We start from the raw sequence: 109,757 nt of genomic DNA on the forward strand, positions 1-109,757 counted from the left end.
GGCGTGCACCGCCAGGCGCGGGGCGAAAGCGACCAGGCCTCCGCGCTGTTGCGCGAAGCGGCCGCCCGCTACGCCGAACTCGGCCGCCCGCGCGACCAGGAGCGATGCCTGGCGCGGGCGCAAGCGGTTGAGGTGAGGCTGGCGGGGTAGAAGCTGCCCATCTCCCCCCTGTGGGGGAGATGGCCGGCAGGCCAGAGGGGGGGCGCGAAGGAACGCCACCTCTGGTAATCGGCTCTTGATCTGAAACCATCCAACGGTGGCCGCTATAGCTGATAGGCTGGCGGGACAGCGCCCCCCTCTGCCCTCCTGGGCATCTCCCCCACAAGGGGGGAGATTATTCTCGCCCTACTCCGCGATGCCTTCCTCATACTCCGTCGACATCGTCAGCCATTTGTCCTCGTTGGTGGCGAGTGTGGCGGCGAGTTGCGAGCGCTCCTTGGCCAAGCGCGTCGCGGTCGAGGGGTCCTTCTCGTAGACGACCGGGTTGGCGAGTTCGTCTTCGATCAGGTCGATGCGCTTGCGGATACGGTCCATCAGCGCTTCGGTGGCGCGGATTTCCTTGGCGAGCGGTTCGAGTGCTGAGCGTCGGGCGGCCGCCTCGCGGCGGCGGTCCGCCTTGGACGCCTTGTCCGCTTCCTTCTGCTCGCGGCGGTTTGAGGAAACGCCGGTGACCAGGGTTTTATAGTCCTCCAGGTCGCCGTCGTAAGGATTGACCGCGCCGTCCTTGACCAGCCACAGCCGGTCGGCCGTCGCTTCGAGCAGATGCCGGTCGTGCGAGATCAGGATGACGGCGCCGGGGAAATCGTTGAGCGCATGGATCAGCGATTCACGGCTGTCGATGTCGAGGTGGTTGGTCGGCTCGTCGAGGATGAAGAGGTTTGGTCCGTCAAAGGCCGAGAGCCCCATCAGCAGCCGGGCCTTCTCGCCGCCCGACAGGTCCTTGGCGGCGGTGTTCATCTTCTCGGTCGAGAGCCCGAACTGGGCGACGCGGGAGCGCACCTTGGCTTCGGGCGCCTCCGGCATCAGCCGGCGCACGTGCTCATAGGCGCTTTCCTCGTGGCGCAGGTCGTCGAGCTGGTGCTGGGCGAAGATCGCCACCTTCAGCCCCGGCGCAATGGTCATGGTGCCGGTCTCGGCCTTGAGGCGGCCGGCGAGCAGCTTGGCGAAGGTCGACTTGCCGTTGCCGTTGGCGCCGAGCAGCGCGATGCGGTCGTCGGCATCGATGCGCAGCGTCATCTTCTTCAGGACCGGATTGCCCTCGCTGTACCCGACATTGACGCTATTGAGCGCAATGATCGGCGAGGCCACCGTCTTGACCGGCTCGGGGAAGGAGAACGGCCGCACCGTGTCATTCATGATGGCTGCGATCGGCTTCATCTTCTCCAGCGCCTTCAGCCTGGATTGCGCCTGCCTCGCCTTGGAGGCCTTGGCGCGGAAACGCTCGACGAAGGACTCCATATGCTTGCGCGCCGCCTCCTGCTTGGCGCGGCTCTTTTCCTGCAATTCGCGCTGCTCGGTCAGTTGCCGCTCGAACTGGTCGTAGCCGCCGCGCCAGAAGATCAGCTTCTTCTGGTCGAGATGGACGATCGAATTGACGGCGCGGTTGAGCAGGTCGCGGTCGTGCGAGATCAAGAGCACGGTGTGCGGATATTTGGAAACGTAGTTCTCCAGCCACAGCGTTCCTTCGAGGTCGAGATAGTTGGTCGGCTCGTCGAGCAGCAGAAGGTCCGGCTCGGAAAACAGCACCGCCGCAAGCGCCACACGCATGCGCCAGCCGCCGGAAAAGGACGAGGCGGGCCGCTTCTGCGCGGCGTCGTCGAAGCCAAGGCCGGCAAGGATAGTGGCGGCGCGGGATTCGGCCGAATGCGCGTCGATGTCGACGAGCCGCGTGTGGATCTCGGCGATGCGATGCGGATCGCTCGCAGTCTTCTCCTCTTCGAGCAGCGCCTGACGTTCGACATCGGCTTTCAGCACGATCTCGATCAGCGGCTCCTCGGTGCCGGGCGCTTCCTGCGCCACCTGGCCGATGCGGGTGTTTTTCGGCAGGCTGATCGAGCCGGTCTCGGAAGGGAAATCGCCGGTGATCGCCTTGAACAGCGTCGTCTTGCCGGTGCCGTTGCGGCCGACGAGACCGGCCTTGGTGCCGGCCGGCAAGGTCAGCGAGGCATGGTCGAGAAGCAGGCGCCCCGCCATGCGCAGCGAGAGGTCGTTGATGATAAGCATGGGCCGCGCTTTTGCACAGGACGTCGGCGCTTCGCAAGAGCCAGGCACCGACGATCCGCAGCCGTGCGGCTTCGGATTATTCGACAAAAAGCGCACCGGGACTGGAACCAGTTGCGGCCCGAAGCGTTTGCAGGCCCGTGATCCGCTATCTCGCGCTCGCTTTCATCTTTTTCCAGGTCGCTACAACAGCCGCGCTGGCGACGCAGGTGGTTTTGTTCGCGGGCGACACCGCTGGAGCGCTCTCCTTGACTGAACCAGTAAGCTCGGCGCTGGCACCGCCAATCTCCCCGCTCGCGGGGGAGACGGCCGGCAGACCGGAGGGACGCCAGATGGAGCACCTGCTGATCCAAATTGATCCCGCAAAACAGTCTCAGGCTTCGCCTGTGAACGACTGAGAGGCCGGCGGACAGCGTCCCCCCTCTGCCTGCCCGTCCTCCCCAGCAGCTGCGGAGGTGCACCAGGCTTCTCCTCCACTTGGGGAGATTGCGCGCTCCTCTTTCGCCAATCACCACCACTCATACTTTGGTTGCCACGTCACCGGTTTGACGTTGATGGCTGCTATCGTCTCAACCTATGCTGGCGCGAGCGGCTGGGGCCTATCCACGCAAAGGACAGATCCGATGACGTGCAAGACCATCCTTCTTTCGGCCGCGCTGGCAGTTGCGGCTGCCGCCATGATGGTGGCCCCTGCCCAGGCCGCAGACTGCGCGGCGGCGAAGACGCAGGCCGACCTTGCCACTTGCACGGCCAAGAACGCAGCCTCGGCCGATACCGCGCTCAACGCCGTCTACAAGGCGTTGGCGGGACGCCTCGCTCCCGCCGACCAGCAGCGCCTTCGCGATGCGCAGCGCGCCTGGATTCCGTTCCGCGACAAGGAATGCGCCTTCCGCACCCAGCCTTATGCCGACGGCTCGGTCTATTCGAGCCTGGTCGAAACCTGCAAGGCGGAATTGACCAAGGCGCGGCTGACACAGTTGCAGCACCAGCTGCAATGCCCGGAAGGCGACCTCTCCTGCGTGCCGCAAACCGCCGGCGGCGCCGCGCCTGCGAAGGCCGCGCCTGTGGCGTCTGGCGCCGCGCCGGCGGCACCTGCCCAGGCAGGCCGGGACGACACCAGGCCGTGCGTGCAATCCGCTGGCAAGGCGAAATCGGACCAATATGTCTCGCAATGCATTCAGGTGTCGCCGGCGACACATCCGCCCTGCAACGGCCAGAACGCGTGCAGCATGATGATCGACGAGATCAAGCGCGGCTGCGCCATGATCGGCAGCGACAATCCGCCGGCCTTCTGTTCCGCTTACAAGGACTGAGCGACACGGCGGGCCAGGTTCGTTCGCCTTGCCCGCCTTGCAGCCACGGCCGGCAATGACGTTTCCTTGGCAAGATCGACTCAGCGAAGCAAGACAACCGCAAGTTCCGCTTTTGATAATATTGGCAGGTCAGGTGGCGATAGCACCAGAAAAAGCCTCGAAACCTTTTGATCCAGCTGGGATGCTTTGAGAAAATTGATTTCAGTTTTTGCCGTGCTCCTGCGAAATTGCTAGTGCGTCGTGAGTCGCGCGTAGGCGCCAACAACAAACAACAGTAAAACAATAACTTGATTGCGTGAGGAGCTCACGATGGGCGAGGCGGCCAACGATCTGCGCATGCTGAGATATGTCGCGGAGATCACGCGAAAGCTGGCGAAGATGCTTTCGCGCACGCGCTACCAAATGCTTGTCTACTTTCTGGAGATGACCGCGATCGAGGCCGACAATCTTGCGGCGGCGCAGGATTCCGAAGCCAAGGCTGTCGGGGCGTCAAGCCCCTCAAAATCCCGCGATTGAACGCGCGCGACGACGCGATCGACAGCGCCAAGGCATCTCAGCCGTCGCGCTTCAACGACCAGCCGATCGTCATGCTCGACGATGGCGCGCTCGAAATTGTCGAGCGCGTTGAGCGCGGCATGCAGATCGACGGCCGGCAGGTCCAATGAGAACAGGACGCGCCGCGCCTTGACCCCTTCGCCGGCGTCGGCGGAAGACTGGATGGCCACCCTGCGACGCAATGCGTCGAGCGCGGCCAAGCGGTCGGCCGACGGCTTGGCGTCGTCCGTTGCGGGTAGCATGGCCTCAGGCCTCAGGCCTTGGCTTTGCGCTTGCCCTTACCGGAATCCGCGGCCGGCTTGCGGCCCAGGCCGGAAGACTTGGCGAGCGCCGAGCGGGTGGCCGAGTAGCTGGGCGCCACCATCGGATAGTCTGCCGGCAGGCCCCATTTGGCGCGGTATTCGTCCGGCGTCAGGCCATGGTCGGTCGACAGGTGCCGCTTCAGCGACTTGAACTTCTTCCCGTCCTCGAGGCAGACGATGTGGTCGGGAAAGACCGAACGCTTCGGATTGACGGCCGGCGTCTGCGGCACGCTCTCCTTGACGGCGGCGCCGCCGGCGAGCTTGCGCACCGATGCGCTGACGCTGGCGATCAGATCAGGCAGGCCGGACGCCGGAAGCGGATTGTTGCCTACATAGGCCGAAACAATGTCGGCGGTCAGCTCGATTGCAGTCTTGTCGTCGATATTGGACAATTTTTTCACCCTTTGCTGGTTCTCAAAGTGACCAGCTGTTTTTAAGACTTTGGTCCAGGTATCATATTGGACCTGTCCCCCAACGGACCGTCCAGAGTCAGTAAACGCACGAGACTCAATACCGGAGGTATATCTTCACTGCGGGTCGCGACGGCGCAAGTTAGGAATTCTAATACCTATAACAAACACTTTATGCGCTGAAAGCCGGCGCAAGACCGCAAATGACGCGGCAGCACTTCGATTTTTGCGAATAATTCCTGCAAAAATCGAATTCAGGACCGGATACCGATGCTGGCGAACAGAATCGCGTCCGGATGACCGATTGTGACTGATCATGCCCGATTCGATGACGCGAGTCGCTTATTTCGCGGCGGCGCCGCGCCGGAAGTCCACCGGTCCGCTGTCGGCCAGAATCTCAAGCACGCGTTTCCAGCGGGCGCAGCGGCCGAAATCCTTCTGCTCGATGGCCTTCTCGGCCTTCATGGCGGCATAGAGCGGTGCCTCGGCACCGAATTCCTTCACCAGCCAATGCGCCTCCTGTCTGGCGCGGCGTTCGTTCTCGTCAAGCATTGTTCAGATCTCCGAACGTTCGATGCCGACCGCAATGCAGCTGCCGATGACGAGGACGGCGCCGGCAATGGCCGTCATCGACAGGCTTTCGCCCGACAGCGACAGCAAAAGCGTGGAAGCGATCGGCGTGAGATATGCGACGACCGCAAGCCTGCCGCCCTGGTCGAGCTTCAGCGCGCGCGACCAGAAATAGTAGCCGAGCCCCATCGGCCCGGCTCCGAGATAGAGGCCGAGCAGCAAATCCAAGCCGCCCAGGCCGGCGACGCCGCCGTGCAGGCACCAGACGAAGGTCAGCGCCACGCCGATCAGCGCGGAGGGCAAAAGCAAGCGGTCGGGCGGCACGGCCAGACGGCCGACGGCGATTGAATAGAAAGCCATGCAAAGCGCCGAGCCGAAAGCGGCGCAATAACCAACGAGGCTGCCTTCGAACCAGGCGTGCGCGCGTCCGCCGGAGATCACCAGCGCCACGCCGGCGAAGCCGAGCGCGGCGGTGAGCCCAAGCAACAGCGGGCGCTTCGGGTTGCCGATGACGATGATCGCGGCGGCCACCATCAGCGGCCAGGCATAGGCGACGAGATTGGCCTCGATGACCGGCATCGAGGCGAAGGCGATGTATTGCAGCACCATGGTGCCGACGAGGCCGATGACGCCGACGGCGTAGGCGGCTAAAACGCCTCTTTCCTTCTCCCCTTGTGGGAGAAGGTGTCGCCGAAGGCGACGGATCAGGTGTTCTCCAGCTTGGCGCCGGCGGCGCTCCGTCCAACACCTCTCGTCCGTCTCGGCGCTGCGCGCCGATCCACTTTCCCCCGCAAGGGAGGAAGGGAAGAGCCTGATCAGCGCAAAGACCAGCGTGGCGCCGCAGAACTGCAGAAACTGCACATGCGACACCGGATGACTGGCAAGCAGCGTCTTGCCGACCAGGGCATTGGTGGCCCAGAGCGCCACGGCGCCGAAGGCGAAGGCCAGCGCCGCCGTCGAGGCGGCGTTGGACCGGAGTTGCTGTCTTTCCGCGACGACCGGGCCGAGGCTCACCGACGCTGAAAGCGGCCGGCGCTCGGCTGGATCATTGGCCACTACCACGATTCCCTTGCCCCGCCGGAGACCGGATCGGCAGCCGGATTCGGCACGGGAGGTTCTTCGGCATGGCGGCGATAGGCCGGCAGCTGGTTCGTCCAGACGTCGTCGGCCAGCTCGTTCACCCAGGCGCGGTCCTGGTCGTTGTCGGCGGCGAGGTAGAACATGCGGTTGTCGTCGACATAGGGCTTCATCACCGAGCGCTGGTTGAGCACCAGGGTGACGCGCGAGCCGAGCTGGATGGGCGCGGTGCGATGGAGCACGCCGAGGAACTGGCCGAGCGTGGCGTAGTTCATCTTGTGATCGATGCGCATGACCTTGTTGCGCGGCAGGTCGCGGCCGGATTCGAGGAGGGCGCGGCCCGTCTCGGAATCGTCGCAATAGATTTCAAGATGGCCGCCGATCAGAGGGTCGCTGATCGAGAGCGGAATGAGCTCCGTCACCGGAACGCCATCGCAGTGCCATTCGACGGCGCCGTCCTTTGGATTCATGAAGGTGACGGTCGAGCCGACGATCGACAGCGGATAGGGTTCGAGCTTGGTGCCCATCATGTCGGACAGCCGTTCCAGCCGCAGCTTGTCGTTGAGCAGCTCCTTGATCTGCGGAATGTAGCGGTCGGCGCCGGTGATGAAGGTGAGGTCGAGATGCTTGTGCACCGCATGGCTGGCCTTGAGCTTCAGCGCGGCCTCCTCGATCGCGGCAAGCAGTTGCGGGTCGTAGCCGTGAAGATACTGGGCGACGCCGAAGCTCGACACTTTCCACGCCGTATCATGCCCGATGATGGCTTCACGGCTCATCGCATAGCGCAGTTCGGGGATCGTATGGGCGTTCATTCTACTTCTCCAAGGTTGGGGCAACACTTGGTAAACAGTCGATTAAGCCGCCTGCCCCTGTAAATTTAGGAATGCTGGTGCTACTTTAAGCCCAGCTAAAGGTCGAACCCCGTGCGTCTGCTCAGTCAGGTCAACTTAAACTCGCTGAAAATCGTGGAGAGCGCCGCCAGGCACAAGAACTTCACGCGCGCCGGCGAGGAGCAGTTTATCACCGCCTCCGCCGTCAGCCAGCGGGTGAAGAGCCTGGAAGACCAGCTGCGCTTCAAGATCTTCCAGCGCGGCGGCAATGCGGTGTCGCTGACGCCGGAAGGCGAGACCTATGTGGCGCGCGTGCGCGAGGCGCTGGAGCGGATCGTGGCGGCAAGCATGGAAGCAACCGGCCAGTCCCAGTTGCACGTGCTGAAGATTTGCGTGCTGCCGACCTTCGCGGCGCGCTGGCTGTTTCCGCGCCTCTCCACTTTCCAGCGGCAGTATCCGGACATCGAGATGCGGGTGTCGACTTCCTATGCCACGCATGAATTCTCGGCCTCCGAATACGATCTGGAGATCCGCTATGGCGATGGCGACTTCCCCGGCCTCAATTCCGAGCTGCTGTTCAAGGAGGACCTGACGCCGGTGTGCAGCCGCAAGCTGTTCCGTGAGGTGCTGGGCGACAAGCCGCTGTCCAAGGTGACGCCCGAGGACCTCAGGCATTTCACCCTGCTCCACTCCGATACTTGCACCCAGAACTGGCAGTCGTGGCTGGGCTTTGCCGGCGCGAGCTTCGTGCTCGGCGAAACCAAGAGCATGTATTTCGATTCCTGCATGATGTCTTACGAGGCGGCCAATGCCGGCATGGGCTTTGCCGTCGCCAACCGCGCCTATATGGCGAGCGACATCCGCGCCGAGCGGCTGGTGGCGCCCTTCGCGGTGCACCATCCCAACACCGCCGGTTGGTACTTCGTCAGCCCGATCAAGGCGCTCGGCGCCCGCAAGGTGGAGCTGTTCAAGCAGTGGATCATGGCCGAGGCGGCGCTGACGCAGCGCCAGCTGGATCTGGAGATCGCCGGCATGCCGCTGGCCCGCGCGGCGATGGCGTGAGGCAAACCTCCCGAACAAGCGACCCTTCTCAGAGATTTCTCCATCCTTGAAGGATGGCGCCTCGAATGATGGCGCAATGATTTGTCCCGCCATCAGTAGCCGGCTTAGCGCGATCGCACCATGACGTGGCGCAGAGACTCAGCTATCTTCATCCGTGCGGCGGGCCTGATTTCCCGCTTGGCCGGCGCTTTCCAGCTTCCTCCCAAGCAGCGCCGGCCTTCTTCCGTGGCGGCATCATCATTTCCCAATCATCGCCCGCCTGTTTCCGGCCGAGTATTCCTGCCCGCTTCAGCGCCATCACTGCTTCGGCGGCGTGGCCGGCTGGTCGCCGCCGGTGGTCGATTTCGGCACCGGGTTCTTGTCGATTTGCGGGTTCTGGTCGACGGCGGGCGCCTTGGTCGGCGGCACGCTGTTGTCGCAGGCGGCGAGCGCGAGCCCTGCCGCGAGAGCCAGCAGCACAGGAAGCTTCTTCATGACGACCTCCTCTCGTTCGCCCCTATCCCAGGGCAAACGAGGCGGTGACGGTTTTGGTTGCGTGGGCCGGCGGAACCAACCGGCCTGTCTCCGGTTGAGTTTCGGTAACTCGCGAGGAGATGGTCATGATCCGTCTGCTGCTTGTCGGCCTGTTCGCCTACACGGCCTATCGCGTCACGATGAGGATCATCGAGGAAGTGCCCGGGGACGTTGCTCCCTTGGATATGCCCGGCGATGAACGGCGCGCGTTGCGGCGCCAGTCCGCGGCGATGGGTGTGGAGCCGAAAAGGTAGACGCCCTTCCTCGCCCCATAAAAGTGGGGCAGAGGTGGCTCGGCGCAGCCCGAGACCGAGCGGGAATGCGCCTTTCGCCCGGAAACTTCATCTCAGTGGAACTCGATTTTGAACGCTGGCGCAGCCCCTCTCCGGCCGCTGCGCGGCGACCTCTCCCCCGCTCCCGCGGGGGCGAGGAAATTATTGCGAACAAAGCGGAAACGATGCTTGATGGGCGATGAACATCGCCGCCCGTGATTCGTCCTTTGAAGCTCCCGCCTATCTCGCCCGGCTGAATGACGAGCAGCGGCTGGCGGTGCTGCATGGCGACGGCAGGGTGGCAGCACCTCTGCTGGTGATCGCCGGCGCCGGCTCCGGCAAGACCAACACGCTGGCGCATCGCGTGGCGCACCTCATCGTCAAGGGCGCCGATCCGCGCCGCATCTTGTTGATGACCTTTTCGCGCCGCGCGGCGTCAGAAATGGCCAAGCGTGTCGAGCGCATCGCCGGCGAGGTGCTGGGCCGCGACGCCGCGATCATCGCCGACGCGCTCTCCTGGGCCGGCACCTTCCACGGCATCGGCGCAAGGCTCTTGCGCGACTATGCCGAGCAGATCGGCCTCGATCCTGCCTTCACCATCCATGACCGCGAGGATTCCGCCGATCTGATCAACCTCGCCCGCCACGAGCTCGGTTTTTCCAAGACCGAAAGCCGCTTTCCAACAAAAAGCACCTGCCTGCAGATCTACTCCCGCGCCGTCAACGCGCAGGCGCCGCTCGGCGAGGTGCTTGGTGCGGCATTCCCCTGGTGCGCGGCATGGGCGGAACAGCTGAAGGAGCTGTTCGCGGCCTATGTCGAAGCCAAGCAGGAGCAGAACGTGCTCGATTACGACGATCTTCTGCTCTACTGGGCGCAGATGGCGGCCGAGCCGGAGATCGCCGCGCATCTTTCCTCCCGCTTCGATCATGTGCTGGTCGACGAATACCAGGACACCAACCGCCTGCAGGCCTCGATCCTGCTGGCATTGAAACCCGACGGCGCCGGGCTGACCGTGGTGGGCGACGACGCGCAGTCGATCTATTCCTTCCGCGCTGCGGAAGTGCGCAACATCCTCGATTTCCCAAAACAGTTCGCGCAAGGCGCCGAGATCGTCATGCTGGAGCGCAACTACCGCTCGACCGAGACGATCCTGGCCGCCGCCAACAAGGTGATCGGCGAGGCCACCGAACGCTTCACCAAGAACCTGTGGACCGAGCGCAGATCCTTCTACAAGCCGCAACTGGTGAGCGTGCGCGACGAGGCCGAGCAGGCCAATTATGTCTGCCAGGCGATCCTTGCCGAGCGCGAGGCAGGCACGGCGCTGAAGGCGCAAGCCGTGCTCTTCCGCGCCTCGCATCACAGCGGGCCGCTGGAGGTGGAGCTCACGCGCCGCAACATCCCCTTCGTGAAGTTCGGCGGACTGAAGTTCCTCGACGCCGCCCATGTCAAGGACATGCTGGCGATGCTGCGCTTCGCCGAGAACCCGCGCGACCGCGTCGCCGGTTTTCGCGTGCTGCAATTGATGCCGGGCATCGGTCCTTCCGCGGCCTCGCAGATCGTCGAGGCGATGGCGACGTCGCTCGACGAAACGCTGGGCCTTGCCCGCTTCCGGCCACCGCAGCGCGCAGCGCAGGATTGGCCGGTCTTCCTCGACATCTACGGCGGGCTGCGCGCCGGCCCGAAATGGCCGGCCGACCTCGAGCGGATCAGGCTCTGGTACGAGCCGCATATGGAACGCATCCATGAAGACGCGATCACGCGCCGGGCGGACCTCCTACAGCTCGAGCAGATCGCGTCAGGCTATCCCTCGCGCGAGCGTTTCCTGACCGAGCTGACGCTCGATCCGCCCGACGCCACCAGCGACCAGGCCGGCCCGCCGCATCGCGACGAGGATTACCTCATCCTGTCGACCATCCACTCGGCCAAGGGCCAGGAGTGGAAGAACGTCTTCGTGCTCAACACCGTCGACGGTTGCATCCCGGCCGATCTCGGCGTCGGCACCAAGGAAGACACAGAGGAGGAGCGCCGGCTGCTCTATGTGGCGATGACGCGGGCCAAGGACGGCCTGCATCTGGTGGTGCCGCAGCGCTTTTATCCGCACAACCAGCCGGCGCGCGGCGACCGCCACGTCTATGCCTCGCGCACCCGCTTCATTCCGGCCTCGATGCTTTCGGCCTTCGAACAGTCATCCTGGGCAAGCGCGGCGATCAAGGACGACCCGCGCCAAAGGCCGGGCGTCAAGGTCGATCTCGGCGCGCGCATGCGCGGCATGTGGAAATAGGCGTCGGCCCGCACCAAAGCGCGTCGCGACGAAGCAGAATCAGGCGACGCGCTTTGAGTCTTCGTTAGATGCATGTCGTTCTCCCAAAACCGCTGCGCACTTTTGGGCGACATGCATTCGCTCGCCAAGACAACGCGCGACCGCTTGTGGCTTTGTCGCGGAACTTTTCACCCGACAATAGGTTTTCGTTAGGAAAATCTAATGCAAGGAGGCAGCAATGAAGAATCTCATTCTAGCCGCGATGCTTGGCGTGGCTGCTATGGCGCCGACAACGGTTCCGACGCAGGCGACAAGCCTGACCATCACCACCGATGACGGGATGGGCCGATACAATGACGATTACTACTGGCGCCGCCATCATATGCGTGACGACAGCTGGCGCTATGGCGGGCGATACGAGATGCGCGACTGGCGCAGCCATCGCCACCATCGCGACTGTATGGTCAGGGTGCACAAGCGCTGGCACCACCATCATTGGGTCGTGAAGAGAGTCTGGAGCTGCGGCCTCCATAGAGGCTGGCGCTATTAGCAGCTGTCCCTTACCGAAGCTGAAGCGGGCCCGAAGCGGTGCCTGTAGGACAGGTGGAAAATGCGCTTGATCCCATCGGCGATGAGCTGGCGGCAGCGGCTTGCCGAAAGGGCCGGCCAGCTCTTCGTCAACATCATCGCGGGATTGATGGCAGGTGTCGCAATCCTCCTGCTGGTTCTGTCGACGTATTATCACGTTCCGCAACCTCCAGCGGAGGTGACGATCACGGCCGGCTCCGTCCCATGACGATCTGCCCTGCGCCGCCCTCTGGGCCAGAGGTCGAAGGTTCGCGGCGCCCCAAAAGGGCAAACTAGATCGAGGATCCGAATGGGCGATTATATTTGAATGGAACGCGGCTAGCGCTAATAGATCCAGCGCTTTTTCTTCACCAAGAGCCGGGCTTCCCGCAAAAGCGACGGCCACTCATAGCCTAGCAAAGCGATCAATTCTCGCGCCTGTTCTTCGGTAATGTCTGTTTCTTCAACCAAGCGCCGAAGTATGAAATTTTTAGCGCTTTCAGGCTGGCGGGGGATGTCGGCCACAAGAGCCTCCTAGCGGCCCAACGGCCCGAGGAGGGTTCAGTTCCCTCTACCAAGGATGCGAAGGCAAGGCTGGAGCAGAATCCAAGCGTCGTTTGATCTCCTCCGGCGGCACGCCCTCGTTGAACAGCGCCAAGATGCGCTCTGCCAAAACGCGGCGCGCTTCCTCGTCGCCAGCGATACCCATCTCCTTCGCGTAATCCTCCAGGAGGTTGGCAAGTGCGACCAGTTGTTCGGGGTCGGCGACGCCCCAGAGAGTCCTCATCTCCGCTGTTCCTCGTTTGAGTAGGGCGAAAGCGTGATGAACTCTTCCAACCGTCCGTAGCCATTCAGATCGGACGACAAGGCATCGTACACCTGGCGCGACCGCTTAGCGAATCCTCCCTAGTCGTAGATGGAAATTTCAGACTGGACTCACTGCCGCCCTCTGGCGGGGGCAGGCACGAAAAGATCTCGGAACGTGGAACCTCGCGCGCCAAAGGCACGTTGTGTGGCGTCCTACCCCAAGACCGAGGCTGGCAGCCCGCCGTCCTCCGCCCCAATTCGCGAGGTCTAAATGTACGAGAGGATGTTCTTCACCCCGGTCGCGGTCAGCGTCGGCGCGGGTCACAGGCGCATGATTGCTTCGCTGTCCGACATGCATGAGTTCCTGACCGAGTTCCCGCCGTCGCGCCGGCGGCTGAGCTACGGCGCCGCGGCGAAGGCCTGCGAAGCCGCGCGGGCCGGAGAGATCTCCGCCGAATCGGCGCGCGATGCGCTGATCACCTTCGCGGTGACGGCTGGCATCCTGTGGCCGTCGGATCAGCCGATCGTCTCGGTGAAGCCGGTCGCGCGCGACTATAGTGGCTTCGCCGCCTGAGATCCGCCGGCCCCACGGCCGGTAAAGGCCTGGCGAAACCCGTCTGAGATAGCTCTCGGGCGGGTTTTTTCGTTCAATCCGGCCTTCCCGCACGCATGCCGCTGCCTGGCCGAATCCCGCGAAACTTTTCCCGCGCTCCATGAAACATCGCATAGAACGGCCCGCTGCGTGAAACAGCGCACAGATCAGCCCGTTACGTGAAGCAGCGCACAGAACATTCGCCTTCCCCGTGCAGGTTTGCGGACATGCAGCAGGGGTGCGGATGTTTCTTGATCGCGACCAGTTCAAGCCGGCAGCGGAAATGAGGCTCAGCCGAGACAAGTCCTCGATCCGGGTCACGGTAACCGACCAGAAGGCGTGCGAGCTCGGCGAGGCCGTCTATGCCTGGATCACCGCCGACGGCAGGCCGGTCAGGATCGGCACTTGCGGCTCATCGGCGGGAAAGCGCCTGTTGTCTTATCCCGGATACATCAACCGGAGCCTGGCCGGACGCAGCGGCGCGACGCCGAAATGGGAAGCGTTGAAGTGGCTGGGCCTGCTTACCGCGCATGGCATGCTGACGGCGGTTATCCATCAGCCCGAGCCGACATTGACGGCAGCCGGCCTGATCAGGCCCTATCTCGACGTCGAGCGCCAGCTGATCCGCCAGTACAGGCCGCTGCTCAACCGCAGCCGCCGGTGAGAGCCCTCCTGCCTCTGCCGCGCGGAGCTGTTCAGTGGAACGTGTTGGCGGCCTCGCCGGACAGCACGCTGCGCGGGCTTTCGAAGCTCACCTGGTCGCGTCCGTTCGACTTCGCCCTGTAGAGATGTCTGTCTGCGACCTGGAACATGTCGTGATAGGTGGTGGGTCCGCTGAAAGCGATGCCGCCGATGCTGACCGAGAGCGGACATGGCTGGCCGCCGGGCGCGAAGTCGGCCTCGCGGATGCGCCGCCTGATCGATTCCGCGACCAGGAAGGAACGCGTCGCGTCGGCGCCCGGAAGGAAGACTGCGAATTCCTCGCCGCCGATGCGTCCGACGATGTCGGCGCCGTGGAGCTGGCCCTGGATCGTCCTGGCGATCAGCTTCAGCGCCTGGTCGCCGCAATCATGGCCGAGACGGTCGTTGATCGACTTGAAATGATCGGCGTCGACGATCAGCAGCGCACCGGCATCGGCGACCGCATGGCCACGGGCCTGCTCGAGATAGGCCTCGACCAGCATCGAGAAGGCGCCGCGGTTGAAGACCGCCGTCAAGCTGTCGGTCGCGGCGACGATGCTGAGCTCCTTCTGGGCGATGGCCAGCTGGCGCATCTTCCACATCAGGAAGAACAGGAAGGAACCGCCAAGGACAAGCGGCAGGAACAGGTCGGTGAGCTTGGCCCAGAGCAGCGCCTCGGGCGACAGCGAGGGAAAGTTGAAGGAATCGACAAAGAAGGCCGCGGCAATGAAGAATGCCGTGCCGGCGACCGTGACCAGCGCCACCCTGCCCCAACTCGTGGCGGACAAATCGATGCGCATGCATTGCTCCCACTGCAACTGCCTTATTGTGGAGCGCGAGCGCAAACGAAGTCCTAATACATTAGCTTCAATGCAAGTTTGGTTAATCGGCAGCCAAGCTCCAGAGATGGCAGGGCGAGTCAGGCCATGGAAAACTGCGGCCCGCCAGCATTTTCGCGGCGATCGATGCGAGCTCTTGGCAGGCTGCTCTCAGGCGTAGGCGCGGCCTTCCTCGGAACGCTGGAACAGCATCAGGTCGAGCGGCACAGATGGCCTGCCGAGCACGGTGAGGCACATATGCGCCTGGCCGCGATGGTGGGTCTGGTGGTTGAAAAGATGGCTGAGCGCCGGCGCCAGCCGCTGCGAGACGGTGCGCATGTCGGTCGTCATATAGGAAAAACGTCCGGTGAACGCCTTGTCGGTCATGCCGCTCACCCAGTCGACGATCCTCCTGTCCTCGGCCTCGCGCGCCAAGCGCAAGCCTGGGAAGGCGCGATAGAGGATCGTCGCAAGGTTTGACGGCGCGTCCCCCTCGCCCGTAAAGCGCTTCATCCAGACGCGGTCGGTGACGAGCAGATGATTGAGCGTGCCCAGCATCGAGCCGAAGAAAGCACCGACGTCGCGGCCGAGCTCTTCCTCGTGGAGATCGGCAGCGGCATCGTAGATGCGCGCGTTGGCCCATTGATTGTAGGCCGCAAACATCATGAAATGCTGTTTCATTCTTCCATCCCGCTCAGAGCGAATCCCGGCTCTTCGTAACCCGCAGGACCCGTAATGACCATTCTGTTCTATGACCTCGTTGGCCACGACACCCAACGCCCGTTCAGCCCGCATTGCTGGAAGACGAAGATGGCGCTGGCCCACAAGGGGCTCGACGCCACCAAGGTGCCGACGCGCTTCCTGGACGTGCCCAAGGTGGAGGGCGGCGTGTCGAAGACGGTGCCGGTGATCCGCGACGGCGACCGCGTGGTGGCCGATTCCTTCGCCATCGCGCTCTATCTCGACGAGGCCTATCCGGAGCGGCCGACGTTATTCGGCGGCGAAGGCGGCAAGGCGATGGCGCGCTTCATCGAGCGCTGGTCGCAGCTCACCATCCATCCCTACCTCACGACGGTGCTGCTCGCCGACCTGCACGGCATGCAGGACGAGGCGAACCGCGCCTATTTCCGTCAGAGCCGCGAACAGCGGCTCGGCAAGCGGCTGGAAGATGTGGTTGCCGGACGCGACGCGGGGCTCGGCGTGTTCCGCGCCTCGCTGGAGCCGCTGCGCTCGATGCTTAGCTACCAGCCCTTCATCGGTGGCGAGGCACCGCTGTTTACCGACTACATCGTGTTCGGCGCGCTGCAATGGGCGCGCATCGCCTCGCCCTACCGGCTGCTCGAGGCCGACGACAGCGTCGCGCAGTGGTTCGAGCGCTGCCTCGACCTGCATGGCGGCATCGGCCGGCAGGTCGCGGCGGCGGCGTGACGGAACAGGGCCGCGAGCGGCAGGATCGTCATGCTGCGCTATGAGATCCAGGCCGAGATCTGGGTCTATCCCGGCAAGGGCGGCTGGCATTTCGTGACGCTGCCGGCCGAGCTCGCGGCGCGGATCAAGGCGGCGATGGCTGGGATGGCGCGGCCCTGGGGTTCGCTCGGCGTCACGGCCGTCATCGGCAAGACAAGATGGAGCACGTCGCTCTTCCCCGACAGAGCGTCCGGAAGCCTGATTCTGCCCATCAAGGCCTCGGTGCGGCAGCGCGAAGGGCTGAAGGCCGGCGATGCGCCGGCATTGACCATAGCGATCGAGCTTTAGCGTCTACTTTGGCGCGTTTTGTTCGGCGCGTCCTTGTCGACCAGCCTGACGCAGATCGGGTCGCCCTGCTCCATGCGCGCGCATTGCCACTCCGGGCCGAAGCCGAAATTCTCTTGTCCGCGCTGTGGGAAGAAGAGCAGGACGAAGGCGAGCACGGCGAGAACAACGGCCATGAGGAGAATGCCGGCGACATCGCCGCGTCTGAGGTAAGGCCAGTTCATCGCTTCCGGTTCCGCCGCGACGCTTCCGGCACAGATGCGAAACGCGCTCGCAGCCATCCAATTATCCCGCAAAGAGCCGGCCTTGACCAGAAGCCGCCTCCCCTTGGCAAGCCGCCAAGCGGCTTGTATAGAGCCCGCCACTCCAATTTCCATTTCCAGAACAAGGACGAGCCAATGGCGATCGAACGCACCTTCTCCATGATCAAGCCGGATGCGACCAAGCGCAATCTGACCGGCGCCATCATCAAGATGCTGGAGGATGCGGGCCTGCGCGTCATCGCGTCGCGCCGCGTGTGGATGAGCCGCCGCGAGGCCGAAGGCTTCTATGCCGTCCACAAGGAACGTCCGTTCTTCGGCGAGCTGGTCGAGTTCATGTCGTCGGGCCCGACCGTCGTGCAGGTGCTGGAGGGCGAGAACGCCATTGCCAAGAACCGAGAAGTGATGGGCGCCACCAACCCGGCCAACGCCGCCGAGGGCACCATCCGCAAGGTGCATGCGCTGTCGATCGGCGAGAATTCGGTGCACGGTTCCGACGCGCCGGAAACCGCCGCGCAGGAGATCCGCTACTGGTTCTCCGACACCGAGATCGTCGGCTGAGCTGGAAGCTTCGGTTTTTTGTAACAAAGGGCGGCCCTCGGGCCGCCTTTTTTGTCGCACTGGGTGGGCAGGCAGGCCAGGTGCCCTAGATCGACGCCTTCGGCGACAAGTGACAAGGGGCGTTGCCGGCTGTGAGCGAAGATAGGAAGGGAAGCATGATCGACCCTCATATTTCCAAGAGCAGCGTTGCATATCCGGACGATCTCGTCCTGTTGAAGCGCATTTACGACCAGGTCTGCGAGGAGCGGGGCATTACCCGCGGCAGCCCCAAGGCCTCCGAGCTGGCGATCGAAGCCATGAAGCTGTTTTCCGCCGGCATTTTCGACGAAGGCACGATCGGCCGTCGCCTTCGCCACCGCTGATCGAACGGTCGGTCGGGTTCAATCCCCGTCGCCGTAGCGGATCACCTCGACCTTCTCCCTGGTGATCAGGCAACTGTTGGTCAGCGCCTTGATCTGAGGGATCAGCGCATCGATCTTTTCCGGCGCGTCGACGATCTCGACGACGATTGGCAGGTCCTGCGACAGCCGCAGGATCTTGGCGGTGTGGAGCACGCTCGAGCGGCCGAAGCCGAGCGGCCCTCGGAGCACGGTCGCGCCCGCCATGCCGGTCTCGCGTGCCTTGATGACGATCGCCTCATGCAGCGGCTTGCCGTCGGCCGCCCTGTCGTCCTCGCCGAAGAAGATCCTGAGCAGCACGCATTGGCTGGGAAGTTCCATGTTCTCCTCCCTGATCACCTGGTGATCGGCAAGCGGTTGAACCTGGCCGCCATGAGATAGCCGAGCCAGGCCGAAGCAAGCGACAGGACCACCACACTGACAAGATAGGTCGTGGCGAGGCCGAGGTCGCCCTCGAAAAGCAGGATGAAGGTGTCGAGGCTCATGGCCGAGAAGGTGGTGAGGCCGCCGCAGAAGCCGCCGGTCACGAACTGGCGGCCGGCGGGGCCGACCATGAGGCGCCCGTCCGGCCGGGTCAGCGTGGCGAAGAACATGATGACCCAGGAGCCGACGACGTTGACGAAAGCCGTTGCAAGAAGCGCGCTCCAGCCCAGCAGCGAGACGATGACATAGCCGCACAGGAAGCGTGCCAGCGAACCGACGGCCGCGCCGCAGCCGACCGCCAGATAAAGCCGCAAGGCCGTCTGTCTGTCGTTTCCGGACATGGCGCCCTACCCTGCCACCCGCACGACAGCCCAAAAGCCGAGCGCAACGGCGAGCATGCAGAGTGCCGCCGAGGCGACGGCGTTGAAGGCAGCGAGCCGCCGCTCGCCGTCGAGCGCGAGGTTCAACGTCTGCAGGCAGAAGGACGAAACCGTGGTGTAGCCGCCGAACAGGCCGACCACGATCAGGTCGCGCACCAGCTCGGCGGAAAAGATTCCACCGACCGACCGCGCGGCACCGGCGAAGGCGCCGATGGCCAGCGCGCCGGAGACGTTGACCACCAGCGTGCCCCAGGGAAAGGTCTCGCCAACGCTGCGGCCGACAACGCCCGAGAGGAAGAAGCGGGAAACACCGCCGAGGAAGCCGCCGATCAGGACCAGGGCGCAGGCCGCAAGGGTCATCGCTTCATTGCCTTTCCACAAGGCGATCCCACTTAGGGAATCGCTTCAACAAAGCAGGCACGATGCGAGCGGGAAAAACAAATCCTGCCGCGCAAAGCACGCCTGGCAGGAGTCATCAGCCCAGATACGAAAAAGCACGGGCGGTTTCGGGGGAACCCCATCCCCTTTTTTTGGGAAACTAGGTATTTCCGGCGATGCGGTCAATCCGGGCCGGTTCGACGCCTCGCCCCTCAATCAGAACCGGGCCTACGGATCAACTGTGAATTCGGCCCACATGCCGGCTCGATAGTGACCTGGCATGTTGCAGATCAGCAGGTACTTTCCAGCCTTGAGATTGACACTCAATGTGCCCGATGCGCCAGGATGGAGTTCCGAAACCTCGCCCTTGTCACCGGCCTTGTCTTCGTCAACCCGGTTCTCGGCGCTAATGTACGGAAGCTGCTGACCGGGGTTGACAAGGTATATAACGATCATTTCGTGAACCCTGTCCTTGGAGTCATTCTTCACATTGAATGTGACCTTTCCGGCCCTCACTGCTGCGGGCGAAACCTTGATGCCCATGGTCGCCTTAGCGGTATCGTGGCTTGGCGTCGCATAAGCGAGCCCCATCGCCATCGGCGTCCGCGCTCCTTTGTCCCATAGCGAGATATCGACAAGCGATGCAGCCTGCGTGGCGCTTGCGCCTCCGGCAATCAGCATTGCAGCAGTCAGGCCGATTCCTGCTCGTATTGATGTGCATTTCATGGTGACCTCCATCCAAAACGGCAGCGGACACGGCATGTTTCCGCTTACCATTCTCCCATTTGGGGGAGATTGGCCGTCATCCGGCTTTCGCCGATCTCGAGCGGGCGGGCACTAAAGCTACACCGGGGAGATGGCCGGCAGGACAGGCTGTCCGGCCGGCATCGAGGTTCTGCACCGCTTAGCCCCCCGCGGCGGGCTGATATCACTTCGGCTGGCGCTCTTTCACATTTGCATGATTGTTCGCCGCGTCGGTGTCAGTGGCCGGCGTCTTGGTCTCCTCGCCGGTGAACGGACTGCCCTGTCCGGGTGCGAGGTCGCCGCTGTGGCCGGCCTTGTTGGTCTGGAAGGGCTGACTGTCTGGGCTGAGGCCATGCTGGGTGGCATTGAATAGGTGGTCGTCCGCCCTGGCGAAACCGGCGAAGGCAATCAGCGATACGCCTGCGGCAGCGAGAATGAGCGCGTGCTTTTTCATTTCTGGTCTCCTTTGAGGGCCAGATCGATCCGCGCATTCGGTCCGGCGACTTCGGTGAAGGGACATATGTCCCTTTCGCCTGCCCGCCATATGAGGAAGTTAACGCCTCCGCGACGTGAATTATTCCGGGAGGTCGTGAGATATTGGCCAACGCCGCGTCGCGACCCTTCGCGTAGACGTCTCAAGGGATCGTCGAAACCTCAGCTCGCGGCGCTGAAGCGCAGGATGTCGCGGCCGTCCTTGTCGGCGATGGTGAGCTTGCCGGCATCGATCCGGTAGGACGCAGCCTTGGTCAGCGCGTCGAACAGCGCCTTCTCTTCAGCCATCGCACCCTGTGCGCAAGCCATGCGAGTCGAGCCGATGTCGCCGATGGCAATCCTGTGCCCTTCCACCGTGGCGGTGGCGAAGTAGGTGTTGCACGGGCCTTTGCCGCCCGCCTTGCCGGCTTCGCTGATGCGGAACGTCGCTTGCGGCTCGGCGATCGCGCCGATCCCGTCGATATATTCGACGAGCCAGCTCTGGCCGTACAAGGCCCCGGCGTCCTGCTCGGTGGCGGGCGCGACCATCTTCAGCACGACGGTCTGAGGCTTGCCGTCCAGCGGATCGACCTGGTGGCGGGTGTCGGTGATGAACAGCAGCCGGTCGTCGACGGTGATACGGGCCTGCAGCGCATAGGTCCTGCCCGGTTTGATCGCCTTGGGATCGAAGGCGATCTCGAACTTGATCGGCACCTGGCCGGCCGGCACGATCTTGCGCTGACCGATAATCGTCGCCGGCGCGTCGGCCAGCGAGACGTCGGCGAGCTCGACCGAAAGCACGGCATTGGGCGGCAGCGCGATGCGCTCGCGATAGGTCGCTTCGCCCGCAAGCGTCTTTTCGGCGGCCCTGGTGAGCTCCGGCACGGCAAGCACGCCGACCACCAGAGGTACCAGCCCGAAGATGAAGAATTCCGCGATCCTGTCCAGCATGACCCTGCTCCGCCAAGCAAATCAAACCGATTTGCAAGGTCGGGAAGGATTGCGGTTGTTCAATGGCCGAGGCCGGACTTATTCGCCAGATTTCTTCCAGCGGTCAGCGGCCTCGTCGTCGGCGTCCTTGGCTCCGACCCAGCCGCCTTCGGAGCCGTCGGCGCGGTGCTCCTTCTTCCAGAACGGCGCGCGCGACTTCAGGTAATCCATCAGGAAATTCGCCGCCTCGAAGGCCGCCTGGCGGTGCGCGGAGGCCGCAACCACCAGCACGATGTTGTCGCCCGGCGCGATTTTCCCGTGGCGGTGGATGACGCTGAGCCCCTGCAGCGGCCAGCGCTCAACGGCCTCGGCGGCGATGCGGCCGATCTCGGCCTCGGCCATGCCGGGATAATGCTCGAGCTCGAGCGCCGCGAGCGCGCCCTCTTCGTCGCGGCAGAGGCCGGAAAAGGTAACCACGGCGCCGATGTCGGCGCGGCCCTTCGTCAGGACGGCGATCTCGGCGGCAATGTCGAAATCCTCGCGCTGGACGCGGATGGCCGGCACGACGGCGCTTGCCATTCTCAGCCCCCGGTCATCGGCGGAAACAGCGCGATCTCGCGCGCGCCCGCGATTTTCTCGCGGTGGCCGACATGTTCCTGGTTGATGGCGACACGGATGACGTCCGGATATTGCAGCGCGTTTTCGTATTCCTCGCCGCGCGACTTCAGCCAGCGCAACAGATCGGCAACGGTCTCGATGCCGGCCGGCAGGTCGACTTGCTCTTCCGGCTTGCCGATCCGCTCGCGCACCCAGGCGAAATAGATAAGTTTCGTCGACATCTCACTCGTCCATGATGTGCTTAAGGCCGGCGCGGAAATAGTCGTAGCCGGTGTAGAGGGTGACGAGCGCCGCGATCCACAGCAGCACCAGGCCGATCTGGGTGGTCAGCGGGAAGATCTTGTCGCCGGCCGGGCCGACGAGCAGGAAGGCGATGGCGACCATCTGGATGGTCGTCTTCCATTTGGCGAGTTGCGTCACCGGCACCGACACTTTCAGCGCCGCCAGATATTCGCGCAGGCCCGAAACCAGGATCTCACGGCACAGGATGATGATCGCCGCCCAGAGCGACCAGCCGGCGATGCCTGCATGGCGGTCGGTGTCGGCGGCGAGCAGGAGCAGACAGGTGGCGACCAGAAGCTTGTCGGCGATCGGGTCCAGCATCTTGCCGATGTTGGAGGTCTGCTGCCAGGCGCGCGCGAAATAACCGTCGAAATAGTCGGTGATGGAGGCGAGCAGGAAGATGACCAGCGCCGACCAGCGGGCGAAGTCGGAGGACTTCAGATGGCCTTCGAGAAAAAAGCACAGGACCACCAGCGGCACCGCGACGATGCGGGCGTAGGTGAGGATATTCGGCAGGTTGAAAGCGCGCTGGGCCATTTCTGATCGGGAACTCTCGCCTCACCTACTCAAATCAGAAGCCAATGTGGGGGGTCAACAGGCGAGATTCGATTGGTCGGCCCAAAATAGGCGCAAGAATGGTCAACTGTCATGAAAATGGTTGTAGACCAGCTTCGCCACATGCTCGGAAATGCCGTCGACCTTGACAAGGTCCTCGACTGCGGCGCGGCTGACCGCCTTGGCGGTGCCGAAATGGTGGAGCAGCGCGCGCTTGCGGCCGGGGCCGATGCCGGCAATCTCGTCGAGCGGGCTTTTCACCATCTCCTTCTTGCGGCGGGCGCGATGCGAGCCGATGGCGAAGCGGTGCACCTCGTCGCGCAGGCGCTGGACGAAATAGAGCACCGGATCGCGCACCGGCAGCATGAAAGAGTCCCTGCCCTTGACGAAGAAGCGCTCGCGCCCGGCGTCGCGGTCCGGCCCCTTGGCGATACCGATGGCGACGATGCGGTCCTCGATGCCGAGATCGGACAGGATCTTGCGCACTGCCGTCATCTGGCCCTGGCCGCCGTCGATCAGAATGACGTCGGGCCAGGCCGGGAAGCTGCCGTCTCCCTCGACGAGATTCTCGGCCGCGTCGTCCTCGACTTCCGAGCCCGCCCCGCCTGAAGATTTGGCATCGCCGTGCTCCCTGAGCAGCCGCGAGAAGCGCCGCTCCATCACCTCGCGCATCATGCCGAAATCGTCACCCGGCGTGATCTCGGTCGAGCGGATGTTGAATTTCCGGTACTGGTTCTTCACAAAACCTTCCGGCCCCGCGACGACCATCGCGCCGACCGCATTTGTGCCCATGATGTGCGAGTTGTCGTAGACCTCGATGCGCACCGGCGGCTTTGCCAGGCCGAAGGTCTCGGCAAAACCTTGCAGCAGCCGCGCCTGCGTGGAGGTTTCCGCCAGCCTGCGGCCGAGCGCCTCACGCGCGTTCTGCAGCGCGTGGTCGGTCAGATCCTTCTTCTCGCCGCGCTGCGGCACCGAGATCGCTATCCTGCGCCCGGCGCGGGTGGAGAACGCCTCGGCGAGCAGTTCCTGCTCTTGCACGGTCTGGGAGAGAAGCAGCGTGCGCGCCGGCAGCTTGTCGTCATAGAACTGCGCCAGGAACGAGCCCAGCACCTCAGCCGGTTCCAGCGCCGGATCGGCCTTTGGGAAATAAGCGCGGTTGCCCCAGTTCTGGCCGGTGCGGAAGAAGAACACCTGGATGCAGGTCTGGCCACCTTCCTGGTGGATGGCGAAGACGTCCGCCTCCTCAACGGTTTGCGGGTTGATGCCCTGATGCGCCTGCACATGCGACAGCGCCGCAAGGCGGTCGCGATAGATCGCGGCCCCATGCGCCTGCACATGCGACAGCGCCGCAAGGCGGTCGCGATAGATCGCGGCCCGCTCGAAATCGAGCTCTTCGGAGGCCTGCTGCATGGCAGCCGAAATCTCGGTCTTCACCTTCTGGCTGCGGCCGGAGAGAAAGTCCTTCGCCTCGGCGACCAGCTCGGCATAGCCCTGATGCGAGATCTCGCCGGTGCAAGGCCCGGCGCAACGCTTGATCTGGTACAGCAGGCAGGGCCGCGTGCGGTTCTCGTAGAAGGAATCCGTGCAGCTTCGAAGCAGGAAGGCGCGCTGCAGCGAATTGATGGTGCGCCCGACCGCGCCGGCCGACGCAAATGGGCCGAAATAGTCGCCCTTGCGCGAGCGCGCACCGCGATGCTTGTAGATGCCGGGCGAGACATGGTCGCCGGTGAGCAGGATGTAGGGGAACGACTTGTCGTCCCGCATCAAGACGTTGAATCGGGGCCTCAGCCGCTTGATGAGGTTCGCCTCGAGCAGCAGCGCCTCGATCTCGGTGCGGGTGACGACGAACTCCATCGTCGCCGTCTCGCGCACCATGCGGCCGATGCGGGCGGTGTGGAAGCGCCCTTGCGCGTAGTTGGTGACGCGCTTCTTCAGGCTGCGCGCCTTGCCGACATAGAGCACGTCGCCGACGGCATTCATCATGCGGTAGACGCCGGGCTGATTGGGCAGCCGCTTGACCAGCGTCTGTATCACCTCGGCGCCGACCATGCCGTCGGCATCGCCGGCATGCGGCGTCCAGTCTATCGCCGTGAAGGCGACATCGGGACCGGTGGGAGCGGCTTCCGGCTCGACGATCTCCTCCGCCGCCTCGTCCTCAACGTCGATATCGGGGTCGACATCGGGCGGCAAATCGTCGGCGGCGCCGTTTCGGCTGTGTTTTTGGGCGGGACTCATTCCACCATGCCTGTCACATCGGGCGTCTGCCACGCAAGATGCTGGCCGCCATCGAGCGCGATCATCTGGCCAGTGACGGAGCGCGCCTCCCACAGGTAGCGGATGGTGGCGCCGAATTCCGGCAATTGCGCGCCGCGCTTCAGGATCAGGCCCTCGACCTGCTTGCCGAAATCATCGTCGTCCTGGCGCTTGTTCTTCAGCGTCGGGCCGGGGCCGATGGCGTTGACGCGAATGCGCGGCCCCAGCGCTTGCGCCAGCATTTGCGTCTGCGTCCACAGGGCCGATTTCGACAGCGCATAGGAGAAATAGCGCGGCGTCGGCCGCCAGACGCGCTGGTCGATGATGTTGACGATCAGCCCGTCCTCGCCTTCCGGCAAGGCGCGGGCGAAGTTCTGTGCCAGCAGCGCCGGTGTCTTTACATGGATGGCGAAGTGGCGATCCCACGCCTGCCAGTCGAAATCCTCGATACGGTCGTCGACGAACAAAGAGGCGTTGTTGACGAGCAGCGTGACCGGGCCAAGGGCCGCCTCGGAGCGACCGACGAGATCGCCGACGGCGTCCATATCGGTGAGGTCGGCGACAAACACGGCGGCACGGCCGCCCTGGTCCCTGATGCGGCTGGCCAGGGCTTCGGCCTCGGCTCCTGAGCGGTTGGCATGGATGGCGACGGCAAAACCATGTGCGGCCAGGTCCTCGACGATCGCCTTGCCGATCCTTCTGGCACCCCCCGTCACCAGCGCCACGCCAGCGGCCTGTCTCATGTTGTCAATCCTCAATCGGCTTCACGATTCCGGGAAGCCGGCACAATATGACGGGCCAAGCGTTAAATGCCATTTCCACCTGGGGCAGGAATGTGGCGAAGCGGCCCGTACGCACGCTTGCCGGCCCGGATTCGGGACGTTCTCATAGCGCAATATAGGCCGCCGGCCCCCTTGAACCAAGCGATGTGCAGCGCAACATGATTAGCCTTCTGACATTTCGCTGTTGCGAAGATGCAACGTCACTTTTCGGCCTCATTCGCGCCAGGGAATGACCCAAGTTCAGGTTCGCTTCAGCCGTATTTCACCACGACATTTGGAACCGTTGAGCGCCAAGCCCGTTTATCCCCCCGGACGGGCCGGGGCATTCATGAACATAAAAAGCCTAGTGTCTTGTGGCTTAAGGAGTAAACAACAATGCAAGCCAATCTCAAGTTTGCGCGGCCGCTGGCGGTTGCGCTCGGGCTCTTCGCCCTCGGCGGTACCGCCTATGCCGCAGACGTCGTTTCGGAAGAGCCCCCGGCTCCCGCCCCGGTTGCCGAACTCCCCGTCGCTTCCTGGGCCGGCCCCTATGCCGGTATCAGCCTCGGCTACGGCTTCAGCGGCCATGCCGATGCCCGCGACGCCGGCGTCAACGTGAAGACCAAGGGCTTCATCGGCGGCGTCTTCGGCGGCTATCAGTGGCAGCAGGAGAACTTCGTCTACGGCGCTGAAGCCGATCTCGGCTATAACGGCGTCAAGGGCGACAGCGCAGGCATCAACGCCAAGGGCGGCCTCGAAGGCTCGCTGCGCGCTCGTCTCGGCTATGCCGTGACCCCGGAAATCCTGCTCTATGGCACCGGCGGTCTCGCCGCCAAGAACCAGAAGATCACGGATAGCGTTACCGCCACCGACGAAAGCAAGGCGATGTTGGGCTGGACGGCCGGTGTCGGCACCGACATCAAGATCACGGACAACGTGTTCGGCCGCGTCGAGTACCGCTACACCGACTACGGCGACAAAGATTTTGGCGCTCTTGGCAACGTCAAGTCCAAGGACAACCGCGTCACCTTCGGCGTCGGTATGAAGTTCTAAGTCGTCCAAGCCACGACACGGAAAAGCCGGGCCTCGCGCCCGGCTTTTTTTGTGGCTGCTTTCCGGGACGGAAGCTGTCACCAACTCGTCCGGTCACCCGCTGTGTGGATCAACCGTCGGCTGTTGCTGGAAGCCCTCATGGGCAGGAATCGACGGCAGCCGGTCCAGCCATTTGACGCGTGAGTGCATGAGGACCTGCGCATCGGGCTGGTAGTCATCAGGGTTGGTCATGGTGGCGGCGTGAACGTGGATCTCGTGGGGCCATTTATCGGAACGGAAATAGAGCCTCGTGCCGCAGGACGGGCAGAACCCGCGAAAGGTGTTGGGACTGCTCTCATAGTGTGTGATGTCGCCGGTCCAGCTCAGTTGCTCCGGCCTCATGCCCAGGAAGGCCGTCAACGGAGCGGACGTGGCGCGCTGGCAGTCGGCGCAGTTGCAGACCAGATTGCGCGTGACTTCCCCGGAATATGTCCAGGTGACCACCCCGCACATGCAATGCCCTGCCAGAAATGCCATGGCTCCCTCCCATTTGCCGAACCGGTCCGACATCGGCCGATGCGGCACAGGATAGGCCGCGCGATCTCCTCACGCGCGCTTCTTTGCGACCTTGGCCGGCTTCGATCTCGGCGGCAGCGTCTCGACGAAAGCTCGCGCGAGATCGAGCCAGCCGACGAGATCGGCCTCCGTCACCGTACCTTCCGGCGCGACATGGACGTATCCTTCCATCGAACGACCACCCATTTCCATCGGTCGCGCATGAGGGCGAGCTGCAGCTTCCGTATGCGCTGCCTTGCCGACGCGGACCAGCAGCCCGCGCTTCGAAGTGCCGATCAGCATGTTGCCGTTGAGCATGAAGCAGGTGCCGCCGAACATCTTCTGCTCGGTGAAGGCGCGCTTGCCAAGAGCGGCACGCAGGCGCTCGACCATGGGGTCTGTTGTACTGGCTGATTTCGGCATGCTCACCGCCCGTGTGCGATTTGCGTGGCGTCAGGCAAGCACGGAAGCGGGAGGAGATTCAAGGTGGGAGTGGAGCAGAGGCTGCTGATCTCCCTTGTGGGGGAGATCAGCAAGACCTCATCCCGGCACACATTTCAGCTCGGGGAACTTCTCGTCGAAGCGCGCGGCCCAGCGGACCAGCCGGCCGCGGCCCTTCTCCCACTGGCCGCCGAAGCGCAGCGCCAGGTAGCCGAGGCAGGCGCGCAGCGCCATCTGGCCGGCGGTGATCTTCTTGGGCAGCTTCGGCGGGTTGGCGTTGAGGAGATCGAGCGTGGCGGTGATCTTCGCCCACTGCCGGTCGAGCCAGGGCTGATAGACCATGGTGTCCGGGCGCATGCGCCGCTCATAGACCATCGACAACGCGCAGTCGCAGATGCCGTCGGCCAGCGCCTCCAGCACCTCGGCCTCGAGCCGCTTGTCGGGATTACGCGGGAACAGCGCGTTCTTCGACAGCCGGTTGAGATGCTGGGTGATCGCCCGGCTGTCGTGGACCGTGCGGCCGTCCTCCAGCACCAGCACCGGGATCTTGCCGAGCGGATTGGCCGATATCAGCTCCGCCGGCTTGTCCTCCGTCTTGACCGGCACGAGGTCGATGGCGATGCCGGCATAGGCGGCGGCCATGCGAACCTTCGAACTGTAGGGAGAGGTGGAGGCGTAGAGCAGCTTCGGCATGATCGGTTTCCCAGTTGTTTGCGCGCACTGTTGACCGAATGCTCTTGCCAGAGCAACGGCCAGCACCGCCAATCCAGATAGCCAATACAAGTTGCCGTCACAGGCCCGCACAATAAAAAAGCTCCCGGAAGTTTGCCGGGCGGCAAATTTCCAGGAGCTTTCAGGAAAGGCGTTTGCCGATCCACTCCGCCCGCTGCGACGCCGACTGGCGAGAGGGGCGCCGACGGCGCCCGCCCTCACCCTTTCCGTGTCGCCAGCAAAGCGACGCGATTACTTCTTGGCCGGCGCCTTCTTTGCAGGCGCTGCCTTCTTCACCGCTGCCGTCGACTTGGCGGCTGCTGCTTTCATCGGCGCCTTGGCGGCGGGCTTGGCCGCTGCCTTCGCTGCCGGCTTCTTGGCGGCGGCCGGTTTCGCTGCTGCCTTGGCGGCGGGTTTCGGCGCTGCCTTGGCGGCGGGCTTGGCTGCCGCCTTCGCTGCCGGCTTCTTGGCGGCGGGCTTCGCCGCTGCCTTGGCGGCGGGCTTGGCTGCTGCCTTCGGTGCTGCCTTCTTCACTGCTGCAGGTTTCGCGGCAGCCTTCGGTGCCGCTTTCTTTGCCGGCGCTTTCGCCGCCGGCGCCTTGGTTGTCGTCTTTGCCATGCGATGCCCCTTGCGTTTTGCCTAAGGTCGTGAGTGACCCGGCGTGCTCATGCATATCTGACTCGCGGCTATCTAGCCAGCGAAGCAACACAATGATTTTCAGTTATTGAATTTTGGTTACACAAGACCCGCTGACAAGGGTATCGACGCAAAAATCGACAGAGAATCTTTGCCTTTCGAAGTGAAATTGCGTCGCCGAGAATTCCCGATGCTCTCTATCGCCAGATCATCCGGACATCTTGGCGCCGCGTAGAGCGTAGAATGTGAGCGGATTGCTCATAATAGACAACACATACCAAACCGCGCGTTACATCTTGCCCAGAGGAAATATCTACAGGTCAAGGCGAAGCAAAGCCGAGCCAGCACGACGGCAAACCTTGCGCGCTAAAAAGCGAGCTTATCGCTCGTATTCAAGAGCTGGCGCTCGAAGCGCCGAGCAGCTCGGGCTCCCGCTGCAGGCGGCGCGAAGGCTCCGCCCGGCGCGCTTTCTTTGCTCGTCGCAATTCTCGACGGAAAACCGCTGCGCACTTTTCCTGGAATTGCTCTCGCACGAAATGTGAGTATCTTGTTTATATTCTCGGGAGACCCGGCCAGGATGTCTACTCGCATTGCCAAGCCAGCCCCGCGCATGCGCAAGGAGCCGCGCCAGGCGCGCTCGGTCGCCACCGTCGAGGCGATAATTGAAGCAGGTGCTCGCGTTCTGAGCGAGATCGGCTGGGCGGGCTTCAGCACCAACAAGGTGGCGGAGGCCGCGGGCGTGAGCATCGGCTCGCTCTATCAATATTTTCCCGACAAGCTCGCTTTGGTCGACGCAATCCGCCGCCGCCACTTCGACCATGTGCTGTCGGCCATCCGCGAAGCGGCGGCCGAGGAGAAGCCGCTCAGGCAATTCGCGCGCGAGCTGGTGCGCGGCATGATCGCCGCGCACAGCATCCACCCGACGCTGCATCAGGTGCTGCTCGACGAGGCGCCGGGCGACCGCGGCTCGCGCGCCGCGCATGCCTCGTTCCAAGCCCGCTACCTCGAGCATTATAGAGCGGCCGTCGCGCAATATCGCCGGCGCCTGAAGGATACCGAGACCGTGGCGCGCGTGCTCTCCTCAGCCGTCGAGGGGGTGATCCACAATGCGGCGCGCCGCAACATGCTCGATGCGCCGGAGCTGCAGAAGCAGCTCGGCGAGCTGATCTGCGCGTACCTGTCCGGCCAGGGCGCGCGGGCATGACGGCGGACTCAAGTCACGTCAGGTTCGCCGAACCAACGTGACGCGGCCCTCAAGGCTCCCTCCCCGTCAGCGGCGCCCTCGCTGGCCCAGGCAACGAAACCGTCGGGGCGCACCAGTACGGCGCTCAAGCCCAGCCGATCCTTGGCCCCGCTCGCGACATAAGCGATCCGCCTGCGCCAACGGCTTGCAAGCGCGCGAAGCGGCGCGCGGGGGTCAAAGTCCAGGAACAGACCTTTTCCGGTCCTAAGCAGGTCGCCAATCTTCGTTCCGTCGGCCAGCTCGAAATCGGGAACGCTGCGGCCCACGATTGGGTGGTTGCCGCCGAGATCATAGCGCAGAGAGACGCCCCACACGCGCTCGGCGAAGTAGGTTGCGCCATCGCGAGTGTCGATGAGATCACGGATGATGGCTTCGAGAGCGCGCGTGCTTTGGGTCGGCCGCATGAGCGCGACCTGGGCGCGCGACCAGTCAAGGACCTGCGCACCCACCGAATGCCGTTCCCTCGAATAGGTGTCGAGCAGATCGGTCGGTGCATCGCCATGGACGGCGGCGGCGAGCTTCCATCCAAGGTTCATCGCGTCGCCCAGTCCGAGGTTGAGGCCCTGACCGCCCAAAGGCGAATGGATGTGCGCCGCATCGCCCGCAAGCAACACCCGCCCGTTGCGATATGTCGTCGCCCGGTAAGCACGATCCGTCCAGGTGGTGCCGAGCCTAAGATCGGTCATGGTGACGTCTGTGCCGGAAACGCGGCGCAGCACCGCCTGCACGTGCTCCAGCGTGAGCGGCAAGCTTCGGTGGAAAGCGCCGCCATCGAACTCGACCATCGCAATCGTCCCTGGCCGCGCAAAGGTATACATGCCTGTCTGGGTGTAGTGGCGGCCAAGGAGGAGCTTATCCGGATCAGCCATCTCGACTTCGACGGAATAGCCGGTGAACTCCGGCTCGGTGCCGACGAAGTCGAACCCGCCAGCCTTGCGCACCGTGCTGCGGCCGCCATCGCAACCGACGAGCCAGCGTCCGCGGAACGTTTCGCCGCCGGCGCGAATGGCCACATCGTTATCGGACTGATCGAACGCCTCGACACCGAGGCCGCGCCTGATCTCGACCCCCATGGCATTTGCGCGAGCGGCCAAGACGGCTTCGAGAGACTCCATCTCGACCGCGATGCTGGTGGCGGCCGGACTTGGCAGGCGATACCGCCACTTCGAGGTGTCGATGTTGTCGTGGTAGAACTGGATGCCGGCGAAATGGCCGGCCGGCCGGCGCGACAGTTGCATCCAGTGCGCGGCAGAAGCGTGGCTGCCACCCGGCCCATCTTTCACAAGCTGCGGCGCCGCGACATCGTTCAGCAATCCTCGACGGTAGAAGGCTTCGATGGTGGGCGCCGAGAGGCCGCGCATCCCGAACGGAAGCCGCTTGAGGGGCGAGCGCGGGTCCTCCGCCTGTTCCAGCACCAAAACCGAGAGATTGGCGAGGCGCAGCTCACAGGCGAGAAACAGGCCGACGGGGCCGGCGCCGGCAATCACGACATCGTAGAGAGAGGGGTTGTGCATGAACTGCTCCCTTTGTCGATGTTCGACCGGAGCGTTCCTCACGTTTGAGAACCACACGGACGAACAATTGGACGCCGGAGTGGCGTCCGATGTTCGTCGTAGGGATCTCATGCACGAGGCCAGAGACCAGAGCTTTCCTTACCGAAAGGACTTGGGCTTACCAAACCAAGTCTGCCTTTTCCGACACGAGGCTACATAGCGTTGCGGCTGTTGATTTGCAACGCACAGGGCTGCGACGGCAGCCAAAGGCCGTTTATCTCAGTCGGGAAAGCGGGGCCGGCTTTTACCGAAGCACGCGGCAGCGGCCGTTATAGACCATCCAGCGGTCGAAGCCCGAGACGCAGAACTCGACATTGTCGCCGATCGAGGCAAAGCCCTGGCCCTCCTCGATCAGGTAGAAGATCGAGCGGTCGCGGCCGTCCGACAGGCTGACGGTGGCGCGGCAATAGTGGCGGCCGATCGGCCATTCGTCGCTCGACGGCTGGTAGCGGTGCTGGCGGATGTTATGGAAATCGGTGATCGCCACATCCGGCAGGTGCGGCACGTTATGAACCTGATAATTGAAGCGGTCGGTGATCTTGCTCAGCACCCAGCTTTCGCCGCAGACGCTGCCATCATCCTCGGTGTAGACGGCCAAATCGGCGGCGTGCGCAGCCTGGGTGAAGCCAAGCGAAGTGCCAACGGGCGTCAGAAGCGAAACCAGTGCGGCAAGGGCGGAGTGGGCGAAGCGAGTCATGGCAGCCTCTCAAGGTCGGTTGCGCGCACTGTGCGGATTCGCTTGACGGCGGTCAAGCGGTTGTGAAGACAATGGTTTCCCAAATGATCGTTCCGCATGCCGCCCGGTTGTCAGACCGTTCCCGCCACCAGCAGACCGCCGACGACTGCGACATTGATCAGGAAGGCATTGCGCAGCACCTGCCGCTCCGGCTCCTCGCAGGCCCAGAAGCGCAGCAGCATGATGTTCGTCGCCAGCGTGAACAGAACCAGCGCGCCGGCGGCGAAAGGCACGGCAAAGCCGAGCGCCAGCATCAGGCCGGCGACGATCTCGAGCGCCGAGCCGGCGGCCAGCATGAGAGCGGGAGCCGGGAATTCCCGGCTCGCCAGATAGTCGCGCATCGCCTTGAATTTCAGGAAGTGCTCGATGCCGGCGAAAACGAACACCCCACCGATGAGAAACGCGCCTATCGCCTGAACGGTATCAATGGGCATGTCGGCCTCCCGCAGGCAGCTCAGTCTTTGGGAATGAATGCGGGGTTATAGACGACCTCCCAAAGATGATCGTCGGGATCCTGGAAGTAGCCGGCATAGCCGCCCCAGAAGGTTTTTTGCGCCGGCTTGGCCACGTGCGCGCCGGCCTTGACGGCCTCGGCCATCACCGCGTCGACCTCGGCCTCGCTCGCCACATTGTGGCCGATGGTGAACTCGGTCGGGCTGCGGCCGCTCTGCGGTACCGTGGCGTCGTGGGCGATGCTCGAGCGCTCGAAGATCGCGAATTTCAGGCCGCCGGCGAGCTCGAAGAAGGCGACGGCGCCATGCTCGAACTCGCGACCGATGATGCCTTCGGTCGGTAGGCCCAGGCCGTCGCGGTAAAATTTGAGCGACGCTTCGAGATCGTCGACGCCAAGGGTGCAGACGGTGATGCGAGCTTTCATTTCTCTCACTCCTTTCTATATTCGTGACCACATCCGGGGTACGAATGCGGTCTGATGGAAGCGCCTGAAGCGCCATAAAGCTGCATTCGGTTTTGCCACGGATGAAGCGGCCGGCATTGAAGATTTCGGCCAAAATGGCCGACGCGTCGATCCACCGGGGAATGCCGGAGCAGATCGGAGATAAGATGGAAGCGGTCCTGGCCCAGACCACTGGCTTCTTTCAGGAACGGCCCGCACCTGGTGGCCTTTCGAGAGCCTTCTCTGCGGTCTGGGTCCACCGCATGCAGGATGAGGACGTCCCGCCGATCGTCATCACGCCGGACGCGACCATCGACCTGCAATGGATCGACGGCCGGTTCCGCATCGCCGGGCCGGACAAGGAGCCGCAGATCGAGCGACCGCCGGCCGGGGCGGTGATCGTCGGCTTCCGATTCCGGCCGGGGGCTGCCGCCGGCTGGCTCGACGTGCCGGCCTGCGAGATCGTCGGCGGGCGGCTCGATCTCGGCGATATCTGGGGTACGCGCTCCCGGGAGCTGTCGGATCGTATCAAGTCCGCGCCGGACCTCACCGCCATGGTGCGGCAATTGGAAGAGACGGTCGGCATGCACACGGAAGGGCGCGATGCGCTCGACCCGCTGATGGGCAGAGCCTTCGTAGTCATCGACCAGGGTTTGCCGCCGGAAACGCCCTTGGTTCCTTTCCTGCAGCGCCACTTGCGTATGAGCGAGCGGACGCTGAGGCGCCGCTTCGAAGACGCCTTCGGCTACGGCCCGAAAACGCTCGACCGCATCCTGCGCTTCCATCGCTTCCGGCGCCTGTGCGAGAAAGCCGGAGATACCTCGACCGCCGTGCTTGCGATCGAAGCCGGCTATGCCGACCAGGCACATCTGATCCGCGAGAGCCGGCGGCTGACCGGCATGACGCCCTCGGCGTTGGCGGGCAGTGCCGCGCCGACGTCGCTTCGCGCTTACGAACTGGCAGGGCGCTTTGAATAGCCGTCCACAGTATTGGGGCAAACTGGTTATTGAATTAATTTACGATACGCTAGCCCCTGATGTTGCGAGATATCTTCGGGAGAACCGTCCTCCAGCAAATGTTAGGTGGCATCTAACGGAAAATCTCGACGTGAGACAGCTAGCCTCAAGATGCTATTAGATAGTTTGGCTCTCAAGATCATGCAGAACTATGGGAGAGTTTCGTAAGAAAGTCGTTCATCACTACGGGAAACAAGCAATGATTTTTAATGTCTATGATGGACACTAGCGGATCGAGTCTAACCCTTGGTTCTCGCGTTTGGCGGCGGTAAGGCTTTGAACGAGGCATAGGTCAGGTACAGTCCAAGGACCAACGTAATCGCGGCATAGACATAGAAAAGTCTTTCGAAACGAAACATCTCGAAATACGTCGCCAGCGCTTCCGGTGAAAGGAAGAGCAGGAGCAAGCCCCGGATCAGGATTGTCCATCCGATGAGGGTGACGACGACAGGCAGGATTCCGCCCGCCCAGACGTTGTGCCCGAGCACCATGCCGAGACCCGCAACCGTGGCAATCATGCCGATAAACAGGACCAGCGGTGGGTCCTGAATGAGCCTGGGCACGGTCGCGACAAACGACTGCTTGTGCATGAGCATGAACAGCGCGCTGAGAATAAAGAACAGGCCAATTAGTCTGCCGAGAAAAATCGTCCGAGGTAGCATGGTTGCCTCCTCAACTCACCCAGAGCCACGCGACGGCCATCTTACACCTCGGCTGGACTCACGTGTCTGATTTTCACCACGAGGGCTAAGCGCTACTCGCTGGCCAGCCAATCAAGCGTCCAACGCGACGGCTGCTCCACAACGAGCACCCTGTGCAGAGCCGGCAGCATCGCCCGCAATTCGCTCTCGAGCGTGAAGGGCGGGTTGACCACCACAAGGCCGCTGCCGTCGAGACTGGGCTCGCTCGAGGCCGGCCGGATGTCGAAGCCGATGTCGAGCAGTTTCGGGATGCCCGTCGCTTTCAGCGCCGCGCGGAAAGCGGCGACCGCCTTGCGGTCCTTGATCGGGTACCAGAGCGCGTAGATGCCGCCCGGCCAGCGCCGGTGCGCGCGGCGCAGGTTCTCGACCAGGCGCGGGAACTCACCCCCCTCCTCGAAGGGCGGATCGACGAGGACCAGACCGCGCTTCTCCTTCGGCGGCAGATGCGCGCCGAGCGCCAGCCAGCCATCGAGCTCGATCACCCTCGTCTGGAAGTCGCCGGCAAAAACGGCTTTGAGCCGCGCCGCGTCCTCGGAATGCAATTCGATCGCCGTCAGCCGGTCCTGCTTACGCAAGAGGTGGCGCACGATCAGCGGCGAGCCGGGATAGCGGCGGATGCCGCCATCGGGATTTTCCGCGCGCACCGCTTCCAGATAAGGCCGAAGGAGCGCTGCCGCCTGAGGCTCCAGCGTGGCCCCGAGCAGCCGGCCGATGCCGCCCTGCCATTCACCCGTCTTGCCGGCCTCGACCGAGGCGAGATCGTAGCGGCCGATGCCGGCATGGGTGTCGATGACCCGAAAGGCTTTGTCCTTCTGCTTGAGATACTCGACCAGCCGGCCGAGCACGGCGTGCTTGACGACATCGGCGAAATTGCCGGCGTGATAGGCGTGGCGATAATTCATGCCGGCCTCATTTTGGCGAACCGCCGCGACCCCAGCGCGGCGGTGGCGGCTGCGAGTTCGGGTTCTGCGGACGGCTTCCGCCGCGACCGAAGACCAGCGAAAGCATCAATCCGACCAACCCGACGCCCATCAGCGCGTAACCGGCCGGCCGCGCTCTCTCGTCGATCGAACCGGTGCCGGCGCGCAACACCAGATCGACGGCGCGCATGTCGATGCCGTCGGCATCGCCCGGGCCGACGGTGAAGACGTAAGGACCGGGCATGACCTCCTCGATCACGCCGGCCTCGTCGCGAAAGATCTTGTCGGGCAGTTGCGGGCTCACCTGACGTGGATTGTCGGTGTGGTTGAAGGAGAGCGTCGAGGCGAGCGCCGTGCGGCCGCCGCTCGCAGCGGTCAGCGTCAGCACCGTGCGCTGCGCCTGCGAAGCGACGCCTTCGGCTCGCGCGGTGAGGTCGACCAGCACGCGGACAGGCGCATCGCTTGCCGCGAGCTGAACCGTGGCCGGCCGGAAGCGGCCGCCCTCGTAGACGCGGTATGTGCCGATCGCGTGGCCGGAGAAATTGCTCATCGCCCAGGGGTAAAAGACGCCTACGGCGGCGCCGGCGATGAGAATAAGAACCGAGAGGAAGCGCATCGAAAGTCCTGGTTATTTCTTCGTCCGAGCACGGTCGCCGCCACCTTGCGCGGTTTCGCTTCGGGCAGCTTCGCGGACCCGCTCCATCTCGTCCAGAAACATCTCCAGGCCAAGCTCGAATGTCTTGTCGAAGCCGGCGGCGCCAAAATAGGCGCCGGCGGCCACGACGCTGGGATAATCGCGTGCCAGATCCTCGTGGCTGACCGTGGTGACCGCCGAGGGCCCCTTGGCGTAGCCAGCGGTCTCATCGAGGATCGCGCCCATCAGATAGTAGCCGGCGGCGCGGAACAGACGGGCGCTGAGCTCAGGCCCGAAGCCGCCGTCCTCGAACAGGCCGATGATGGCGTTCAGCTTGGCGAGGCAGGGCGGCGAGTTCATGCGGTAGACGACGATGAACGGCGCAAAGGCCGGATGCTCGGTCGCGACACGGCGGAATTCCTGCATGCCGATGCGGGCCCGCTCACGCCAGGGCAGGCTGTCATCGGGAACCACAAGCCCGCTCATCTGGCGGTCGACCAACGCCTCGTAAAGATGCGCCTGCGAGGGAAAGTGATGGTAGATGCTCATCGCCTCGCAGCCGAGCCTGGCGGCGAGCTTGCGCATCGAAAAGCCGGAGAGCCCTTCCCGTTCGATTACCTCGAAGGCGGCATCCTCGATCATCTCGCGGGACAGTTTTCCGCGGGCTCGGTTTTTTTTGCTCGGTGAGTCCATGGCGTCGCTTGACAACTTACACTGTAAGGCTCATCTTTCGCATTACCTTACATCGTAAGGCTGACAAAAACCAGAGGAGAGCACCGTGTCAGTCATTCGCATCGTCTCAACCGCCCATTCGTGCCTTCGTTTCGCCTCGCTGCTCGCCGTCATCGCGCTCACCGCGACCTTGACCACGCCGGCCAGCGCCGACGACTATGACGCCGCCATCAAGGACATCCAGTCGACCATGGGCGGCGTGCCTGGCTTCATCAAACAGTTCCCGAAAGCCGGTCTGCCCGGCGCGTGGGCCGAGGTCAAGGCCATCGAGCTCAGCGACAAGACGGCGCTGCCGCCGAAGGTGAAGTCGCTGATCTCGCTGGCGGTCGCGGCGCAGATCCCCTGCAATTACTGCATCTGGTCGGATACCGAGAACGCCAAGCGCGCCGGCGCTACCGACGAAGAGATCCAGGAGGCTGTCGCCCTGGCCGCCTTGACCCGCCACTGGAGCACCATCTTCAACGGCATGCAGGTCGACTTCGCCCAGTTCAAGAAAGAGATGGGCGGAGAATAGGATCGAGGCGGAAAAAAGCGCCGAAACCAACGGCATGGCCCGCGGGTTTTGCGGGCCATGAGCGTCTCGTGGGCACTGCGAGCGCCCGCGCCCCCGACCGGCAACCAACGAGTGTAACGGTCCCCTGCCCCCTCCGGCGCGCCTTGCCAGGCAGCAAAATTTCCAACCGATCGATCAGCTATCGCTAAAATTAACCAAGTTTGCCATAGTGTTTGCGGAGCGGGATTCCGGCTAGTGATTCGAAATAGGGCGTCTCACACGCCCAAGAGGATTTCTGATGCTCATGGCTCACGAAAAGCAAACCAGGCCTTCCTCCAACAACAAATTTCTCAGATCCGGAAAATTTCTCTATACATTTTTTGTCCTTGGCACGGCTCTAGCAATTTCCGGTTGTCAATACTTCAACTTTGGACAACCTTCGGCATTCAGCGCCTCTCAGAGCGGCAGCGCTGCCTTGATCAACTTGAAGCCAAATCGGGTTGTCCAGACAAGAACCTCGCCCGTCGCGGTCACCAGCGTGAGTGCCAACCCCTATTTTGGAAACGCCGCGCATATCTGCAGCCCGAGCGGCTTCGGACAGCAATCGCATTGCTTCCTGAGAGGCTCCGGACCGCTTTCATTCCAGAACATCTAGTGTTCGGCTGCCCATCGAAACAAAACGGCGAAGCTTGGCGCCCCCGGCGAGATCTCTTGTTAGCGCGTTTCTCTTTTATAACATGAGATCGGCCGCGCTTTTCATCTTCCAGCGCTGGCTGCCCTCCCCTGATGAGTGCCTACCCATAGCGTACGCGCGGCCGACACCGCAGCGTTACTTTGGACCGTCGAAACCCCGCATTCGCCGCGTTCCTGGTTAACCACTCACAAACAAGTGGGGTTAACAAAACGCTAATTTAGTTGACTACGCTGCCCACAGGTATATTTTTATATGCGTTGGGTGTGCAATTTGGGCGAGCAGTCCGCGGTGGTGGCAGCCATATTCGTGGATCGCGACTTAGGGGCGAAGGGACGCTGAGCGGCGAAAACAAGCCGTATAGCAAGAGCTCCGCGAACTCAGAAAAAAACACATCGGTGGTGGCGATTCCGTGCGAGCGGAAATCGTCGTCGTGTTTTCCTGACGTGGTGAGGCGATTTGCCTTGCCGCGATGGGATGGTGTTCGCGGCGCGTATGAGGAAGCCATGAGTAGGGTCAAGGTTCTGAAGCTCGACACGGGGGGACGTCGCAGGGGGGGCAATTATGATCGAGGCCGCGCCCTGGTTGCCGGAGGAGCCGGATTTCTAGGGTCGCATCTTTGCGAAAGGCTTCTCTCCGACGGACATGAGGTCATCGCGCTCGACAATTTCCACACCGGCAAGGGGTACAACCTAGCCGGAATTGCGCGAGACGGGTCCTTCACCTGCATCAGGCACGACATCATCGATGCGCTGCCCACGGATCTTGCCGTCGACGAGATCTACAATCTCGCCTGCCCTGCTTCTCCGCCGCATTATCAGGCTGATCCGATCCACACGTTCAAGACCAGCGTGCTCGGCTCGATCAACCTTCTGGAGCTCGCCAGACGCCACAACGCCAAGATCTTCCAGGCCTCGACTTCGGAAGTCTATGGCGACCCGCTGGTGCATCCGCAGCCGGAAGGTTACTTCGGCAACGTCAACACGCACGGCCCGCGCTCCTGCTACGATGAGGGCAAGCGGTCGGCCGAGACGCTGTTCTTCGATTACTCGCGCACATACGGCATCGATGTTCGCGTCGCGCGCATCTTCAACACCTATGGCCCGCGCATGCAGCCCGACGACGGCCGCGTGGTGTCGAACTTCATCGTCCAGGCGCTGCGCGGCGACGACATCACCGTCTATGGCAGCGGCTCGCAGACGCGCTCCTTCTGCTTCGTCGACGACCTGATCGAAGGCTTCGTGCGCCTGATGAACGCCGCAGTGCCCCCCCAGCACCCGGTCAATCTCGGCAACCCCGTCGAGTTCACCATCATGGAATTGGCCGAGTCGGTCATCGACTATACGAATTCACGCTCGCGTATCGTGCACCGGCCGCTGCCGGTGGACGACCCCCGGCAGCGTAAGCCCGATATCTCCTTTGCCAGGCAGCATCTCGGCTGGGAGCCGAAGGTTGCGCTGAGCGAGGGGCTCGCCCACACCACGTCTTATTTCGACGCCCTTCCGGGCGGCCGCCGGTTTGTCGCCCCGCGCGCCGTCCAGGCATCTTCCGCCAGGGAGGCAACGGCATGACGACCCGCCGCCCCGTTCTGGTGACGGGTGGTGCCGGCTTCATCGGCAGCCACACCTGCAAGCTGCTCTCGGCGGCGGGCTACCTGCCGGTGGTCTACGACAATTTGAGCCGCGGCAACGAGAACGCCGTCGCCTGGGGTCCGCTGGTCGTCGGCGACATCCGCGACCGCGAGGCGCTGCAGCGGGCGATCGACGGCCACCAGCCGCGGGCGATCGTCCACTTCGCCGCCCTCGCCTATGTCGGCGAGTCGGTCAGCGAACCGGCGGACTATTACTCGACCAATGTCGGCGGCACCATCGCGGTGCTGGACGCCGCGCGGGCAAACGGCATCGACAAGGTGATCTTTTCCTCGAGCTGCGCGACCTACGGGGTGCCCGAGGCGCTGCCGGTCAGTGAAGCCTCCTCGCAGAAACCGATCAGCCCCTATGGCCGCAGCAAGCTGATGGGCGAAGAGATCATCAAGGACTGCGCCGCGGCCTATGGCATGAAATATGCGATCCTTCGCTACTTCAACGCCTGCGGCGCCGATCCCGAAGGCGAGCTTGGCGAATGGCATACGCCCGAAACCCACCTCATTCCGAGGGTGCTGATGGCGGCGTCCGGCCTGATCGAGGCGATCGAGGTGTTCGGGACCGACTACGCGACGGCAGACGGCACCTGCGTGCGCGACTACATCCATGTCAGCGACCTCGCCCGCGCGCATCTCATGGCATTGATGCATCTCGAGGCGGGCCGCGCCAGCCTGTCGGTCAATCTCGGCACCGGCCGGGGCATCTCGATCAAGGAGATCCTCGAGGCCGTCGGCCGCATCACGGCCCGGCCGGTCCCGGTCGCCTACAAACCGCGCCGGCCGGGCGATCCGGCCGGACTGTTCGCCGATCCCAGCCTCGCACGCGAGCAGTTGGGCTTCGTGGCGGAACTTTCCGATATCGACACCATCGTCAGGACAGCCGCGCCCTTCTTCGGGCTGCAGCCGGCCCTGAAGCCGAAGGCTTTCAACGCGTCCGCCACCGTCTCGCGCGCAAAGCGCGCGCCGCGCGGCACGAACGCCGCTGAAAAACGCCAGCCCGCAAGGCTGGCTGTCGTCCCCGTAAGTACTGTGTCGGGGCGTGGGCTCGCTGAGCTGGGTTGAGGGCTTGTCTCAGCGAGCCTCTTCTATTCGGGCGCAAGCCGAAGCGGTTAGGCTTTCTATCGGATTGCCGACCCGCTCCAGGTGTCGGCTCCTACCCCTTGCTGTCGACCAGCTTGCGGGTTTCGTCGAACTGCGCGCCCTTGGTGTTGCCGGCCTGGAATTTTTTATGCTCGTCGGCGGGATCGTCCTTGGCGTGCTTGAAATCGTACCACTCGCCGTCCGGATCCTTGCGCTGCTCGATGTTGCCGCTCTCTATACGGTGGCTGTAGCAGGTGCGCTGCGGCTTGGTGGTGTAGGTCTTGGATCTCCAGGCAAGCTCCATGCACATCTTGCCGGTGTCGGTCAACAGCCAGCGGCCTTCGGCGACGGCGGGCTTGTCCTGACCGGCCGTCCAAGCCTGCAGCCGCCGGTCGAGACCGAAATAGGCCGCACCGTTCTTCCAGTTCCAGGTGCGGTCGGCGTAAAGAAGCTGCAATTCGAAGGCCGTCGGCGCGATTTCGGGCTTGGCGGCGGCTTCGACGGTGGGCGCGTTGTTCGCCGCGCCGGCGGTGCCGGAAAAAGCAAGCTGACCGCAAACTACCATGAGGGACACGAGCCAGCCGCGGCTGGCGAACCGGCGCTGTCCCCTGCCCGGCTCCGATCGGGATATGGTTTTCACTGTCGTTCCGATGCGCGATCGCATGTCAATAGCCCCCTCTCGAACCCCAAGCCAACCGGGTCGAGTAACCATGATGTGGAAGATGTTTCTTCGGGCTTTCCGCGGTCCGTCACGATGCCCGGGCGCCGTCTGCCCGATGGCGGCACGGTGAGCGCCCTTGAAGCCATTAACAGCCCAGCAAGGCGCTATGTCAACAGAGTCCAGACCCAAGTGATCGTGACAAGCCGTTATTTAACCATGGGTATTACAATCTTGTGATATTTTTACAGTTACTGGCGATCACGTGCCACAATAGCTGCGGCGGGAGGGAGCGGCTCAAGATGACCGGCAACACGGAAACGGCTGATGTCGCAGGCGTGGCGCTGCCTCGCCGGCGAGGCATGCCCGGCGTGCGTATCGAGGTCCATACGCTGATTTTGCTGGCCATCCTGCTGGTGGCCGCAATCGCCCGTTTCCACAACATCACCCAGCCGCTCGTCGACGCTTTCAGCTGGCGCGAGACGAGCACCGCGATGATGGCCGACAACTTCCAGCGGAACAGCTGGAACATCTTCTTTCCCGAGGTGAGCTGGACCGGCCCCGGGCCGAGCTACCAGGGGCGGGAATTCCAGATCGTCAGCTATCTCACCGCCCTGCTCTACCAGCTCTTCGGCTGGCACGACTGGTTCGGCCGGATGGTCGCGGCGACGTTCGGCATGGTGACGGTGTTCTCGTTGCACAGGCTGACCGCGCTCTGCTGGGACGAGGCACACGCGCACGCGGCCGCCCTTGCCTATGCGCTGATGCCCGGCCCGGCGATGATCGACAGCTCGTTCCTGCCCGACCCCTCGATGCTGGCGCTGGTCACGTTCGGCGTGTGGCTGTTTGCCAGATATTGGGCCGGAGGCAAGGCATGGCTGCTGCCGCTGGCTACGGCGAGCTTCACGCTGGGGGCGCTCGCAAAGCCGCCCGGGCTGGCCGCCGGCGCCGTCATCTTCTACCTGATGGTGTGCTGGATCCTCGAACGGCGATACAAGCGGGCGGCCCGGGTGCTTGTCAGCGGACTGATCAGCCTCGCCGTCATCGCCGCCTATTTCAGCTGGGCGATCTATCTCGGGCGCTCCTACCCGCCATACCATGTGGCCGGCAGCGGCTATATCTGGGATTCCGGCTTCTGGACGTTCTTCAGGAACAACTTCTACTTCAAGTCGGTGTGGAACACGTCCGTCTGGTGGTTCTACGGCTATCCGTTCATGGCGCTGATCGCCATCGGTTTCTGGATGCCGCCGAGGCCTGCTCAATCTGGCGAGCGCGTGCTTGCGGGCGTGCCCTATGTCTGGCTTGCCGCGGCGACAATCGTCTACCTCGCGGCGGCGCGCGAGATCACCAGCAATCCATGGAACTATCACATCTTCCATGTGCCGTTCGCGATGTTCTGCGGCCGCGGCGCGCTGGTGCTGGCCACGCTCGGCACCGGCGCCGCGCTCACCCCGGCGGTCGTGCTGCGCTCGATCTGCATCGCGGCGCTGGCGCTCGTGCTTTCAACCTTCCCGCTGCTCAAGACGATGAAGGCGCCGGTCGCCATGAACGGCAAGCTGCTTGGCGAGGAGCTGGCGCGCCTGGTCCGGCCGGGCGAACTTGTCGTCGCCATCGCGCCGGAGGTCGGGGATCCCGTGGCGGTCTATTACAGCCGCGCGCGCGGCTGGGTGTTCCCGCCCGGCGGCGGCGATGTCGAATGGTCGAAATTCGTCGAGAACGACGCTGTCGCGATCGCCCAGCTCGAAGAGTTGCGCGCCCAGGGCGCGGATTATTTCGGCACCGCCAAGGAAGCGGCCGACAAGGAGGACCGGCTATTCATCGAGCACCATGACGGGGTGATCGACTACCTCGACAGGACCGGAACCAAGCTTGTGGATTCGGACAAGCTGCTGGTCTATAGGATCACCCGCCCGTGATGGAGCCGCGGTTTGAGACCGCACGCCACGGGCGGGCGCGGCGCGGCCTTTTGCCGGCGGCCGGCGGGCCGCCGGAACGTAGCGGGCGACGCCATCGGAGACTTGGTTGAAGCGAGCATTCTCGATAATCGTCACCCTAGCGCTGCTGGCATGGCTTGCTGGTGACTCGCGCTGGAAGATGGTGGGCGACGCCTTCGCCAGCATCACGCCCGGCGCCTTTGCCGCGGTGACGCTGGCGCTGTTCGTCACGTATGTGCTGCGCGCGCTGCGCGTCTGCGACGAATTCCGCGACGAGGTGAACGGCCGCTTCGGCGCCTGCCTGCGCGTCATCCTGGTCCACAACGCCATGATCAACGTGGTGCCGTTCCGCGGCGGCGAAACCGCCTTCCCGATCCTGTTGCGCCAGGTGTTCGGCATTTCCATCGTGCGCGCCAGCGCTTCGCTTTTGTGGTTCAGGCTGCAGGATGCCTTCGTGGTCGGCGTGCTTGCCTGCCTGGTCTGGCCAGGCCTGCATCCGGCGCTCAGGGCAGCGGGCATCGCGGCGCTGATTGCCGCCGCCTGGTACCTGCCGCGCTGGGCGCGCGCGCCGCATGACTGGTCCGGGCGCGGCAGGATCGTGTCGAAGCTCGGCAAGCTGCGCGACATCTTCACCGAAGCCACGGGGCGTTCCCGTTACGGCTGGTGGTGGACGGTGGCCAACTGGACGCTCAAGCTTGCCGTGCAGGGGTGGCTGCTCGCCATGCTGCTCGGCACCTCCTTCCAGACCGCCTTTCCCGGCGCCGTCGGAGCCGAGGCCGCCGCCATCCTTCCGGTGCAGGGCGTCGCCGGTTTCGGCACCTACGAGGCGGGCGCCGCGGCGGCACTGCTCTATTCCGGCATCGCCATGAAGGACGGCTTGCAGGCAGCGCTTGCGCTGCACCTCTTCATCCTCTGCTCGGCCGTCGCCACCGGTGCGATCGCCTGGCTGTTTCCCTCGAAATCGACGCTGCCGGACAGGCCGGCCACGGGGCCCGCAAGGAAATGACCGCCATGAACGTGCTTCCCATTCCTGTCTCGGGACTGCCCGAGGGCGCCGTCATGCCCGAGCACAAGCTTTCCATCGTCATTCCGATGTACAACGAAGCCGACAATGTCGAGCCGCTGATCGTGCGCATCCACCAGGCGATGGAGAATTACAGCCAGCCCTGGGAAGTCGTGCTGGTGGACGACGGCAGCACCGACGCCACGCCGAACGAAATCCGCAGGCTCGCGGCTGAGTACGGACCGCATGTGCATGGCGTGGAGCTGGTGCGCAACTTCAAGCAGACCGCGGCCATGCAGGCAGGCCTCGACGCCGCCCGCGGCGACGTCATCGCGACGCTCGACGGCGACCTGCAGAACGATCCGTTCGACATTCCGCGCATGGTCTATCGCCTGCTGACCGAGGACCTCGACCTCGTCGCCGGCTGGCGCAAGAACCGCCAGGAAGGTTTCTGGATGCGCCGGCTGCCGTCCCGCATCGCCAACTCGCTGATCGCGCGCGTCACCGGCGTGCGGCTGAAGGACTATGGCTGCAGCCTGAAGGTCTTCCGCGGCAGCGTCATCCGCAGCGTGCGCCTCTATGGCGAAATGCACCGCTTCATCCCTGCCTGGCTGGCGACGGTGACGACGCCGCGCCGCATCGCCCAGGAGGTGGTGACGCATCACGCCCGCATCCACGGCCAGTCGAAATACGGCATCTCGCGCACCTTCCGCGTGGTGCTCGACCTCGTCTTCATGTTCTTCTTCATGCGCTACCGCACCAGGCCCGGCCATTTCTTCGGCGGCATCGGCATCGTGCTCGGCGTGCTGGGCTCGCTGGTGCTGGCCTATCTGTTCGGCCTGAAGGTGTTCTTCGGACAGGACATCGGAACGCGCCCGATGCTGTTCACCGGCTTCTTCCTGGTCATCGCCGGCCTGCAGATGGTGACGTCGGGCGTGCTCGCCGAGATGCTGTCGCGCGTCTATCTCGAGGCGAATGTCTCACTCGCCTATGTGGCGCGCCCGCAGCCCGCGCATGGCGAAGGCGATGGCTGGCGCTGGCCGAGCCCGCCGGCGGAAGCCAAGAAAGCCCCGCGACGGAAATGATCCCGCCGCTGTCCTCATTCGAGGCCCGCGCATGACCACCCTCGTGACCGGAGCCGCCGGCTTCATTGGCAGCCATGAAGGCGGCCGGCTCGCCGGCCGAACGGATTTTCGTTCCATCAGTTCGACATAGGCGAGCCGGGCGCTGGCGGCCAAGCTAAAGGGAACGCCTGTGTCGGTTCAGCGCGCGCGGCAGGCAGAGCGCTGGCCAAAGCCGCTCGGCCCGCAAATCCAGGGCGAGTGGCCGAGCAGCGGCCCAACGCTGCCAAGGCTGTAGGACACCTTGACCGACGCCGGCGTGCGGATGCGCTGCGGCCGCACGAAGGCTGCATAGGCCTCTTCCCTGACGCGCGTCACGCTGGTCGTCTGCGTCAACGGCTTGCGATGATGGGCCCGGTAGAGCCGCTTCGTCTTGACGTAATGGACCTTCTTGCCGAGCGCGTTCGCCATTGGCTTGTTGCCGGCGATCGAGCCGGTCTTGCCCGCATCCATGCTCTGGCAACCGGACACCATCGAGACCAGCGCAATAGCGACAAAGACGCGGGCATGTTTCTTGGCGAGCACCGCTGCGCCATCCATGAATTTCTTCATTGTCGTCCCCTGCCGTGAAATAATTCTCTGGAGCGCTGGAATATACTTTTTCTCTGCTTCTTTCCGCGCCCTGCAAGCGGCCTATCGCCACTTACTTCATGCGAGCAATATTAGAGGAGACTTATTAAAATTCATGCAAACGACACGATGAGCGCCGTCTTTCCGCGCTCGATCGATTATTATTAAAATTTGAATCTTTCTGGCGACCGCCGGCAGCCGGTCGCTGGCCAGGACTTCAGTTCAGGCGTGCACGTGGAAGGCCTAGAGCGGTTCACTGTTTCACGGAAACGGCGAACCGCTCTATCTTTTTGTTTTTTGCGCAATTCCGGACGGAAAACCGTTACACACTTTTCCTGGAATTGCTCTAGCGCGGGGTTTCCCAGCCCGGGTCGAAGTAGAATTTGCGCGAACCGATGTCGCCCATGCCGGCGCCTGAAATCACATAGGCGATCCTGACGATGCGGAAGCCGCCGGCACCCTGCTGCAGCCCATAGATGCCCTCCAGTCCGCGATCGTAGAAGCCCGCGACCGGCACACCGAGCGCGAGCAGCGCGAGCGAAGCGTGCAATGCGAATTTCGTGGCATTGGTGCGCAGCGATATCCTGTTCTCCGAAATGTGCTTGGCGATGATGACCACGACGAGCAGGCCGTAGAGGAAGGCATTGAAGGCGGCGAACCAATAGAAACCGGTGGCGTCGAAGGGGTGCTTGACGAGCAGCACCGGCAGGGCCGCCCCGATCGCCAGGACGACGTAGGGCACAAATACCCGCGCGGGCAAAAGGTGCTTCGGACCGCTGCCTTTAGGGGTGACGCGGAAATCGACAAAGGATTTCGTCACATAGTCGCGGATCGCCGACAGCGTCCCCCACAACACCCAAGGCCAACGGGCGAAAAAGAGGAACAGCGTACCCTCCCAGCTCAGCGTCTTGGCGGTCAGGGGCCGAGACAGGCCGAAAGCCTTGAGCATCATCACCAGCCCGACCAGTGCCACCGAATTGGGCAGGTAATAGAAGATGAAGTCGGCGTACATGACGTTGGCGAAGTTGCGTCCCGTGGACAGCGCATAGATCGGCATGACGTACATCATCAGCGCAAACAGCGCGAATAGCGGGTACCAGAGCTGGCAAAACAGAAACTGGAACTTCAGCCGCGGCGGCAGCTTGTGAAAGTATTGCGGCGTGTATTCGAGCAGGATCGTCACCAGGCTTCGCGACCACTGGAATTCCTGCGTGACGAGATCCGCGAAAGTCTGAGGGCCGTCACCATGGGCTATGGCGTCGATGGCGTGCACGCCGCGCCAGCCCGCGGCATTGATCAGCATGGATGTGGAATGATCCTCGGCGAGTTCCGGGCCAAGTCCGCCGGACTCGCGCAGCGCTTTCGTCCTGACGGCGTAGTGCGAACCGATGCAGAGCGGCGCGCCGCGTCCGGTATGGCCGGATTGCAGGGGGCCGTGGAACATGCCTTCCGGGAACAGGCGGCCGCGCGCCGCCCAGCTTTCGTCGGCGTTGTTGTCGCAGATGCTGGGTGCTGAAACATAGCCGACGGAAGGATCGGCGAAAGGATAGAGGATTTCCCGCAGATAGCTCGGCGACGGCACGTGATCGGCATCCATTTGCGCGACGAAATCGTAGCGTTCGTAACCGTAGTGATCGTAGAAGAAAGCGAGATTGCCTTCCTTGCAGCGGGTCCTGCGCGGCCAGGTCTTGCGATGGTAGTCCTCGCGACCGCGCCGCGTCGAAACCAGCACGCCATGCGCATCGCACCAGCGAATTGTCTCCTCGGCCGGATCCTCGTCGGCCAGCCAGGTGTCGTGCGGATAATCCTGCGCCAGCATCGCCTCCAGCGTGCGCTGAACGACGGCGAACGGCTCGGACGGCGCCTTGGTGACCACCATGGCGACGCGCGAGCGCTTGGGGATGGTGTGCAGCTTCGAGGATTTCCGCGAGGCATGAACGTTGAGCAGGAAATACATCGGCATCAGCGTCAGCCAGGCTAGCACGAGGGTGGCAAAGGCATAGGGTCCGATGTGCTCGATGTGTTGCGGCCGCAGCCACCAGGACCAGAAGAAGAAAAGCGTGACAATCCAGAATGCGAGGCCGAGCCGAAGGATCGATTGCTGCCTGGACGATAGAACAGGCAGCAGATAAGCGCCTTTCGGGCCAAAGCCGGCGTTGGCCCCGCCCGACTGACCCGCACGCCCCTTGCTGCCGCCGACAATGCCGGCACCCACCGAAACGCTCATACTACCCGCCGCCGCTTCCGCTCCCGCCCTTGCGGCCGAAAGCGTTCAGATCCCACGGCAGAATCAGCATCTCCTAATGGAGAGTCAACAGAATTAAGCTTGCGTTAACCAAGCTTCTTGAGAACTGGTTAACCTCAGTCTCACCCCCGGCGGCCCCTTGCGGGCTTGGTGCGCCGGTCCAAGGTCTCCGACGAGCGCGGTGTCTGACCAACGACGGCTCTATCACAACCATGGCGTTAACCATGTCGTGCCGATATGGTTAAGTAACGGTTAATTGCACTTGACTCTGGCCCAGCATAGGCTCTTATATCAGGAAGGGTTAATATCGTAATGTTGACGCGAATTTGTGAGTATCGCGGCGACAGTCTCCCGGGCTCCAAGGTATAGGCGCCCCGAGGGATGATCTGATGGGCAGCCTCACGCCAAAAGTGTGCCGGTCCCAGTCGCTCAGAAAAACCGCAGATCACGTCGGCTGACCGATTGTCTGGGTTTAGCGTGCCGATTCCTGTCGGCACACTGTGGCGAGCTTCAACGTCCTATGTTGAAGCTATGGGAGGTCGGGTATGAAATACTCCGCAGCAACCGCACTTTTTTCAGTGCTCATCGTCGGCGGCAGCCTGGCCTTGCCGGCTTCGGCAGGATCGCCCGTGGGAACGGACCCGGTGCAGACGAGTTCGGCCGCGTCGGCATTCGGCTCCTATGATCCCTATGGCGACTTCAGCAACGACAAATCGGCCACCATCGAAGAGCTCTTCCTGCCTTGGGAAGACGTCGATCTCTCGACGCTGCCGCTGGCCGACGCCTATGCTCTGCAGCGCGGGCGCTCGCTGCTGATCACCATCGAACCATGGACCTGGTCGAAGGACTGGCGCATCACGCCGCCGGAACTGCGCAACGGCATCCTGGGCGGCAAATATGACGCCAACATGCAGGCCATCTGCAACCTGGTCGGACAGATGAAGAGCCCGGTGACGATCCGCTGGGCGCAGGAAATGGAAGACACCAACGGCCGCTTCACCTGGGCCAACTGGGCGCCGAAGGACTGGATCGCCGCCTACAAGCGCGAGGTCGATGTCTGCCGCAAGGCCGCGCCCGCGGCCAAATACATGTGGTCGCCCAAGGGGATGGAAGGCCTGGAGAAATACTATCCCGGCGATGACTATGTGGACGTCATCGGCCTGTCGGTGTTCGGCCTGCAGAAGAAGGACAACGATGAAGCCGGTCGCGACCGGACCTTTGCCGAGGCCCTGAAGCCCGGCTACGACCGTGTCGCGAAATTCAACAAGCCGGTGATCGTGGCCGAGCTCGGCTATGTCGGAAAGCAGGACTATGTGACGAAGTGGGCGGAAGAAACCCGCAAGTCCTATGCGGAGTTCCCGGCCCTGACCTCGGTGGTCTACTTCAACCAGAAGGAGACGTGGCCGTGGCTGAACGGCTATGGGCTGCCCGACTGGCGGGTGACCCAGCACGTCCTGCCGTAAGGCCGCAGAGACCGTGCCCGTTCCGGCACCTCCGGGACGGGCTCCAGCTTCAAGTTCAAGAGTGACAAACTCCAAAGCCCGGCTTTGGAGGCGGGTCTAGGCGTGGCGTAAATCAGTTGGCGGAGTAAAGGCGTGAAACGGGTGTTGTATAAATTTGTCGGAGCGGTGCTTGCCTGCTCCGTTTTTGCTGTCGGCTCGCAGGCCCCTGCGATGGCCAAGGCCGCGGACAAGGTCGACGCCCAGGCGTCAAAGGCCGCCGTCGTCTCCGACGGGGGCGTCTACCAGCTATATCAAAACCACTCGTGGCTATGGGGCAAGAACGGCGCCGCCTTTTTTGCGGTGAAGCAGCGGCAGCTCGACGCCTGGACCTCCGACAAGGGCAAGCCGGGCTATGGCGACGGCATATGGTTCATTCCGGGCGGCGGCAAGCTCTGCTATCGCGCGACGTGGTACGGCACATGGGGATCGAAGAAGTCCATGGCCTGCTTCGAGCACCGCCAGGCGGGCAAGGTCGTTTATCAACGCAAGTTGCCTGACGGCGAGTGGTATACATTCAAGGATCGGCACGGCAAGTCGAAGCTGCGCTACGGCGATTATGCAAGCGGCAAGATGAAACGCATCAAGGCGAAGCTGTAGTCCACCGCAGCAACACCGAAACGCTGGGCTTACGTCGCGGCGCGCCATGCGCCCGGCGACAAGCCCTTGATCGTCTTGAACACCCTGGTGAGATGGCTCTGGTCGGCGAAGCCGGTCGCGGCGGCGATCTCGGCCAGCGGCATGTCGGTCTTGATCAGCGTCGAGGCGGCGCGGATGCGGCGGTCGCGCAGATATTGTCCGGGCGTCATGCCGGCGGCGCGGTGGAAGTCGCGGATGACCTGGAAGCGGGTGACGCCCGCCGCAGCAGCCAATCGAGCGAGGTCGAAGCAGGCCGCAAGGTCCTCGGCGATCAGTTCGCCATAGAGGCGGAAGCGCCGCGCCGTTTTCCCGCCGCCCGACGCGCGGTCGCGGCGCTTGCCGTCGCCGAAGCGGCTCACCAGTTCGCGCAGCACCGCCAGCATCGCCGCTTCCTGTTCCAGCGCCTGTCCTGCCAGGCGATGCGCCCGCACGAAGGCCCGCGCCAGATCGGCCGCGAGCACAATGCCTTCGCCGAACATCGGCAATCCCGGCAGTTCCAGATCCTCGGCGATCTCGGCCATCAGCACGGCATCGGGATAGCAGGTGCGGTAGGCCCAGCCGGCGGCAACGCCTTTCTCACCGTCATGCGGCTCTTCCGGATTGACGATGATGATCGAGCCCGCCGGCGCCAGATGCTGGCGGCGGCCGATGCGCAGCTTCTCGACGCCGGCCACCACGACGCCGAACACCCAGGTTGGATGGGTGTGCAGCGCATAGGCATGGTCGCGATAGCGGGCGGCGAGCATTTCGAGACCGCCCAGGCCTTCATGCTGCGTCAGCCTTGCCGCTTCGCGTTCCGTTTGCTCGCTGGCGTCGCTCATGAAGGCAGCCTTTCGCGAAACCGCCCTGCCCGTCAATCCCGTTCAAGACGCCAGCCGACGACGCAGGCTAGATCGGCACATTCGAACACGGAGACGGACAATGCGGAAGAACGACAGGATAGCGGCCATCGTGCCCGAGGTGATCGGCTGGCGGCAAGCGATCCACGCCAATCCGGAACTCGGCTTCGCAGAGCATGAGACAGCAGCGTTCGTCGCGGCGAAGCTCAAAGAATTCGGCCTGACCGTCCACACCGATGTCAGTGCCACCGCGCTTGTCGCGACGCTGACCAGAGGCGCGGGCGGCAAGGCGATCGCGCTGCGTGCCGAACTGGACGCGCTGCCGATCAAGGAAGCAACGGGCCTGGCCTATGCCTCACGCAAGGACGGTGTCATGCATGCCTGCGGCCACGACGGCCACACCGCGATGCTGCTCGGGGCGGCTAAGCTGCTGGCCGAAAGCGAGAGCTTCGACGGCACGGTGGTGTTCGTCTTCCAGCCGGCCGAGGAGGTGCTTGGCGGCGGCAAGAAGATGATCGAGGACGGGCTGCTGAAGCGCTTCCCGGTCGAGCAGGTCTTCGCCGTCCATAACTGGCCAGGTTTTCCGGAAGGCCATATCGGCGTGCGCACCGGGCCGCAGATGGCGGCCGTCGACGATTTCGAGATCGTCTTTCGCGGCAGCGGCTGCCACGCGGCGATGCCGCATCTGGGCGACGATCCGCTGCTTGCGGCGGCAAGCTTCGTCACCGCGATCCAGCGGCTGGTCTCCCGCAGCATCGATCCGCTGTCGCCGGCGGTGTTGTCGGTGACGCAGATCCATGGCGGCCGCTTCAACAATTTCGTGCCGGGCGAGGTCAAGGTCGAAGGCACCTGCCGCTTCTACGACCGCGCGCTTTCCGACCACTGCGCGGACGAAATCGAGCGCGTAGCGCAAGCCACCGCCGCGATGCACGGCGCCAGCGCCGAACTCACCTACAAGCTCGGCTATCCACCGGTGGTGAACCCGCCAAACGGCGCGGCGCTCGCGGCCTTGGCGGGCGCGGACACGGTCGGTGCGAAACGCGTCGCGACGGAGTTCCAGCCCAGCATGGGCTGCGAGGATTTCGCCTTCCTGCTGCAAGGCGTCGGCGACGGCGCCTATGTATGGATCGGCGCCGGCGATGTCGGCCCGGGCGCGGGACTGCATGGCGACCGCTTCGTCTTCAACGACGCCATCGTCCCAATCGGCATCCGCTTCTTCCTCAATGTCGTCCAGCGCGCGCTGCCGGTTGGCGGGAGGTAGCGCAATTGCCAAGTCCGCCGATTTCGCGCAACGGTCTTCGCGACGGAAACGATCGCGAGACCTGATGCCGGGGGCTGACAAGACCGTGCTGATCACCGGAGCGCGGGCGCCGGTGGCGTTGCATCTGGCGCGCCTGCTCGACGGCGCTGGCCGCCGGGTGATCCTGGCCGACACGCCGGCGCGCCCGATCGCCGCCGCAAGCAGGGCCTGCGCGCGCTACCATCGCCTGCCGCCGCCGCGTTTCGAGCCTGAGGCCTATGCCGAGGCGGTCGAGGCGCTGGTTCGCGAGGAAGGCATAGGGCTGGTCATCCCGACCTGCGAGGAGGTTTTTCATCTCGCGCTGGCCTGGCACAGCAGGGCCATGCTGGCGCAGCTATTCGCGCCCGGCATCGAGCTGCTGGCGGAAGTCCACAACAAGCATGCCTTCATCCGGCTGGCCGAGCGTCTCGGGCTGGCAGTGCCGGAAACGGTATTGCTACAATCGACCGCCGATCTGCATGCCGTGCGCGGCCGCTCGCGCGGACTGGTGTTCAAGCCGGTCTGGTCGCGCTTCGCCAGCCAAGTGCTGCTGCGTCCGACACCGGATTTTCTCGATGCGATCGCCCCCTCGCCCGCCATGCCATGGGTTGCGCAACGTTTCGTCGATGGCGACGAGATCAGCGCCTATGCGGTGGCGCGCGAGGGCAGGCTCAAGGCGCTGGCGCTCTATCGTTCGCTCTATCGCGCCGGCAAGGGCGCCGGCATTTTCTTCGAACGAGTCGAAGATGGGGCAGCGCGCGAGCTTGTCGAGCGCATCGTCGCCGGCACGTCTTGGACCGGGCAGATTTCCTTCGACCTGATGTGCGAGGCGGACGGAAACGTGCTGCCGCTGGAATGCAATCCGCGCGCCGTGAGCGGCCTGCATTTCTTCCGCGATCCGGCGCGGTTTGCCGATGCCGTCCTGGGGCACGGGCCGGAAGTCATACCCGATGTGGTCGCACCGCAAACGGTGCGGCTTGCCATGTGGGTCTACGGACTGCCGGCGGCTTTGCGATTCGGTGGTCTCGTTCGCTTCCGGAAGGCGATGCGCGATGGTCAGGAATTGCTCGACTGGCCGGGCGACCCGGCACCGGTCAAGGCGCAATGGCCGGCGCTTGCCGAGATCGCCGGCGTGGCCTGGCGCCAGCGCATCAGCCTGCAGGTCGCGTCGACGCGGGATATCGAGTGGAATGGGCCCGGCTAACGGTTGCTTCCCGATCCTTCACGTCCTGAGGGAATCGGGATTGGTCGGTTTGGCATAAAGTTGGAGACCCAGCGCCTTGGTGACTCCCAGGAGCGTGCTGAGGCGCGGATCGCCCTTTTCGCTCAGCGCCTTGTAAAGCGCTTCCCGGGTTACGCCGGCGTCCCTCGCGACGGCTGTCATGCCGCGAGCGCGAGCGATGATGCCGAGCGCATGGGCGATATAGGTTGCGTCGCCGGTCTCGAACGCATTTACAAGGAGCTCAGCCTGGGACTCTGCGTCGTCGAAATATTCAGCGGCATCGAATGGTGTGGTTTTGAGAGCCATGTCAAACCTCGTTTGCCATCTGTTTGGCTTTTCTGATGTCTCTGTCCTGGGAGGATTTGTCGCCTCCGCAAAGCAAGATGATGACCGTGTTGCCGCGCCGGATGAATAGCGGTAACCCGGTCCATAGTCGATCCGAAGCTCACCGATGCCTTCGAAGAACTTGGCGTCTCCCAGCAGGCCGGCCTCAACGCGGATGAGCCGCTGAGCGATCTTTCTGGCAGCTCGGATATCCGTGAGGTCCCGCAGCCATTTTCTGAATTCGTCGGTCTGCCGAACCTCGATCATCCGTAAACTATAATTCACAGATCTGAGCAAATCAAGTTGCGTGAACTTTAATTCACAGTTCGATCTGGTGCACCTTCGACTCACTCGCAGCCGGCGGCAGTTTGCCTTCCATGATTGCCGCGATGTCGCGGCGCAGGAAATCGAGCGGGCCGATCACCGGCATAGACTGCGGCGCGAAACGGGCGTTGTCGCTTGCCGATTTCAGCACGTGGCGATCCTGGTGCAGCGCGATGGTGAAGAGCGGCTTGAAGGCGAGCGCCTTCAAGCCGCCGAGCAGGCCTTGGCGCCGGCCGATCAGCCATCCGACGCCCTCGACGGTGCGCTCGTCGGCCTGACGCAGATGGAAAGTGGTGGCGAGCACCAGCCCGTCCTTGCCCCAATATTCGAGTTCGGCGATGCCTGGATAGCGGAAGCGGCCGATGGTTTTCGTCCGCTCGCCTTCCAGCATCCGGCTGATCAGGCCTTGCTGGCGCTCCTCGCCGGTGTAGCGGGCTTCGACCCAGCCCTCGCCGCCGTTCACCTCGACCCGCACAAGGTGCCGCTTCGAGGTCAGGCCGCGCAACAGGCCCTTGTGGGTGAAATGGGTATGGGTGGCGTCGAGAATGTTCTCGGCGGCATCGATAACCGTCGACTGCGTCGAGCTGCGCACCCGCCGCACGATGATGTCCTTGCCCTGCATGCAGTGCAGGTAAGGCTCGCCCCGCGGCGTGCCGGACGAGACGAAGACGACGCCGTCGCGCTCGATCGCGGCGTAGCGGCGGACACGGTAACCCGGCATCTCGCCGACATGGCCGGGAATGGCGGTGCAGCGGCCTTCGCCATCATAGCGCCAGCCGTGATAAGGGCATTCGATCTCGCCGCCGACGACTTTGCCGGTCGAGAGTTCGACGAGCCGATGCGGGCAGCGGTCGAACAAGGCGGCAATGCCTTGCGCGGAGCGGAACAGCACCAGCGGCGCGCCGTCGAACAGGATGCGCTTCGGTCGCTTGCCGATGTCGGCCGACAGTGCCACCGCCTGCCAGTGATCTTTGCTACGGTCCCCGCGCTTGCTCACAGCTCGAACCTCCTGAGCAGGGGAATGCCGACCTTCGCCAGCACGCTCTCCATCAAGCGGATCGCCAGACGCCGGCGGCGCGGAAGATGGCCGGCATAGACGGCGTTGTACTCGACCGCGGCGACCGCGCCGCGCAGGCGCTTGAAGCCTGCCGCGCCGGCGCTCATGTTGAAGAACAGGCCGCGCGCCGTGGCATGGTCCTGCCCCATCGCCATCACCATGCGGTAGAGCCCCTCGCCGAGCGGCAGGCTGGTGTCGTAGCCGACGATCGGCTGGGTGAGCGTGCCGCCGTTCTCGAACAGGCCGGTGACCGCGACCAGCTCGCCGCCCGGCCGGCGCAGACCAGCAAGGCTGATGATGCCGCGCCGATGCATCTCGGCAATATAGCGAGCTGTGTAATGGGGATTTAAGGGCGTGTATTTGTCGAGATAGAGCATCTTGTAGAGCTGCTCGGCGCGCGCATAGTCGGCCTCCGTGAAATCGGCATCGCCGACCCGCTCGAAATGCGTGGCGCCGAGTTGCTTGCGGTCGAGCTTCATGTTTTTGGTCATGGCCGGTGCGGCGCTGCGGTCGGCGAAGATGTAGATCTGCCGCGCCGCCAACATGCGAAAGCCTTCGGCTTTCAGCGCGGCAATGGTCGCCGGATCGGCGATCTCGTTCAGCGAACGGATGACGATGGCACGATCCGGGAAGCGCGCGACCATCGCCGTTCTAAGTGCGGCGACCGTCTGCCGATCGAGCAGCGGCACCGGATTGGTCGAATAAAGCCAGTTGTTGACCTGCACCTGATGATCGAGGCCGCTTGCCCTCACCAGCGGCGTGCAGGTGCCGATGAGGGCCTGAAGCGCGCGGCGCAGCAACAGGTGGCCCGCAAAATTGCGCGTCTCGTCTATCGCATAGTCGATATAGGCGCTGGACGGACAGCAGATGTAGCAGTTCGGCGCTTCGCCGGCGTCGTTGAGCGTCAGCGGAAACGTCCGGCCGGCGATCTCAAAAGTTTCGACTTTGGTCATCAGATTGGCGACGAGGTCGCTTACGGGCACCTCGTTGAACAACCGGACGAAAGCGTCAACCTTGGCCGGCTTGTTTTCGACGCGGTCGGCCTGTTGGATCGGCTTTTCCATGACGGTCGCCCGGCTCATGGAGCCCGCTCCGGCCGGCATTCGACGCGGCGCAGCTTGCGGCTTGTCTCCAGCGGCAGCGGCGCGCGAATGAGAGTGACGGTCGCGGTTGCTTTTCGCGCTTCAAGAAGCGCGCGCACCGCCTGGTGTGCGGAGGCGGCAGCTTCATCGGCGAGCGTCGGAAGCAGTCTCAGCTCGATCGCATCGGGCGCGATCTGAACGAGCCGAAAATCGTCGATGCGGCGATCGGCCTTGAGCACGGCGTTGCGCAGCACATCGGGCGTGACGAGGATCGGACCGCCTTTCGAGGACAGGCGGAAGACATCATCCATGCGGCCGACGATCTCGTCCACACAACACAGCGGCGAACCGCAGCGGCAAGGCTGTTCCGAGAGGCGCAGCAGATCGTTCATGCGGTAGCGCGCCATGATTTGCGTTCGGCGGCGGAAGGCGGTGACCAGCGGCGTTACCAGCCCCTCGCCCGCCGGCTCGAATTCAAAGAAGACCGAGTCTTCGGCAAGGTGCAGGCCGCCCTGCCGGCACGTCACCGCGAACAGGCCTTCGGTCGCCATATAGATCTGGTCGAGCGGGAGCCGGAAGAAGGCTTCGATGACCGGACGGTCTACCGGATCGAGCGTCTCGGCGGCCGAGAAAATGCGTTTCGGTTGGAGTTGGAAACTTTCGGCGGCGAAATGCCTGAGCATCTTCGGCGGCGCAATGATCACCGTCGGGTCGAAGGCTTCGAGCGCTTCGCGCCAGTGTTCCGGCCCGAGCGTCAGATCGAAGAAGGCGAGCCTGATCAGCTTCGACTTGCGGGCGCTGTCATAAAGCCCGGTGTTCTGCGGCAGGATGACGGCGACGCGCATGCCGCGCCACAGAAGATCGGGCGCCCCCTTGGCGAGGATCGCGCCCAGCCAGCGGTATTTTTCCGCCTCTGAAATGACGAACAGGCCGCGATTGCCAGACGTGCCGGTGCTGGCGCCGACTGTGAGCGAACCGGCGCGGCCGTCGCGCGCCAGCGCTGCCCAGGCCTCATTGGCGGTGAGGCCATGGATGTTGAAATCCTCGAAGCGCGCCATCACCAGCGCCTTGTCGGTGACCGGCAGGTCGGCGAGACGAGCCGGCGGCTTGCCGTAGAACGGCGCGCGCGGCAGGTCGCGATCGAGGAAACGGCGCAAGGCCGCCGCCTGCCATCGCTCGAAGTCGGCGCGGCTCTTACGCGATGCCCAGCGCGTTACGGCAAAAGAGCCGATCGCTTCCGCCAGCGCGTTCATCCCGCCTCCGGATTGCTCGTCGCGAAATCATAGGATGTCGGCGCAGGATCATGGCAGAGCATCACCTCGCCACCCGTGCCCATGAAGCGCCGCAGCATGGCGCTGGTCGGCTCGATTGCCCCGGCTTCCTCGGCGATCAACGTAGCCGGGAAGCCGGGCGTGCGGTTTTCGGTCAGGGCGGTGAGCAGCCATTGCACATCGACGGCGTAGAGCAGCGGCCGCGAGAGGCCAGCGAACAACAGGCCGAACTGGCCGTCGGCATGTCCAGGAAGATCGATCGCGATCACGCTGCCGTCGCCGAAGAGGTCGGCCCCACCGAGTGCGCTGTCGCGCGCTTCGACGCGCGGCTTGGAGGATAGACCGTTCAACCGCGCTTCAAAATCAGTCGGAAAGAGCTCGGTGAAGATGCCATGGCGCAAATTCTGGCGCGGCGTTCGCGCCTTGACCCGCGTCCAGGCGGCATCGCTGGCGATGAAGCGCGCCCTCGGGAACAGCGACAGTCCGGAAATGTGGTCGGCATGGAAATGGGTGACGATGACGGTGCCTATGTCATCGGGCGAAAGGCCGAAATGCTTCAGCACCGGCAAGACCTGTCCGGCGGCGTCGAGTTCGGGCTTCAGCAACGCGCCATAGAGGCGCAGCATCCGGCCGCGTCGCTCTCCCGAAAGCGCTTCCCGCGTATAGCCCGTATCGACCAGCACCGGTCCGGCGGTGGGATGGAAGATCAGCCCGTAGCGGACACGCAGCCTGACACTTTGCCAGCTGCCGCCGCGCAGGATCAGCCGCTCGGCGGCGCTGACCCAGGCGCTGTTGGCGAAGACGATTTTCACGGCGTCGCAACGCCGGCGAAGGTGCGGTCGAGCCCCTGCTCGAAGGAAACCTTTGGTCTCCAGCCAAGCACGCGTCTCGCCTTGGAGATGTCCAGGCTCTGGGCATAGGCGAAGAGGCCGAGCCCATAACGGGTGACCGGCGGCTCCGGCCGGCCGGGCAGCCTGAGTGCCACCGCCTCCATAAGGCCTGCGGCAAGCATAGCCGGCAGCAGCGGCATCGGCCGCCAGCGCGCGGCAAGCCCGGCACGAGAGCAAGCCTCGTCGGCGATGCGGCGCACCGGCAGCACCTCGCCGCCGGAGATGTTGAAGATCTGGCCCTCGGCCTCTTCGGGTGCCGCGAGCGCCGCCATGACCGCATCGACGACGTCGTCGACATGGGTGAGATCGATCGCGGCGCGGCCGTCGCGAAACAGCGGCAGCGGCCGGCTTTTCGCCGCCTTGATCAGCCGCGGCAGCAGCGCGCGGTCGCCGACACCGTAGATGCCGCGCGGCCTCAGCACCACGGGATGGACCAAAGGCGCGGCAAGCACGAGCTTCTCCGCCTCCCGCTTGGTGCGGGCATAGTGGTTGGCCGGATCGGGCAAGGCCATGTCCTCGGTCAGGCCGAGCTGGTCGCGAAAGGCAAAGCAGACCGACGGGCTGGAGATATGGACGAAGCGGCTGACGCCTTGCCGCGTCGCGAAGTCGAGAAGGTTTCGCGTCGCCGCGACGTTGGCTGCCACGAAATCCTGCAGCCGGCCGAAGGGCGCCGAGAGCGCCGCGCAATGGATGACCCGCTCGACCCTGTCGAGCCGCGGATCGAGCGCGCCATCGAGCGGCTGCGCGAGATCATGACGGACGATGCGATGGCCGGTGGCTTCGAGCGCGGTGCAGCGTGCCGCATCGCGGCCAAGGCCGAGCGCCAGCGTGCCCGAGGCGGCCAGCCGCGCCAGCACATGGGAGCCAAGGAAGCCGCTGGCGCCGGTGACGAGCACGGCCATCCGTCAAGCCTCCAGCGCCATGCCGCCGAAGGACACGCCGGCCGACGTGCCGAGGAAGAGCAGCTTCATGCCCGGCGCCACGCGCCCCTCGCGGCGCGCGACATCGAGCGCGAAGGGAATGGAAGCCGCGATCTGATTGCCGAAACGGGCCGCGATGTCGACCAGCTTTTCCGGCGCGAAGCCGGTCTGGCGCGCCATATGCGCCAGCGCGATCGGGCTTGCCTGATGCGGTACGACGAGGTCGACATCCTCCTGCCGCCAACCGGCGCGCTCCAGCAAGTCTCCGACAAAGCCGCTGAAATGGCGCGAAGTCAGGCGGAACAGTTCCTTGCCGTCCATGTGGAAGAGGCTGTTGTCGGCGAACTCTTCCGGCTGACGATGGAAATCGAAGCGCGTGCCGCCGGCGCCGATGCCGCAGGCCCCCCAGCCGGATGGATAAGTGCGCATCAGGCTCGCCGCCACCTTGCCCTCGGCAGGCCCCGCCCTGCGCAGCACGGCCGCCGCCGCCCCGTCGCCGAAGAGTGCGGCCACCTCCGGCGCGTCCCGCCACGGCAGCGCGCGCGAAGCCACTTCGGCGGAGAAGACCAATGCCGTCTCGCATTGCCCGGCCTCGATCATGCGGCCTGCCGTCTCGAAGGCCGTGAGGAAGCCGAGGCAGGTGCTGTTGACGTCGAAAGCGGCGGCCGAACCGTCGGCAAGACCGAGGTGCTGCATCACCAGCGGCGCGGTCGCCGGCAGCGGCTGATAAGGCACGCCGCAGCCGCCAATGATCAGGTCGACGGCCTCGGCTTCGAGCCCGGCATCTTCAAGCGCAAGACAGGCAGCGGCACAGGCAAGGTCGATCTGCGATTCGGCGTCGCAGACATAGCGCTCAACGACACCGGTGGCCGCTTCGAGCGCGCCCTGGCCGAGGCCCAGCCTCTCCTCCAGCGCGCGAGTCGAGATGCACTCTGCCGGCACCGCCCTGCCGGTTCCGACGATCCTGATCCGCATCCTCCCCCCGCCGCGTAAGCTTGCGTCTATCTAAACCAAAAAGCGGCGATGTTCGCAAAGTTCACTAGCGGCAATCGTCTGGCTCTCCCGGAGAAACCGCGTCACCGTGTCCATGAATTCCACCGGGCGTTCGACATTGAGCAGATGGACGCCGGGAAGCAGCACAAGCTCGGCGCCGGGAATTGCCGCCGCGATCGCCTCGCTGTGGCTGGCGAGTGTGACCTTGTCGTCAACACCGCCGATCACCAGCGTGGGCGCGGTGATAAGGGAAATCGGGCGGCGCAGGTCGGCGTCGCGCACGGCAGCGAAGCATCCCGCGAGCCCTTGCGGCGACATGGCAAGGATCGCGGCGTGGAATTCCGCGACCGTCTTGTTCTTGCCGGCAAGCATCGAGGCCGGGAACCAATTGCGCATGAACATGTCCGCTGTGGCCGACAGGTCGCTTGCCGCAAGCACATTGCGGATCTGCTCGTCGAAATAGGACGCCGGCCCCAGATGCGGCGAGGTGTTGGAGAGGATCAGGCGCTCGATGCGTTCCGGCGCGTGGATGCCCAGCCACTGGCCGACGAAGCCGCCCAGCGACAGTCCGAGGAAATGCACGCGGGCGAGCCCGAGGAAATCGAGCAGTTCGAGAACGTCGCGGCCCAGTCGGTCGAGCGAATAGGCGCCGGCTGGCGCGTCGGAACCGCCTTGGCCGCGAAAATCGTGGCGCAGCACCCGGAAGGATTTGGCGAGTTCAGGAACTTGGCCGTCCCACATGTGCAGCGTCGTGGCGATGGAATTCGACAGCGCAAGCACGGGCCGGTCTTCCGGGCCGTCGAGCCGGTAGGCGATGCGGACGCCATCGCCCGCCGTGAAATGAAGCGTTTCGGTCATTTTGGCCCTCACCTGATCTGGCGGGAGGTCGTCCCGCGTCGTTTCGATGAGAAAGTTAGGTCTGGTTACCTTCGAGGAAAATTACTATGATTTGACAATCTCTGTAGGAAATCACGACAATGCATGATTTGAAGCTCCACGATCTGAGGTGCTTCGACGCTGTGGCGAGCGAGGGCAGTTTTCAGGCCGCCGCGCTTGTCCTGAGCCGGACGCATCCTTCCGTCTTCGCCGCGGTCGCACGACTGGAAGAGCAGGTCGGCCTCACCCTGCTCGACCGCAGCGGATATCGGGTGAGCCTGACAGATGAAGGCCGCCAGTTCCATGCGCGCGCCCGGCTGGCGCTGCGCGAGCTCGAACATCTCCAGAGTTACGCGGCGCAGTTGGCGAACGGCGAGGAAACCATCCTGCGTGTCGTGATGGGCGATGTCTGCCCGAGACCGCGGATACTCGGCCTGCTCAGCCGCTTCTTCGCCGAACGGCCCCGCACGCGCCTGCATCTTGACTATGAGGCGATCAGTGGACCGGTTGAACGGCTGATGGATGCCGAGGCCGATCTCATCTTCCATCGCGCCAATCCGTCCGATCCGCGTCTCGAGCGGATCGATCTGTGCAAGGTGGCCTTCGTGCCGGTGGTGGCGCCTGGGTTCCTGCCCTTCCAAGACGCGCGTCAGATCACGCCGGAGGCGATGCGTCCGTTCACCCAGTGCGTGATCCGGGACACGGCGCGGCGTCCGTCGACCGAGAATTTTTTCGTCCTCGACGGCGCGCATTCCTGCTCGACGCCGGATCACATGATGAAGAAGGAGCTGATCTTGCACGGGCTGGCCTGGGGCCACCTACCTGCGTGGCTGATCGAGGATGAATTGCGCGACGGGCGGCTGATCTCAATCGCCGGCAGGCACATTCCCGGCCGTACCGAGACCGTTGCCGCGGTGCGCCGGCGCGACCGGCCGCATGGGTCGGTGGCCGAAGCGCTGTGGCGTTATCTTGAGACACAGGGACGGGATGCGCCCTGAATGATAGACGCGACGATTCTCACGCCTTGCGCTCCCATCGCCGGTCGGGCGTCTGCTGCCAGTAGGTCACGGCGTGGCCGGCTTCCTTCATCGTCTTCCAGTGGCCGCGCGCGCCTTCGAGCTGTGCCGCGTCATGGCCATCGAACAGGAAGACCGCCCGCTCGTAGCCGGAAAGCTCGGGCGGCACGGCACCGTCGACGAGGAAACGTATCTGGGCTGAATTCGCGTTGCCTTCCCCGGTGGTGAGCAGGATCGGCTGCTCGGCCGGATAGGCTTCGCGGTCGGTGGCATGCGCCAGGAAGGAATCGTCGCGAAAGGTCCACAGATGCTGGTCGAGCGCGTCGCGCCGCTCTTCGGTTCCGGTCTGCACCACGGCGCGCCAGCCGCGTTCGACGCTGCGTTCGAGGAGGCCCGGCAGCGCCTCTTCCAGCGTCGATTCCGTCAGATGATAGAACAGGATGTCGGCCACCTCGAAAGCCTATCCTTCGTAATGATCGCGCACCAGCCTGTCGAGCAGCCTGACGCCGAAGCCCGAGCCCCAGGACTGGTTGATCTCGCTCGCCGGCGCGCCCATCGCCGTGCCGGCGATGTCGAGATGCGCCCAGGGCGTGTCCTTGACGAAACGCTGCAGGAACTGCGCGGCGATGATGGCGCCGCCATAGCGGCCGCCGATATTCTTCATGTCGGCGTTCTTGGAATCGATCAGCTTGTCGTATTCGGCCCCTAACGGCATGCGCCACACACGCTCCTGCGTCGCCTGTCCGGCGCCGAAGAGCCTGCCCGCCAGCTCGTCATTGTTGGAGAACAGGCCAGCATAGTGCTGGCCGAGCGCCACCATGATGGCGCCGGTCAGCGTCGCCAGGTTGACCAAGAACTTCGGCTTGAAGCGGTCGTTGGCGTACCAGAGTGCATCGGCCAGCACCAGGCGCCCTTCCGCGTCGGTGTTGAGCACCTCGATGGTCTGGCCCGACATCGAGGTGACGATGTCGCCCGGGCGCTGCGCGTGGCCGTCGACGGCGTTCTCGACAAGGCCGATGACGCCGACGACATTGGCCTTGGCCTTGCGCGCGGCCAGCGCATGGATCAGGCCGGTGACGGCGGCGGCACCCCCCATGTCGCCCTTCATGTCCTCCATGCCCGAGGCCGGCTTCATCGAATTGCCGCCGGTGTCGAAGGTGACGCCCTTGCCGATGAAGGCGATCGGCGCGTCCTTGGCCTTGCCGCCCCTCCATTGCATGACGGCCATGCGGGCACCGCGCGGCGACCCCTGCGCGACGCCAAGCAGCGAACCCATGCCGAGCTTCTTCATCTCCTTCTCGGTGAGGACCTCGACCTCGACGCCGAGGGCTTCCAGCTCCTTCGCGCGAGCGGCGAACTCTACCGGCCCAAGCGCATTGGCCGGCTCGTTGACGAGATCGCGCGCAAGCAGCACGCCGTCGATAACGGCCTCTTCGCCAGCGAAAGCCTTCTTGGCGGCGGACGGGTCGGCGCAGTGGATGGTTATCTTGGCCGGCTTCGCCGCTTCGGCTTTTTTGGTCTCCGCCCCCTTGGCGTTGGATTGGCCCTCTTCCTTGTCCTTCCTGGTCTTGTACTTGTCGAAGCCGTAGCTGCGCAGGAGGATGCCGGCGGCAAGGTTCGCCGCCTGCCTGCCATCCGGCTGGAGCTCGGGCAGGTCGAGGATAACCGCGACTTCCGCAGCCTTGCGCAGCGCGGTGGCTACCGCGCCGCCGAGCCTCAGCCAGGCGTAGTCGTCGAGGCTTGCGACCTTGCCGGCGCCGATCGCCACCAGCCGGTCGACAGATGTTCCTTCCGGCGCCAGCACTTCCACCGTGCTGGCGAACTTACCGGAGAAATCGGCGACCGGAAACGCGCGCGCCAATGCGCCGGCCGGGTCGCAGGCCTTCGCGGCATCGCCAAGACCGCCGCCCTCGGCCGCAAGCACGAAGACGCTGCCTTTTTTGGGCGCGGCAAATTTAGCGAAGGCAATCGAAGGTCTCGAAGTCATCAGATCCTGCTTTCGGGGTGAGGCGCCGCGAACCGGCTTTCAAAGCGTGCGCGACATTTGGTCGTTTTCGGCCATTTGGCAAGACTTTGGCCGAAATCGCTGTCTATATCGGCGCTGCAACCACCGAAGGATTCGTCGCGGCAAGACATAAGCTTCCTACCGCAACCTCTTGTTAACCATCAATGTTTTGCATTTCTTATCCATTGACGCGGACACTCCGCCGCGCCGGGGCGCATGGTGTGGAGCGACAAACCAGGATGAGCCGCCCATGGACCCGGTTGTGCGGGCGTCACCGGATGACTACCTTGTCGGCGGGCATGATGCCGTTCGGCACAATCGAGAAAAGCCTTCATGAAGGTCGTTGAACGCTACATCATGCGTCGCACCACCGCTATGTTCCTGGCGGCGCTGGTGTGGACACTGGCGATCGTGTGGACGACGCAGGTGCTCGCCAAGATCGACCTCGTCACCGACAGCGGCCAGTCGGCGCTGACCTTCTTCGAAGTCGCGGCCCTGATCATCCCTTCGATCATTCCGATCGTGGTGCCGTTCGCGCTGGTGGTCGCGGTGGCGCAGACGCTGAGCGCCATGAACACAGATTCGGAGCTGGCGGTGATCAACGCCGCCGGCGCCTCGCGCTGGACGATCGCCCGACCGATCCTTTTGCTCGCGCTGGCGGCCAGCGTCTTTTCCTTCGCCGTCGACAACGGGGTCGATCCCTACGCCAGGCAGAAGAACCGGCAGCTGGTGGCGGCCTCTCGCGCCGACCTTCTGTCGCTGATCATCCAGGAAGGCACGTTCCGCAGAATAGACGACGGCCTGTTCCTGCAAATCGGCGAGCGGCTCCCCGACAATAGGCTCGGCGGCATCTTCGTCGCCGATTCGCGCGAGGAAGGCGCCAACCTCACCTATTACGCCAAGACCGGCAGCATCGTCGAAAAAGGCGACGAGAAGGTGCTGATGATGAATGACGGCGTCATCAACCGCAAATCGGTCACCGGCGACCTTTCCGTCATCCGCTTCACCTCCTACGCCTTCGACCTGTCGGCCTTCATGTCGGCGGCGAACGAGATCACGCTGCTGCCCAAGGACCGGACGACGCCATACCTGCTCAACCCGGATCCCAACGACAGGATGTACCAGCGCCAGCCCGGCAGCTACACGGCCGAGCTCAATCAGCGCTTCTCCGAATGGTCCTATTCGCTGGTCTTCGCGCTGATCGCGCTTGCCGTCGCAGGCGACGCGCGCTCGCACCGCGAGGCGCGCATCCATCCGCTGATCACGGCAATCGCAATCGCCCTTTTCGTGCGCTGGCTTGGTTTCTTCGCCGCCGGCAAGGCCGACAAGGTCTGGTATTACGCCTATATGGTCTACGCCGTGCCGATCGTGGCGTCGGCGGTCTCCATCTGGTTCATCGTCTCCTCGCGCAGCATGGAACTGCCCACCGCCTGGGCCGACTGGATGACGAATCTCGCCGGCCGCGCCAGCGAGGGCTGGACCGCGCTCAAGCTGTGGTTCGCCCGGCGCGGCACCTCGGGCCAGGGAGCCTGACGATGGGCTGGACGCTGGGCCGCTATTTCTTCTTTCGCTATGTGACGATCACCGTCTGGTTCTTTCTCGGCCTGCTGGCGCTGGTCTTCCTGATCGATTTCACCGAGCTTTCGGGCCGCACGACCGGACTGCCGGGCTTCACCTACAGTACCGCCTTCGCCATATCGGCGCTGAGGATGCCGATGATCATGTTGCAGACGGTGCCGTTCGTCGGGCTGTTCTCGGCGATGGCGACGCTGGTGTCGCTCAACCGCCGCTACGAGCTGGTCATCGCGCGCTCGGCCGGCGTTTCGGCCTGGCAGTTTCTCTTCCCGTGCTGCGTCGGCGCGCTGATGTTCGGCCTGCTTTCTGTCGGCGTGCTCAACCCGATCGCCGCGCATGGCTTTTCCTGGTCCGAGCAGATGGAAAACCAGCTGCGGGCCGGCAAGTCGAACGCCGTCCCGGAGGACACGACGCCGTGGCTGAGGCAAAAGACCAGCTCCGGCGACACCATAATCGGCGCCCGCGCCATCCTCAACCAGGGCCTGGAGATGGCGGACGCGGTGTTCTTCGTCCTCGATCAGGAGGGCAACATCGTCGAGCGCAAAGACGCCGCGCACGCCTTCCTGCGCGACGGCTACTGGGAATTGCAGGACGTCAAAGTGTTCAAGGACGGCAACATCCGCCCCGAGCCTTCCGACCGCGTGCCCACCAACCTCAAGCCGGAATTCGTGCAGGAACGCCTGGCGCGCCCGGAAACCATCCCGTTCTACGAGCTGCCGGCCAAGATCGAGGTTGCCCGCTCCTTCGGCCTCAAGGCAAATGCCTTCGCCATGCAGTTTGATTCGCTGGTGGCGCTGCCGTTCCTCCTCATCGCCATGACGCTGATTGCGGCAACAGTTTCAATGCGATTTGCGCGGATGGGGCAGTCGGCGACGATGATTCTGGGTGGCGTCCTGGCCGGCTTTCTGCTTTATGTCGTTTCGGTACTGGTCAAGGCATTCGGGGTCGCCGGATTCGTGCCTACAATGGTGGCTGCATGGGTTCCGGTTGTCGTGGCTATGTTCTTCGGGGTGACTTTTCTGCTATACAAGGAAGACGGCTAGTGAGGGAGGCTGGTTTGCGCAGCCATAGGCAGGCCGGTTTGGCACGCCTTTATGGGGCGACCGCTTTGGCATGTCTGTTCGCCTGCGTGGTACCGGCGGTACCGGCGCTGGCGCAGACTATCACCGCGAAGCCTGTTCCCTCCGGCACGCAGATGCTGCTGGCCGCCGATACGCTTATCTATGACAACGACAAGCACACGGTGACCGCCGTCGGCGGCGTGCAGATCGACTACGGCGGCAACAAGCTCGTCGCCCAGCGCGTGGTGTACAATCGCGACACCAAGCGCCTCGTCGCCAGCGGCGCGGTCGAGCTCATCAACAGCGACGGCACCAAGATCAACTCCGACCATATCGACATCACCGACGACTTCGCCGACGGCTTCGTCAACGCGCTGCGCGTCGAGACGGTCGAGAAGGCCTATTTCGCCGCCGAAAGCGCCGAGCGCATGGGCGGCGTGCTGACGACGTTCCACAACGGCATCTACACCGCTTGCGAGCCCTGCGAGGACAAACCCGACTCGGCGCCTACATGGCGCGTCAAGGCGAGAAAGATCATCTGGAACGGCGAGAAGAAGACGGTTCGCTTCGAGAACGCGAATTTCGAGTTTTTCGGCTTCCCGCTCGCCTATCTGCCGGCCTTCGAGATCGCCGACCCGACGGTCAAGCGCAAGAGCGGCTTCCTGATCCCGGGCATCGTCTACAACAACCACCTCGGCGTCGGCCTCAAAGTTCCCTATTATTTCGCGCTCTCGCCGACCTATGATCTGACCGTCACCGGCAGCGGCTACACCAAGCAGGGCTTCCTCGGCGAGGCCGAATGGCGCCAGCGCTTCAACAATGGCGAATACAGCCTGAAGATCGCCGGCATCAATCAGCAGGATCCCGACGCCTTCATCGGCACGGGCAATCGCTTCACCGTCGATTCGGGAGAGCAAAACGATCCGAACAAGTTCCGCGGCATGATGGGCACCAAGGGCCAGTTCGCCATTAACGAGCGCTGGAACTTCGGCTGGGATGTGCTGCTGCAGACCGACAAGAATTTCTCGCGCACCTACAACATCGACGGCTACAACGAACTCGTTCACCAATCGTCGATCTATCTGACGGGCCTGAGCGACCGCAATTATTTCGACGTCCGGGCGATGCGCTTCGAGGTGCAGGAAGACACCCTCTCCAGCGATCCGACGGCGCGCTCCGCCAAGCAGCCCTGGGTGCTGCCGTCATTCGACTACGCCTATATCCCCGACATGGCGGTGGCTGGCGGCCAGCTGTCGCTCAACGTCAATGCGCGCGTCATCAGCCGCGACCGGCTTGACGCAGTGCTGGCCGATAACGCCATCCCCACTTCCATCAACAACGTGCGCGGCCTCGAGGGCCAATCGAGCCGGTTGACGGCCGAAGCCGAATGGAAGCGCACCTTCACCACCGATGGCGGCCTGCAACTGACGCCGTTGCTCGCGCTGCGCGGTGACACCGGATACAGCTCGGAGACCGCCGGCTCACTGGCCGCGGTCAACCAAATGGCGGCGAATCTCGGCGAGGACGTCGACATGCGCTCCTCGCTCGCCCGCTACATGGCCACGCTGGGCCTGGAGGCGCGCTGGCCGCTCCTGTTCTCGATGTCGAACTCCAGCCACGTCCTGGAGCCGACGGCACAGATCTTCGTGCGCCCGAACGAACAATATGTCGGGGGGCTGGCCATTCCGAACGAGGACGCGCAGAGTTTCGTCTTCGACGCCACCACGCTGTTCGAGCGCGACAAGTTCTCCGGCTACGATCGCATCGAAGGCGGCACGCGCGCCAATGTCGGGTTCCGCTATTCGGGCGCCTATGAAAACGGCTGGGGCACCAACGCCATCTTCGGCCAATCCTATCAGTTGGGCGGCGAGAACTCGTTCGACGCTCCGGACCTCGTCAATGTCGGTGCCTATTCGGGCCTGCAGACCGCGAAATCCGACTATGTCGGCCTCATCGGCTTCAACAGCCCGAGCGGCTTCTCCGGCTCGCTCAGCGGCCGTTTCGACGAGCAGAGCTTCGAGGTCAGGCGCGCGGAGATCAAGGCCGCCTATTCCGGCCTGCCCGTTTCGCTCAGCGCCAAATATGCCTTCATCCAGGCGCAGCCGCTCTACGGCTTCACCACGGACCGCCACGAGGTCACGCTCGGCGCCTCGACGCATCTGGCCGAGAACTGGCGGGTCTTCGGCACCGGCACCTACGATCTAGAGACAAGCGTCCTGGTCAAAGACGGCGTCGGCTTCGCCTACAACGATTCCTGCTTCACCTATGTGATGACGTTCTCGCAGACGCGCGATACGGTCACCAAGCAGGTGTCGCAGAATATCGGTTTCAACCTGTCGTTCCGCACGCTCGGCGATTTCGGCTCGTCGACCGCCGCCGTCGACACGATCCAGTAAGCGGCGGCAGGCGCGTCGATTTGGCGTGCCGGAAAGCCGCAGGCTTGATTTGACGAGCGAACCTTCGAAAATGGGGCCGATTCTCGGGGTCATGCGCCGGCGACATTGTTTCGCCGCATAGGGCGGGCAAGGGGTCGACCGCATAGCGCAAGCGTTCGGAGGACGTGCGGCGCCGTCTTGGCGGATAGGAATTGGGAAGGTGAGATGAGGAAATACCTGTTTTCGGCAGGATTCGCGCTGCTGGTGGCGGCGACCTCGGTTTCGATCGCGGCGATGACGCCGCCGGCGTTCGCCAGCCAGATCAAATATGTCGTCAACAACATACCGATCACCACCGGCGACATTGCGCACCGTGCCGCATTTTTCAAACTGCAGCGCAAGAAGGGCGATGCGGCGCAGGAAATGATCAACCAGACCCTGCGCCTGGCCGAGGCCAGGCGGCTCGGCATCCGCATCACCGACCAGCAGGTCGATGCCGCCTATCAGCGTTTTGCCTCCAACAACAAGATGCCGCTGGCGAAGCTCGACGCCATCATGGCGCAGTCGGGCGTCACCAAGGAGCATTTCAAGGAGTTCATCCGCGCGCAGATGGCCTGGAACCAGGCGCTTAGCGCGCGTTACCGCTCCGGTGAGGGCGGCTCGGTGACCGAGCAGGACGCGGTCCGCCGCATGCTCGACAAGGGCGGTTCCAAGCCGACCGCCATGGAATATATGCTGCAGCAGGTGATCTTCGTGGTGCCCGCTTCCGAGCGCGCCGCGACGCTTGCCAAGCGCAAGCGCGAGGCCGACGCCATGCGTGCCCGCTTCAACGGCTGCAACACCACGCGCGAATTCGCCAAGGGGCTGATCGACGTCACGGTGCGGGATCTCGGCCGCGTACTGGCGCCGCAATTGCCGTCGGACTGGGCAGAGCAGATCAAGGCGACCAAGGTCGGCGGCGCGACGCCGACGCGCGAGACCGAACGCGGCGTCGAGTTCATCGGCATCTGTTCCTCGCGCGAGGTTTCCGACGACAAGGCCGCTCAGATGGTGTTCCAGGCCGAAGGCGGCAGCAACGACAAGGACGCTGACGAGCTCAGCAAGAAATATGTCGACGAACTGCGCAAAAAGGCCACCATCGTCGAACGCTAGAGCGTCTCAGCTTTTCACCGAGACGCTGACCCGCTCTAAGTGTTTGTTTTCACGCAATTCCGGACGGAAGACCGTTGCACACTTTCCTGGAATTGCTTTAGGGCGACGGAGTTTCGGCGCGTGACAGAACAAGGCTCGATCCTGGCGTCCTGCCCCGGAGCAAATCAGACATCGCGCGGGACGCCATGAGCGCGCGCAGGAACGATGTGCCGCTGGCGCTCAGCGTCGGCGATCCATCCGGCATCGGGCCCGAGATCGCCATCGCCGCCTGGCAGGCGGGCGACAGCGCCGGCGTTCCGCCTTTCTACCTGCTCGCCGACCCGGCCCTGATTGCGGCGCGTGCGCGCGAAATCGGCGCAACGATAGCAATCATGGAGACCTTGCCGGAGCAAGCGGCGCATCACTTTTCCCGCGCGCTGCCCGTAGTTCCGCTCTACGCCCGCCATCTGGACAGTCCCGGAAAGCCGAATCCGGCCAATGCAGCGGGCACCATCGAGGCGATCGACCGCGCCGTCGCCGACTGCCTCGCCGGCCAGGCCGCCGCGGTGGTCACCTGTCCCATCGCCAAGAAACCGCTCTACGACGCCGGCTTCCGCTTTCCCGGCCACACCGAATACCTGGCGCATCTGGCCTCGCGCCACACCGGCGCAGAGGTGACGCCGGTGATGCTGCTTGCCGGACCCGAACTGCGCACCGTTCCGGTCACCATCCACATCGCGCTTGCCGAGGTGCCGAGGGTCCTGACGAGCGAGCTGATCGTCGCTACGGCCCGCATCACCGCCGCCGACCTCCAGAGCCGCTTCGGCATTGCGCGGCCCAGGCTCGCCATTGCCGGTCTCAACCCGCATGCCGGCGAAGGCGGCACAATGGGCTCGGAAGATCTTTCCATCGTGCTGCCGGCCGTCGAGGCGCTCAAGGCCGAGGGCATCGACGCTGTCGGGCCGCTGCCGGCCGACACCATGTTCCATCCGCAGGCGCGCGCCGGTTATGACGCAGCACTTTGCATGTATCACGACCAGGCGCTGATCCCGGCCAAGACACTGGCCTTCGACGAGGCCGTCAATGTGACGCTCGGCCTACCCTTCATCCGCACCTCGCCGGACCACGGCACGGCCTTCGACATCGCCGGCAAGGCCATTGCGCGCGCCGACAGCCTGATCGCGGCGCTGAGGCTCGCGCGCCGGTTGGCCGACAGCGGCCGCCAGGCCGCAGCCGCATGAGGCTCGATTGAGCGGGGGGCGCGTGAACATCGACGGATTGCCGCCGCTGCGCGAGGTGATCGAGCGCCACGGCCTGCAGGCGAAGAAGGCGCTGGGCCAGAACTTCCTGCTCGACCTCAACCTGACGAGCAAGATCGCACGCACGGCCGGCGAACTTGGTGAGGCAACGGTGATCGAGGTCGGCCCCGGCCCCGGCGGGCTGACCCGAGCGCTGCTCTTCAACGGCGCCAAGCGCGTTATCGCCATCGAGCGTGACGAGCGCTGCCTGGAAGCGCTGGCGGAGGTGTCCAGCCATTATCCCGGCCGGCTCGAGGTCATTCCCGGCGACGCGCTGAAGACGGATTTCGCCGCGCTTGCCCGCACGGCGGATGGCGGCCCCGTGAAGATCGCCGCCAACCTGCCCTACAACATCGGCACGGAGCTTCTGATCCGCTGGCTGACGATGGCCGAATGGCCGCCCTTCTATCAATCGATGACGCTGATGTTCCAACGCGAGGTGGCCGAGCGCATTACCGCCGGCCCAGGCAGCGATGCCTATGGCCGGCTCGGCGTGCTGGCCGGCTGGCGCACCGAGGCAAAGATCGCCTTCGACGTGCCGCCGCAGGCTTTTACGCCGCCGCCCAAGGTCACGTCCTCGGTGGTGCATCTGGTGCCGCGCGCTTCCCCCCTGCCCACCGACGGCAAGCGGCTGGGCCGCGTCACCGAAGCCGCCTTCGGCCAGCGCCGCAAGATGCTGCGGCAAAGCGTGAAAAGCCTCGGCGGCGAAGCCCTGCTCAGCCGCGCCGGCATCGACCCAACGCGCCGCGCCGAGACGCTCAGCGTGGAGGAGTTCGTAAGGTTGACGAACGCGGTGTGAAGCGCGCCCTGCCCTGAGACATCGCGCTTCTGTCTTCGAGTGGCATCCCGACCCCTCTCGCAAAAGCGCAAAACTGTTTGCGATGTCCTCGCACACCGTTCGCGATGTCTCCGGTCCTCTGTGGAGAAGAAGGGCTGGGCGGTTGCGCGTCACCAAACTGCTTCATATTTGCAACCGCTTTGATCTTGCAATCACTTATGCTAGGATCGATGTCGGCAGTTCGCTGCGGATCGATTTTCATGCGGTATGAAGCCGACTGAATTGCCGCCGTACAGCGGTGACCGGACTCCGCCGAGAGAACCACGCCGCGCATAGCGTTTCTGCCTAGAGAGGCTCTCGGATGAGGCTCGACCAAATGGCTTTTGTTGGCGGACAGGTCGGCGTCAGCGCCAAATGTCAAACGGCGGAAAACGACGTGAATGCCGATGAGATCAGATATTGGACGGAGATATGCGGACCCGAGTGGGTCCGGCTCCAATCGGCTCTGGAACGCGAGTTGGGGCCTCTCGGAGACCGGGCTATCGACGCATTGGACCCGCGTGACGGTGAAAGGCTGGTCGATGTTGGTTGCGGATGCGGGCACACGAGCTGCGCCTTGGCGCAAGCGGTCGGCCCGTCGGGAGCGGTGCTCGGCGTCGACGTGTCCGGTCCCATGCTCGCGGTGGCACGTCGTCATGCCAGGGAAATGAAGCTGAGCAATGTCCGCTTCATTGAAGCCGATGCTCAGTCCTTAGACTTTGGCCCGGAAGGATACGACGGCGTTTTTTCCCGCTTCGGCACCATGTTCTTCGATAACGCTGTCGCGGCATTTTCCAACCTCTGCCGCGCCCTCAAGCCTGGAGGGCGTCTGTCGTTCGTCTGCTGGCGGCCACGAGAAGAGATTGAGTGGGTGACTGTGCCGCTAAAAGCTGCTCTTCGCAGCCTCGGCTTGCCGCCGCCAAATCCATCCACTGCATTCTCGTTTGCCGATCCGGACTATACACATTCGGTCCTGGCTTCCGCCGGGTTCACGAACATCCTCATCACGCCCCTGGACTTGAAGACCGGCGGCAGCTTGGATGAAGTCATGGAGATCATCAAAATCGGCGGTGTCGGCACGATGATCCGAGAGTACCGGGACAGGGCGGATGCCGCGTTTGCCGATGTAAGGTCGGAACTGAGGAAGCACGAGACGCCATGCGGCGTATTCCTCAATGCGGCTACCTGGATTGTCACAGCGCGACGTTCAGTGGTGTAAGCGCCGAAGGCGCGGTCGTCGTTGACGATGATGACGTCGTATTCCTTCCATGCTCGATCTCGACACGGGGGCATTCTTGAGCCTGGTCTCTATGACAGATTCCTCACCGGAATTGGCTCGTGAAAGGCAAGCAATTGCCCGGAAATCGCAGGGGCATGATAGTGTGATCCCATGAAAAAAGCCCAGCCGCCGTCCCTGCGAGCAAAAGTGGTCAGTTCGTTTTGACCAGTGACAAGGGCGAAAAGATCAGTGCCGTCGAAGGCCTCAAATTGTCACGACGCATGAGGGCCATACTAAGGGATAGCCGGGCGCGCGGCCTGAGTGGTGATGAGCGCAGGGCGCTGATCAAGGAACAGGCACGCCGCTCGAAATAGGATTGTGGAGTGGTCTACGCCGCTGAACGAGATCCGCTTTGCTATCCGGGCACGACTGTTCTTCGAAACAAGCTAAATATCGAGAACCAGGCCGAACTCGACGAATTCGAGTTGGCGCTCTTCCTGACCAGAACCGACGAAGAGATGCCGGCCGGCAACCTGGACTACCAGCATTACAAGGCCATTCATCACCACCTGTTCCAAGACGTATATGAATGGGCTGGCGAGGTTCGCATCGGCAAAGGCGGCAATTGGTTCTGCTATCCCGAATATATCGAGCAGGAGATGCGCAGGATCTTCGACGGGCTGATCAAGGACCAGTATCTTCGCGGGCTTAGCATCGAAAACTTCGCGGTTCGCGCGGCCCATGTTTGGCCGAAATTAACGCCGCGCATCCATTCCGAGAAGGCAATGGCCGTACTCAGCTTACCTTCCTGGCGATGCTGATGGAGAACGCAGGATTCTCGTTCAATGCCGATGTCCTTGAGCGCGAGCGTGTCCTGGACGCGATGATCGAGAGCTTTGCGGGCGACGAGGCGCCCCTGGTGCAACTCATCATGTCATCATGGAGATCGGCGGACCTTAGATGAGCAACTGGGGCTAAGCCGTCTTCTCGTCCAGCAATCCCGAGATGAAGTCGAACAGGCCGGGCCGCCTGTCGCGCCGAAGCCGCTCCGCCGTCACTATGGCGCGGACCTCGGCGAAGGCGCGGTCGAGATCGTCGTTGACGATGACGAAGTCGTATTCCTTCCAGTGCTCGATCTCGACGCGGGCGTTCTTCAGCCTGGTCTCGATGACCTGCTCCTGGTCCTCGGCGCGGCGCTTCAGGCGCGCCTTCAATTCCTTCATCGAGGGCGGCAGGATGAAGATCGAGACGATGTCGGCGCGCATCTTCTCCTTGAGCTGCTGGGCGCCCTGCCAATCGATGTCGAACAGCATGTCGCGGCCTTCGGCCAGCGCCGCCTCGGCGGGCTCGCGCGGCGTCGCATAGAAATTGCCGTGCACCTCGGCCCATTCGAGCAGCGCATCGGAATCGCGCAGCCGCTCGAACTCGCGCATGGTGCGGAAATGGTAGTGGACGCCCTCGATCTCCGAGCCTCTGCGCGGCCTGGTGGTGACGGAGACCGACAGCTCCAGACTCGAATCGCTTTCCAGAAGATTGCGCGCGATCGTCGACTTGCCCGCACCCGACGGCGACGACAGCACCAGCATCAGCCCGCGGCGGCGGATGCGGGCCCCCGCATCCCTGGCAGCCGTCGGTTCCTTGGCAACCATCCCCGTCACTCCAGATTCTGAACCTGTTCGCGAAACTGATCGACCACCGCCTTGAGCTCCAGCCCGATCGCGGTGACCGCGGCAGCGTTCGACTTGGAGCACAAGGTATTCGATTCGCGATTGAATTCCTGCGCCAGAAAATCGAGCTTGCGGCCGATGGCGCCGCCACCTTGAAGCAGCGTACGGCCGGATGCGACATGCGTCTTCAGCCGGTCGATCTCCTCGCGGATGTCGGCCTTGGTGGCGAGGAAGGCCGCTTCCTGATGCAGCCGGACCGCGTCGAGATTGGCCGACGCGTCCATCAGCAGACTGACCTGTTCGGCGATGCGCTCGCGGATCGCCGCCGGCTCGCGCGACGGGTCGGCCTCGGCCTTCAGCGTCAGCGCCTCGATGGTGGCAATATGGCCGGACAACAGCATGCGCAGCGCGATCCCCTCGCTCTGCCTTGCCTGCTCCAGCCCGGCAAGCGCCGTGTCCAGCGCCGACAGGATCGCGGCATCGAGGACGGCTCGTTCTTCTTCGGTCTCGACTGTCTCCGGAATGTCGAGCACGCCGCGCAACGCAAGCAGGCCGTCGGCGGTGGCGGGCGCGACACCGAATTGCTCCTGGAGGCGCTTCGCCAATCCCGCCAGGTCCTTCAGGAAAGCCTCGTTGACCACCGGCTGCGCCTGGAGGGCGGCGGCACGGACGACGGTCAGCGTCGCCTGGAAATTGCCGCGCGCGAAGCGCTTCTGCACGGTCTGCCGTACAGCGGGTTCCAGCCGGTCGAAGCCTTGCGGCAGCCTCAGCCTGACCTCGACGCTCTTGCCGTTGACCGATTTCACTTCCCAGGCGATCGACGTGCCGTCGCGTTCAGCAACGGTTCGCGCGAAACCGGTCATGCTCTGCACGTTCATGATGCGTGTCACCCCCTGTCGCAGCCCGGGCGCGACTGCCCGAACATGCGCCCCTTGCAAAACGCCGGACCTCTGGCCAGCGTCGGATGCCCCCTCAAAACATGAATACGGCCCGGCGTCAAAGGAGGCGGGCCAGAACCGGCAATGGCCGCGGCCTACTGGGCGGCGTCGCCATTCTCGCCGCTGTCGCCGGCATCACCGGGATCGGTTCCGGCATTGCCGCCGGTATTGTCATCGGGAGCGGCCGGCGCCGTCGTCTGGCCGGAGGCCTTGGCCGCATCGTCGGCCTGCTTCTTCTGCAGCGCGCGGTAGCGGGCGACGTTCTGGTTGTGCTCTTCCAGCGTCGCGGCAAAGACATGGCCGCCATTGCCGTCGGCGACGAAATAGAGATCGCCGGTCTTCGACGGATTGGCCACCGCCTCCAGCGCCGCGCGGCCCGGATTGGCGATCGGCGTCGGCGGCAGGCCCTTGATCAGATAGGTGTTATAGGGCGTCTGCTTCTCGATATCGGACTGGTAGATCGGCCTGTCGGCCGGTTTGCCCTTGCCGCCGAACAGGCCGTAGATGATGGTCGGGTCCGACTGCAACCGCATACCCTTGGCCAGCCGGTTGAGGAAGACGGCGGCCACGCGCGAGCGCTCGTCGCCCCGGCCTGTCTCCTTCTCAACGATCGAGGCCAGGATGACGAAGTCCTCCATGCTGGCGAGCGGCAGATCGGGCGCGCGATGCGCCCAGACGTCGTCGACCAGCTTCTTCTGATCGGCGACCAGCTTGTCGACCATCTGCTGCCGGGTGGCGCCACGGGTGAAGCGCAGCGTGTCGGTCGCGATGCTGCCCTCGGGCGGCATGGTCGCCGGCATGTCGCCGGTCAGCGCCTCCTGCTCGGCCACGCGCTGCAGCGCCTGCTCGACCGTCAGCCCCTCGGGGATGGTCAGCGAATACATCACCGACTTGCCGCTCTTGAACAGTTCCATGATGTCGCGCATCGAGGCGCGCGGCTTGATGGCGTATTCGCCGGCCTTCAGCGCGGAATCATTGCCGGTGGCGCGCACGCCCAGCCTGAAGATGCGGGCATCGCTGACCAGGCCGCGACGCTCCAGCTGGTCGGCGATCTCCTGCACGCCGGTACTCGGCTTGACCATGAAGGTGTCGCCATTGGCGGACGGACCCGGCTCAACGAAGGCCTGCATGCCGAAATACAGCGCAGCACCCGAGGCGAGCACGAGCAGGATGGCCAATGAAAGGAAGAAATTCAGGAACACGACGACCTGGCTGCGCGACGCGCGCGAGCGTTTCGACGGCGGCGGCGTGCCGGCCTCGGGGCGCAACGCTTCGGCGGCTGTCTTGGGCACGATCGGTCCTTGCGTCTGACGCTGTCCGAATTCCCCACCGCCGCCCGGATTTGTATTCATGGCGCCCTACCGTCTGATCTTGCAACGAATCCCCTAGCCGAAGCGTAGGGACAAATTTGGCAAAAATGACGGCAGGCGGCGGACCTGCCGGTGGGCTGAATGCTCAGCCATTGTAGCGTTGGAAGACGAGCGAGGCGTTGGTGCCGCCGAAGCCGAAGGAGTTCGACAACGCCACATCGATCTGGCGCTGGCGCGGCTTGTTCGGCACGAGATCGATCGCCGTCTCGCGTTCCGGATTGTCGAGGTTGATGGTGGCGGGGGCAATGTTGTCGCGGATGGCGAGGATGGAGAAGATCGCTTCCGCGGCGCCCGCGGCGCCCAGCAGATGGCCGATCGACGACTTGGTCGACGACATCGAGATCTTCGAGGCAGCATTGCCGACCAGCCGCTCGACAGCGCCGAGCTCGATCGTGTCGGCCATGGTCGAGGTGCCGTGCGCATTGATGTAGTCGATATCGGCCGGCGAGAGCTTCGCCCGGTTCAGCGCCGCCGTCATGCAGCGGAAGGCGCCGTCGCCGTCCTCGGCCGGAGCGGTGATATGATAGGCGTCGCCGGTCAGGCCGTAGCCGGTGACCTCGGCATAGATCTTGGCGCCGCGCGCCTTGGCGTGTTCCAGCTCTTCAAGGACGACGACGCCGGCACCCTCGCCCATGACGAAGCCGTCGCGGTCGCGGTCATAGGGGCGCGAAGCGGTCTCGGGCGTATCGTTGCGCTCGGTGGAGAGCGCGCGGCACGCCGCGAACCCTGCCATGGAAAGCCGCGTGATCGGCGCCTCGGCGCCGCCGGCCACCATGATGTCGGCATCGCCCCAGATGATCAGCCGCGCGGCATCGCCGATGGCGTGCGCGCCTGTCGAGCAGGCAGTGACGACCGCATGGTTCGGGCCTTTCAGCCCGTGCCGGATGGAAACCTGGCCGGAAACCAGATTGATGATCTGTCCAGGGATGAAGAACGGGCTGATGCGGCGCGGGCCGCGCTCCTTCAGGATCATCGCGTTCTCGGCGATGCCGTCGATGCCGCCGATGCCGGAACCGATCAGCACGCCGGTGGCGCACTGGTCCTCATGCGTCTCGGGCTTCCAGCCGGAATCGGCCAGCGCCTCGTCGGCGGCCGCGATGCCGTACAGGATGAAGTCGCCGATCTTGCGCAGCTCCTTCGGCTCGAGCACGGCCTCGGGATTGAAGGTGCCGTTGGAGCCGTCGCCGCGCGGAACGACGTGGGCGATCTTGCAGGCAAGGTCGTCCACCTCGAATTCGGTGATGCGGCGGGCGGCGCTGCGGCCGGAAAGCAGTTCCTTCCAGCTGTGCTCGACGCCCGTGCCGAACGGAGAAAGCAGGCCAAGGCCCGTGACGACGACTCGCCTCATCGCAGGTCCTCCCCGGTGATGCCCGCGGAAAGCCTCAGGCCGAGGCCTTGTCGATGTACTTTACGGCATCGCCGACGGTCAGGATGGTCTCGGCGGCGTCGTCCGGAATCTCGACGCCAAACTCTTCTTCGAACGCCATGACGAGTTCGACCGTGTCGAGGCTGTCCGCGCCCAGATCGTCGATGAAGCTCGCCTGCTCCGTCACTTTGTCGGCATCGACGCCGAGATGCTCGATGACGATCTTCTTGACGCGCTCTGCGGTGTCACTCATTTGGGGCCTCGTCTTACGTTGTGTTGTCTTCGTTAGCGGGCGGAATGCCGCTAATCAAGCTGAAAGATGGTCTTGTGGGAAACGCAACGCCACAGGACCGGTTCTTGCCCGAACCGCCGGGTTGCTGGCCGCATTACACGAAAAATGGCGGGCGTCCAAGCCGAAATGGCTGTTTTCACAGCCACCGGACCTTGTCCGGTCAGATCATCGCCATGCCGCCATTGACATGGATGGTCTGGCCGGTGACGTAGGCCGCTTCGTCCGAGGCGAGATAGGCAACCGCCGAAGCGACCTCGGCGCCCGTCCCCATGCGCTTGGTGGGAATCGCCGCCATGATCACTTCCTTCTGCTTGTCGTTGAGCTTGTCGGTCATGGCCGATTCGATGAAGCCTGGAGGCTTTCCGGCATTGAATTCATAGCTTCTAATACACTTATATTCATAGCGAACAAATACCGAACAACCGACGAATCAATTCCAGAAGCAAAAATCGTCACACGTCTTAATTGAACCACAGGGTCTATTGTGGCATAGGAGGTATGTAGGGTGGGTACTTGGCTGTCGGGCTTTCTCATTGAGAGGAATCCCCAAGGACGGGAGTACTGAATGCGCATCCTACCCTTGGCTACTTCGGCCATTATCCTATGCCAATCATTCCTCCCAGGCCCCGCCGTTGCGGCGGTCGCGACAGGCAACATGACGGTTCGCATCACTATCGCCGCCGAATGCAAGGTCCAGACCGCCAGCGATCTGGATTTCGGCTCGAAAGGCGTCATCGATACCAACGTCGACCAAACCAGCACCATCGGCGTGCAATGCACCTCTGGCCAGACCTACAATGTTGGTCTGAGCGCCGGCGCTGGCGCCGGCGCGACGGTTGCTATCCGCAAAATGACCGGGCCAGCGGCTGCGACGGTCAACTACACCCTCTATCGGGATACTGCGCGCACCCTGCTTTGGGGGGAGACGATTGGCACCGACACGGTTGCTGGAACCGGTAACGGTAATGTCCAGAACCTGACCGTCTATGGACGGGTGCCGCCGCAGGCAACGCCAGCCGCAGGCGTTTACACGGACACGGTTGCGATCACCGTAACCTACTGACCATTCCGACGGAGGGGACGACATGCGACCCATGCTGTCACGCATTGGTGCCGCGGCACTCTTCTTGCTGTGGGCGAGCGTTTCACAGGCTGCCTCTCTCAGAGTAGCCCCGACCAGTCTGGAGCCGATCGCCCCCGACAGTGCCGCCGTGCTCAATCTGCATAATGATGCCAGGAAGCCGATCAACGTGCAGCTTCGCGTTTTCAAATGGAGCCAGGTGGACGGCGTAGAGCGGCTGGAGCCAACTTCGGATGTGGTCGCCAGCCCGCCATCGACGCAACTCGGGCCGAACGCCGACTATGTCGTTCGCGTCGTTCGCCTGAGTAAAGCTCCAGTACGCTCCGAGGAGAGCTACCGGGTGCTGGTGGACGAATTGCCCGATCCATCGCGCAGAAAGGCCGGCACAGTCACACTGGTGCTTCGCTATTCCGTGCCTGTCTTCTTTCGCAATCCGGATGCGGCTGCGCCCAACGTTTCGTTCAGCCTGTCGCGAGCGCGTGGCGGCCTCGTTCTGACGGCGCGCAACAATGGTGAGAGCCGTCTCAGACTGTCCAACCTCAATCTCACGCAAGGCGGCAGGAAGCTCGGCAGCCGTAGCGGTCTGGTCGGCTACGTTTTGGGCGGCGCCACCATGCAATGGCCGATCGGCAACAGCAGATCGCTGTCCGGAAGCTCTGTCACGCTGAAGGCACAGAGCGACTTTGGACCATTCAATGCCCCAGTTTCGACCAAAGGGCAGTAGGATCGCGGTCGTCGTTGCAGGTACTTTTTTTCCTCTCCTGCCGGCGAACGCGCAGGATTCGCGGCCGCAAATTGCCGATCCCGCCCCCGCCCAAACGGAACGCCGCGATCTTTATCTCGAGGTGTTCATCAACGATGCCTCGACAAATCTGATCGGTACCTTCACGCAGTTTCCGGACGGGGGCCTGGCAGCGACCCCGGACGAGCTGGCACAGGTCGGCCTGAAACCGGTGGAGAGCGCCAAAGGCAGCGATGGCCTGATCAGGGTCGATCGGCTCCCCGGCGCGACCTTTCGGATCGATGAGGCAACCCAGCGCCTCTATGTCACGACCACGAACGAGGGGCGCGCCGCTCGCATCGTCGACCTTGGCAGGGGTGAGAAGGAAGACCGGATTCAACCACAGTCCGGCTATGGCGCGGTGCTCAATTATTCGCTCTTCGCGAGCTCCAACCAATTGTTCGAGAAGGACGTCGATCTGTTCCAGGGCATCTCCGGCGGCTTCGACGCGCGACTGTTCAGCCCTTTCGGCACGCTCAGCCAAAACTTCATCGCCGGTTATTCGGATGGCGAATTCGGCGGCTTCACCCGGCTCAACACGACATGGAGCTACTCCGACCCGGAACGGCTGATGACCTATCGGGCGGGGGATTTCATCTCCGGCGGGCTTTCCTGGACGCGGCCCGTCTACCTGGGCGGCATCCAGGCCGAGCGCAACTTCGCGCTACGATCCGATCTGGTCACGCTGCCGCTGCCGTCCTTCGGCGGAAGCGCGGCCGTCCCCTCGACGCTCGAGGTCTACACCCAGAACGTCCGCACCTACACCGGCAACATCCCAGCCGGCCCTTACCAGATCACCAACCTGCCGGTGTTTGCCGGTGCCGGCGAAGCGCAGGTCGTGTTGAGGGACAGTCTCGGTCGCGAGACGACAACCAGGCTCGCCTTCTATACGTCCAGCGACATGCTGGGTAAGGACCTGCTCGATTTCTCGGCGGAAATTGGATTTCCACGGCGCAATTTCGGCATCGAATCCGACGACTATGACAGCCGAGTGTTTGGTGTTGCTACCGCACGCTACGGCCTCACCAACTGGCTGACACTTGAAGCCCATGCCGAGGGCGGCGAGGATCTGATCAATGGCGGAGTGGGCGCCGCCTTTCCCCTCGGCCCTTTGGGCGCGGCTTCGATTGCAGTTGCCGGCAGCCATCATGACGGGCGCACCGGCTCGCTTGTGAACGCGTCGCTGGAGATGAGCTACGAAGGCTGGTCGATCTACGGCCGAATCCAGCGCGCCTTCGGCGACTACGAGGACATCGCCTCGGTGACGGCCGAACCCTCGTTTTCGGACCCCGGCGATTTTCCGATTTTCAGCGCGGGCGTTCCTCGATCGATCGACCAGGTTACTCTGAGCGTTCCAGCGCCGCTCGATTTTTCGAGCCTCAACCTCTCCTACACGCATCTCGAAAGTGCCGACGGCCAGAAGAGCCAGATTGTCGGCCTCTCCTACAGCCAGCAGATATTCAAACGAAGCAGCCTCTATGCGACGGCCTTTACCGACCTTGAGGACAGCGGAAGCTTCGGAGTCTTCGCCGGGATCTCAGTCCCATTCGGTGACGATATCACGGCGTCCACGGGGGTCGAGCAAGGACCTGACGGCCTGAATGTCGTGGCCGACATCGCCAAGTCGGAGCGGCTGGAAGACGGCAGCATTGGCTGGTGGGCACGAACCTCTGAAGGCGACACGCCCAATCGTTCGGCCGCTGCGAGCTACCGCTCGCCCTTCGCCCGCTTCGAAGCCGGCGTCCAACAACGGCAAGGATGTCAGGGCGACCGCGCAAATGGACGGTGCGATCGCGGTGGCAGGCGGCGGGGTCTTTGCAACCAATCGTATCGACGATGCTTTCGCCGTCGTCGAGGTCGGTGCCCCGGATGTCGATGTCCAATTCCAGAACCGGCCGGTTGGAAAGACCAACCGGCAAGGGCGTATTCTGGTCCCTGGCCTCAACTCCTATGAGCCGAACACGGTTTCGATCGATCCCAAAAACCTACCTGTCGATGCGGATGTTCCGGCCACCAAGGAAGTCGTGATGCCGGCCGATCGCAGTGGCGTGGTCGTAAAGTTCGGGGTCTCGGAGGCGCCAGAAGCGGCGCTGGTCACCCTGGTCGACAGCAGCGGCGCTCCGCTGGAGGCCGGTCTGAAAGGTCGTGTCGAAGGCGGCTCGGAAGAATTCGTCATCGGCTATGATGGTCAGGCCTACATTCGTGGCCTCAGTGCCCAGAACGCGGTCATGATCGACCGCCTGGATGGCACCTCATGCCGGGCCGACTTCCCTTATAAGCCCCAACCAGGTCAGCAAGTGACCATCAAGGACGTAGCCTGTCGCTGAAAACAGGAGAAAAAATGCTCCGCACCATTATCCTCTTGCGCATTATCATCCTCTTGGCCATCGCCCCGATTCCATCGCTCGCCTGGGCGCAAAGCTGCGCCTTTGGCGTTTCCAGCATGGACTTCGGCCCGGTCGATACGCTGTTGAGCAGCCAAACCAACTCAACCGCGACAATCAGCATGAATTGCACGGGAACCGCCGGTCAGCGCATCCTGATTTGTCCGAATCTCGGGGCTGGCACCGGAGGCGCATCTTCGGCAACAGCCCGCCAGATGTTGAGTGGCGCCAACGCCCTCAACTATCAGCTTTATTCGGATTCGGCGCGCAGCGTGGTTTGGGGCTCTTATGCCTGGGCTTATTCTTCCCGCCCGCCGCCTTTGGCGCTGACGCCGAATGCCTTGGGCACGGCAACTGGCACTGCCACTATTTACGGCAAGGTGTTTGGTAGCCAGGGAACAGCGCCACCGGGAATCTATCTGTCGACGTTTTCCGGTTCAGATGTCGAGTTCCGCTATCGTTATAATACCGCCAACAGCTGCGACACAGGTGCGGGCACCCTGGCGGCAAGTCCAACCTTCACCATAAATGCGTTGGTCGCTGCCAATTGTCTCGTGTCGACCCATGACATTGATTTCGGATCGACGGGGGCTCTCAGTGCCAATGTCGATACCACCGGCCAGGTTTCGGTCACCTGCACGCCGGCAGCGGCTTACACTGTCTCGCTGAACGGCGGCACGACCGGTTCGCCTCCAGCGGCGCGCAAGATGTCGAAGGGCGCGGAAACCGTGACTTATGGCCTCTACAAGGACGCTGATCGAACTCAGCCCTGGGGGGATGCGGCTGGCAGCACGGTCCCGGGAACCGGAAGCGGTATAGCGCAAAACTTGACCGTCTATGGCCGCGTGCCGCCACAGGCAACCCCGTCAGCCGGCGTCTATACCGATACGGTCGTCGTCACGGTCACCTACTGAGGCATCAGGGCATTGGCGGCAGCCATCGATTCTGCCGTTTGTGAAATGCCGCCGACCGTGTCTCAAATCATCGCCATGCCGCCATTCACATGAATGGTCTGGCCGGTGACGTAGGCCGCTTCGTCCGAGGCGAGATACGCGACCGCCGAAGCAACCTCGGCGCTGGTGCCCATGCGCTTGGTGGGAATCGCCGCCATGATCGCCTCCTTCTGCTTGTCGTTGAGCTTGTCGGTCATGGCCGATTCGATGAAGCCCGGGGCGACGCAGTTGACGGTGATGTTGCGGGTGGCGATCTCCTGCGCCAGCGACTTGGAAAAGCCGATCATGCCGGCCTTGGAGGCACAGTAATTGGTCTGGCCGGGATTGCCGGTGACGCCGACCACGGAGGTGATGTTGATGATGCGGCCATGGCGGCGGCGCATCATCGGATGGGTGAGCTCGCGGGTGAGCCGGAACACGGCGGTGAGGTTCACCTCGAGCACCTGATCCCAGTCGGCATCCGACATGCGCACGAACAGGCCGTCCTTGGTGATGCCGGCATTGTTGACCAGGATGTCGACGCCTTCGAGGTCGGCCTCCGCCTTCTGGCCGAGCGCCTTGACCGCATCGCGATTGGTCAGGTCCGCCGGAAAGAGTTTCACGCGCTCGCCCAGCTCGCCGGCCAGCGCTTCCAGCTTCTCCACACGGGTGCCGTGCAGGCCGACGATGGCGCCCTGGCTGTGCAGCACCCTGGCGATCGCCTCGCCGATGCCTCCCGATGCGCCGGTGACGAGCGCCTTGCGGCCGGTCAGTTCGAACATTTTCATCTCCCGATTTCAGAGAGCACCCTTCGCACGGATGCGATCAAATCGCCAGCGTGTCAGCCCAACGCGGCCAGCGCTGCCTCGACTTCCGCCGCCGTGCCGATGGCACCGGTGGCGATGTCGCGGTTGATGCGCCGCGCCAGGCCCGACAGCACCTTGCCGGCGCCCACTTCATAGAGCGTCGAGACGCCGTTGGCGCCGAACCATTCCACCGTCTCGCGCCAGCGCACGCGGGCAACCACCTGCTCGACCAGGCGGCGGGCAATCTCGTCCGGATCGCAGGTCGGGGTGACGGTGACGTTGGAGACGATGGGAACCACAGGAGCGCTCTTGGCCACCCCGGCGAGCGCCTCGCGCATGATGTCGGCGGCGGGCGTCATCAGCGCCGAATGGAAAGGTGCCGAAACCTGCAGCATCAGCGCCCGCTTGGCGCCCTTTTCGGTGCAGAGCTTCGCCGCCAGCTCGACGGCCGCCTTGGCGCCGGAAATGACGAGCTGGCCGCCGCCATTGTCGTTGGCGACCTGGCAGACCGCTCCTTTGGCCGAGCCTTGTGCCGCTTCCGCGCAGGCGGCTTCGACATCGGCCTGCTCCAGCCCGATGATTGCCGCCATGGCACCCTCGCCCGCCGGTACCGCAGCCTGCATGGCGTTGCCGCGGGTGCGCAGCAGCCGCGCTGCATCGGCGACCGACACGAAGCCGGAGGCGGCAAGCGCTGAATATTCGCCGAGCGAATGGCCGGCGACGTAACCCACCTTGTCCTTCAGCGAAAAGCCTCCCGCTTCCATCGCCCTTAGCGCCGCAAGCGACACCGCCATCAGCGCCGGCTGCGCGTTGGCCGTCAGCGTCAGGGTTTCTTCCGGTCCTTCCCAAATCAGCTTCGACAGCTTTTCGCCAAGTGCAGCGTCAACTTCCTCGAAGACGCGGCGCGCCTCGGGAAAGGCATTGGCGAGATCCTTGCCCATGCCGACGGCCTGGCTGCCCTGTCCCGGAAAGGTGAATGCGACGGCCATTTTAGCGTCTCCAACGGCTTGTTTTTCCCTGCCTCTGGCGCAAGGCGGACGGCCAAGTCAAGCCCGCAGGCACCAGTTCAGCACCTATTTCGGCTGGGAAATCGGCCGAGTTCCCTGTTCCGAAAGGCTTTTTGGCGATCACACCTGATGAAAACCGCTCACGAATCGTTTGCTGGCTCTTCTTATTTCCGCCACAGGCGCTAGCTTTGCGTGACATTTCGATGACAGTGGCGTGACGCGTGTGGAAGACGCGTGACATGGGCCGGGGAAGCAAAGTGGCTAGGATCAGGAAAGGCGCGGCCAAACCCGCGCCGCAATTTTTGGAAGACGATCCGTCCACCGGCTATCTGCCGGGGCGGAGATGGCCGATTGTCCGCTACGGACTCGCGACGCTGCTTGCCTCCGCCCTTCTGGTGTTCGCCATCGAATGGATCGTGCGCGGCGACTTCTTCGGCACGGTCGACTTCTTCCTGCAGCCCTTCAAGCCCGGCTGGACCACTATCATCGTCTTTTCGCTGGTGCTGATCGGGCTCGACGCCATACTTGGCCGCAGCCACCAGAGCCTGATGATCGTCGCGCCGCTGACGCTGGCATTGGCCTTTGTCGGTCACCAGAAATCGCACTATCTCGGCGATCCGCTCTATCCGACGGACTTCCTTTACGCGCGCCAGATCATGGCGCTGATGCCGCTTCTGGTGCGCGAGCGCCCCTGGACGGCCGTACTGCTTGCGGCGGCGATCGTCGCCAGCCTCGCGCTGCTCGTCTACGGCTGGCGGCTCTGGCGCCGGCGCGTGCCGATCCTCAGCCGCAAGGGACGGCTGGCGCGGCTGACGCTGACCGTGCCGCTGCTCGCCTTCTTCGTCTCGATCATGGACTACGCCACCTTCTCGTGGACGCGCGACAGGCTGCAGATCATCCCGATTATGTGGGACCAGAAGGAGAACTACGCCTCCAACGGCTTCGCGCTCGCCTTCGCGATGAACGTGCCGATGGCGCATGTCTCGGCGCCGCCCGGCTATTCCGACAAGACGATGGACGCGATCGCGCGTCCCGAGGTCGCCGCCTCGATGCCGGACCAGAAGCCCGACATCATCGTGGTGATGAGCGAATCCTTCTGGGATCCGACGGAGCTTCCCGGCGTCAGCATCAAGCCAGATCCGATCCCGACGGTGCGCGCGCTGCGCTCGGGCTCGATGTTCTCGCCGGAATTCGGCGGCATGACCGCCAATATCGAGTTCGAGGCGCTGACCGGCTTCTCCAACGCCTTCCTGCCGGCCGGCAGCATTCCCTACCAGCAATATGTGCGCACGCCGACGCCGTCGCTGGCGACCTTCCTGAAGAGCGAAGGTTATAGGGCGCGCGCCATCCACCCGGGCACCAACTGGTTCTGGAACCGAGGCGCCGTCTACGCCGATTTCGGCTTCAACGACTTCCGTTCGGAAGAGACACTGCCGCCGATGGAGAAGCGCGGGCCGCTCGCTTCCGACGCGGCGATGACCGACGAGATCATGCGCGAGGCCGATGCCAGCGAGGACCCGGTGTTCCTGTTCGCTGTCAGCCTGCAGAACCACGGGCCTTACGAGCCCTACCGCTACTACAATCCCACCCATGCGATCGACGCGCCGATCAGCACCTGGGCGCGGGAATCTCTGCTCTCCTACGCCGAAGGCTCGGCCGATGCCGATCGCGGCCTGCAGCGCCTGATCGAGTGGGCAAAGAAGCGCGAGCGGCCGACCATCGTCGCCTTCTTCGGTGATCATCTGCCGCCGCTCGGCCCCGTCTATGTCGAGACCGGCTTCCTCAAGGACAATGTCGCGCCGCGCAAGGAGCCGACGCCGGAAGCGGCGCTCGAGCATCACGACACGCCGCTGATCATCTGGTCGAACCGCTCCGGCCCGGTGGAGAACCTGGGCTCGGTAAGCCCGGCCTTCCTGCCTTACCATATCCTCACCACGGCCGGGATTTCCCACCCCTATTACACCGGCTTCCTCGGCGCGCTGCGGGAGCGCTACCGGGTGGTCGACCGCAACCTTTTGCTGTCGCCCTCCGGCGAGGCGACGCCCGATTGGGCGAGGCAGAAGAAGATCGATCCGGCAATCAACGATTTCCGGCTGATCCAGTACGACATGATGTTCGGCAAGCGCCGCGTCGCGCCCGACCTCTTCCCCGAAACGGTCGCCCCGCTCGTCGCCCACACCAGCTGAGCCGGCCACCAATCCACGAGCGCCGGAGACTTTCGGCCCTGCGGCATCGTGGGATCGCCGACCCTGTCTCCCGCGCTTGCCTTCCTGGCAAATTGCTGTATAGACGCCGGCAATCTGCCGGTCCTTGCTGGGGGCTGAACGGAGGGCCGTGGCTTTAGAAGGCCACGTCATGAAGCCAGAAGCGCTTTTGGCCTCCCGTGTCTCCGCTCTCGACCGTCTCGTGATGCTCCTTTCTTCCCCGCTCCGTCGCGACCGGGTCAGACAAGTTGCAGAGGCTTAGCCGCGAGGGCCGGTAAGAGAAACGAAGAAAGGCAGAAAAACATAATGGCTCTTTACGAACATGTGTTTCTTGCCCGGCAGGACCTGTCGCAGCAGCAGGTTGATGCGCTTGTCGAACAGTACAAGGGCGTCATCACCGCCAATGGCGGATCGGTCGGCCGGATCGAGAACTGGGGACTGAAGTCCCTTACCTACCGGGTCAAGAAGAACCGGAAGGCTTACTACACGCTGATGGACATCAACTGCCCGCCGGCCGCGCTCAACGAAATGGAGCGCCAGATGGGCCTGTCGGAAGACGTCCTGCGCTTCCTCACCATCAAGGTCGAGGCGCATGAGGAAGGCGCCTCCGCGATGATGCAGAAGCGCGAAGAGCGCTCCGAGCGCGGCAGCTTCGGCGATCGCGACCGTGGCGATCGTGGCCCGCGCTCGTTCGGCGATCGCGGTGACCGTGGCCCGCGTTCGTTCGGCGACCGTGATGGCGGCGACCGCGGTCCGCGCCGTCCGCGCGAAAACGTTGAAGGGGGTGCAGAATAATGGTCGACATCAACCAGATCCCGACCCGGCGCCCGTTCCATCGCCGCCGCAAGACCTGCCCGTTCTCCGGCGCCAACGCCCCGAAGATCGACTACAAGGACGTGCGTCTGCTGCAGCGCTACATTTCCGAGCGCGGCAAGATCGTGCCCTCGCGCATCACGGCCGTCAGCCAGAAGAAGCAGCGCGAGCTCGCCAAGGCGATCAAGCGCGCCCGCTTCCTCGGCCTGCTGCCCTACGTGGTTCGCTAAGCTGAAGTATTGATGCGGGCGGCTTGCCGCCCGCTTCAACCCCACGGCGACGGGCGCCGCAAGGGTAGGTTCAAATCCCGAGTTGAGGCCATAAACCTCTAACTGCCGCGACAGGCAGGACAGCGACACCGGGCGAAGTCCCTTTTTGCTTCCTGACCTGTTCCAAAAGAATCCGACGTCATCCCCGATGGCGCCAAACCGAAGGAACGAAACCATGGAAGTCATTCTCCTCGAGCGCATTTCCCGCCTCGGCCAGATGGGCGACACCGTCAAGGTCAGGGACGGGTTCGCCCGCAACTTCCTGCTGCCGCAGGGCAAGGCGCTGCGCGCCAACGAAGCCAACAAGAAGAAGTTCGAGGGCCAGCGCGCCCAGCTCGAAGCCCGCAACCTGGAGCGCAAGTCGGAGGCCTCTGAGATCGCCGAGAAGCTCGACGGCAAGAGCTTCATGGTCGTGCGCTCGGCCGGCGAGACCGGCCAGCTCTACGGCTCGGTGTCGACCCGCGACATCGCCGAACTCTTGACCGCGGAAGGCTTCACCGTCAGCCGCAACCAGATCGAGCTCAACCAGCCGATCAAGACCATCGGCCTCTCCAATGTCGCGATCGCGCTGCATCCGGAAGTCGAGGTCACCGTGACGCTCAACGTCGCCCGCTCGGCCGAAGAGGCGGAGCGCCAGGCCAAGGGCGAGATGCTGACGACCGCCGAAGCCATCTATGGCGAGGACATCAACGACAACGCTCGGCCGGAGAATTTCTTCGACCCGAGCGCCGAGTTCGAAGGCGGCGAAGACAACGCCTGATCAACGGGGCTTGATCGACAAAGGCCGGAGCACTGCTCCGGCTCGCAGGCCTTCCAGAATTTCTGGACTAATGCCCGGGCACACGACCCGGGCATTTTTATGCCAAATGGAACTTTTCGAACCCCTATATCTTGAGGCAAACTATAGCGTCGCGCGTCCTTTGGACGCAGAAATGACGCCATAGTACCTGTGACTTTCGCGCAGGGCGCTCCCGAAACCGGTGCCGTTTTCGGGCCACGCGTTTGGAAGTCAGCCTGACTTTGAGGGAACATTTGGTCATGAATATTCTTTTGAAGCGCATTCTCGACCGCTTGGTGCGCACAGGCAATCTCAAGGTCACCGGGCCGAAGGGCTCGGCCGTCACCTTCGGTGACGGCAGCGGCGAGCCGGTGCACATGCACATCAAGACCAGGCATGCCGAGCGCGCCATTAGCTTCGACCCGATGCTGGCTGTGCCGGAAGCGTATATGGACGGCGAACTCGACATTCTCGAGGGTGGCGTGCTTGGCATGATGCGCATTGCCTTCCAGAACATGGGCAGCGGCGGCATCGACGCCACCTGGTCGAAGGCGATCGAAGGCCTGCGCCATGCCTTCCGCCGCCTGCAGCAGATCAACACCGCCTCGCGCTCGCGCCGCAATGTGCAGCGCCACTACGATCTCTCCGGCGAGCTCTACAAGCTCTTCCTCGACGAGGACATGCAGTATTCCTGCGCCTATTTCGAACAGCCCGACATGACGCTGGAAGAGGCGCAGGTCGCCAAGAAGCGCCACATCGCCGCCAAGCTCAGGCTGAAGGCCGGCCAGACGGTGCTAGACATCGGCTCCGGCTGGGGCGGGCTCGGGCTTTATCTCGCCAAGGCCTTCGACGTCGACGTGCAGGGCGTGACGCTTTCGACCGAGCAGCACGGCGTCGCCACCGACCGCGCGCATGCGCTTGGCCTGCAGGACAGGGTGCATTTCGAGCTCAAGGACTATCGCGTGCTGAACGAGCGCTTCGACCGCATCGTTTCGGTCGGCATGTTCGAGCATGTCGGCGTCAATCACTATCGCACCTTCTTCGACAAGGCGGCGACGCTGCTCAAGCCCGACGGGGTGATGCTTCTCCACACGATCGGCCGTTCCGGCGTGCCGTGGGCGACCAGCGCCTTCGTTCGCAAATACATTTTCCCGGGCGGCTACATCCCGGCGATGTCGGAGGTGATGCCGGCGATCGAGAAGTCCGGCCTAGTCGTCACCGACATCGAAATCCTGCGCCTCCATTACGCCGATACGCTCAAGCATTGGGGCGAGCGCTTCGCCGCCAACCGCGACAAAGCGAAAGCGATCTATGACGAGCGCTTCTGCCGTATGTGGGAGTTCTACCTCGCCGCCTCGGAAGCCGCCTTCCGCTGGCAGGACCTGGTGATCTTCCAATTCCAGATCGCCAAGAAGAACGACACGCTGCCGATGACGCGCGACTACATGGCCAAATGCGAGAAGGCGCTGGAGCTGCGCGATCTCGGCCACCAAGAGCCGGCGACGCCGGCGGCCAAGCCTACCCGCCGCAAGAAGGTGGAATAGAACCTCGGCGATTGCCGCTTGCCATTGCGGCCTGACGCCATGAAAAAGGTCTCGTTCGCGAGGCCTTTTTCATGACGTACTTGATCTACATCGCAGCCGCGCTTGCCGAGATCGCCGGCTGCTTTTCGTTCTGGGCCTGGTGGCGGCTGGCGAAGTCGCCGCTCTGGCTGGTGCCGGGTCTGGTGTCGCTGGCATTGTTCGGCTTCCTTTTGGCGTTGGTCGAAACGAACGCCGCCGGCCGCGCCTACGCCGCCTATGGCGGCATCTACATCGCCGCTTCGCTCGGCTGGCTGTGGCTGGTCGAAGGCGTGCGCCCCGATCGCTTCGACCTCGCAGGCGCCGCGCTCTGCATCGGCGGCGCCTCGGTCATCCTGCTCGCGCCAAGAGGAGCCTGAAGTGGAACTGCCCGCCCCACTCCGGCAAGGCGTCGACAGCCTGCTCGAGAAGGTGCCGCTGCCGGCGCTGAAACAGGCCGCGAAAAAGCTTTCCGAGCGCTATCGCGCCGAGCTACGCGACGGCCGCCTGCACATGGCGGAAGACATGGCGGTGAAGGCTTACCTGGCGACCAGGCTGCCCGCCACCTACGCCGCCGTCCGCGCCAGCGTCGGCGCGCTGACCGATGCCTGTCCCGATTTCCAGCCGAAAAGCCTGCTCGACATCGGCGCCGGACCTGGCACCATGCTTTGGGCCACGGCTGAGGCCTGGCCTGAGCTCGAACAGGCGGTTCTGGTCGAGGCGAGCGCCGCGGTGCGCAAGGTCGGCCAGTCGCTGGCCGCCGGCGCGATCGCCGTCCGGACCAATTGGATTGCCGGCGACGCCACCATCGATCTCGTCGGTCTCGAGCCCGCCGACCTCGTCAGTGCGACCTATGTTCTGGACGAGATCGTGCCCGCCTCGCTGCCGAAGCTCATCGACCGGCTCTGGCGGTTGACGGCCGACTCGCTGCTGATCGTCGAGCCCGGCACACCGGCCGGCTGGCAGCGCATCCTCGTCGCGCGATCGCAGCTCATCGAGGCCGGCGCGCATGTCTCGGCGCCTTGCCCGCACGAGGCGCCCTGCCCGATTGCGCCGCCCGACTGGTGCCACTTCTCGCGGCGTGTCGCCCGCTCGCGCCTGCATCGGCTGGCCAAGGACGCCGACGTGCCATGGGAGGACGAGAAATTCATCTATCTCGCCGCCTCGCGACATCCTGCGCCGGCGCGCACGGCGCGGGTGATCGCGCCGCCAAAGGCCGGATCCGGCAAGGTCGTGCTCAAGCTTTGCCGGCCTGACGGCAGCGCCGGCGAGCGCCTGCTCAGCAAGCGCGACGGCGAGTTGTTCAAGGCGGCGCGACGGGCCGACTGGGGCGACACCTTGGCATAAGCGTCTCCGTCATTCCGGGTTTTGCGCCGCGTCGGTCCGCTTCTTGCTCCGCCCCAGGAATGGCGACGCGACCGCTCGGCAAACCGATGCAACCGTTGTTGCATTTTCCTGTTTTGTTCTCGTTCAGAAGCCGCTACGGTGCCCTCTTCGATTCGAGTCAATCACGATTCTTTCCACGAAAAAATTTTAGCTGTGAATCGCGAGCATCAAGGCCGGTTGGAAACCCACTGTTGCAGATAAGTCAGCACCGGCTTGTCCAGTTCTGATATCGAGGAAGCGGGATCGAAATCGGGGACATCATGGCAGAAGCAGCGCGCAAACTCGGCGTGGCGGAGCAACCGCTTTATCGCGAGGCACCGAACAACATCGAGGCCGAGCAGGCGCTGCTTGGCGCCATACTCGTCAACAACGACGCCTTCTACCGCGTTTCGGATTTCCTAAAGCCCGCGCATTTCTACGAGCCGCTGCACCGCCGCATCTTCGAGGTGGCGGCCGAGCTCATCCGCATGGGCAAGATCGCGACGCCGATCACGCTGAAGACCTTCCTGCCGGCGGAGGAAAAGGTCGGCGACATGACGGTGGCGCAATATGTCGTGCGGCTCGCCGTCGAGGCCGTCACCGTCGTCAACGCCACCGATTACGGCCGCGCCATCTACGATCTCGCCACGCGCCGCGCGCTGATCACCGTCGGCGAGGACATGGTCAACATCGCCTATGACGCGCCGGTCGACATGTCGCCCTCCGACCAGATCGAGGACGCCGAGCGGCGCCTGTTCGAGCTCGCCGAGACAGGCCGCTACGACGGTGGCTTCGAAAGCTTCAACGATGCGGTGAAGACCGCCGTCGACATGGCCAATGCCGCCTATATGCGCGACGGCCACCTGTCGGGCATCGCCACGGGCCTGCGCGACCTCGACCGCCGCATGGGCGGCCTGCAACCTTCCGACCTGATCGTGCTCGCAGGGCGCCCCGGCATGGGCAAGACCTCCTTGGCCACCAACATCGCCTTCAACATCGCCGAGGCTTATGTCCCCGCGCAGCAGGCCGACGGTTCGTTCAAGGCCGCCAATGGCGGCGTGGTCGGCTTCTTCTCGCTGGAAATGTCGTCGGAGCAGCTCGCCACCCGCATCATCTCGGAGCAGACAGAAATTTCGTCATCGAAGATCCGCCGCGGTGAGATCACCGAGATGGACTTCGAGAAGCTGGTCGCCTGCTCGCAGACGATGCAGAAGATCCCACTGTTCATCGACCAGACCGGCGGCATTTCGATCGCGCAGCTCTCCGCCCGGGCGCGGCGGCTGAAGCGCCAGCGCGGCCTCGACCTCATCGTCATCGACTATATCCAGCTCATGCAAGGATCGAGCGCCAGGGCCTCGCAGAACCGCGTGCAGGAAATCACCGAGATCACCACCGGCTTGAAGGCTTTAGCCAAGGAGCTCGGCGTGCCGATCATTGCGCTCTCACAGCTGTCGCGTCAGGTGGAAAGCCGCGACGACAAGCGCCCGCAGCTCTCGGACCTGCGCGAATCGGGCTCGATCGAGCAGGACGCCGACGTGGTGCTGTTCGTCTATCGTGAGGAGTATTACCTCAAGAACCGCGAGCCAAAGCTCGGCACCGACGAATACATCAAGTGGGAAAACGAGATGAACGAGGCGCGCGGCAAGGCCGAGTGTATCGTGGCCAAGCAGCGCCACGGACCGACGGGAACCGTCAGCCTCGCCTTCCACGGCGAGTTCACCCGCTTCTCGGACCTGGCGGAAGAGCATCATTTGCCGGAAAGGTTTGAGTGAGCTTGAGACAGGTCTCACTCCGTCCCACCCCCCTCTGTCCTGCCGGACATCTCCCCCTCAAGGGGGGAGATTGGATGTCGCCTGCGCTTTCGCCAATCGCAAACGTCGCAGGTTCGACGCCGAGGTCGAAGCTGCCGATCTCCCCCCCTGAGGGGGAGATGTCCGGCAGGACACAGGGGGGTGCTGTCCCACCGACCTATCCAGCATTGGCGATGCTCGAAGCGGGCCGCGCCTAATGGCCAAATCCCGCGTTCAGTTCATCTGCCAGAATTGCGGCTCGGTGCATCAGCGCTGGGCCGGCAAATGCGATGCCTGCGGCGAGTGGAACACCCTGGTCGAGGAAGGCACGGCAGGCGGCATCGGCTCGGGGCCGGCGAACACGCGCAACGCCCGCAAGGGCCGCGCCGTGGTGCTTACCAGTCTGGCCGGCGACATCGAGGACGCGCCGCGCATCGTCTCCGGCATCGGCGAGCTCGACCGCGCCACCGGCGGCGGTTTCGTGCGCGGCTCCGCAATGCTGGTTGGCGGCGATCCCGGCATCGGCAAGTCGACGCTGCTCACGCAAGCCGCCGCAGCGCTTGCCTCGAAGGGCCATCGCATCGTCTATGTCTCCGGCGAAGAGGCAGTCGCGCAGATCCGGCTGCGCGCCCAGCGCCTCGGCGTCGCCTCGACGCCGGTGGAGCTCGCCGCCGAGACCAATGTCGAGGACATCCTGGCAACGATAGCCGACGGCAAGCGGCCGGACCTCGTCATCCTCGATTCCATCCAGACGCTGTGGACCGATCTTGCCGATTCGGCGCCGGGCACCGTCACCCAGGTGCGCGCCGCCGCGCAGGCGATGATCCGCTACGCGAAATCCACAGGCGCCGCGATCGTGCTCGTCGGGCATGTCACCAAGGAAGGCCAGATTGCCGGCCCGCGCGTGGTCGAGCACATGGTCGACGCTGTGCTCTATTTCGAAGGCGAGGGCAACCATCACTTCCGCATCCTGCGCACGGTGAAGAACCGTTTTGGGCCGACCGACGAGATCGGCGTCTTCGAAATGTCGGACAAGGGCCTGCGCGAGGTCGCCAATCCGTCGGAGCTATTCCTCGGCGAAAGGCACGCGAAATCGCCGGGCGCCGCGGTTTTCGCCGGAATGGAAGGAACGCGGCCGGTTCTCGTCGAAATCCAGGCGCTGGTGGCGTCCTCCTCGCTCGGCACGCCGCGCCGGGCCGTCGTCGGCTGGGACGGCGCGCGGCTCTCCATGGTGCTGGCGGTGCTGGAGGCACATTGCGGCATCCGCTTCGGCCAGCACGATGTCTATCTCAACGTCGCCGGCGGCTACCGTATCTCAGAGCCGGCGGCCGATCTCGCGGTTGCCGCAGCGCTGGTTTCCTCGCTCACCGGTCTTGCCCTTCCCGCCGATTGCGTCTATTTCGGCGAAATCAGCCTTTCGGGCGCGGTGAGGCCGGTTGCGCATGCGCAGCAGCGCCTTAAAGAGGCCGAAAAGCTGGGTTTCGGAAGCGCGGTGCTGCCGCTTGGCAGCGAGGAAATCGTTGGCGGTAATGGGGCCGGGGGAATCGCGGCCAGCGCTTTCCAGCCCACCGAGCTTGCCGACCTCGTAGCGCGCATAGCCGGCTCACGGCGCAGCCGCGCCGACGAGGGAGAATGACGCGGCTCATGATGTGGGGCGAAAGACATGCCGATTACGCTGCTTGACGGAATTCTCGTCGGCTTCACGCTGGTCTCGGCGATGCTTGCCATGGTGCGCGGCTTTTCCCGCGAGGTGCTGTCGGTGGTTTCCTGGGCAGCGGCGGCGGCGGCGGCCTTCTTCTTCTACAAGCCGGTGCTGCCCTACGTTCAGCCCTATGTCGACAACGACAAGATCGCCATGGCGGCGGCTGCCGGCGTCGTGTTCGTCATCGCGCTTATCGTCGTCTCGGTCATCACCATGAAGATCGCCGACTGGATCATCGATTCGCGCATCGGCGCGCTCGACCGCACGCTTGGCTTCCTTTACGGCGCGGCGCGCGGCATCCTGGTGGTCGCGGTGGCGCTTTTGTTCTTCAACTGGCTGGCCGGCGCCAAGGCGCCCGCGTGGGTCGCCAACGCCAAGTCGCGGCCGCTGCTGGAGACGATCGGCGCAAAGCTCGAAAGCGTGCTGCCTGAGAACACGGAAGAGCTGGTCAACAAATATACGCATAAGGGCACGCCCCAGGCAGGCGCGCCGGCGACCACCGACCAGCCCGCGGCCGAACCGCCGGCCGCCGGCGACGACAACGCGCCGGCTCCCGACGACAGCGAGGGCGAGGCGCCGGCCGACAACGAGCCTGCTCCGGCCCCTGCCCCGGCTCCCACAAGCCCGGCGCCGGCAAATTGATTTCAGGCCCGGCCGTGACGGCCGGCCTCATGCTATTTGTGAATGCTGAACGGCGCGCGTTGCGTTCGACGCGCTATCGCCCTATATGGCGATTTTAGCGGAGCTTGAGCCCCACATGGCAGACCCGAAGGCAGACGCAGACGACGTGCTTTCCGCCGAGGCCGATGACCATTTCCATGACGAATGCGGCGTGTTCGGCATTTTCGGCCGGCAGGACGCGGCGGCCATCGTCACGCTCGGGCTTCACGCGCTCCAGCATCGCGGCCAGGAAGCAGCCGGCATAGTCTCCTATGACGGCAGCCAGTTCCATGTGGAGCGCCATATCGGCCTGATCGGTGACACCTTCACCAAGCAGCGCGTCATCGACAGCCTGCAGGGCAACCGCGCCATTGGCCACACCCGCTACGCCACCACCGGGGGCTCCGGCCTGCGCAATGTCCAGCCCTTCTTCGCCGAGCTCGGCGAAGGCGGCTTCGCCGTCGCCCACAACGGCAATCTCACCAATGCAATGACGGTGCAGCGTGCGCTGCAGAAGCAGGGGGCGATCTTCTCCTCCACCTCCGACACCGAGACGCTGCTGCACCTGGTCGCAACCAGCAAGGAGCGCGATCTCAATTCGCGCTTCATCGATGCGGTGCGCCAGGTCGAGGGCGCCTTCTCGCTGGTGGCGATGACGGCCAAGAAGATGATCGGCTGCCGCGATCCGCTGGGGATCAGGCCGCTGGTGCTCGGCGATCTCGACGGCGCCTGGATCCTCGCCTCCGAGACCTGCGCGCTCGACATCATCGGCGCCCGCTTCGTGCGCGATATCAAGCCCGGCGAGATGGTGGTCGTCACCTCCAAGGGCATCGAGAGCCTTTTCCCGTTCGAGCCGCAGAAGACCCGGTTCTGCATCTTCGAATATGTCTATTTCGCGCGGCCGGATTCCTCGGTCGAGGGCCGCAACGTCTATGAGGTGCGCAAGCGCATCGGCGCGGAGCTGGCGCAGGAAAGCCCAGTCGAGGCAGACATCGTCGTGCCGGTGCCGGATTCCGGCACGCCGGCGGCGATCGGCTTCAGCCAGGCCGCGGGCATTCCCTTCGAGCTCGGCATCATCCGCAACCACTATGTCGGCCGCACCTTCATCCAGCCGGGCGATTCCATCCGCCACATGGGCGTGAAGCTCAAGCACAACGCCAATCGCCGCATGATCGAGGGCAAGCGCGTGGTGCTGGTGGACGATTCGATCGTGCGCGGCACCACCAGCCAGAAGATCGTGCAGATGGTGCGCGATGCCGGCGCCAGGGAAGTGCATATGCGCATCGCCTCGCCGCCGACCCGCGCTTCCTGTTTCTACGGCGTCGACACGCCGGAGAAGTCGAAGCTCTTGGCATCGCGCATGTCGGTCGAGGAGATGGCCGAGTTCATCCGCGTCGATTCGCTCGGATTTCTTTCGATCGACGGGCTCTACCGCGCCGTCGGCGAGGCGCGCCGCGACAACGACCAGCCGCAGTTCTGCGACGCCTGCTTCACCGGCCAGTACCCCACCCGCCTGCTCGACTTCGAAGGCCACGACAATGTGCGCACGCTGTCGCTGCTGGCGAGCGGTGGGTCGTAGGCCGGATCACTTCACGGAATCTCTCGCATGACCCTCGACCTCTCCGGCCGCGTCGCGGTCGTCACCGGCGCCTCGCGCGGCATCGGCTATTTCATAGCCAGGGAACTGGCGGCCGCCGGCGCACATGTGATTGCCGTCGCCCGCACCGTGGGCGGACTGGAGGAGCTTGACGACCAGATCAAGGCCGACGGCCGCGGACAGGCGACGCTGGTGCCGCTTGACCTTACCGACATGGCCGGCATCGACCGGCTGGGCGGCGCGATCCACGAGCGTTGGGGCAAGCTCGACATCCTCGTCGCCAATGCCGCCATCCTCGGCGTTGTCTCGCCGATCGGCCATGTCGAGGCCAAGACCTTCGAGAAGGTTATGACCGTCAATGTCACCGCGACCTGGCGCCTGATCCGCTCGGTCGACCCGCTGCTGAGGCTTTCCGACGCCGGCCGCGCCATCATCATGTCCTCCAACGCGGCGCATTCGGCGCGTGCCTTCTGGGCGCCCTACGCGGCCTCGAAAGCCGCGGTCGAGACGATGATGCGCTCCTGGGCGCATGAGACCGAGAGCCTGCCGCTCCGGGTCAACGCCGCCGATCCCGGCGCCACCCGCACGGCGATGCGCGCACAGGCCATGCCCGGCGAGGATCCCGAAACGCTGCCGCATCCGTCGGAAATCGCCAAACGCATCGTGCCGCTGGCGAGCCCGGAGCTGAAGGAGACGGGGCTGATCTTCCAGGCCAAGCACAACCGCTTCGTCGCCTATCGCCAGCCGGAATAAACCCGCCTCAAGGCGGATGAAAGGGCCTCCGGCTACGTTCTTCGAATGTGGAACATTCGATACCCGGAGGACCGACATGCGCAGACTTCTTCTCGTTGCCGCCACCGTCATTGCCGCCACTGCAGGCGCGGCGCTGTCGCAAGACGCCAAGATGAGCTTCTTCGTCACCAGCGTCGGCTCCGGCAAGGGCGCTGATCTCGGCGGGCTAAAGGGAGCGGACGCGCATTGCGCCTCGCTGGCGGAAGCGGCGGGCGTCACCTGCAAGACCTGGCACGCCTATCTGTCCACCAGCACCGACGATGCGCGCGACCGCATCGGCAAGGGTCCCTGGTTCAACGCCAAGGGCGAGAAGATCGCCGACGATGTCGCCTCGCTGCACGGCGACGCCAACGGCATCACCAAGCAGACGGCGCTTACCGAGAAAGGCGAAGTCGTCAACGGCCGCGGCGACAAGCCCAACCGGCACGACATGCTGACCGGCTCGAAGCCGGACGGCACGAAGATCGCCGACCAGACCTGCGGCGACTGGACGATGAGCGGCGCGGAGAGTGCCGCCATGATGGGCCATCACGACCGCACCGGCCTCGACGATTCGGCGGCGGCGAAATCGTGGAATTCCTCGCATGCCTCGCGCGGCGGCTGCAGCCAGGAGGTGCTGAAGGGCACAGGCGGCGACGGCCTGTTCTACTGCTTCGCCGTCGAGTGAGCACAGGGTCGGCGACGATCTGCAGTCACGGGTCTGTGATCAAGTGGTCGAATGCCGCTTCGCGGCCCTGCTTTCGCCACTTGCGGGGAGTTGCTAGGATCGGTCCGAGTCCGACATCCAGCAAAGAGGAATTTCCATGGCTGCCACTCCCAGCGTAGCGTTGGTCTGGTATCTGGTGATCGCCGGTCCGCAAGGCGGCATGGTGGTGCTGCCCAGCACCTTCGACACCCGCGAACAGTGCACCAATGCGATTGCCGAATATCAGAAGCAGCCGACGCCGCAGGGCTGGGCCGTGCAATGCGTGCCGAGCGCCTCGCCCTTCACCGATGAGGGGGATGCTGAAGAGCCCTCTGCGCAGTAGCGCCAGCTGATCTCCCCCCTTGAGGGGGAGATGGCCGCAAAGCGGCCAGATAGGGCACCGACGTCTCCTTCGAGAAAAGCGCCGGAGCTTCATGCGCAGCGACCCCCTCTGTCGCCTTCGGCGACATCTCCCCCTCAAGGGGGAAGACTAGCTTGCGCTCACACTCAACGTCGGCTTGTTGTTGATCGTCTGGAACACCACGCAGTAGCGCTCGGTGAGTTTCAACAGCGAATCGATGCGCTCCTGGGGCTCGTCGGTATCGAGACCGAATTTCAGCCGGATCTCCCGAAAACCGACCGGCGCTTCGCGAGCGACACCGAGCGTGCCGCGAAAATCGAGGTCGCCCTCGGCCTCGACGGTGGCGTTGCCGAGCTTGAACTCCAGCGCCGTCGCGACCGCCTTCAGCGTCACGCCGGCGCAGGCGACCAGCGCTTCGAGCAGCATGTCGCCCGAGCAAAGCTCCAGGCCTGACCCGCCGGTGGCCGGATGAAGACCGGCAACCGCAAGCGCCCTGCCCGTCTCCACCTTGCAGGCGATGGACTGGTCGTCGAGGCTGCCTCTGGCCCTGAGCGTGATCAGCGCCTTGGCGGCGTCGTCGCGATAAGCCTCCTTCAGCGGCGCCTGCATGGCCTTGAGTGTGGTCGCGTCCATTGTCCAATCCCGATTGATGATTTCGCAGAGCTGATAGCACTCTCTTACGCCGCCGCGAAGGAAGGCTATGCCAGTTGGAGGAGCCGAGGCGTGAAGAATGCCCTGTCGGATCTGGCGAAACTCGAACGTCCTTCGGCCGTTGTCAGACAGGAAGGAGATTCAGCATGGCCAAGGTGACCTCGCATCTGTGGTTCGAAAGGGACGCGCGGCAAGCGGTGGAATTCTATGTCGCCACCATTCCCAACTCGGCGATCGGCCGCATGACGGACGTGGCGGCGGACAATCCGAGCGGCCCCGCCGGCAGCGTCAAGATCATCGAATTCGTGCTCGACGACCAGAATTTCATCGCGCTCGAAGCCGGTCCGCTCGACCCGTTCAACCATTCCTTCTCGATCCTCGTCGAGCTCGAGAGCCAGGCCGAGATCGATCGCATCTGGAACGCCTTTCTCGACGATGGCGGCAAGCCCGAGCAATGCGGCTGGCTGAAGGACCGTTGGGGCCTGTCGTGGCAGATCGTGCCGAAAATCCTCGGCGACATGGCCGCCCATCCCGACCGCGAGCGCGCCAAACGCGCCACCGAGGCGATGCTGGGCATGGTGAAGATCGATGTCGCGGCGCTGGAGAGGGCGTTTGGGGAGGGGTGAGCGTAGCGCTGCAACGTAGAAGAATAGCGAAAGCGTACATGACAGCCGATCTCCCCCTTGCGGGGAGATTGGCAGCTTCAACCCTTTGACTTCGCCCGCTCCGGCCATACCTTTGCGGAGGTCGTTCGCGCGGAGGTCTCATGCAGTCCAAGTTGAAGCTCGTCCCCCTCATCCTCCTAGCGCTCACAGCCTTCGCGCAGCCAGCCCCCGCCGAAACACCGGAACGGCCGCCGCCAGCCGGCGGCGTGCTGTCGCTTTTGCCGCCGCCCCAGGTGACCGAGCATTCGATCATGCTTGCCGCCCGCAAGCTCGACTACCAGGCCAAGGCCGGCACGCTGTCGCTTCTGTCCGGAAAGGGCGAGGTCACGGCGGAAATCTTCTACGTCGCCTACACGCAGCAATCGCCCGCCCCGGCGAAGGAGCGGCCGATCACCTTCGTCTTCAACGGTGGGCCGGGCGCGGCGTCGGCCTATCTGCATCTCGGCGCGCTCGGCCCGCGCATCGTCGCCACCGCGGCCGACGGCGAATTCCTGCCGCCGCCGCAAAAACTGATCGACAATCCGGACAGCTGGCTCGACATGACCGACCTCGTCTTCATAGACCCGGTCGGCACCGGCTACAGCCGCGAGGCGCCGGGCCAGGACACGAAAGCTTTCTGGGGCGTCGACCAGGACGCCAGCTCGGTCGGCGCTTTCATCCGGCTCTATCTCGCCCAAAACGGTCGCACCGCTTCACCGCTCTTCCTTGCCGGCGAAAGCTATGGCGGCTTTCGCGCCGCGCTGCTCGCCAGGACGCTGCAGGAGGATGTGGGCTTAAGCCCCAGCGGCATCGTGCTGATCTCGCCGGCGCTGGAGTTCATGCTGGTGCGGCCGGACCAGTTCGACCAGTTGCACTGGGCGCTCGAACTGCCTTCGCTGGCGGCGGTGCGCCTTCGTTCCGACGGCGTCAGCGGCGAGGCGCTGCGCGACAGGTTGGCCGAGGTCGAGCACTATGCGCTTGGCGATTATCTGACGGCGTTGGCAAGCGGGCTGGAGCAAGGCGGAAAGCTCGCCAGCCGGCGCGTGGCGGAAATCACCGGTCTGCCGCTCGATCTTGTAGACCACAACTTTGCCCGCGTCCCGACCGGCCTCTTCGCCCGCGAGTTCCAGCGCGCCAAGGGCAAGGTGCTCAGCCCTTACGATGCCATGGTCGCGACCAGCGACATCGCGCCGGAAAGTGCCCACATCGCCGGCCCCGATCCGGTGCTCGACCGCAGCGTGCCGGCGCTGACCTCGGCCTTCGTCGCCTATGCGCGCGATGAACTGAACTACCGCACCGACGTCAGCTACCGGCTGCTCAACGGCGAGATCAGCCGCAACTGGGACTACGGCACCTCCGGCCAAGGCTATGCCGGGGTGATGAACGACCTGCAGCGGGCCCGCTCGCTCAACCCTTCGCTCGGCGTCGTCATCGTCAACGGCTATACCGACCTCGTGACGCCCTATCTCGCCTCGCGCTACCTGGTGAACCAGATCCACACCCTCGCCGACGCCAAGCCGATCCGCCTCGACGTCGTCGAGGGCGGCCATATGATGTATCTGAGACCGGACGGGCGTCGAGCGCTGAAGGAGGCCGCGTCGGAGCTCTACCAGGCGACGCAGTGAGCGCCGCCCGCTCGCGCCGAATGCGCCACCATCTGTTGCGCTGCGGCGCGGCGGCGAGGTCAGGAATCGGTTCGACTGCTGGCCGTTGGCGGACGGCGCCCGGAGAGGGCTTCAACCGCGTCTTCGATGCCGACAACCTGCCGCTCGACGTCCTCCAGATAAAGTCGCCCGGCCACAATCTGACCGTCGATAATTTCGAACAGCGTGACCCCGCGCACCTCGAAGGGTTGCCCGTCGGAGCGAGTACCTGACCAATGCCATTCGATCCAGGTCGTGTCACTGTCTTGGACCGATCGCGTGACCGCCGCGTGGAAGTCAGGTATTCCCGCGAACATGGCTTCCCAATTGGCGCGCATCTGATCCCGCCCGACGAAAGCTCTGCCCGGGTGCGCCGGCTGCACGCTCCGATAGTTCTCGTGGATGAGAGCGGTGACAGCGTCGAGATCGTGCGCGTTCATCGCCGTCACCAGTCGATCGATCACTTCAGTCATCGAACTCCCGGACTTATGCAACGGACGCATTGGCGCTCTCCGTGGTCTACCGCCGGTGTGAGCCACGCCGATCAATCCGCGAGCCTCAAAATTACCTGATAGGGCTGCGGCCGTCCAGCATTGCAAGACGCCGAACATGCTCGTCCGCCTCCTCGCACACCAGCGTCAGCAACCACTGCGGAGTGGCTTTGTCCGCGTAAGCCCCTTGTAAGCGTCGGGCGAATGCAGGTCGCCGGCCACTGTCCCAACGCAAGAGCGGACCTGGCGCAGAGGCGTGCCGGCTGTGCCATGGGATGGTAGCTGCTGCTGACAGCAGGGTGTCAGGACAGCAAGCGTAGTCTGGTGACATGACGGATTCTCTCGACAGGCCCGACACGCTCATGCATGGCGCCGCCGACCTCGCGGCTGAGCGCACGCTGGGGATCGTGCTGGTCTCGGCCTCGGCGATTGCCTTCGCGCTCACCGGCGTGCTGACCAAGTCGATCCATGCCGATCCGCTGACCATCACCTGCTGGCGCGGCTTCTTCGGCTCGATCCTGATCACCCTTTATGTGCTGTGGCGGCGGCGCCGCTCGGGCGGACGCGAGAGTCTCAGGCTCGGCTGGCGCGGCTGGCTGCTGGCGGTCGAGGGTGCCGCGGCCAGCATCGCCTTCATCTCGGCCTTCAAGTTCACCTATGTCGCCAATGTCGCGGTGATCTACGCAACCTCGCCTTTCATCGCGGCATTGCTTGCCTTGCTGCTGGTGCGCGAAAAATTCCGCCTGCAGACGATGCTGGCGGCGGCCGTGTCGCTTTGCGGCGTCGCCATCATGGTGGGCGGCGGCCTCGGCAGCGGCCACCTGTTCGGCGACGGGCTGGCGCTTTTGATGACCACCGGCAGCGCGCTCTACATGATCATGGTGCGCGCCTTCCGCGACTCGCCCGTCGTCTGGGCCGGCGCGGTGTCCGCCTTCCTGCTCTTCGTGCTCGGCTGGTTCGTCACCGACCCGCTGGCCGTCTCGACCCGCGACATGGTGCTGCTTGCCACCTTCGGCTGCTCCTTCGCGACGGCCTCGATCCTGTGGACCGAAGGCTCGCGGCTCATCCCCGCCGCCGAATCGGGCCTGCTCGGCTCGGGGGAGGTTCCCTTCGCCATCCTGTTTGCCATGCTGTTCCTCGGCGAAATCCCGCCAACGGCCAGCATCGTCGGCGGCGCCATCGTGCTTTGCGCGGTTTTCGCCCATGCCGGGCGCGACTGGATGAAGGCGAAATCGGCGCGTTCGTAAATTATTTTCGCGGTCACGGAACCATCATCCGACTCAGGCATTGTTGGATTGACGGGTCACCCCCCAAGTCCCCCCAAACCCCTCGACCCGTCCGACTAGAAGCCGACCCGCAAAAAGGTCGGCTTTTTCTTTTGGGGCGATCCCAGGGAAAGTGCGTAGCGGGAGGCTGAAGGCGGCGTAGCGGCGGCGCCTTCCCCTTCTCCCACCAGGGGAGAAGGGGAGGTCGTATCACCCCCGCATTGACCTTCCCCTGACTTCCGCTACCCTCTGCAATCGAAGCGGCCGCGAAGAGCCGCGATCTGGGAGGACGTTGGGAGAGAGCGGCATGATCCTGACATTGGCGCTGCTTGCCGGTCTGGTCTTTGCCTGGCTAGTGATCGGCGTGATCGAGACGTTCCGGCTCGATCTGCGTTTCACCCAGGCGCTGCTCTACGTGCCGTTCAAGCTTGCCTGGCGCATCTCCGACAACCGCATCCGCATTGCCCGCAATGCGCAAACGCCGGTCATCTATGTCGTCTCGCACCAGTCGCGCATCGAGCCGGCGCTGATGCTGTCGCTGCTTGCTGACGACACGCTGCACATCCTGGACGAGGCCTCGGCGCGCTCACTATGGCTGGAGCCGTGGCGTGAGCTCGCCCGCACCATCGCCTTCAACGCCGAACATGTCTTCGTCAGCCGCCGGCTGGTGCGCGTGCTGAAGGGCAAGGGCCGACTTGCCGTCTATCTGCCCGACACGGTCGAGCCGGACGTCAAGTCGTTCCGGCTGTTCCGCGCCATCACCCGCATCGCCATGCAGGCCGACGCCCGCATCGTGCCGATCTTCGTCGCCGGTTCACGCGACCTGCCGGTGTCGCTGACGCCGGCCGACAAGGCGCCGCGCCACTGGTTCCCACGCCTGTCGCTCAGCGTGCTGGAGCCGATGACCATCGCCGAGCTGGTGGCGCGCAACCCCGACATGGCCTCGAACACCAACGCGCTGTTCGACCGTTTCGCCGAAGCGCGGCTTTACGGCAGCAATCTCGACCGCGGCCTGTTCCTGGCGATGCGCGATGCGGCGGATCGCGTCGGCGCCTCGCACCCGATCATCGAGGACGTCATTTCGGGCGCGCTCAGCTACCGCAAGATGTTCATCGGCGCGCGCGTGCTCGGCCGCCGCTTCGAGGCGGTGACGGCACCCGGCGAAGCGGTCGGCCTGCTCTTGCCCAACGCCAACGGCGTGGTGCTGTCCTTCGTCGGGCTGATTTCGGCGGCCCGCGTCGCGGCGATGATCAACTACACCGCCGGACCGGCGAGCGTGACAGCGGCGATCCGCACCGCTGTCATCCGTACCGTGGTCTCATCCCGCGCATTCATCGAGAAGGCGGGCATCGACGACATCGTCGCCGCCGTCGAAGCGGGCGGCGCGAAGATGCTTTGGCTGGAGGATGTGCGCGAGAGCGTGACGGTGCTCGACAAGGTCGCCGCGGCGCTTTTCTGGCGCTTCCCGCTGCAGCGGCAGCAGGCGTCGAAACCGGCGGTGATCCTGTTCACCTCGGGCTCGGAAGGCACGCCCAAGGCAGTGGTGCTGTCGCACCGCAACCTTTACGCCAACGCCATGCAGGCCGAGGCGCGCGTCACGATCTCGCCTGCCGATATCCTGCTCAACGTGCTGCCGGTGTTCCATTCCTTCGGGCTGACCGGCGGCACCATCCTGCCGCTGGTTACGGGCGTGAAATTGTTCCTCTACCCCTCGCCGCTGCACTACAAGATCATTCCGGAGATCGCGCGCAAGGTGAAGCCGACGGTAATGTTCGGCACCGACACCTTCCTCGCCAACTATGCCCGCACCGCCAAGGACGGCGACTTCTCCAGCCTGCGCTTCGTGGTGGCCGGCGCCGAGGCGGTGAAGCCGGAGACAAGGCGCGTCTACCGCGACCGTTTCCAGGCGTCGATCATCGAAGGCTTTGGGCTGACCGAGGCGGCGCCCGTGGTGGCGGTGAACACCGCGATCCACAACCGCGACGGCACGGTCGGGCGGCTGCTGCCGGGGATCCGCATGAAGCTCGAGCCGGTCGAAGGCATCAGCGACGCCGGCCGGCTGTGGCTCGATGGGCCGAATATGATGATGGGCTACATGACCGCCGATCGGCCAGGTGAATTGCAGCCGCTCGAAGGCTGGCACGATACCGGCGACATCGTCTCGGTCGACCGCGACGGCTTCATCACCATCCGAGGTCGCGCAAAACGCTTCGCCAAGATCGCCGGCGAGATGGTGTCACTGGGCGCGGTCGAGATGCTGGTGCAGGCACTTTGGCCCGAAGAGCGCCATGCCGCGGTCGCTGTGCCCGACAAGAGACGCGGCGAGCGCATCGTGCTGGTCACCACCGCCGGTGACGCCGATCCGGAAGAGCTGCGCCAGTTCGGCAAGAAGGCGGGCGCGGCGGAGCTGATGGTGCCCAACGACATCGTCAAGGTGGAAGAAATCCCGGTGCTGGGCTCCGGCAAGACCGACTACATCTCGGCGCGCAAGCTGGCGATCGACCGGCTGGGGCTGAGTGCCGCGGCGTAGCGCCTACCCGATATCCGAAGGCGGCACCTTCTCGCCTTCGCGCATGGCCCGCTTCGAATAGGCGCGCACCGAGAACGGCAGGAAGAGGAGATAGCCGGCGACCGAGGCCGTCAGCGTATACCAGGGATAGGCCATCAACAGCAGGATGTAGAGCACAACGCCGAGGATGACCGGCAGCACCCTGTCGCCCGGCACCTTGACGCTCTTGCCCGAATAGACCGGCAGCCGGCTGACCAAAAGGAAAGCGACGAGCACGGTGAAGCCGGTGGCGACGAAGGCCGCCGGCCGGGTGGGCTCCAGGCCGAGCCGCAGAAAATAGAGATAGAGCGGCAACATGACCAGCACGGCGCCCGCCGGCGCCGGCACGCCGACGAAATATTCGGTCTGCCAGGCCGGCTGGTCGGTGTCGTCGGCCAGCACATTGAAGCGGGCGAGCCGCATGCCGCAGGCGATGGTGAACAGAAGCGCCGCGATCCAGCCCGGCGAGCCGGCGCGGTCGAGCAGGAAGGCATAGAGCACCAGCGCCGGCGCCACGCCGAAATTGACGATGTCGGCCAGCGAATCCATCTGCGCGCCGAATTTCGAGGTCGCCTTCAGCATGCGTGCCAGGCGACCGTCTATGCCGTCGAGGAAGGCGGCGAGCAACACCATGACGACGGCCGGCTCGAAACGGTCCTCGAAGGCGAAGCGGATGCCGGACAGGCCGGCGCAGATGGCAAGCACGGTGACCAGATTGGGCAGCACCATGCGCATCGGGATCTCGCG

118 protein-coding genes, 2 pseudogenes and 1 riboswitch (1 of these 121 running past the window's edge) are annotated in these 109,757 nt (G+C 64.1%); of the genes and pseudogenes, 60 read left to right on the plus strand and 60 right to left on the minus strand.

Features of this window, described 5'->3' with window-relative positions:
- Positions 1-345: 345 nt before the first annotated feature.
- On the minus strand, positions 346-2,223 hold the full coding sequence (locus AU465_RS30520) for an ABC-F family ATP-binding cassette domain-containing protein (protein WP_192256303.1): 1,878 nt from the start codon (positions 2,221-2,223) through the stop codon (positions 346-348).
- A 137-nt stretch (positions 2,224-2,360) separates the two neighbouring features.
- On the opposite strand from AU465_RS30520, the gene AU465_RS30525 reads away from it, so the two are divergent.
- Together AU465_RS30525 and AU465_RS30530 are read left to right on the plus strand one after the other, a co-directional pair.
- Positions 2,361-2,618: a hypothetical protein gene (locus tag AU465_RS30525; RefSeq protein ID WP_192256305.1), complete on the plus strand. Its 258-nt coding sequence runs from the start codon at positions 2,361-2,363 to the stop codon at positions 2,616-2,618.
- 225 nt (positions 2,619-2,843) lie between these two features.
- Positions 2,844-3,533: a lysozyme inhibitor LprI family protein gene (locus AU465_RS30530; RefSeq protein WP_192256307.1), complete on the plus strand. Its 690-nt coding sequence runs from the start codon at positions 2,844-2,846 to the stop codon at positions 3,531-3,533.
- Between the two features lie 410 nt (positions 3,534-3,943).
- Here the strand turns inward: AU465_RS30530 and AU465_RS30535 are convergent, their stop codons facing one another.
- From AU465_RS30535 to AU465_RS30555, 5 genes are all read right to left on the minus strand, one after another.
- A complete protein-coding gene (locus AU465_RS30535) occupies positions 3,944-4,330 on the minus strand; it encodes a hypothetical protein (protein ID WP_192256309.1) in 387 nt (128 codons plus the stop codon).
- Positions 4,331-4,341: 11 nt separating this feature from the next.
- The gene (locus AU465_RS30540; RefSeq protein WP_192256311.1) at positions 4,342-4,782 is read right to left on the minus strand and encodes a Ros/MucR family transcriptional regulator; all 441 of its coding nucleotides are present in this window, start codon (positions 4,780-4,782) and stop codon (positions 4,342-4,344) included.
- A 360-nt stretch (positions 4,783-5,142) separates the two neighbouring features.
- Positions 5,143-5,352, minus strand: a complete 210-nt coding sequence (locus AU465_RS30545; protein WP_192256313.1) for a hypothetical protein — start codon at positions 5,350-5,352, stop codon at positions 5,143-5,145.
- A gap of 3 nt (positions 5,353-5,355) precedes the next feature.
- Positions 5,356-6,384, minus strand: a complete 1,029-nt coding sequence (locus AU465_RS30550; protein WP_192256532.1) for a DMT family transporter — start codon at positions 6,382-6,384, stop codon at positions 5,356-5,358.
- A gap of 41 nt (positions 6,385-6,425) precedes the next feature.
- Positions 6,426-7,259 (minus strand): hypothetical protein, encoded by an 834-nt coding sequence (locus AU465_RS30555; protein WP_192256315.1) that lies wholly within the window; start codon positions 7,257-7,259, stop codon positions 6,426-6,428.
- A gap of 111 nt (positions 7,260-7,370) precedes the next feature.
- On the opposite strand from AU465_RS30555, the gene AU465_RS30560 reads away from it, so the two are divergent.
- Positions 7,371-8,339: a LysR substrate-binding domain-containing protein gene (locus tag AU465_RS30560; protein ID WP_192256318.1), complete on the plus strand. Its 969-nt coding sequence runs from the start codon at positions 7,371-7,373 to the stop codon at positions 8,337-8,339.
- A 297-nt stretch (positions 8,340-8,636) separates the two neighbouring features.
- Here the strand turns inward: AU465_RS30560 and AU465_RS30565 are convergent, their stop codons facing one another.
- Entirely contained in the window at positions 8,637-8,813 is a 177-nt protein-coding gene (locus tag AU465_RS30565; RefSeq protein ID WP_192256320.1) for a hypothetical protein, read from the minus strand.
- 125 nt (positions 8,814-8,938) lie between these two features.
- Here AU465_RS30565 and AU465_RS30570 point away from each other — a divergent pair, with 125 nt between their 5' ends.
- The 4 genes from AU465_RS30570 (at position 8,939) to AU465_RS30585 (ending at position 12,180) form a co-directional block, all read left to right on the plus strand.
- Positions 8,939-9,106, plus strand: coding sequence for a hypothetical protein (locus AU465_RS30570; protein ID WP_192256322.1), 168 nt, complete (start codon positions 8,939-8,941; stop codon positions 9,104-9,106).
- A 217-nt stretch (positions 9,107-9,323) separates the two neighbouring features.
- Positions 9,324-11,405 carry an ATP-dependent helicase gene (locus tag AU465_RS30575; protein ID WP_192256325.1) on the plus strand — a complete coding sequence of 694 codons (2,082 nt, stop codon included), beginning with the start codon at positions 9,324-9,326 and terminating at the stop codon, positions 11,403-11,405.
- 217 nt (positions 11,406-11,622) lie between these two features.
- Positions 11,623-11,934 (plus strand): hypothetical protein, encoded by a 312-nt coding sequence (locus AU465_RS30580; protein ID WP_192256327.1) that lies wholly within the window; start codon positions 11,623-11,625, stop codon positions 11,932-11,934.
- 60 nt (positions 11,935-11,994) lie between these two features.
- Positions 11,995-12,180: a hypothetical protein gene (locus AU465_RS30585; RefSeq protein ID WP_192256329.1), complete on the plus strand. Its 186-nt coding sequence runs from the start codon at positions 11,995-11,997 to the stop codon at positions 12,178-12,180.
- 116 nt (positions 12,181-12,296) lie between these two features.
- On the opposite strand, the gene AU465_RS30590 is transcribed toward AU465_RS30585, so the two are convergent.
- Positions 12,297-12,476 (minus strand): hypothetical protein, encoded by a 180-nt coding sequence (locus AU465_RS30590; protein ID WP_192256544.1) that lies wholly within the window; start codon positions 12,474-12,476, stop codon positions 12,297-12,299.
- A gap of 46 nt (positions 12,477-12,522) precedes the next feature.
- Entirely contained in the window at positions 12,523-12,738 is a 216-nt protein-coding gene (locus AU465_RS30595) for a hypothetical protein (protein WP_192256331.1), read from the minus strand.
- A gap of 291 nt (positions 12,739-13,029) precedes the next feature.
- On the opposite strand from AU465_RS30595, the gene AU465_RS30600 reads away from it, so the two are divergent.
- Both AU465_RS30600 and AU465_RS30605 read left to right on the plus strand, forming a co-directional pair.
- A complete protein-coding gene (locus tag AU465_RS30600; RefSeq protein ID WP_192256333.1) occupies positions 13,030-13,332 on the plus strand; it encodes a DUF982 domain-containing protein in 303 nt (100 codons plus the stop codon).
- 262 nt (positions 13,333-13,594) lie between these two features.
- Positions 13,595-14,014 carry a hypothetical protein gene (locus tag AU465_RS30605; RefSeq protein WP_192256335.1) on the plus strand — a complete coding sequence of 140 codons (420 nt, stop codon included), beginning with the start codon at positions 13,595-13,597 and terminating at the stop codon, positions 14,012-14,014.
- Positions 14,015-14,045: 31 nt separating this feature from the next.
- On the opposite strand, the gene AU465_RS30610 is transcribed toward AU465_RS30605, so the two are convergent.
- Positions 14,046-14,831 carry a GGDEF domain-containing protein gene (locus AU465_RS30610; RefSeq protein WP_192256337.1) on the minus strand — a complete coding sequence of 262 codons (786 nt, stop codon included), beginning with the start codon at positions 14,829-14,831 and terminating at the stop codon, positions 14,046-14,048.
- Positions 14,832-15,020: 189 nt separating this feature from the next.
- On the minus strand, positions 15,021-15,530 hold the full coding sequence (locus AU465_RS30615) for a DinB family protein (RefSeq protein WP_192256339.1): 510 nt from the start codon (positions 15,528-15,530) through the stop codon (positions 15,021-15,023).
- Positions 15,531-15,584: 54 nt separating this feature from the next.
- Here AU465_RS30615 and AU465_RS30620 point away from each other — a divergent pair, with 54 nt between their 5' ends.
- Positions 15,585-16,277 (plus strand): glutathione S-transferase family protein, encoded by a 693-nt coding sequence (locus tag AU465_RS30620; RefSeq protein ID WP_192256340.1) that lies wholly within the window; start codon positions 15,585-15,587, stop codon positions 16,275-16,277.
- A gap of 30 nt (positions 16,278-16,307) precedes the next feature.
- Positions 16,308-16,604, plus strand: a complete 297-nt coding sequence (locus AU465_RS30625; protein WP_192256342.1) for a DUF1905 domain-containing protein — start codon at positions 16,308-16,310, stop codon at positions 16,602-16,604.
- Here the strand turns inward: AU465_RS30625 and AU465_RS30630 are convergent.
- Positions 16,601-16,882 carry a hypothetical protein gene (locus AU465_RS30630; protein WP_192256344.1) on the minus strand — a complete coding sequence of 94 codons (282 nt, stop codon included), beginning with the start codon at positions 16,880-16,882 and terminating at the stop codon, positions 16,601-16,603. The genes AU465_RS30625 and AU465_RS30630 overlap by 4 nt on opposite strands.
- Positions 16,883-16,999: 117 nt before the next feature.
- Between AU465_RS30630 and ndk the strand changes: the two genes are divergently transcribed.
- Positions 17,000-17,422 carry a nucleoside-diphosphate kinase gene (gene ndk, locus AU465_RS30635; RefSeq protein ID WP_192256346.1) on the plus strand — a complete coding sequence of 141 codons (423 nt, stop codon included), beginning with the start codon at positions 17,000-17,002 and terminating at the stop codon, positions 17,420-17,422.
- A gap of 155 nt (positions 17,423-17,577) precedes the next feature.
- Positions 17,578-17,784 (plus strand): hypothetical protein, encoded by a 207-nt coding sequence (locus AU465_RS30640; RefSeq protein ID WP_192256347.1) that lies wholly within the window; start codon positions 17,578-17,580, stop codon positions 17,782-17,784.
- Between the two features lie 18 nt (positions 17,785-17,802).
- On the opposite strand, the gene AU465_RS30645 is transcribed toward AU465_RS30640, so the two are convergent.
- The 11 genes from AU465_RS30645 to AU465_RS30695 all read right to left on the minus strand — a co-directional run bounded on the left by AU465_RS30645 (position 17,803) and on the right by AU465_RS30695 (position 25,597).
- The gene (locus AU465_RS30645; RefSeq protein WP_192256349.1) at positions 17,803-18,141 is read right to left on the minus strand and encodes a DUF190 domain-containing protein; all 339 of its coding nucleotides are present in this window, start codon (positions 18,139-18,141) and stop codon (positions 17,803-17,805) included.
- Positions 18,142-18,155: 14 nt separating this feature from the next.
- Positions 18,156-18,584 carry a fluoride efflux transporter CrcB gene (gene crcB / locus AU465_RS30650; protein WP_192256351.1) on the minus strand — a complete coding sequence of 143 codons (429 nt, stop codon included), beginning with the start codon at positions 18,582-18,584 and terminating at the stop codon, positions 18,156-18,158.
- A gap of 6 nt (positions 18,585-18,590) precedes the next feature.
- Positions 18,591-18,983: a fluoride efflux transporter CrcB gene (gene crcB, locus AU465_RS30655; RefSeq protein ID WP_192256353.1), complete on the minus strand. Its 393-nt coding sequence runs from the start codon at positions 18,981-18,983 to the stop codon at positions 18,591-18,593.
- A gap of 99 nt (positions 18,984-19,082) precedes the next feature.
- Positions 19,083-19,157: riboswitch (Fluoride riboswitch) on the minus strand.
- A gap of 72 nt (positions 19,158-19,229) precedes the next feature.
- A complete protein-coding gene (locus tag AU465_RS30660) occupies positions 19,230-19,727 on the minus strand; it encodes a cupredoxin domain-containing protein (protein WP_246506565.1) in 498 nt (165 codons plus the stop codon).
- 202 nt (positions 19,728-19,929) lie between these two features.
- On the minus strand, positions 19,930-20,199 hold the full coding sequence (locus AU465_RS30665) for a hypothetical protein (RefSeq protein WP_192256355.1): 270 nt from the start codon (positions 20,197-20,199) through the stop codon (positions 19,930-19,932).
- A gap of 200 nt (positions 20,200-20,399) precedes the next feature.
- Positions 20,400-21,167 (minus strand): YbaY family lipoprotein, encoded by a 768-nt coding sequence (locus AU465_RS30670; RefSeq protein ID WP_192256357.1) that lies wholly within the window; start codon positions 21,165-21,167, stop codon positions 20,400-20,402.
- A gap of 78 nt (positions 21,168-21,245) precedes the next feature.
- Positions 21,246-21,725: a molybdenum cofactor biosynthesis protein MoaE gene (locus tag AU465_RS30675; RefSeq protein ID WP_192256359.1), complete on the minus strand. Its 480-nt coding sequence runs from the start codon at positions 21,723-21,725 to the stop codon at positions 21,246-21,248.
- 2 nt (positions 21,726-21,727) lie between these two features.
- Positions 21,728-21,985, minus strand: coding sequence for a molybdopterin converting factor subunit 1 (gene moaD, locus AU465_RS30680; RefSeq protein ID WP_192256361.1), 258 nt, complete (start codon positions 21,983-21,985; stop codon positions 21,728-21,730).
- Position 21,986: 1 nt separating this feature from the next.
- Positions 21,987-22,583 (minus strand): CDP-diacylglycerol--glycerol-3-phosphate 3-phosphatidyltransferase, encoded by a 597-nt coding sequence (gene pgsA, locus AU465_RS30685; protein WP_126095484.1) that lies wholly within the window; start codon positions 22,581-22,583, stop codon positions 21,987-21,989.
- A 102-nt stretch (positions 22,584-22,685) separates the two neighbouring features.
- Positions 22,686-24,836, minus strand: coding sequence for an excinuclease ABC subunit UvrC (locus AU465_RS30690; protein WP_192256363.1), 2,151 nt, complete (start codon positions 24,834-24,836; stop codon positions 22,686-22,688).
- Positions 24,833-25,597, minus strand: coding sequence for an SDR family oxidoreductase (locus tag AU465_RS30695; RefSeq protein WP_192256365.1), 765 nt, complete (start codon positions 25,595-25,597; stop codon positions 24,833-24,835). The genes AU465_RS30690 and AU465_RS30695 overlap by 4 nt, the downstream gene beginning before the upstream one ends.
- 414 nt (positions 25,598-26,011) lie before the next feature.
- On the opposite strand from AU465_RS30695, the gene AU465_RS30700 reads away from it, so the two are divergent.
- Positions 26,012-26,668: an outer membrane protein gene (locus AU465_RS30700; RefSeq protein WP_192256367.1), complete on the plus strand. Its 657-nt coding sequence runs from the start codon at positions 26,012-26,014 to the stop codon at positions 26,666-26,668.
- Between the two features lie 93 nt (positions 26,669-26,761).
- On the opposite strand, the gene AU465_RS30705 is transcribed toward AU465_RS30700, so the two are convergent.
- From AU465_RS30705 to AU465_RS30720, 4 genes are all read right to left on the minus strand, one after another.
- Positions 26,762-27,184 carry a GFA family protein gene (locus AU465_RS30705; RefSeq protein WP_192256370.1) on the minus strand — a complete coding sequence of 141 codons (423 nt, stop codon included), beginning with the start codon at positions 27,182-27,184 and terminating at the stop codon, positions 26,762-26,764.
- 69 nt (positions 27,185-27,253) lie between these two features.
- Positions 27,254-27,625 (minus strand): TfoX/Sxy family protein, encoded by a 372-nt coding sequence (locus AU465_RS30710; RefSeq protein WP_192256372.1) that lies wholly within the window; start codon positions 27,623-27,625, stop codon positions 27,254-27,256.
- Between the two features lie 117 nt (positions 27,626-27,742).
- Positions 27,743-28,336 (minus strand): glutathione S-transferase, encoded by a 594-nt coding sequence (locus AU465_RS30715; protein WP_192256374.1) that lies wholly within the window; start codon positions 28,334-28,336, stop codon positions 27,743-27,745.
- Positions 28,337-28,606: 270 nt separating this feature from the next.
- Positions 28,607-28,972, minus strand: a complete 366-nt coding sequence (locus AU465_RS30720; protein ID WP_192256376.1) for a hypothetical protein — start codon at positions 28,970-28,972, stop codon at positions 28,607-28,609.
- A gap of 628 nt (positions 28,973-29,600) precedes the next feature.
- On the opposite strand from AU465_RS30720, the gene AU465_RS30725 reads away from it, so the two are divergent.
- The gene (locus AU465_RS30725; RefSeq protein WP_192256536.1) at positions 29,601-30,194 is read left to right on the plus strand and encodes a TetR/AcrR family transcriptional regulator; all 594 of its coding nucleotides are present in this window, start codon (positions 29,601-29,603) and stop codon (positions 30,192-30,194) included.
- An 8-nt stretch (positions 30,195-30,202) separates the two neighbouring features.
- Here AU465_RS30725 and AU465_RS30730 read toward each other — a convergent pair whose 3' ends face one another.
- From AU465_RS30730 to AU465_RS30745, 4 genes are all read right to left on the minus strand, one after another.
- Positions 30,203-31,747 (minus strand): FAD-dependent monooxygenase, encoded by a 1,545-nt coding sequence (locus tag AU465_RS30730; RefSeq protein ID WP_192256378.1) that lies wholly within the window; start codon positions 31,745-31,747, stop codon positions 30,203-30,205.
- 283 nt (positions 31,748-32,030) lie between these two features.
- Positions 32,031-32,483 carry a hypothetical protein gene (locus AU465_RS30735; RefSeq protein ID WP_192256380.1) on the minus strand — a complete coding sequence of 151 codons (453 nt, stop codon included), beginning with the start codon at positions 32,481-32,483 and terminating at the stop codon, positions 32,031-32,033.
- Between the two features lie 110 nt (positions 32,484-32,593).
- Complete coding sequence (locus tag AU465_RS30740) at positions 32,594-32,956, minus strand: DoxX family protein (RefSeq protein ID WP_192256382.1); 363 nt, start codon at positions 32,954-32,956, stop codon at positions 32,594-32,596.
- Between the two features lie 20 nt (positions 32,957-32,976).
- Complete coding sequence (locus tag AU465_RS30745) at positions 32,977-33,399, minus strand: VOC family protein (RefSeq protein ID WP_192256384.1); 423 nt, start codon at positions 33,397-33,399, stop codon at positions 32,977-32,979.
- Between the two features lie 185 nt (positions 33,400-33,584).
- Between AU465_RS30745 and AU465_RS30750 the strand changes: the two genes are divergently transcribed.
- On the plus strand, positions 33,585-34,394 hold the full coding sequence (locus AU465_RS30750; RefSeq protein ID WP_192256386.1) for a helix-turn-helix domain-containing protein: 810 nt from the start codon (positions 33,585-33,587) through the stop codon (positions 34,392-34,394).
- Positions 34,342-34,554, plus strand: coding sequence for a P63C domain-containing protein (locus AU465_RS37890; RefSeq protein ID WP_376774924.1), 213 nt, complete (start codon positions 34,342-34,344; stop codon positions 34,552-34,554). The genes AU465_RS30750 and AU465_RS37890 overlap by 53 nt, the downstream gene beginning before the upstream one ends.
- 118 nt (positions 34,555-34,672) lie before the next feature.
- Here AU465_RS37890 and AU465_RS30760 read toward each other — a convergent pair whose 3' ends face one another.
- From AU465_RS30760 to AU465_RS30775, 4 genes are all read right to left on the minus strand, one after another.
- Positions 34,673-35,095, minus strand: coding sequence for a hypothetical protein (locus AU465_RS30760; RefSeq protein WP_192256388.1), 423 nt, complete (start codon positions 35,093-35,095; stop codon positions 34,673-34,675).
- Positions 35,096-35,187: 92 nt separating this feature from the next.
- Positions 35,188-36,036 (minus strand): 23S rRNA (adenine(2030)-N(6))-methyltransferase RlmJ, encoded by an 849-nt coding sequence (locus AU465_RS30765; RefSeq protein ID WP_192256390.1) that lies wholly within the window; start codon positions 36,034-36,036, stop codon positions 35,188-35,190.
- 7 nt (positions 36,037-36,043) lie between these two features.
- Positions 36,044-36,670, minus strand: coding sequence for a hypothetical protein (locus AU465_RS30770; RefSeq protein WP_192256392.1), 627 nt, complete (start codon positions 36,668-36,670; stop codon positions 36,044-36,046).
- A gap of 12 nt (positions 36,671-36,682) precedes the next feature.
- Positions 36,683-37,330 carry a TetR/AcrR family transcriptional regulator gene (locus AU465_RS30775; RefSeq protein WP_246506568.1) on the minus strand — a complete coding sequence of 216 codons (648 nt, stop codon included), beginning with the start codon at positions 37,328-37,330 and terminating at the stop codon, positions 36,683-36,685.
- A 136-nt stretch (positions 37,331-37,466) separates the two neighbouring features.
- Between AU465_RS30775 and AU465_RS30780 the strand changes: the two genes are divergently transcribed.
- The 4 genes from AU465_RS30780 (at position 37,467) to galE (ending at position 41,308) form a co-directional block, all read left to right on the plus strand.
- Entirely contained in the window at positions 37,467-37,934 is a 468-nt protein-coding gene (locus AU465_RS30780) for a carboxymuconolactone decarboxylase family protein (RefSeq protein WP_192256396.1), read from the plus strand.
- Positions 37,935-38,211: 277 nt separating this feature from the next.
- Positions 38,212-38,568: a hypothetical protein gene (locus AU465_RS30785; protein WP_192256398.1), complete on the plus strand. Its 357-nt coding sequence runs from the start codon at positions 38,212-38,214 to the stop codon at positions 38,566-38,568.
- A 542-nt stretch (positions 38,569-39,110) separates the two neighbouring features.
- On the plus strand, positions 39,111-40,175 hold the full coding sequence (locus AU465_RS30790; protein ID WP_192256400.1) for a UDP-glucuronic acid decarboxylase family protein: 1,065 nt from the start codon (positions 39,111-39,113) through the stop codon (positions 40,173-40,175).
- Positions 40,172-41,308: a UDP-glucose 4-epimerase GalE gene (galE, locus tag AU465_RS30795; RefSeq protein WP_192256402.1), complete on the plus strand. Its 1,137-nt coding sequence runs from the start codon at positions 40,172-40,174 to the stop codon at positions 41,306-41,308. The genes AU465_RS30790 and galE overlap by 4 nt, the downstream gene beginning before the upstream one ends.
- 91 nt (positions 41,309-41,399) lie before the next feature.
- Here galE and AU465_RS30800 read toward each other — a convergent pair whose 3' ends face one another.
- The gene (locus tag AU465_RS30800; RefSeq protein WP_246506572.1) at positions 41,400-41,891 is read right to left on the minus strand and encodes a DUF995 domain-containing protein; all 492 of its coding nucleotides are present in this window, start codon (positions 41,889-41,891) and stop codon (positions 41,400-41,402) included.
- A 455-nt stretch (positions 41,892-42,346) separates the two neighbouring features.
- Between AU465_RS30800 and AU465_RS30805 the strand changes: the two genes are divergently transcribed.
- From AU465_RS30805 to AU465_RS30815, 3 genes are all read left to right on the plus strand, one after another.
- Complete coding sequence (locus tag AU465_RS30805) at positions 42,347-43,900, plus strand: ArnT family glycosyltransferase (RefSeq protein ID WP_246506574.1); 1,554 nt, start codon at positions 42,347-42,349, stop codon at positions 43,898-43,900.
- Between the two features lie 106 nt (positions 43,901-44,006).
- Positions 44,007-44,924 carry a lysylphosphatidylglycerol synthase domain-containing protein gene (locus AU465_RS30810; protein WP_192256414.1) on the plus strand — a complete coding sequence of 306 codons (918 nt, stop codon included), beginning with the start codon at positions 44,007-44,009 and terminating at the stop codon, positions 44,922-44,924.
- A gap of 5 nt (positions 44,925-44,929) precedes the next feature.
- The gene (locus tag AU465_RS30815; protein ID WP_192256416.1) at positions 44,930-46,006 is read left to right on the plus strand and encodes a glycosyltransferase family 2 protein; all 1,077 of its coding nucleotides are present in this window, start codon (positions 44,930-44,932) and stop codon (positions 46,004-46,006) included.
- 177 nt (positions 46,007-46,183) lie between these two features.
- Here the strand turns inward: AU465_RS30815 and AU465_RS30820 are convergent, their stop codons facing one another.
- Together AU465_RS30820 and AU465_RS30825 are read right to left on the minus strand one after the other, a co-directional pair.
- A complete protein-coding gene (locus AU465_RS30820) occupies positions 46,184-46,594 on the minus strand; it encodes a hypothetical protein (RefSeq protein WP_192256418.1) in 411 nt (136 codons plus the stop codon).
- Between the two features lie 364 nt (positions 46,595-46,958).
- A complete protein-coding gene (locus AU465_RS30825; RefSeq protein WP_192256420.1) occupies positions 46,959-48,839 on the minus strand; it encodes a glycosyltransferase family 2 protein in 1,881 nt (626 codons plus the stop codon).
- A 563-nt stretch (positions 48,840-49,402) separates the two neighbouring features.
- On the opposite strand from AU465_RS30825, the gene AU465_RS30830 reads away from it, so the two are divergent.
- Both AU465_RS30830 and AU465_RS30835 read left to right on the plus strand, forming a co-directional pair.
- Positions 49,403-50,320 carry a glycoside hydrolase family 26 protein gene (locus tag AU465_RS30830; RefSeq protein ID WP_192256422.1) on the plus strand — a complete coding sequence of 306 codons (918 nt, stop codon included), beginning with the start codon at positions 49,403-49,405 and terminating at the stop codon, positions 50,318-50,320.
- Between the two features lie 132 nt (positions 50,321-50,452).
- Complete coding sequence (locus AU465_RS30835) at positions 50,453-50,956, plus strand: DUF995 domain-containing protein (protein ID WP_192256424.1); 504 nt, start codon at positions 50,453-50,455, stop codon at positions 50,954-50,956.
- A gap of 29 nt (positions 50,957-50,985) precedes the next feature.
- Here the strand turns inward: AU465_RS30835 and AU465_RS30840 are convergent, their stop codons facing one another.
- A complete protein-coding gene (locus AU465_RS30840) occupies positions 50,986-51,816 on the minus strand; it encodes an AraC family transcriptional regulator (protein WP_192256426.1) in 831 nt (276 codons plus the stop codon).
- Between the two features lie 100 nt (positions 51,817-51,916).
- Here AU465_RS30840 and AU465_RS30845 point away from each other — a divergent pair, with 100 nt between their 5' ends.
- Both AU465_RS30845 and AU465_RS30850 read left to right on the plus strand, forming a co-directional pair.
- Entirely contained in the window at positions 51,917-53,095 is a 1,179-nt protein-coding gene (locus tag AU465_RS30845; protein WP_192256428.1) for an amidohydrolase, read from the plus strand.
- A gap of 64 nt (positions 53,096-53,159) precedes the next feature.
- Positions 53,160-54,317, plus strand: a complete 1,158-nt coding sequence (locus AU465_RS30850) for an ATP-grasp domain-containing protein (protein WP_192256430.1) — start codon at positions 53,160-53,162, stop codon at positions 54,315-54,317.
- Positions 54,318-54,335: 18 nt separating this feature from the next.
- Here AU465_RS30850 and AU465_RS37530 read toward each other — a convergent pair whose 3' ends face one another.
- Genes AU465_RS37530 through AU465_RS30895 form a run of 8 tightly spaced genes read right to left on the minus strand, consistent with a single transcriptional unit; the run spans position 54,336 to position 62,054 of the window.
- Positions 54,336-54,926 carry an addiction module antidote protein gene (locus AU465_RS37530; protein ID WP_312891336.1) on the minus strand — a complete coding sequence of 197 codons (591 nt, stop codon included), beginning with the start codon at positions 54,924-54,926 and terminating at the stop codon, positions 54,336-54,338.
- 52 nt (positions 54,927-54,978) lie between these two features.
- Positions 54,979-55,980 carry a Rieske 2Fe-2S domain-containing protein gene (locus AU465_RS30865; protein ID WP_192256440.1) on the minus strand — a complete coding sequence of 334 codons (1,002 nt, stop codon included), beginning with the start codon at positions 55,978-55,980 and terminating at the stop codon, positions 54,979-54,981.
- Entirely contained in the window at positions 55,977-57,122 is a 1,146-nt protein-coding gene (locus AU465_RS30870) for a GNAT family N-acetyltransferase (RefSeq protein WP_246506569.1), read from the minus strand. The genes AU465_RS30865 and AU465_RS30870 overlap by 4 nt, the downstream gene beginning before the upstream one ends.
- Positions 57,119-58,375 carry a F390 synthetase-related protein gene (locus AU465_RS30875; RefSeq protein WP_192256442.1) on the minus strand — a complete coding sequence of 419 codons (1,257 nt, stop codon included), beginning with the start codon at positions 58,373-58,375 and terminating at the stop codon, positions 57,119-57,121. Before AU465_RS30875 ends, AU465_RS30870 begins: the two co-directional genes overlap by 4 nt.
- The gene (locus tag AU465_RS30880) at positions 58,372-59,205 is read right to left on the minus strand and encodes an MBL fold metallo-hydrolase (protein ID WP_192256444.1); all 834 of its coding nucleotides are present in this window, start codon (positions 59,203-59,205) and stop codon (positions 58,372-58,374) included. The genes AU465_RS30875 and AU465_RS30880 overlap by 4 nt, the downstream gene beginning before the upstream one ends.
- Positions 59,202-60,185 carry an NAD-dependent epimerase/dehydratase family protein gene (locus tag AU465_RS30885; RefSeq protein WP_192256446.1) on the minus strand — a complete coding sequence of 328 codons (984 nt, stop codon included), beginning with the start codon at positions 60,183-60,185 and terminating at the stop codon, positions 59,202-59,204. Before AU465_RS30885 ends, AU465_RS30880 begins: the two co-directional genes overlap by 4 nt.
- 3 nt (positions 60,186-60,188) lie before the next feature.
- A complete protein-coding gene (locus AU465_RS30890; RefSeq protein ID WP_192256448.1) occupies positions 60,189-61,178 on the minus strand; it encodes a 3-oxoacyl-ACP synthase III family protein in 990 nt (329 codons plus the stop codon).
- Positions 61,179-61,208: 30 nt separating this feature from the next.
- Positions 61,209-62,054 (minus strand): alpha/beta fold hydrolase, encoded by an 846-nt coding sequence (locus AU465_RS30895; protein ID WP_192256450.1) that lies wholly within the window; start codon positions 62,052-62,054, stop codon positions 61,209-61,211.
- 119 nt (positions 62,055-62,173) lie between these two features.
- Here AU465_RS30895 and AU465_RS30900 point away from each other — a divergent pair, with 119 nt between their 5' ends.
- A complete protein-coding gene (locus AU465_RS30900) occupies positions 62,174-63,070 on the plus strand; it encodes a LysR family transcriptional regulator (protein WP_192256453.1) in 897 nt (298 codons plus the stop codon).
- A gap of 19 nt (positions 63,071-63,089) precedes the next feature.
- Here AU465_RS30900 and AU465_RS30905 read toward each other — a convergent pair whose 3' ends face one another.
- Positions 63,090-63,539: a DNA polymerase III subunit chi gene (locus AU465_RS30905; protein ID WP_192256455.1), complete on the minus strand. Its 450-nt coding sequence runs from the start codon at positions 63,537-63,539 to the stop codon at positions 63,090-63,092.
- A gap of 9 nt (positions 63,540-63,548) precedes the next feature.
- Positions 63,549-65,075 carry a leucyl aminopeptidase gene (locus AU465_RS30910; protein ID WP_192256458.1) on the minus strand — a complete coding sequence of 509 codons (1,527 nt, stop codon included), beginning with the start codon at positions 65,073-65,075 and terminating at the stop codon, positions 63,549-63,551.
- 351 nt (positions 65,076-65,426) lie between these two features.
- On the opposite strand from AU465_RS30910, the gene lptF reads away from it, so the two are divergent.
- The 9 genes from lptF to AU465_RS37535 all read left to right on the plus strand — a co-directional run bounded on the left by lptF (position 65,427) and on the right by AU465_RS37535 (position 75,533).
- Positions 65,427-66,626, plus strand: a complete 1,200-nt coding sequence (gene lptF / locus AU465_RS30915) for an LPS export ABC transporter permease LptF (RefSeq protein ID WP_192256460.1) — start codon at positions 65,427-65,429, stop codon at positions 66,624-66,626.
- A gap of 2 nt (positions 66,627-66,628) precedes the next feature.
- Positions 66,629-67,711, plus strand: a complete 1,083-nt coding sequence (gene lptG / locus AU465_RS30920) for an LPS export ABC transporter permease LptG (RefSeq protein WP_192256462.1) — start codon at positions 66,629-66,631, stop codon at positions 67,709-67,711.
- Positions 67,711-70,125: an LPS-assembly protein LptD gene (locus AU465_RS30925; protein WP_192256464.1), complete on the plus strand. Its 2,415-nt coding sequence runs from the start codon at positions 67,711-67,713 to the stop codon at positions 70,123-70,125. Before lptG ends, AU465_RS30925 begins: the two co-directional genes overlap by 1 nt.
- A gap of 204 nt (positions 70,126-70,329) precedes the next feature.
- On the plus strand, positions 70,330-71,256 hold the full coding sequence (locus AU465_RS30930; RefSeq protein WP_192256466.1) for a peptidylprolyl isomerase: 927 nt from the start codon (positions 70,330-70,332) through the stop codon (positions 71,254-71,256).
- Between the two features lie 185 nt (positions 71,257-71,441).
- On the plus strand, positions 71,442-72,476 hold the full coding sequence (pdxA, locus tag AU465_RS30935; RefSeq protein WP_192256468.1) for a 4-hydroxythreonine-4-phosphate dehydrogenase PdxA: 1,035 nt from the start codon (positions 71,442-71,444) through the stop codon (positions 72,474-72,476).
- 22 nt (positions 72,477-72,498) lie between these two features.
- Positions 72,499-73,332 carry a 16S rRNA (adenine(1518)-N(6)/adenine(1519)-N(6))-dimethyltransferase RsmA gene (rsmA, locus tag AU465_RS30940; RefSeq protein WP_192256540.1) on the plus strand — a complete coding sequence of 278 codons (834 nt, stop codon included), beginning with the start codon at positions 72,499-72,501 and terminating at the stop codon, positions 73,330-73,332.
- Positions 73,333-73,672: 340 nt separating this feature from the next.
- Positions 73,673-74,569, plus strand: a complete 897-nt coding sequence (locus tag AU465_RS30945; RefSeq protein WP_192256470.1) for a class I SAM-dependent methyltransferase — start codon at positions 73,673-73,675, stop codon at positions 74,567-74,569.
- Positions 74,570-74,952: 383 nt separating this feature from the next.
- Entirely contained in the window at positions 74,953-75,390 is a 438-nt protein-coding gene (locus tag AU465_RS30950) for a Fic/DOC family protein (protein WP_312891337.1), read from the plus strand.
- Positions 75,315-75,533, plus strand: coding sequence for a Fic family protein (locus AU465_RS37535; protein ID WP_343221584.1), 219 nt, complete (start codon positions 75,315-75,317; stop codon positions 75,531-75,533). Before AU465_RS30950 ends, AU465_RS37535 begins: the two co-directional genes overlap by 76 nt.
- 10 nt (positions 75,534-75,543) lie before the next feature.
- Here the strand turns inward: AU465_RS37535 and gmk are convergent, their stop codons facing one another.
- From gmk to AU465_RS30980, 6 genes and pseudogenes are all read right to left on the minus strand, one after another.
- Entirely contained in the window at positions 75,544-76,218 is a 675-nt protein-coding gene (gene gmk / locus AU465_RS30955; protein ID WP_192256472.1) for a guanylate kinase, read from the minus strand.
- Between the two features lie 5 nt (positions 76,219-76,223).
- On the minus strand, positions 76,224-77,114 hold the full coding sequence (locus tag AU465_RS30960) for a YicC/YloC family endoribonuclease (RefSeq protein WP_192256474.1): 891 nt from the start codon (positions 77,112-77,114) through the stop codon (positions 76,224-76,226).
- A 155-nt stretch (positions 77,115-77,269) separates the two neighbouring features.
- Positions 77,270-78,526 (minus strand): endolytic transglycosylase MltG, encoded by a 1,257-nt coding sequence (gene mltG, locus AU465_RS30965; RefSeq protein ID WP_192256476.1) that lies wholly within the window; start codon positions 78,524-78,526, stop codon positions 77,270-77,272.
- Between the two features lie 103 nt (positions 78,527-78,629).
- Positions 78,630-79,892 carry a beta-ketoacyl-ACP synthase II gene (gene fabF / locus AU465_RS30970; protein WP_192256478.1) on the minus strand — a complete coding sequence of 421 codons (1,263 nt, stop codon included), beginning with the start codon at positions 79,890-79,892 and terminating at the stop codon, positions 78,630-78,632.
- A 34-nt stretch (positions 79,893-79,926) separates the two neighbouring features.
- Positions 79,927-80,163: an acyl carrier protein gene (locus AU465_RS30975; protein ID WP_006203723.1), complete on the minus strand. Its 237-nt coding sequence runs from the start codon at positions 80,161-80,163 to the stop codon at positions 79,927-79,929.
- Positions 80,164-80,362: 199 nt separating this feature from the next.
- Positions 80,363-80,557: pseudogene (locus tag AU465_RS30980) on the minus strand (SDR family oxidoreductase); the annotation flags it as partial.
- A gap of 210 nt (positions 80,558-80,767) precedes the next feature.
- Here AU465_RS30980 and AU465_RS30985 point away from each other — a divergent pair.
- The 4 genes and pseudogenes from AU465_RS30985 (at position 80,768) to AU465_RS31000 (ending at position 85,362) form a co-directional block, all read left to right on the plus strand.
- Positions 80,768-81,265 carry a Csu type fimbrial protein gene (locus tag AU465_RS30985; RefSeq protein ID WP_192256480.1) on the plus strand — a complete coding sequence of 166 codons (498 nt, stop codon included), beginning with the start codon at positions 80,768-80,770 and terminating at the stop codon, positions 81,263-81,265.
- A gap of 22 nt (positions 81,266-81,287) precedes the next feature.
- Positions 81,288-82,007, plus strand: a complete 720-nt coding sequence (locus AU465_RS30990; protein WP_192256482.1) for a fimbrial biogenesis chaperone — start codon at positions 81,288-81,290, stop codon at positions 82,005-82,007.
- Positions 81,979-84,391, plus strand: a pseudogene (locus AU465_RS30995) (fimbria/pilus outer membrane usher protein). The gene AU465_RS30990 and the pseudogene AU465_RS30995 overlap by 29 nt, the downstream one beginning before the upstream one ends.
- A gap of 14 nt (positions 84,392-84,405) precedes the next feature.
- Positions 84,406-85,362, plus strand: coding sequence for a Csu type fimbrial protein (locus AU465_RS31000; protein ID WP_192256484.1), 957 nt, complete (start codon positions 84,406-84,408; stop codon positions 85,360-85,362).
- Between the two features lie 62 nt (positions 85,363-85,424).
- On the opposite strand, the gene fabG is transcribed toward AU465_RS31000, so the two are convergent.
- The gene (gene fabG, locus AU465_RS31005; RefSeq protein WP_192256486.1) at positions 85,425-86,162 is read right to left on the minus strand and encodes a 3-oxoacyl-[acyl-carrier-protein] reductase; all 738 of its coding nucleotides are present in this window, start codon (positions 86,160-86,162) and stop codon (positions 85,425-85,427) included.
- A gap of 59 nt (positions 86,163-86,221) precedes the next feature.
- Positions 86,222-87,175: an ACP S-malonyltransferase gene (gene fabD / locus AU465_RS31010; RefSeq protein WP_192256488.1), complete on the minus strand. Its 954-nt coding sequence runs from the start codon at positions 87,173-87,175 to the stop codon at positions 86,222-86,224.
- A 257-nt stretch (positions 87,176-87,432) separates the two neighbouring features.
- On the opposite strand from fabD, the gene AU465_RS31015 reads away from it, so the two are divergent.
- The 14 genes from AU465_RS31015 to AU465_RS31080 all read left to right on the plus strand — a co-directional run bounded on the left by AU465_RS31015 (position 87,433) and on the right by AU465_RS31080 (position 101,750).
- Positions 87,433-89,379: an LTA synthase family protein gene (locus AU465_RS31015; RefSeq protein WP_192256490.1), complete on the plus strand. Its 1,947-nt coding sequence runs from the start codon at positions 87,433-87,435 to the stop codon at positions 89,377-89,379.
- Positions 89,380-89,703: 324 nt separating this feature from the next.
- Complete coding sequence (gene rpsF, locus AU465_RS31020) at positions 89,704-90,192, plus strand: 30S ribosomal protein S6 (RefSeq protein WP_192256492.1); 489 nt, start codon at positions 89,704-89,706, stop codon at positions 90,190-90,192.
- Complete coding sequence (rpsR, locus tag AU465_RS31025) at positions 90,192-90,440, plus strand: 30S ribosomal protein S18 (protein ID WP_006203718.1); 249 nt, start codon at positions 90,192-90,194, stop codon at positions 90,438-90,440. Before rpsF ends, rpsR begins: the two co-directional genes overlap by 1 nt.
- A gap of 214 nt (positions 90,441-90,654) precedes the next feature.
- Positions 90,655-91,239 (plus strand): 50S ribosomal protein L9, encoded by a 585-nt coding sequence (gene rplI / locus AU465_RS31030; RefSeq protein WP_192256494.1) that lies wholly within the window; start codon positions 90,655-90,657, stop codon positions 91,237-91,239.
- Between the two features lie 278 nt (positions 91,240-91,517).
- Positions 91,518-92,801, plus strand: coding sequence for a cyclopropane fatty acid synthase (locus tag AU465_RS31035; protein WP_192256496.1), 1,284 nt, complete (start codon positions 91,518-91,520; stop codon positions 92,799-92,801).
- Positions 92,802-92,872: 71 nt separating this feature from the next.
- Entirely contained in the window at positions 92,873-93,196 is a 324-nt protein-coding gene (locus AU465_RS31040) for a YnfA family protein (protein WP_192256498.1), read from the plus strand.
- A 1-nt stretch (position 93,197) separates the two neighbouring features.
- Positions 93,198-94,163: a small ribosomal subunit Rsm22 family protein gene (locus AU465_RS31045; RefSeq protein WP_192256500.1), complete on the plus strand. Its 966-nt coding sequence runs from the start codon at positions 93,198-93,200 to the stop codon at positions 94,161-94,163.
- Positions 94,164-94,462: 299 nt separating this feature from the next.
- A complete protein-coding gene (locus tag AU465_RS31050; RefSeq protein ID WP_192256502.1) occupies positions 94,463-95,953 on the plus strand; it encodes a replicative DNA helicase in 1,491 nt (496 codons plus the stop codon).
- Between the two features lie 235 nt (positions 95,954-96,188).
- Positions 96,189-97,607, plus strand: coding sequence for a DNA repair protein RadA (radA, locus tag AU465_RS31055; RefSeq protein ID WP_192256504.1), 1,419 nt, complete (start codon positions 96,189-96,191; stop codon positions 97,605-97,607).
- 27 nt (positions 97,608-97,634) lie between these two features.
- Complete coding sequence (locus tag AU465_RS31060) at positions 97,635-98,315, plus strand: CvpA family protein (RefSeq protein WP_192256506.1); 681 nt, start codon at positions 97,635-97,637, stop codon at positions 98,313-98,315.
- A gap of 115 nt (positions 98,316-98,430) precedes the next feature.
- Positions 98,431-99,912 carry an amidophosphoribosyltransferase gene (gene purF, locus AU465_RS31065; protein ID WP_192256508.1) on the plus strand — a complete coding sequence of 494 codons (1,482 nt, stop codon included), beginning with the start codon at positions 98,431-98,433 and terminating at the stop codon, positions 99,910-99,912.
- A gap of 27 nt (positions 99,913-99,939) precedes the next feature.
- Positions 99,940-100,683, plus strand: coding sequence for an SDR family NAD(P)-dependent oxidoreductase (locus AU465_RS31070; RefSeq protein WP_192256509.1), 744 nt, complete (start codon positions 99,940-99,942; stop codon positions 100,681-100,683).
- 76 nt (positions 100,684-100,759) lie between these two features.
- Positions 100,760-101,389 carry a hypothetical protein gene (locus AU465_RS31075; RefSeq protein WP_192256510.1) on the plus strand — a complete coding sequence of 210 codons (630 nt, stop codon included), beginning with the start codon at positions 100,760-100,762 and terminating at the stop codon, positions 101,387-101,389.
- A gap of 136 nt (positions 101,390-101,525) precedes the next feature.
- Positions 101,526-101,750: a hypothetical protein gene (locus AU465_RS31080; RefSeq protein WP_124996320.1), complete on the plus strand. Its 225-nt coding sequence runs from the start codon at positions 101,526-101,528 to the stop codon at positions 101,748-101,750.
- Positions 101,751-101,897: 147 nt separating this feature from the next.
- Here the strand turns inward: AU465_RS31080 and AU465_RS31085 are convergent, their stop codons facing one another.
- A complete protein-coding gene (locus tag AU465_RS31085; protein ID WP_192256511.1) occupies positions 101,898-102,401 on the minus strand; it encodes an OsmC family protein in 504 nt (167 codons plus the stop codon).
- Positions 102,402-102,565: 164 nt separating this feature from the next.
- Here AU465_RS31085 and AU465_RS31090 point away from each other — a divergent pair, with 164 nt between their 5' ends.
- A complete protein-coding gene (locus AU465_RS31090) occupies positions 102,566-103,045 on the plus strand; it encodes a VOC family protein (RefSeq protein ID WP_192256512.1) in 480 nt (159 codons plus the stop codon).
- Positions 103,046-103,185: 140 nt separating this feature from the next.
- A complete protein-coding gene (locus tag AU465_RS31095; protein ID WP_192256513.1) occupies positions 103,186-104,688 on the plus strand; it encodes a S10 family peptidase in 1,503 nt (500 codons plus the stop codon).
- Positions 104,689-104,747: 59 nt separating this feature from the next.
- On the opposite strand, the gene AU465_RS31100 is transcribed toward AU465_RS31095, so the two are convergent.
- A complete protein-coding gene (locus AU465_RS31100; RefSeq protein ID WP_192256515.1) occupies positions 104,748-105,179 on the minus strand; it encodes a nuclear transport factor 2 family protein in 432 nt (143 codons plus the stop codon).
- A gap of 347 nt (positions 105,180-105,526) precedes the next feature.
- Between AU465_RS31100 and AU465_RS31105 the strand changes: the two genes are divergently transcribed.
- Both AU465_RS31105 and AU465_RS31110 read left to right on the plus strand, forming a co-directional pair.
- Complete coding sequence (locus AU465_RS31105; RefSeq protein WP_376774925.1) at positions 105,527-106,444, plus strand: DMT family transporter; 918 nt, start codon at positions 105,527-105,529, stop codon at positions 106,442-106,444.
- A gap of 325 nt (positions 106,445-106,769) precedes the next feature.
- Positions 106,770-108,992 (plus strand): AMP-binding protein, encoded by a 2,223-nt coding sequence (locus AU465_RS31110; RefSeq protein WP_192256517.1) that lies wholly within the window; start codon positions 106,770-106,772, stop codon positions 108,990-108,992.
- 3 nt (positions 108,993-108,995) lie between these two features.
- On the opposite strand, the gene AU465_RS31115 is transcribed toward AU465_RS31110, so the two are convergent.
- Positions 108,996-109,757, minus strand: partial view of a CDP-alcohol phosphatidyltransferase family protein gene (locus AU465_RS31115; protein ID WP_192256519.1) — the 3' portion only. The gene runs 54 nt beyond the window's last position; only the last 762 of its 816 coding nucleotides appear in the window; its start codon lies beyond the right edge, outside the window — the gene reads right to left on this strand; the stop codon is at positions 108,996-108,998.

It is taken from the genome of Mesorhizobium silamurunense (genome assembly GCF_014843905.1).
Taxonomy (GTDB): domain Bacteria; phylum Pseudomonadota; class Alphaproteobacteria; order Rhizobiales; family Rhizobiaceae; genus Mesorhizobium; species Mesorhizobium silamurunense.

What these genes read in the sequence shown, in the direction of transcription:
- AU465_RS30520 (WP_192256303.1), bottom strand. Translation starts at nt 2,223, where the DNA reads ATGCTTATCATCAACGACCTCTCGCTGCGCATGGCGGGGCGCCTGCTT.
- AU465_RS30530 (WP_192256307.1), top strand. Translation starts at nt 2,844, where the DNA reads ATGACGTGCAAGACCATCCTTCTTTCGGCCGCGCTGGCAGTTGCGGCT.
- AU465_RS30535 (WP_192256309.1), bottom strand. Translation starts at nt 4,330, where the DNA reads ATGCTACCCGCAACGGACGACGCCAAGCCGTCGGCCGACCGCTTGGCC.
- AU465_RS30545 (WP_192256313.1), bottom strand. Translation starts at nt 5,352, where the DNA reads ATGCTTGACGAGAACGAACGCCGCGCCAGACAGGAGGCGCATTGGCTG.
- AU465_RS30555 (WP_192256315.1), bottom strand. Translation starts at nt 7,259, where the DNA reads ATGAACGCCCATACGATCCCCGAACTGCGCTATGCGATGAGCCGTGAA.
- AU465_RS30565 (WP_192256320.1), bottom strand. Translation starts at nt 8,813, where the DNA reads ATGAAGAAGCTTCCTGTGCTGCTGGCTCTCGCGGCAGGGCTCGCGCTC.
- AU465_RS30570 (WP_192256322.1), top strand. Translation starts at nt 8,939, where the DNA reads ATGATCCGTCTGCTGCTTGTCGGCCTGTTCGCCTACACGGCCTATCGC.
- AU465_RS30575 (WP_192256325.1), top strand. Translation starts at nt 9,324, where the DNA reads ATGAACATCGCCGCCCGTGATTCGTCCTTTGAAGCTCCCGCCTATCTC.
- AU465_RS30580 (WP_192256327.1), top strand. Translation starts at nt 11,623, where the DNA reads ATGAAGAATCTCATTCTAGCCGCGATGCTTGGCGTGGCTGCTATGGCG.
- AU465_RS30585 (WP_192256329.1), top strand. Translation starts at nt 11,995, where the DNA reads ATGCGCTTGATCCCATCGGCGATGAGCTGGCGGCAGCGGCTTGCCGAA.
- AU465_RS30595 (WP_192256331.1), bottom strand. Translation starts at nt 12,738, where the DNA reads ATGAGGACTCTCTGGGGCGTCGCCGACCCCGAACAACTGGTCGCACTT.
- AU465_RS30600 (WP_192256333.1), top strand. Translation starts at nt 13,030, where the DNA reads ATGTACGAGAGGATGTTCTTCACCCCGGTCGCGGTCAGCGTCGGCGCG.
- AU465_RS30605 (WP_192256335.1), top strand. Translation starts at nt 13,595, where the DNA reads ATGTTTCTTGATCGCGACCAGTTCAAGCCGGCAGCGGAAATGAGGCTC.
- AU465_RS30610 (WP_192256337.1), bottom strand. Translation starts at nt 14,831, where the DNA reads ATGCGCATCGATTTGTCCGCCACGAGTTGGGGCAGGGTGGCGCTGGTC.
- AU465_RS30615 (WP_192256339.1), bottom strand. Translation starts at nt 15,530, where the DNA reads ATGAAACAGCATTTCATGATGTTTGCGGCCTACAATCAATGGGCCAAC.
- AU465_RS30620 (WP_192256340.1), top strand. Translation starts at nt 15,585, where the DNA reads ATGACCATTCTGTTCTATGACCTCGTTGGCCACGACACCCAACGCCCG.
- AU465_RS30625 (WP_192256342.1), top strand. Translation starts at nt 16,308, where the DNA reads ATGCTGCGCTATGAGATCCAGGCCGAGATCTGGGTCTATCCCGGCAAG.
- AU465_RS30630 (WP_192256344.1), bottom strand. Translation starts at nt 16,882, where the DNA reads ATGGCTGCGAGCGCGTTTCGCATCTGTGCCGGAAGCGTCGCGGCGGAA.
- ndk (WP_192256346.1), top strand. Translation starts at nt 17,000, where the DNA reads ATGGCGATCGAACGCACCTTCTCCATGATCAAGCCGGATGCGACCAAG.
- AU465_RS30640 (WP_192256347.1), top strand. Translation starts at nt 17,578, where the DNA reads ATGATCGACCCTCATATTTCCAAGAGCAGCGTTGCATATCCGGACGAT.
- AU465_RS30645 (WP_192256349.1), bottom strand. Translation starts at nt 18,141, where the DNA reads ATGGAACTTCCCAGCCAATGCGTGCTGCTCAGGATCTTCTTCGGCGAG.
- crcB (WP_192256351.1), bottom strand. Translation starts at nt 18,584, where the DNA reads ATGTCCGGAAACGACAGACAGACGGCCTTGCGGCTTTATCTGGCGGTC.
- crcB (WP_192256353.1), bottom strand. Translation starts at nt 18,983, where the DNA reads ATGACCCTTGCGGCCTGCGCCCTGGTCCTGATCGGCGGCTTCCTCGGC.
- AU465_RS30660 (WP_246506565.1), bottom strand. Translation starts at nt 19,727, where the DNA reads ATGAAATGCACATCAATACGAGCAGGAATCGGCCTGACTGCTGCAATG.
- AU465_RS30665 (WP_192256355.1), bottom strand. Translation starts at nt 20,199, where the DNA reads ATGAAAAAGCACGCGCTCATTCTCGCTGCCGCAGGCGTATCGCTGATT.
- AU465_RS30670 (WP_192256357.1), bottom strand. Translation starts at nt 21,167, where the DNA reads ATGCTGGACAGGATCGCGGAATTCTTCATCTTCGGGCTGGTACCTCTG.
- AU465_RS30675 (WP_192256359.1), bottom strand. Translation starts at nt 21,725, where the DNA reads ATGGCAAGCGCCGTCGTGCCGGCCATCCGCGTCCAGCGCGAGGATTTC.
- moaD (WP_192256361.1), bottom strand. Translation starts at nt 21,985, where the DNA reads ATGTCGACGAAACTTATCTATTTCGCCTGGGTGCGCGAGCGGATCGGC.
- pgsA (WP_126095484.1), bottom strand. Translation starts at nt 22,583, where the DNA reads ATGGCCCAGCGCGCTTTCAACCTGCCGAATATCCTCACCTACGCCCGC.
- AU465_RS30690 (WP_192256363.1), bottom strand. Translation starts at nt 24,836, where the DNA reads ATGAGTCCCGCCCAAAAACACAGCCGAAACGGCGCCGCCGACGATTTG.
- AU465_RS30695 (WP_192256365.1), bottom strand. Translation starts at nt 25,597, where the DNA reads ATGAGACAGGCCGCTGGCGTGGCGCTGGTGACGGGGGGTGCCAGAAGG.
- AU465_RS30700 (WP_192256367.1), top strand. Translation starts at nt 26,012, where the DNA reads ATGCAAGCCAATCTCAAGTTTGCGCGGCCGCTGGCGGTTGCGCTCGGG.
- AU465_RS30705 (WP_192256370.1), bottom strand. Translation starts at nt 27,184, where the DNA reads ATGGCATTTCTGGCAGGGCATTGCATGTGCGGGGTGGTCACCTGGACA.
- AU465_RS30710 (WP_192256372.1), bottom strand. Translation starts at nt 27,625, where the DNA reads ATGCCGAAATCAGCCAGTACAACAGACCCCATGGTCGAGCGCCTGCGT.
- AU465_RS30715 (WP_192256374.1), bottom strand. Translation starts at nt 28,336, where the DNA reads ATGCCGAAGCTGCTCTACGCCTCCACCTCTCCCTACAGTTCGAAGGTT.
- AU465_RS30720 (WP_192256376.1), bottom strand. Translation starts at nt 28,972, where the DNA reads ATGGCAAAGACGACAACCAAGGCGCCGGCGGCGAAAGCGCCGGCAAAG.
- AU465_RS30725 (WP_192256536.1), top strand. Translation starts at nt 29,601, where the DNA reads ATGCGCAAGGAGCCGCGCCAGGCGCGCTCGGTCGCCACCGTCGAGGCG.
- AU465_RS30730 (WP_192256378.1), bottom strand. Translation starts at nt 31,747, where the DNA reads ATGCACAACCCCTCTCTCTACGATGTCGTGATTGCCGGCGCCGGCCCC.
- AU465_RS30735 (WP_192256380.1), bottom strand. Translation starts at nt 32,483, where the DNA reads ATGACTCGCTTCGCCCACTCCGCCCTTGCCGCACTGGTTTCGCTTCTG.
- AU465_RS30740 (WP_192256382.1), bottom strand. Translation starts at nt 32,956, where the DNA reads ATGCCCATTGATACCGTTCAGGCGATAGGCGCGTTTCTCATCGGTGGG.
- AU465_RS30745 (WP_192256384.1), bottom strand. Translation starts at nt 33,399, where the DNA reads ATGAAAGCTCGCATCACCGTCTGCACCCTTGGCGTCGACGATCTCGAA.
- AU465_RS30750 (WP_192256386.1), top strand. Translation starts at nt 33,585, where the DNA reads ATGGAAGCGGTCCTGGCCCAGACCACTGGCTTCTTTCAGGAACGGCCC.
- AU465_RS30760 (WP_192256388.1), bottom strand. Translation starts at nt 35,095, where the DNA reads ATGCTACCTCGGACGATTTTTCTCGGCAGACTAATTGGCCTGTTCTTT.
- AU465_RS30765 (WP_192256390.1), bottom strand. Translation starts at nt 36,036, where the DNA reads ATGAATTATCGCCACGCCTATCACGCCGGCAATTTCGCCGATGTCGTC.
- AU465_RS30770 (WP_192256392.1), bottom strand. Translation starts at nt 36,670, where the DNA reads ATGCGCTTCCTCTCGGTTCTTATTCTCATCGCCGGCGCCGCCGTAGGC.
- AU465_RS30775 (WP_246506568.1), bottom strand. Translation starts at nt 37,330, where the DNA reads ATGATCGAGGATGCCGCCTTCGAGGTAATCGAACGGGAAGGGCTCTCC.
- AU465_RS30785 (WP_192256398.1), top strand. Translation starts at nt 38,212, where the DNA reads ATGCTCATGGCTCACGAAAAGCAAACCAGGCCTTCCTCCAACAACAAA.
- AU465_RS30790 (WP_192256400.1), top strand. Translation starts at nt 39,111, where the DNA reads ATGAGTAGGGTCAAGGTTCTGAAGCTCGACACGGGGGGACGTCGCAGG.
- galE (WP_192256402.1), top strand. Translation starts at nt 40,172, where the DNA reads ATGACGACCCGCCGCCCCGTTCTGGTGACGGGTGGTGCCGGCTTCATC.
- AU465_RS30800 (WP_246506572.1), bottom strand. Translation starts at nt 41,891, where the DNA reads ATGGTAGTTTGCGGTCAGCTTGCTTTTTCCGGCACCGCCGGCGCGGCG.
- AU465_RS30805 (WP_246506574.1), top strand. Translation starts at nt 42,347, where the DNA reads ATGCCCGGCGTGCGTATCGAGGTCCATACGCTGATTTTGCTGGCCATC.
- AU465_RS30815 (WP_192256416.1), top strand. Translation starts at nt 44,930, where the DNA reads ATGAACGTGCTTCCCATTCCTGTCTCGGGACTGCCCGAGGGCGCCGTC.
- AU465_RS30820 (WP_192256418.1), bottom strand. Translation starts at nt 46,594, where the DNA reads ATGAAGAAATTCATGGATGGCGCAGCGGTGCTCGCCAAGAAACATGCC.
- AU465_RS30825 (WP_192256420.1), bottom strand. Translation starts at nt 48,839, where the DNA reads ATGAGCGTTTCGGTGGGTGCCGGCATTGTCGGCGGCAGCAAGGGGCGT.
- AU465_RS30830 (WP_192256422.1), top strand. Translation starts at nt 49,403, where the DNA reads ATGAAATACTCCGCAGCAACCGCACTTTTTTCAGTGCTCATCGTCGGC.
- AU465_RS30840 (WP_192256426.1), bottom strand. Translation starts at nt 51,816, where the DNA reads ATGAGCGACGCCAGCGAGCAAACGGAACGCGAAGCGGCAAGGCTGACG.
- AU465_RS30845 (WP_192256428.1), top strand. Translation starts at nt 51,917, where the DNA reads ATGCGGAAGAACGACAGGATAGCGGCCATCGTGCCCGAGGTGATCGGC.
- AU465_RS30850 (WP_192256430.1), top strand. Translation starts at nt 53,160, where the DNA reads ATGCCGGGGGCTGACAAGACCGTGCTGATCACCGGAGCGCGGGCGCCG.
- AU465_RS37530 (WP_312891336.1), bottom strand. Translation starts at nt 54,926, where the DNA reads ATGATCGAGGTTCGGCAGACCGACGAATTCAGAAAATGGCTGCGGGAC.
- AU465_RS30870 (WP_246506569.1), bottom strand. Translation starts at nt 57,122, where the DNA reads ATGAGCCGGGCGACCGTCATGGAAAAGCCGATCCAACAGGCCGACCGC.
- AU465_RS30875 (WP_192256442.1), bottom strand. Translation starts at nt 58,375, where the DNA reads ATGAACGCGCTGGCGGAAGCGATCGGCTCTTTTGCCGTAACGCGCTGG.
- AU465_RS30885 (WP_192256446.1), bottom strand. Translation starts at nt 60,185, where the DNA reads ATGGCCGTGCTCGTCACCGGCGCCAGCGGCTTCCTTGGCTCCCATGTG.
- AU465_RS30890 (WP_192256448.1), bottom strand. Translation starts at nt 61,178, where the DNA reads ATGCGGATCAGGATCGTCGGAACCGGCAGGGCGGTGCCGGCAGAGTGC.
- AU465_RS30895 (WP_192256450.1), bottom strand. Translation starts at nt 62,054, where the DNA reads ATGACCGAAACGCTTCATTTCACGGCGGGCGATGGCGTCCGCATCGCC.
- AU465_RS30900 (WP_192256453.1), top strand. Translation starts at nt 62,174, where the DNA reads ATGCATGATTTGAAGCTCCACGATCTGAGGTGCTTCGACGCTGTGGCG.
- AU465_RS30910 (WP_192256458.1), bottom strand. Translation starts at nt 65,075, where the DNA reads ATGACTTCGAGACCTTCGATTGCCTTCGCTAAATTTGCCGCGCCCAAA.
- lptF (WP_192256460.1), top strand. Translation starts at nt 65,427, where the DNA reads ATGAAGGTCGTTGAACGCTACATCATGCGTCGCACCACCGCTATGTTC.
- lptG (WP_192256462.1), top strand. Translation starts at nt 66,629, where the DNA reads ATGGGCTGGACGCTGGGCCGCTATTTCTTCTTTCGCTATGTGACGATC.
- AU465_RS30930 (WP_192256466.1), top strand. Translation starts at nt 70,330, where the DNA reads ATGAGGAAATACCTGTTTTCGGCAGGATTCGCGCTGCTGGTGGCGGCG.
- pdxA (WP_192256468.1), top strand. Translation starts at nt 71,442, where the DNA reads ATGAGCGCGCGCAGGAACGATGTGCCGCTGGCGCTCAGCGTCGGCGAT.
- AU465_RS30945 (WP_192256470.1), top strand. Translation starts at nt 73,673, where the DNA reads ATGAGGCTCGACCAAATGGCTTTTGTTGGCGGACAGGTCGGCGTCAGC.
- gmk (WP_192256472.1), bottom strand. Translation starts at nt 76,218, where the DNA reads ATGGTTGCCAAGGAACCGACGGCTGCCAGGGATGCGGGGGCCCGCATC.
- AU465_RS30960 (WP_192256474.1), bottom strand. Translation starts at nt 77,114, where the DNA reads ATGAACGTGCAGAGCATGACCGGTTTCGCGCGAACCGTTGCTGAACGC.
- mltG (WP_192256476.1), bottom strand. Translation starts at nt 78,526, where the DNA reads ATGAATACAAATCCGGGCGGCGGTGGGGAATTCGGACAGCGTCAGACG.
- fabF (WP_192256478.1), bottom strand. Translation starts at nt 79,892, where the DNA reads ATGAGGCGAGTCGTCGTCACGGGCCTTGGCCTGCTTTCTCCGTTCGGC.
- AU465_RS30975 (WP_006203723.1), bottom strand. Translation starts at nt 80,163, where the DNA reads ATGAGTGACACCGCAGAGCGCGTCAAGAAGATCGTCATCGAGCATCTC.
- AU465_RS30985 (WP_192256480.1), top strand. Translation starts at nt 80,768, where the DNA reads ATGCGCATCCTACCCTTGGCTACTTCGGCCATTATCCTATGCCAATCA.
- AU465_RS30990 (WP_192256482.1), top strand. Translation starts at nt 81,288, where the DNA reads ATGCGACCCATGCTGTCACGCATTGGTGCCGCGGCACTCTTCTTGCTG.
- AU465_RS31000 (WP_192256484.1), top strand. Translation starts at nt 84,406, where the DNA reads ATGCTCCGCACCATTATCCTCTTGCGCATTATCATCCTCTTGGCCATC.
- fabG (WP_192256486.1), bottom strand. Translation starts at nt 86,162, where the DNA reads ATGTTCGAACTGACCGGCCGCAAGGCGCTCGTCACCGGCGCATCGGGA.
- fabD (WP_192256488.1), bottom strand. Translation starts at nt 87,175, where the DNA reads ATGGCCGTCGCATTCACCTTTCCGGGACAGGGCAGCCAGGCCGTCGGC.
- AU465_RS31015 (WP_192256490.1), top strand. Translation starts at nt 87,433, where the DNA reads ATGGGCCGGGGAAGCAAAGTGGCTAGGATCAGGAAAGGCGCGGCCAAA.
- rpsF (WP_192256492.1), top strand. Translation starts at nt 89,704, where the DNA reads ATGGCTCTTTACGAACATGTGTTTCTTGCCCGGCAGGACCTGTCGCAG.
- rpsR (WP_006203718.1), top strand. Translation starts at nt 90,192, where the DNA reads ATGGTCGACATCAACCAGATCCCGACCCGGCGCCCGTTCCATCGCCGC.
- rplI (WP_192256494.1), top strand. Translation starts at nt 90,655, where the DNA reads ATGGAAGTCATTCTCCTCGAGCGCATTTCCCGCCTCGGCCAGATGGGC.
- AU465_RS31035 (WP_192256496.1), top strand. Translation starts at nt 91,518, where the DNA reads ATGAATATTCTTTTGAAGCGCATTCTCGACCGCTTGGTGCGCACAGGC.
- AU465_RS31040 (WP_192256498.1), top strand. Translation starts at nt 92,873, where the DNA reads ATGACGTACTTGATCTACATCGCAGCCGCGCTTGCCGAGATCGCCGGC.
- AU465_RS31050 (WP_192256502.1), top strand. Translation starts at nt 94,463, where the DNA reads ATGGCAGAAGCAGCGCGCAAACTCGGCGTGGCGGAGCAACCGCTTTAT.
- radA (WP_192256504.1), top strand. Translation starts at nt 96,189, where the DNA reads ATGGCCAAATCCCGCGTTCAGTTCATCTGCCAGAATTGCGGCTCGGTG.
- AU465_RS31060 (WP_192256506.1), top strand. Translation starts at nt 97,635, where the DNA reads ATGCCGATTACGCTGCTTGACGGAATTCTCGTCGGCTTCACGCTGGTC.
- purF (WP_192256508.1), top strand. Translation starts at nt 98,431, where the DNA reads ATGGCAGACCCGAAGGCAGACGCAGACGACGTGCTTTCCGCCGAGGCC.
- AU465_RS31070 (WP_192256509.1), top strand. Translation starts at nt 99,940, where the DNA reads ATGACCCTCGACCTCTCCGGCCGCGTCGCGGTCGTCACCGGCGCCTCG.
- AU465_RS31075 (WP_192256510.1), top strand. Translation starts at nt 100,760, where the DNA reads ATGCGCAGACTTCTTCTCGTTGCCGCCACCGTCATTGCCGCCACTGCA.
- AU465_RS31080 (WP_124996320.1), top strand. Translation starts at nt 101,526, where the DNA reads ATGGCTGCCACTCCCAGCGTAGCGTTGGTCTGGTATCTGGTGATCGCC.
- AU465_RS31085 (WP_192256511.1), bottom strand. Translation starts at nt 102,401, where the DNA reads ATGGACGCGACCACACTCAAGGCCATGCAGGCGCCGCTGAAGGAGGCT.
- AU465_RS31090 (WP_192256512.1), top strand. Translation starts at nt 102,566, where the DNA reads ATGGCCAAGGTGACCTCGCATCTGTGGTTCGAAAGGGACGCGCGGCAA.
- AU465_RS31095 (WP_192256513.1), top strand. Translation starts at nt 103,186, where the DNA reads ATGCAGTCCAAGTTGAAGCTCGTCCCCCTCATCCTCCTAGCGCTCACA.
- AU465_RS31100 (WP_192256515.1), bottom strand. Translation starts at nt 105,179, where the DNA reads ATGACTGAAGTGATCGATCGACTGGTGACGGCGATGAACGCGCACGAT.
- AU465_RS31105 (WP_376774925.1), top strand. Translation starts at nt 105,527, where the DNA reads ATGACGGATTCTCTCGACAGGCCCGACACGCTCATGCATGGCGCCGCC.
- AU465_RS31110 (WP_192256517.1), top strand. Translation starts at nt 106,770, where the DNA reads ATGATCCTGACATTGGCGCTGCTTGCCGGTCTGGTCTTTGCCTGGCTA.